We start from the raw sequence: 113,651 nt of genomic DNA, 5'->3' as shown, positions 1-113,651 counted from the left end.
CGGCGTGCGGCGGGCCTACGAGTCGCGGTCGGCGCCGGTCGAGGGTGGCGACGTGCTGCTGCTAGGGCCCGGCGTGGTGGCCGTCGGCGTGGGCGAGCGCACCACGCCCGCCGGTGCGGAGGCGTTGGCGCGCAGCCTGTTCGACGACGGTCTCGCGCACACGGTACTGGCCGTGCCGATCGCGCAGGAGCGGGCGCAGATGCATCTCGACACCGTCCTGACGATGGTCGACAAGGACGCGGTCGTGATGTACCCCAACATCAAGGACTCGCTGTCGGCGTTCACGATTCGCAGCACGGGCGGCGGCGTGAAGATCGACCGCGCCGTCCCGTTCGTCGACGCGGCGGCCGACGCGATGGGCATCGGCAAGCTGCGTGTGATCGACACCGGGCTCGACCCCGTCACCGCGGAGCGCGAGCAGTGGGACGACGGCAACAACACCCTCGCGGTGGCCCCCGGCGTCGTCGTCGCCTACGAGCGGAACACCGAGACCAACGCGCGCCTCGTCGATTCCGGCATCGAGGTCCTGCCGATCGCCGCGTCCGAACTGGGGACCGGCCGCGGCGGCCCGCGCTGCATGTCCTGCCCCGCGGCGCGCGACTCGCTGTAGGTCACCGCGACCGGCTCCTGATGGCTGCGCGTACCCGGAACAACACGTCGCGTGAAGAGTCGAAGGGCATCGCCTGCACCTCCATCCAGCCGAGACGCTGCACGGTGTAGTGGTGCAAGGCCTCGCGCGTCGCACGGGCTGGGTCGTTCCCGCCGTCGTGCGCGCCGCGATGACTCACCCCCACCTTCCAGCGATCCCAGCCCATTCCGAGTGCGGCGCCTCCAATGCCGTCGCCGAGGACGATGCCGACCCTGGGCCTCGGCAGCCCGGCGTTCACGAGTCGCACGCGCAGCCGACTCTCCTCCGGGCACCGGCTCTTGCCGTCCGCAAGCCACAGGGCGGCCCGCGCACGCGGCAGACCACGCGCTCGCGGGTACCGCTTCATCAGGGCGTAGGCGTCCTCGACGTCGAGATCGGCGACCGCGAGCAGCGCATCCAGGAGCGGCACCGACTCGTCGGTCTCCAGGTGGCGAGCCACGTCGAGCGCCGTCCTCGCCGCTGACGTGACCGGGGTGCCGGCGATCAAGCGGACTTCGTCGTCCCCGATGCGTTCGTTGCGCACGACCACGCCGGGACGGCTTCGCGCGTGCGCCGAGATGAGCTCCACCGGCTGGCACGTCATGGCCTTCGCCGCTCCGTACATACCCGCGGCCGCCCTGCCGGCGACGACGCTACGACGGCCAGTCCACAGCCAGGCCGCTCGAGCCCGATCGAGGTCCACGACGACTCGGTCCCTCGGGAAGTAGACGTTGGGGTACAGCGCGATGTAGTTCCACCGCAGTTGGCCGCGTGTGAGGTGTCCGCCGTCGATCGCCTCCGTCCCGATGATCGGTCTCATGCCCCCGACGATGGTCTGCCCGTCCGACGGATGCGTCGGCCCAATACGGCTTGGCTCGCCCGGCTGTGGATGAGCGGCGCACTGTGGACGGGAGGGCGCCGCACACGAGCGGCGGATCGAGAATGGGGCTCGATTCGGTGCTAACGGGATATGCGCGTCAGGGTCGTACTTTTGACCCTTTGCGGCAATACCGCGACCGTGGAGTGCAGATCCCGATAGGACGACGTCGAGCCACCATCGGCGCTCGCGGACGTCCTCGCGGCGCGCTCGACACCAGCCACTACCGCCAGGACGGCAACCAGATCTGCATGTGCCACGTCGACTGCGAGATGGGCAGTCCGGTGAGGATCGGATACAGCCACGCGAAGTTGGTGATGACGAGCGCGACGTAGAAGCACACCGCGAGCAGGCCGAGCATTCGTCGCTCGGCGTTCTGCCGTGGCGCGTACAGGACGTCGCCCAGGATCAAGGCGATCGCCATCACCATGAACGGCGCCATGGGCGCGGCGTAGAAGAAGTACATCTGCCGGTCGATGTCGGCGAACCACGGCAGGTAACCCGCGAAGTACCCGACCAGCACGACGCCGTAGCGCCAGTCCCGCTTGACCACCGCCCGCCACAGCGACCACGCCAGCACCGGCACGGCGATGAACCACATCGCGGGAGTGCCGACGAGCATCACCGCCTTGACGCACGACTGGGCGCCGCACCCCGCGACGTCCTGCTGATCGATCGCGTACAGCACCGGCCGCAGCGACATCGGCCACGTCCACGGCTTCGACTCCCACGGGTGGTGGTTGCCTGCCGCGTTGGTCAGCTGGGAGTGGAACGTATAGACCGAGTACATGTAGTGCCACAGCGATCGCAGGGCGTCGGGCATCACTCCGTCGAGCCCGATCGTCCGCCCCTCCTCGTGCCGGTAGACGCCGGTCTCGGACGCGAACCACGGGCCGTACGACGCCAGGTACACGCCCACGGGGATCAGGCCCATCGCGTACACCGTCGGGCCGAAGTCCCGCCGCAGCGTGCCCACCCACGGCCGCGGAACCCGGTAGTGGCGCCGCGCGGCGACGTCGAACGCCAGCGTCAGCAGCGTGAAGAAGAGGATGAAGTAGAGGCCCGACCACTTGGTCGCGAACGCCAGGCCGAGCAGCACGCCCGCACCGAAACGCCACCACCGCACCCCGAGTCGCGGGCCCCACCGCGTCTCGTCGATGCGTCCCTCGAGCAGCGCGACGTGCATGCGCTCGCGCATCTGGTCGCGGTCGACGATCAGCGCGCCGAACGCCGCCACGACGAAGACGACCAAGAAGACGTCGAGCAAGGCGGTCCGGGCGGTCACGAAGCTGACCCCGTCGGCGATGATCAGCAGCCCGGCGATGCCGCCGATGAGCGTCGACCGCGTGATGCGTCGGACGATCCGCGCCACCAGCACCACGATGACCACGCCGCACACCGCGCCGCCGAACCGCCAGCCCAGCCCGTTGTAGCCGAAGATCCCCTCGCCGATGGCCATGAGGAACTTGCCCATCGGCGGGTGCACCACCAGGCCGTAGCCGGGGTTGTCCTCGACGCCGTGGTTGCCGAGCATCTGGAACGCCTGCGGCGCGTAGTGCTTCTCGTCGAAGATCGGCGTGCCCGCGTCGGTGGGGGACCGCAGGTTCAGGAACCGCGTGATCGCGGCCAGGGCGGTGATGACGGCCGTCATCGCCCAGCCCTGCAACCGGTCGAGCGGGCCGAAGTCCGCCACCGGCTCCAACGGCGCCGGACTGATCACCGGCACGCCGCGCTGGACCGCGGCGGAGTCGATGGTCGGAGCGCTCACGACAGCGATCGTAGGCTGTGCGGTGTGACGGAAGGCCGCCTGCTGCTCGCAGCCACGCCATTGGGCCAGGTCGGCGACGCGTCGGCGCGCCTCGTCGAGGCGCTGGGGACGGCCGACGTGGTCGCCGCCGAGGACACCCGACGGGTCAGGACGCTGGCGCAGTCACTCGACGTGCGGCCCACGGGCCGGGTGGTCAGCTTCTTCGACCAGAACGAGTCGTCGCGCGTGCCGTGGCTCGTCGAGGAGATCACCGGCGGTGCGACGGTGCTGGTGGTGAGCGACGCGGGCATGCCGCTGATCAGCGACCCGGGCTACCGGCTGGTGGTGGCGTGCGCGGACGCCGGCCTGACGGTGAGCTGCCTGCCCGGACCGTCGGCGGTGACGACGGCGCTGGCGGTGGCCGGGCTGCCGTCGGACCGCTTCTGCTTCGAGGGCTTCGCGCCGCGCAAGCAGGCCGCCCGCGTCACCTGGCTCAAGTCGCTCTCGGGCGAGGAGCGCACCTGCGTGTTCTTCGAGTCGCCGCGGCGGCTGGCGGAGTGTCTGCGCGACGCCGTCGAGGTCCTCGGCGGCGACCGCAGGGCCGTTGTCTGCCGAGAGTTGACCAAGACCCACGAGGAGGTCCGTCGCGGCAGCCTGCTCGACCTCGCGGACTGGGCGGACGACGGCGTCCTGGGCGAGATCACCGTGGTGCTGGCCGGCGCGGTGCCGCGGGCCGACCTCGACACGCTGGTCGCGATGGTCGCGGCGCGGGTCGACGACGGGATGCGGGTCAAGGACGCCTGCGCGGAGGTCGTCGCCACGAACCCGGGCGCCCCGTCACGGCGCGAGCTGTACGACGCCGTCCTGCGCGCCCGCGAGTAGCGCGTCGACGAGGTCGGTGCCCACGACGGCCGACGCCTTGTGCAGGCACTCCTTCCACTCCAGGTCGGGGTCGGAGTCGGCGGTGATGCCGCCGCCCACGCCCAGCACGGCCGAGCCGTCGGCGCCGAACTCCACCGTCCGGATCGCGACGTTGAGTTCGCACCCGGCGACCGGGGATGCGAACCCGACCGTGCCGCAGTAACTTCCGCGACGTGCGGGCTCCCACCGCGCCAGCAGCTCGCGGGCCCGCGACTTCGGCGTGCCGGTGACCGACGCCGGTGGGAACGTCGCGTCCAGGATCTCCGCCATGGGGACGTCGGCGTCGACGCGGGCCGCGACCGTCGAGACCAGGTGCCACACGCCGGGGGCGCGCCGGACCGCGAGCAGCTCGGGCACCGTCACCGAACCGGTGATCGCGACACGGCCGAGATCGTTGCGGACCAGGTCGACGATCATGACGTTTTCGGCGACGTCCTTCGCAGAGGAGCGCAACGCCGCGGGCGGTCGATCCAGCGGCAGCGTCCCCTTGATCGGGCTGGACGTGACGTCCTCGCCGCGCCGGGACAGGAACAGTTCCGGGGACAGGGACGCGACGGCGCCCCAGTCGCCCGACACGAACGCCGCGCGGGCGGGCGCGGTCCGGGCCACGGCGTCGGCGAACACGTCGACGGGTGCTCCCGTCAACGTGCCGGTGAAGCGGGTGCAGACGCACGCCTGGTAGACCTCGCCTGCGCCGATCGCCTCCAGGCACGCCAGCACGCCGCGGCGGTGCACGGCGCGGTCGGGCGCCCGCCAGTCGACGTGGTGGCGGCCGGCCTCGACGGGCCGGGAGAGCGCGTCGGCGATCCACCCGGGAAGTGCTGCGTCGGTGAGGGATTCGTACCACCAGCGGCCGTCCCGGTCCTGCCGGAGCACGCAGTCGGTCCACCCGCCCGCGGCCTCGGGGATGCGCGGCGCCGCACCGTCGGAGCCGGGGTCCGGATACGACAGGTAGCCGATCCAGCCGCCGCCGACCACGTCGACGCCCGAGCCGGCCGGCACGTCGAAGACGGCGTCCGCCGGCACCGGTCGCACCGCCACACTCGGCACGAGCACCGCTCGCGAGCCGAACCACTCGCCGGTCAGCGCGGCGGGCGGGGGCAGGTGCAGCCGCGCCGTCGCTGCGGTGAGGGCGCGCAGCACCGCGGCGGCGCTCCCGACATCCGCCAGCGGCTCGACGTACACCGGCTCAGCTTGTCAGACCCGCCCGATCGCCCGCGACACCGTCACGCCGGCCAGCTTGTCGGGATTGCGCATCGCGTAGAAGTTGGCGATCCGCCCGTCGACGATGTCCACCGAGACGACGCCCTCCAGCTTGTCGCCGAGGTAGAGCACCAGTGCCGGTGCGCCGTTGTAGAAGGCCGGCTCGGCACGCCCCTCGGTTCCGCCGAGGCGGATGAGCCCCACGACCAGGCGCGCGACACTGTCGGCCCCGGACACCGGTCGGCGTGCGGCACTGGCCTTTCCGTCGCTGTCGGCGGTCCAGACGACGTCGGGCGCGAGCATGCTCATCAGGCCGTGGACGTCACCCGTCGCGGCCGTGGCGAAGAACTGGGTCGTCAGTTCGAGCGAGGTCTTCGGGTCGACCGGCTCGTACCGCCTGCGCCTGGCGTGCACGTGTTCCCGTGCGCGGTGGGCGATCTGACGCACCGCGGTCGTCGACTTGCCGATGGCGGAGGCGATCTCGTCGTGGTCGAAGCCGAACACCTCGCGCAGCACGAAGACGGCACGCTCGTCGGGACCCAGCGTCTCGAGCACCACCATCATCGCCATCGACACCGACTCGGCGAGTACGACGTCCGACGACGCGTCCGTGGCGTCGACCAAGACCGGTTCGGGCAGCCACGGTCCGACGTACTCCTCCCGACGGCGGGACTGGGCACGCAGCGCGTTGAGGGCCTGCCGGGTGACGAGCTTCGCCAGGTACGACTTGGTGTCCTGCACGGTCGACAGGTCCACCTCGGCCCACCGCAGGTACCCGTCCTGCAGTACGTCGTCGGCTTCGGTTGCGGCGCCCAGGATCTCGTAGGCGATCGTGAACAGCAGCGGTCGCAGCCGCGTGAACCGCTCGGCGTGTTCGTCGTTCATAGGACGCCGGCCTCCGCCAGACGCCGGGCCCGCTTGCCGCCCTTGAGCCAGAAGTAGGAGCCGGGCGTGCGGGCCTCCTTGGCGAGGAACGACACCGTACCCTTGCAGACGGCCTCCTTGATGGTCGCGGCCACCCGTCCACCGACGTACAGCGGCAACACCCGGTCGTCGAGGTGCGCGAGTTGGATGGTGGCGGCGCCGCGGCCGAGGCTGATGCACTGCCCGGTGAACGCCTGGTCGATCGCGGCGGGCTCGGTGCCCGCGATCCGGCTCAGGACGGTGTTGGCCGCCTGGGCGCCGAGCGGGATCGCGGCCTGGCAGCTCATCCGCAGCGGCGAATCCGACGGCGCGGCGGCGTCGCCCGCGGCCACGATGAACGGGTCGTCGAGGCTGGTCAGGGTCTCGTCGGTGAGCAGTCGCCCGATCTCGTCGGTCGCGAGGCCGCTGCGGCGGGCGAGGTCGGGCACCCCGAACCCCGCGGTCCAGATGGTCACGGCACTGGGCAGGTCACGCCCGTCGGCGAGGCGCACGGAGTCCGCACGCACCTCGGTGACCTTGGCCCCTGGCCCGTCGACGACCGTGACGTCGAGCGCGCGCATCACCTTGGCGACCGACCTGCGGCCCCGCTCGTGCAGGTACGGGCCGAGCACGCCGCCGCACACCAGGGTCACCGCGTGGCCCTGCTCGGCGAGTTCGGTGGCCATCTCGATTCCGGTGGGCCCCGCGCCGACGACGGTCACCGGCTCGCCCTTCCGCGTTCCGGCGATCGCGTCGCGCAGTGGCGCGCCGTGTTCGAGTTCCGAGATGGGGTGGGCGAACTCGGCGGCGCCCGGCACGGTCAGCGCGGCACCCGTGCTGCCGACCGCGTAGATCAGGTAGTCGTACCCGACGGTGCCGCCGGACGTCAGCATGACGGTGCGCGCCGCGGCGTCGACGAACTCGGCGCCGTCGACGAGGAGACGGACGTCGGCCGACAGCACGTGGGAGTAGTCCACGACCGCGTCGTCGGACCCGGTGACGAACTGGTGCAACCGGATCCGCTCGACGAACTCGGGCCTCGGGTTGACGAGCGTGACCGCGACGTCCGGGTTGAGCCGCAGGTGGTTGGCGGCGATGACGCCTGCGTATCCGCCACCGATGACGACGACGTTGGTCTGGGACATGACTACTCCTCCTGGTCGATCCGCCTCCTCGTCGGATGGGGGTGAGGAGTCGGGCTGACCTCGAGACACCGGTGGTCCTCGGAGTGTGACACCACGGCGCCGAATGTGGGGCAGGTCACTCCGGGAGGACGTAGCGGGGGAACACTCCCTGCGGCGCGGGCAGCTCGGTGCCGGGGGTCAGGCGCGTCGCCGCGGCTGCGAACGTGCGGGCGTCGCCGTCCTGGCCTAGCAGGTCGAGGAGCTTGCCCGCCGACGTGGGCATCACCGGCTGCACCAGCAGCGCGGCGATCCGGACGGTCTCCAGCGTCGTGTAGAGCACCGCGCCGAAGCGCTGCTGGTCGGCCGGTTCGGACGACTTGCGCAGCACCCACGGCTCCTGGGCGGAGAAGTAGCGGTTGGCCGCGCCGAGCACCGACCAGATCGCCTCGAGCGCCAGGTGCAGCGCCTGATCGTCGTAGTGGCCGCGCACCCGCTCGAGCAGTGCGTCGGCCGCATCGAGCAGTTCGATGTCGGCGGCGACCAGCTCTCCCGGGTCGGGCACGCGCGAGTCGAGGTTCTTGGCGACCATCGACAGCGACCGCTGCGCCAGGTTCCCCAGCTCGTTGGCGAGGTCGGTGTTGATCCGGCTGATGATGCCGTCCTCGCTGTAGCTGCCGTCCTGACCGAACGGCACCTCGCGCAGCAGGAAGAAGCGCACCTGGTCGAGCCCGAACGCGTCGACGAGGTCGACGGGGTCGACGACGTTGCCCACCGACTTGCTCATCTTCTCGCCGCGGTTGAACAGGAAGCCGTGCGCGAACACCCGGCGCGGCAGCTCGAGCCCCGCCGACATGAGGAAGGCGGGCCAGTAGACGGTGTGGAACCGGATGATGTCCTTGCCGATCATGTGCAGGTCGGCCGGCCAGTAGCGCCGGTAGGACTCCGACTCGGTGTCCGGGAAGCCCACGCCGGTCAGGTAATTGGTGAGTGCGTCGACCCAGACGTACATGACGTGGTCGGGGTGGTCGGGCACCTGGACGCCCCAGTCGAACGTCGTCCGCGAGATCGACAGGTCGCGCAGTCCGCCGGAGACGAAGCTGACGATCTCGTTGCGCCGCACGTCGGGACCGATGAACTCGGGGTGCGCCTCGTAGTGGGCGAGCAGCCGCTCGGTATACGCCGACAGCCGGAAGAAGTAGGTCTGCTCCTCGGTCCACGTGACGGGCGTGCCGGTCTCGGTGGCGATGCGCGAGCCGTCCGCGGCCGCCTCGGTCTCGTCCTCGGTGAAGAAGCGTTCGTCGCGCACCGAGTACCAGCCCGAGTACGAGTCGAGGTAGATGTCGCCGGCGTCGCTCATCCGGTTCCAGATCGCGACCGATGCCTCCACGTGGTCGGCGTCGGTGGTCCGGATGAAGCGGTCGAACGTGACGCCGAGGCCCTCCTGGAGCCGCTGGAAGACGTCGGAGTTCCGCCGCGCCAGGTCGGCAGTCGGGATGCCCTCGGCGGCCGCAGTCTGCGCCATCTTCAGGCCGTGCTCGTCGGTGCCGGTGAGGAACCTCACGTCGAACCCGTCGAGCCGCTTGAAGCGGGCGATCGCATCGGTCGCGATGTACTCGTACGCATGGCCGACGTGCGGTACGCCGTTCGGGTAGGCGATGGCCGTCGTCACGTAGAAGGGCCTGCCGGCGCCGTGGGGGCCGTCGGCCGCAGGGGAGGGATCGGGGGTGTTCATCGCGCTTCACCTTATTGTCTAGGTCGTGTCCGGGACATCCGATAACCAGGCGGCTCCGCCGTCGCGGGACCGGCGACCGGCCCCTCCGCCACCCGAGCCGCTCGCCCCGCTGGTCGACGCGCACACCCATCTCGACGCCTGCGGGGCACGCGACGCCGGCGACGTGCACGCGATCCTCGACCGCGCGGCCGCGGTCGGTGTCGAGGCCGTCGTGACCATCGCCGACGACCTCGAGTCGGCGCGCTGGGCCGTCACCGCAGCCGAGTGGGACGACCGGGTCTACGCCGCCGTCGCGCTGCATCCGACCCGGGCGAACGCACTCGACGAGGAGGCTCGCGCGGAGATCGAGCGGCTGGCGGTCCACCCGCGCGTCGTCGCGATCGGCGAGACCGGCATGGACATGTTCTGGCCGGGTCGCCTCGAGGGCTGCGCCGAACCCGCCGAGCAGCGCGAGGGATTCGCCTGGCACGTCGACCTGGCCAAGCGCACCGGCAAGCCGCTGATGATCCACAACCGGGACGCCGACGCCGAGGTGCTCGACGTGCTGCGTGCCGAGGGCGCCCCCGAGACCGTGATCTTCCACTGCTTCTCGTCGGGACCCGAGATGGCGCGCACCTGCGTGGACGCCGGGTGGTTCCTCAGCCTGTCGGGCACCGTGAGCTTCAAGAACGCGTCGGCGCTGCGGGAATCGGCCCGGCTGATCCCCGTCGACCAGCTGCTGGTCGAGACCGACGCCCCCTTCCTGACGCCGCATCCGTACCGCGGCGCGCCCAACGAGCCGTACTGTTTGCCGTACACGGTTCGGGCCCTGGCCGACGTCGTGGGGCGACCCGCCGAGGAGCTGGCCCGTCGAACGCACGCCAATGCGGCCTCGATCTACGGCTTCGACGGGTGATGCGAGTTGCCCCCACCTGGGCTTTTCGTTACCGTTCTGTGATGAATCCGCCAGACGAACATCCTTTCGTTTGCTGGCTATGACACCTCGGGGACAACAGCTGTGAATGCACTGCGCGAACTGCACGACACCCGCTCGCCGATGTTGCGGATCTGCGTCGGCCTGCTCCTGGTCGGACTCGTCTTCGCCGGCGGCTCCGCCGTGGCGGCCCACAAGACCGTCAACCTGACCGTGGACGGTTCGACGATGACGGTGTCGACCATGAAGACCCACGTCCTCGACGTCGTGGAGGAGAACGGCTTCGAGGTCGGCGACCGCGACGACCTGTTCCCGGCCGCCGACGCCGCCGTCGAGCAGTCAGAGACCATCGTGCTGCGCCGCAGTCGGCCCCTGCAGATCTCCCTCGACGGCCGTGACAGCCGCGAGGTGTGGACCACGGCCTCGACCGTGCAGGAGGCGCTCAGTCAGCTGTCCATGACCGACACCGCGCCCGCAGCCGCCTCGCGTGGCAGTCGGGTGCCGCTCGCGGGCATGTCCCTGCCGGTGGTGAGCCCGCGCACGGTCCAGCTCGACGACGGCGGAGCCGTCCGGACGGTGCGAGTGCCCGCCGCGAACGTCGCAGGCGTCCTCGAGGCGGCCGGTGTGCCGCTGCAGCAGAGCGACACCGTCGTCCCGCCCGCGTCCGCGCCGGTCGTGGAGAACATGCGCATCGAGGTGACCCGCGTGAGGGTCGAGAAGGTCACCGAGCGGATGCCGTTGCAGCCCGCCAACCACGTGATACAGGACGTCGACCTGAACATGAGCCGGCAGATCGTGGAGGATCCCGGCACCCCCGGAACCCAGGACGTGACGTTCGCCGTCGCCCGCGTGAACGGCGCGGAGACCGGCAGATTGCCAGTAGCCAATGTCGTCCTCGTGCCGGCCCGCGACGGCGTGACGCGCGTGGGCGCGAAGCCCGGCACGGAGGTCCCGCCGGTGGCCATGGGCGCCACCTGGGATGCGCTGTCGAGCTGCGAAGCGGGTGGTAACTGGGCCATCAACACGGGTAACGGTTTCTACGGCGGAGTGCAATTCGACCAGAACACGTGGGAGCGCAACGGTGGTCTGCGGTATGCTCAGCGCGCCGATCTCGCGACTAGGGAAGAGCAGATCGCGATTGCTGAGGTAACCCGGGCGCGCCAAGGGTGGGGTGCCTGGCCGACTTGTAGTGGAAGGTTGGGAGTCCGCTGACCATCAGGCTCCTCGGTCGCACCGAGATACGACATTTGGCAAAGGAACTCGACTTCCGGCCACGGAAGGCGTTCGGGCAGAACTTCGTCCACGACGCGAACACCGTGCGTCGCATCGCGTCCGCCTCCGGTGTCAACCGCCACGACCACGTGCTCGAGATCGGACCCGGTCTCGGATCACTGACGCTCGCGCTGCTCGACCGTGGCGCGCGGGTCACCGCGGTGGAGATCGACCCGGTCCTGGCCGACCAGCTGCCCAGGACCATCGCCGAGCACTCGCACAGCGAGATCAGCCGGCTGAACGTCATCACCCACGACATCCTGACCCTGACCAGGGACGGACTCCTCGACGCCCTGCGCCGCGAGGACGTCGAGCAGGAGCCGACCGCCGTCGTGGCGAACCTGCCGTACAACGTCGCCGTGCCCGCCATCCTGCGCGTGCTGGCCGAGTTCCCGACGATCCGCACCGTCATGGTCATGGTGCAGGCCGAGGTTGCCGAGCGTCTCGCCGCCGAGCCCGGTGGCAAGGACTACGGCGTGCCGAGCGCGAAGGTCCGCTTCTACGGGAACGTGCGCCGGTACGGCATGGTGTCGCCGACGGTGTTCTGGCCGATCCCGCGCGTGTACTCCGGTCTGGTGCGCATCGACCGCTACGAGCATCCCGCGGACACCCCTCCGCCGTGGCCGACGGATCCCGAGTTCCGCGACGAGGTCTTCAAGCTCATCGACATCGCGTTCTCTCAGCGTCGCAAGACCTCGCGGAACGCGTTCGCGGAGTGGGCGGGCTCGGGCAACGAGTCCGCCGAGCGACTCCTGTCGGCGAGCATCGATCCCGCGCGTCGCGGGGAGACCCTGAGCATCGCCGACTTCGTGCGGCTGCTGCAGCGTTCGGGCTGGCAGCCACGGCCGCCGCAGCAGCAGGACGAGAGCGCGCGCACCCTCTGAGTCAGTCCTGCTTCGGGTCCCGAGGCAGGCGGTTGTCCTTCGCGATGAGTTCGGCCTGCAGCGGGGTCTCCGCGACCACCGGGTAGTTGCCCGTGTAGCCGACGCGTTCCTGGGCGACGCTGAGCACCCTGCCGCGCACGGCGTACCAGCCACCCACCAGTGCGGGGACGATGATCAGCAGCGCCACGGCGTTCCAGTAGTTCTCGATGCACATCAGCAGCGTGACGGCGCCGAGGAACACCAGCGTGGCGTAACTCGTGTAGGGCGTGCCGAACAGGCGGAACGACGGCCGCTCGAGGATGCCCTTGCGCGACCAGCGGTACATCTGGATCTGGCAGATGACGATGGTCGCCCAGGAGGCGATGATGCCCAGCGCCGACAGGTCCAGGGCGATGTTGAAGGCTTCCGCCGGGACCACCAGGTTGAGGAAGACTCCGACCACGGTGAAGCACGCCGTCAGGGCGATACCCGCCCACGGCACACCGCGTTTGGACATCTTCGAGGTGAACTTGGGCGCGCTGCCGTTCATCGACATCGACCGCAGGATGCGTCCGGTGGAGTACAGCCCGGCGTTCAGGCTCGACAGCGCCGCCGTGAGGACGACGAAGTTCATGATGTCGCCGGCCGCGGGCACGCCGATCTTCGAGAAGAACGTGACGAACGGGCTGGTTCCCTGCACGTAGGCGGTGTAGGGCAGCAGCAGGGCAAGCAGGACCAGCGAGCCCACGTAGAACACCGCGATCCGGAAGATCACCGAGTTGATGGCCTTCGGCATGACCTTGGCGGGGTTCTCGGTCTCACCGGCGGCCGTGCCGACCAATTCGACTGCGGCGTAGGCGAAGATGACGCCCGAGGTGATGACGACGAGCGCCAGTACGCCGTTGGGCAGGATGCCACCGTTGTCGGCGATCACCGACGGACCGGTGGCCGCACCCTCGACCGTGAAACGCCCGGCGAGGAAGACGATCCCGACGATCAGGAACGTGACCAGGGCGATGACCTTGATCAGTGCCGCCCAGAACTCCATCTCGCCGAACCACTTCACCGAGATCATGTTGATGCTGAGCACGATGACCAGGGCGATGAGCGCGATCGTCCACTGCGGGATGGCGTCGAACGTTCCCCAGTAGTGCATGTACAGCGCGATGGCGGTCACGTCGACGATGGATGTACAGGCCCAGTTGAAGAAGTACATCCAGCCGGCGACGTATGCCGCCTTCTCGCCGAGGAATTCACGCGCGTAGGAGACGAACGATCCCGACGACGGTCGGTGCAGCACGAGTTCGCCGAGCGCGCGCAGGATGAAGAAGACGAAGATCCCGCAGACCGCGTAGACGATGAACAGGCCGGGGCCGGCGCTGGCGAGTCGACCACCCGCACCCATGAACAACCCCGTGCCGATCGCGCCGCCGATGGCGATCATCTGCAATTGCCGTGGCTTGAGCCCCTTCTCGTAGCCTTCTTCCTCGTGCGCTAGAGCAGAATTGTCGTACTCCGTGGGTGCAGCCATTGGGGGAACGTTAGCGCCGGGTGAACGGACCGGAAACTTGGAGCGGTAAACCTTCTGTTACGCAATGTTTCTCCCTGTGAGCGCCCTGGTAGCCAGCTGGACGAATTCCGAGCACGTGGGATATCGCAGATCGGGGTCCTTGGCCATGGCCTTGGCCAAGATGGAATCAAAGGCGTGGCTGACCCACGCGACCCGGCGCGCATACCGGGGCACCGGCGCGTGAAGGTGCGCGTCGATCAGCGCCATCGCCGTGTGCGCCGTGAAAGGTGGTGCGCCGATGAGTAGTTCGACTGTGGTGCACGCCAGCGAGTACTCGTCCGATGCCGCGACAGGGGATCTGCCGTGCAGGATCTCCGGTGCGGTGTACGGCAACGAGGCCTCGATGCGGGTCGCACGCCGATCGTCGGCGGCGGTCGACGAGTGGGCCACCCCGAAGTCGACCAACACCGCGCCACCGTCGGGCTTGTCCCGGACCAGGATGTTCGACGGCTTCACGTCGCAGTGCACCACGCCCAGCCGGTGCGCGTGGTCGAGGGCGTCGGCGACGGCTGCCAGCGCCGCGAGGACGTCGGCCGTGGTAGTGAGGCCGGCCACCGTCCCCCCGCCGATCACCTCCATCGACACCCAGTCCGCGCCCCGGTCGTACATGGTGACGACGTGCGGGTGGGCCACCCGGCGTGCGAAGTCGAACTCCCGGTGCAGGCGGTCGAGATCCCCTTCGCCGTGATGGCGGTCGTCGAGCACCTTGAGTGCGACCGCACGCTGCGGTTCGGCCACTGGATGCGCGCGGTAGACGGTGGCGAAGCCGCCCTGCCCGAGTACGCCGTCGACGACGTAATCGCCGAAACGCGCCGGGTCCCCTGACGGTGTCTGGGGATGGCGCATCGGCCAAGGGTAAGTGCGCACGCCGCTTCCCACTCGGCCATGGACGCCCGCCGGCGCACGCGACGGCGATAGTGTCGTGGCGTGCCCGCCTCCGACGGAAAGACCGCAGCCGACTGGGTGCCGTCGGGGTCGGTGACGGTGCGGGTCCCGGGCAAGGTGAACCTCTACCTCGAGGTGGGTGACCTGCGCGACGACGGCTACCACGAACTGACCACCGTCTTCCATGCCGTGTCGCTGTTCGACGAGGTGACAGTGCGCAATGCCGACGTCCAGTCGCTGGAGATGACGGGCGAGGGCGCGGACGCGCTGCCCACCGACGAGCGGAACCTCGCGTGGCAGGCCGCCGACCTGCTGGCCGACCACGTCGGCCGAGCTCCCGACGTGGCGATCTCCATCGCGAAGTCCATCCCGGTGGCCGGCGGCATGGCGGGCGGCAGCGCCGACGCGGCGGGCGTCCTGGTCGCGATGAACGCGCTGTGGGAACTGGGCGTGCCGCGACGGGACCTGCACGCGTTGGCCGCTGAACTGGGTAGCGACGTGCCCTTCGGCCTGCACGGTGGCACCGCGCTGGGCACCGGTCGCGGCGAGCAACTCGCAACGGTTCTCGCGCGCAACACCTTCCACTGGGTGCTGGCGTTCTCCGACGGAGGGCTGTCGACGCCGCGGGTGTTCGGCGAGATCGACCGGATGCGCGCCGCCGACGACGGCGCGCCCCGGCTGGAGAACCCCGAACCGCTGCTCGCTGCGCTCGCCTCGGGGGAGGCGGCCCGGCTGGCCCCGCTGCTCGGGAACGACCTGCAGGCGGCCGCGGTGGGCCTCGACGGCCGGTTGCGGCGCACCCTGCAGGCGGGCCTCGACGCGGGCGCGCTCGCCGGCATCGTGTCGGGGTCGGGACCGACGTGTGCGTTCCTGTGCGCCTCGGCGTCGGCCGCCGTCGACGTGGGCGTGGAACTCGCGGGTGAGGGAGTGTGCCGCACGGTGCGAGCCGCCAGCGGTCCGGTGCACGGCGCCAGGGTGGTGCCGACCCCCACGGCGGGGTGACGCGAGGTGTGACCCACGCCTCAATTCTTCCAACGGTTTGGTAGTTACTTAAGGGTCTCTTAAGATGGTCGACGGTGACTGCTACCGGTGACGCGGCTCCCGCGACAACACCTCCCGTCGGGTCTCCCGGCGGGGGTTCCTTCAGCGCTCTGCATCGCCACGGCCCACGACTCCGGCTGATCGACACCGCCTGGACGCCGAAGCCAACACCGTTTCGCAACACAACCGCTCCCAAATCGTGCACGCGTGCCTCCTTCGAGGTCACGTGTACCAGGAGGAGCATTAATCGTCGGCAAGACCGGGCACAGGCGCCTGCATTCAGGAGGTCGTGGTGAGCAGATTTACCGAGAAGATGTTCCGCAACGCTCAGGAGAGTGCGCGGGGCATGGTGACCGGCGAACCGCACGAGCCCGTGCGGCACACCTGGCTCGAGGTCCACGAGCGCGCCCGTCGCATCGCCGGCGGCCTGGCCGCCGCGGGAGTCGGCCCCGGTGACGCCGTCGGCGTCCTGGCCGGCTACCCCGTCGAGATCGCGCCGACCGCGCAGGGCGTCTGGATGCGCGGCGCGAGCCTGACGATGCTGCACCAGCCGACCCCGCGCACCGACCTCGTCGTGTGGGCCGAGGACACGATGAACGTCATCGGCATGATCGAGGCGTCCGCGGTGATCGTCTCGGAGCCGTTCCTGGTCGCGATCCCGGTGCTCGAGGAGAAGGGCATCAAGGTCCTCACGGTCACCGACCTGCTCGAGGCCGAGCCGATCGATCCCGTCGAGACCGACGAGGACGATCTCGCGCTGATGCAGCTGACGTCCGGCTCGACCGGCTCGCCGAAGGCCGTGCAGATCACCCACCGCAACATCCACTCCAACGCCGAGGCGATGTTCGTCGGCGCGGAGTACGACGTCGACAAGGACGTCATGGTGAGCTGGCTGCCCTGCTTCCACGACATGGGCATGGTCGGCTTCCTGACCATCCCGATGTACTTCGGCGCCGAGCTGGTCAAGGTCACGCCGATGGACTTTCTCCGCGACACGCTGCTGTGGGCGAAGCTCATCGACAAGTACAAGGGCACGATGACCGCGGCGCCGAACTTCGCGTACGCACTGCTGGCCAAGCGGCTGCGCCGGCAGGCCAAGCCCGGCGACTTCGACCTCTCGACGCTGCGCTTCGCGCTGTCGGGTGCCGAGCCCGTCGAGCCCGCCGACGTCGAGGACCTCCTCGACGCGGGCAAGCCGTTCGGCCTCGATCCGACCGCCATCCTGCCCGCCTACGGCATGGCCGAGACCTGCCTCGCGGTGTCGTTCTCGCCGTGCGGCGCCGGCCTGGTGGTCGACGAGGTCGACGCCGACCTGCTGGCCGCCCTGCGCCGCGCCGTGCCCTCCACCAAGGGCAACACCAAGCGGCTCGCGTCGCTGGGCCCGCTGCTGCAGGACCTCGAGGCGCGGGTGGTCGACGAGAACGGCGAGGTCATGCCCTCCCGCGGCGTCGGCGTCATCGAACTGCGCGGCGAATCGCTGACCCCCGGCTACATCACGATGGGCGGCTTCCTGCCGTCGCAGGACAACTACGGCTGGTACGACACGGGCGACCTCGGCTACATCACCGAGGAGGGCAACGTCGTCGTCTGCGGCCGCGTCAAGGACGTCATCATCATGGCGGGCCGCAACATCTACCCGACCGACATCGAGCGTGCCGCGGGCCGCGTCGAAGGTGTGCGTCCCGGCTGCGCCGTCGCGGTGCGCCTGGACGCCGGCCACTCACGGGAGACGTTCGCCGTCGCGGTCGAGTCCAACGCCTGGCAGGACCCGGTCGAGGTGCGGCGCATCGAGCACCAGGTGGCCCACGAGGTCGTCACCGAGGTCGACGTGCGGCCCCGCAACGTGGTCGTCCTCGGCCCGGGCACCATCCCGAAGACCCCGTCCGGCAAGCTGCGTCGCGCCAACTCGGTCGCCCTCGTCACCTAGGCCTTCGGCCGTCCTCCGGCGAGCGTGCGTGTCTGCGGGCTACACGCCGCTGGCGAACCTTAGTTTCCGCACGCTCGCGCGACGCTAGAAGGCACTCAAACCTCGAGTCACAGCCGGACGTGTCGGATCCCCACCGCCGCCCGACGAAACTGGTAGCGGACGGGCCCCAACTTGGGAGCGGTCAGCGGGACGCCGGCCCGGGCCGCGACGTCCTCGACCACGTCGTCGATCGCGCGATCGTCGGTGTCGACGTGCTCGGCGAAGCGGTCGGTCGCCAAGGCGGTCACGCACCGCGTTATCTGCGCGATGCCCCAGGTCTCCTCCCGGCCTACCGCCCGGCCCACCCAGTACCCGCTGCGCGTCTGAAGTCGGCGACGCAGCGTCTCGGGCGACGCGATCAGCGCGAAGTGCCGGACGTCTACCCCCGCGGCCGCCAGCCCGCCCATCACCTCGTCGAAGTAGGCCGCCTCGACCAGCGTCATCGGCACCAGCACCGGCCCGTCGGGGTTGGCCCGCACGGCGTCGATCAGGGTCGCCACGACGGCCGCGCGCCACTGGGGCCGGTCCTGGAAGTCTCCCCGCGCGGCGGCGGGCAGCGTCTTCTGGATGGCGAAGCCGATCAGCTCCGGGTCGGCGACGTGCGAGCCGGCGATCCGGCGGTGCAGCTCGAACGCGGTCTGGGTCTTCCCGGATCCAAAGGCTCCGTTGATCCACATCAGCACGACGCGACTGTAGAACGCCCGGCGGTGAGTTTCCGTGCTGCGGCGAGTCTCACCGAGGGTGAACCGGAAACGCAGTGGCACGCGGTCGGACCCCGTCGATACGGTTGGCCGATGAACGCACCGGCCATCGAGGCGATCGACCTGGTCAAGCAGTTCGACGGTGTCACCGCCGTCGACGGCGTCAGCTTCTCCGTACCCGCGGGCACGGTCCTAGGCCTGCTCGGACCCAACGGCGCCGGCAAGACGACCACCGTGCGGATGATGACGACGCTGTCGACGCCGACGAGCGGCACCGCGCGCGTCGCGGGCTACGACGTCCTCGAGGATCCGGACATGGTGCGCCGCAACATGGGGCTGACCGGGCAGGCGGCCACCGTCGACGAGCTGCTGACCGGCAGGGAGAACATCCGGATGATCGGCGGGCTCTACGGCATCGGCAAGAAGGACCTCGCGCGCCTCGGCGATCAGCTGCTGGAGCAGTTCTCGATCGCCGAGGCCTCGGACCGGCCGGCGAAGACCTATTCGGGCGGCATGCGTCGGCGCCTCGACCTGGCCGTCAGCCTCATCGCCTCGCCGCCGGTGCTCTTCCTCGACGAGCCGACGACGGGTCTCGACCCGCGCAGCCGCAGCGACCTGTGGGAGGTGCTGCGGGGACTGGTCGCCGGCGGGACGACGTTGCTGCTCACCACGCAGTACCTGGAGGAGGCGGACCAACTCGCCGACGACATCGTCGTGATCGACCGCGGCCGCATCATCGCCAAGGGCACACCGCTGCAACTCAAGCAGCAGGCCGGCAACGCCAGCCTCGTCGTCACCGTCTCGCACGCCGTCGACCTGCCCGCCGCCCGAGATCTGCTCGCACGCACCGGCTCCGAGGTGCACGTCGACGTCGGCGCACGGCAGCTGACGGCGTCGGCCGACGGCATCGCCGACCTCACCACCGTGGCGAACTGGCTGCAGGAGAGCAGGATCGAGGTCGACGACATCGGCCTGTCCCGTCCGAGCCTGGACGACGTCTTCCTGTCACTGACCGGACACCGCGCCGACGACGAGGAGGTCCCCGCATGACCGCCGTGGCACCGCGCATCCAGACCGATCGGCCCGAGATCCGCCCCACGAACCTCGCCCAGCAGTCCTGGATCATGGTCAAGCGCAACATGATCCACACCAAGCGCATGCCGGAGATGCTGAGCGACGTGACGGTGCAACCGATCATGTTCGTGCTGCTGTTCGCGTTCGTGTTCGGCGCCTCGATCGCGACCAGGGGCGCCGCGTCCTACCGCGAGTTCCTGCTGCCGGGGATCCAGGCGCAGACGATCGTCTTCACCGCGTTCGTCGTGTCGACCGGCATCACCGCCGACGTGGAGAAGGGCATCATCGACCGCTTCCGGTCGCTGCCCATCCGACGGTCCGCGGTGCTGATCGGCCGTAGCGTCGCCAGCCTGCTGCACTCGTCGATCGGCGTGGTCGTGATGGCGGTGACGGGGCTGTGCATCGGCTGGCGGATCCGCGGCAGCGTCGCGGAGGCCGTGCTGGCGTTCGCGCTGATCCTGGTGTTCGGGTTCGGGATGATCTGGTTCGGCATCCTGATCGGGTCGCTGATGCGGTCGGTGGAGGCCGTCAACGGTGTCATGTTCACCGTGTTGTTCCCGATTACGTTCCTGGCCAACACCTTCGCGCCCACCGAGCCCATGCCGCACTGGTTGCGGGTGGTGGCCGAGTGGAATCCGGTGTCGTCGCTGGCGCAGGCGATGCGGGAGCTGTGGGGCAACGGTCCGGCCGCGCCGCCCGACGCGCAACTGCCGCTACACCATCCGGTGCTGGCCACCATCCTGTGGTCGATCGCGATGACGGCCGTGATCGCGCCGTTCGCGTTGCGCGCCTACGCGCGCCGTACCTCGGACTAGCCGCCGCCACGCACGTCGAGCCTGCTGGGAGATCGACCGCAACGCGCGGATCTCGATGTCACCGCAGTCTCGGGGAGGGGGTCACCCCCAGGCGTGCACGATGTTCTGCGCGGGCTCGAGCCCGTCGCTGATCAACATCTCCGCGGCGTCGGCGGCCTGCTCGCAGACGACCGCGACCTCGGGCAGTTCCTTCGTCTTGAAGTTCTCCAGCACGAACGACGCACCCGACTGGCGCCCGGGCGGACGGCCGATGCCGATCCGCACCCGGGCGAAGTCGTTGGTGCCCAACGCCGAACCGACCGATCGCAGACCGTTGTGCCCGGCGACGCCGCCGCCGAACTTCAGTCGGATGCGGCCGAAGTCGATGTCGAGTTCGTCGTGCATCACCACCACGTCGGCGGGCGCCACCGAGTAGAAGTTGGCGAGCGGGCCGACCTGTCTGCCCGACTCGTTCATGTAGGTCCGCGGCTTCGCCACGACCACCGACCGGCCGCCGAGGCGGCCGGTGACCACCTCGGCGCCGGACTTCTTGTGCACCTTGAAGCCCGAACCGATCCGGTCGGCCAGCACGTCGGCAACCAGGAAGCCCAGATTGTGCCGGGTGGTGGCGTACTGCGGCCCAGGATTTCCCAGGCCGACGACCAGGAGCGGTTCGGCCACGAAGGCGCGTCCTACCGGCTCTACTCGGAGTCGGACTCGGCGTCGGCGGAGTCCTCGTCGCCCTCGCCCTCTTCGGTGGTCTCCTCCGCGGGCTCCTCGACCAGCTCGCCGGCACCGTCGGCCTCGAGGTCTTCCTCGGTCGGGGCGACGATCACGTTGACGACGAGCAGCTCCGGATCGGAGATCAGCGTGACGCCGTCGGGCAGCTCGACCATGCTGGCGGTGATCTGCGTGCCCGCGGCGACACCCTCGACGGAGACGACGAGGTTCTCCGGGATCGACATGGCATCGGACTCGATCTCGATGACGTTGGACTCCTGGTTGACCAGGGTGCCCGGCGCGGCGTCGCCCTCGACGGCGACGTTGATCTCGACGGTGACCCGCTCGCCGCGGCGCACGATGATGAGGTCGACGTGCTGGATGTTGCGGCGGATCGGGTGGATCTCCAGCTGCTTGGGCAGCGCCAGGGCCTCGGTGCCCTCGATGTCGAGGGTCAGGACGGCGTTGGTGCCGAAGTTGCGGAGCACCGCGGCGAAGTCGCGCGCCACGATCTCGAGGTGCTGGGGGTCGGTGCCGTGGCCGTAGAGCACGGCGGGGACGCGGCCCTCGCGGCGGGCGCGGCGCGAGGCGCCCTTGCCGGTCTCCGTGCGAACCGTCGCGACGAGGTTGTTGGGGGTGTGTGCCTTGGCCTTGGCCATGATGTTCTGCTCCTGTGCCGGTCTGCGTGTGGGCGCGGCAAGGGCGGCTCGGCGCAGCCTGGGCTGCAGCTGAGTTCCCGTCGATAACGGTGGCTTCGCCGGAACCGGGGCCACCCTCGCCGTGATCGTGTAGAAGGTTAGCCGGTTCCGGGCGCGATCACGAAATCAGAGCGTGAAGTCGGTGCCCGTGAGCTGGGCCGACAACTCCCAGAGCGCGGCGGCGGTCTTGGCGTTGCTCGCCAGCGGGCTGCGAGCGACCTGCTGGGTGCGGCCGAACATCGTGAAGCGCGGGCCGATGAACGCGTCGCCGGGGACGTCCTGGGAGATCGCGTACAGCGTCTGGCGCGCGCCGAAGTCGGCGTCGGTGGCGACGGCGTTGGCGGCCTTCCACACCTTGCTGCCCAGCGCGTTGCCGGTGTTGCCCTGCAGGTTGGTCGCCGAGTAGCCGGGGTGCGCGGTGATCGCGCGAACGGGCGACCCGGCCAGTTCGAGCCTGCGCTGCAGCTCCTTGGTGAACAGCAGGTTGGCCAGCTTGGACTGCCCGTAGGCCGGCCACGCCAGGTACGGCCGGGACTTCCAGTTCAGGTCCTTGAGGCTGATGATGCCGATCAGGTGCATCAGCGAGGCCACCGTGACGACGCGGTCGGTCACCTTGGGCAGCAGCAGGTTGGTCAGCGCGAAGTGCCCGAGGTGGTTGGTGCCGATCTGACTCTCGAACCCGTCCTTGGTCTGCGCGTACGGGACGGCCATGATCCCTGCGTTGTTCACCAGGACGTCGACGGTGTCGACGCCGTCGGCGAACGCGCGCACCGAGGACAGGTCCTGCAGGTCGAGGCTGCGCACCTCCACGTCGCCCGGCATCCCCGCCGCCGCGGCCTCGCCCTTCTGCCGATTGCGGACGGCCAGGATCACCGTGGCGCCGGCGCGCGCCAGTTCGCGTGCGGTGATCTCGCCGAGGCCGCTGTTCGCTCCGGTCACGACGACGGTGCGTCCGGCGAAGGAGGGCAGGTCGGCGGCTGTCCAGTCGGTCATGACGACGACAGTAGCGGGACGCTACTTGGCGGCGGCGACCGTGAAGCCGGAGATGATCTGCTCGATGTCGGGACCGTTGGCGCGTGCCTCGTTCGCGAACGACGTCACGGTGAGCTGGACGAGGTAGCGCAGCCCGGGGATGTTGGCCGCGGGCGGCTTGCCGGTGGCGATCACGATGCGGTTGTAGCTCTGCATGCGTTGGCCGTTGAGGTCGTAGCTGCCCTCGATCATCGAGGACGGGAAGCCCTTGAAGTTCTCCTTCGACCCGTTGAGCTTGCGGAAGTCCTTGCTCATCTCGGCGTCGGCGTCGGCGTGCTTGAGCGCCTCGGCGACGTCGAAGTCGCCGGTGAGCCGGAACACCAGCAGCATCGCGATCGGATAGGTGGTGCCCTTGGCGATCGTCCGCGTGCCGGGCGCGAGGTTCGGGTTGGCGTACGGCTGCCAGCCCGGCGGCGAGGGGAGGGTGACGACGAGGTCGGTCAGCTTGTCCGGGGCAATCGCCGCGCCGGTGACGCCGATGCCCTCGAGGTACTGGGAGAACGGGACCAGCGGTTCGTCGCTGGTCGAGGTGGTCGTCGTCGGGGAACTCGACCAGAGCGACTTGTACTCCGGCGCGGCCGGACCGCAGGCCGTCAGGCCGACCGTCAGCACCGCGGCGGGCACCACCCAGCGGGTCAGGCGGTTCACAGCACCTCGCGGACGGCGTCGATCGGGCGCGCCAGCCGCGTCCCCTTCGCGGTGGTGACGAAGGGCCGCTCGATCAGGATGGGGTGTGCGGCCATCGCGTCGAGCAGGTCGTCGTCGGAGGCGTCGGCGAGCCCGAGTTCGGCGTAGAGCGATTCACGCTTGCGCACCGCCGCCCGCACCTCGATGCCGGCCTCGGCGATCAGCGTGGCGAGTGCGTCGCGGCTGGGCGGTTCCTTGAGGTAAAGCACCACGGTCGGCTCGAAGCCGTTGTCACGCAAGAGGTCCAGCGTCTTGCGCGACGTCGAGCACTTGGGGTTGTGGTAGATCGTCGCGGCGCTCGAGCGCCCGCCCTCAGCGGTCACGTTCGTCAGGTTACGCAGACCCGTCGAACAGGCTGGTGACGGAGCCGTTGTCGAACACCGCCCGGATGGTGTTGGCCAGCAGCGGGGCGATGGACAGCACGGTCAGCGCCGGGAAGCGCTTCTCCTCACCGATCGGCAGCGTGTTGGTGACGATGACCTCGCGGGCGCCGCAGTCGGCGAGGCGCTGGGCCGCCGGGTCGGACAGCACGCCGTGCGTCGCGGCGATGATGACGTCGGTGGCGCCGTCCTCGCGCAGCAGGTTCACCGCGCCGGCGATGGTGCCGCCGGTGTCGATCATGTCGTCGGTGAGGATGCAGGTCTTGCCGCGGACGTCGCCGACGACGCGGTTGGACACGACCTGATTGGGCACCAGCGGGTCGCGGGTCTTGTGGATGAACGCCAGCGGTACGCCGCCGAGCGCGTCGGCCCACTTCTCCGCGACGCGGACGCGGCCCGAGTCGGGGGAGACGACCACCATGTCGTGGTTCGAGTAGTTGTCGGCGATGTAGCCGGTCAGCAGCTTCTGTGCCCGCATGTGGTCGACGGGGCCGTCGAAGAAGCCCTGGATCTGGTCGGTGTGCAGGTCGACGGTCAGGATGCGGTTGGCGCCCGCGGTCTTGAGCAGGTCGGCGACCAGACGAGCCGAGATCGGCTCGCGGCCGCGGTGCTTCTTGTCCTGGCGGGCATAGGGGTAGAACGGCAGGATCGCGGTGATCCGCTTCGCGCTGCCGCGCTTCAGGGCGTCGATCATCAGCAGCTGTTCCATCAGCCACGTGTTGAGCGGCGCGGGGTGGGACTGCAGGACGAAGGCGTCGCTGCCGCGCACCGACTCGTCGAAGCGCACGAAGATCTCGCCGTTGGCGAAGTCCCGCGCGGTCTGAGCCGTCACCGGGACGTCGAGCTCCTTCGCCACCTGCTCGGCGAGTTCGGGGTGCGCGCGGCCCGAGAAGAGCATCAGGCTTTTGCGGTTGTCGGTCCAGTCCGTAGCCACTTCAGCTGCCTTCACGGTCGGCGGTCGATACGGGGGCAATGGTACGTAGCGCGCACGTCGTCACGCGGCTGGGTTACGAGAATGCCAACAAACGGCGATCCCGCGCTACTCGTCGGTAGGAATTCGAGCCTGCCGCACGGGGCCCAGCGGACGTGGGAGGAAGGTGGTGCCCATGACCCTTACGTCGGCCGTGGACCGCGGACGGACGAGACTCCTCGACGCCGTCCGGACGCGGCTGTGGCCGCTGCCGTCGGTGAGCATCGCCGTGGCGATTGTCGCGGGAGTGGCGCTGCCCGAGCTGGACGCGCGGATCGACGGCTCGCTGCCCGACGTGGTGGCGGGCTTCCTGTTCGGCGGTGGTGCAGGAGCCGCGCGCGAGGTACTGGGCGCCATCGCCTCGTCGGTGATGACCGTGACGTCCCTTACCTTCTCGCTGACGCTGGTGACGCTGCAGCTCGCGAGCGGACAGTTCTCGCCGCGGCTGCTCCGCACCTTCGTGGGCGATGCCGTCGTGCATCGGACGCTCGGCCTGTTCCTGGCCACCTTCACCTACGCGCTGACGGTGCTGCGCACGGTGCGCGACGCCGACGACGACGGCTCCGTGTTCGTGCCTCAGATCTCGGTCACCGTCGCCTACTTGCTCGCCGTGGTCAGCGTGGTGGTCCTCGTGCTGTTCCTCGCGCATCTCGTCCGGCAGATCAGGGTGGAGACGATGCTCGGGTCGATCCTCGCCGACTCGTCGAAGATCCTCGACGAGGTGAGCGAGGAGGACGTGCCGCGACTCGCCGACGCGCCTCGGCCACCGGACGGTGCGACCACCGTCCTGGCCACCCGCACGGGCTTCGTGACCGGGGTCGACCCGCGGCGACTGGTCCGGGCCGCCGAGCAGGCGGGCGCCGTGGTGCAGGTCGCGCGTCGGCCGGGAGACTGGCTCGTCCGGGACACCCCGGTGGCCTTCGTCTGGCCCTCGGGCACGGGCCTCGCCGACGACGTGGCGGACCGGATGCGGGACTGCATCGCGACGACCGTCCACATCGGTGACGAACGGACGCCGGTCGACGACATCGGCTACGGGGTCCGGCAGCTGACCGACGTCGTCACCAAGGCGCTGTCGCCGGGCGTCAACGACCCGACGACCGCCGTACACGGCATCGGCTTCCTGTCGGCGCTGCTGAGCCGGCTGGCCCGGCAGCGGCTGGGCTGTGCCGAACACCGGGACGGCGACGGCGTGCTGCGCGTCCTGGTGCCGGGCCCGTCCTTCGGAGAACTGCTGGACGAGGCGGTCAGCGGGCCGCGGCACTACGGCCGCACCGATGCCGCCGTCTCGACGGCGCTGACCCGCCTGCTGCGCGACGTGGCGTGGTGCGCCGGAGACGGCCACGGCGACGCGATCTCCAGCCAACTGACCCGCCTGCGCCGGACCATCGCGGCGCAGGACTTCGACGACGTCGAGCGCGCCGATCTGGGACGGTCCACGCGCGCCGTAGAGGACGCGCTGTCGGGCCACTGGCGCGACCCCACGAGCGAGGGCGTCGTCTAGGACCCGTCCTCGGGGTGCTCCGCGCCGGCGCTCCTCGCGGCGTCCGCGGCGGCGCTGTCGGGCCGCTTGCGCAGCACCCACCCCTCGATGTTGCGCTGCGGACCGGCCGACACGGCGAGCGCGCCGGGCGGCACGTCGTCGCGGATGACGGTGCCCGCGCCGGTGTACGCGCCGTCGCCCACGGTCACGGGCGCCACGAACATGGTGTCCGATCCGGTGCGGACGTGCGATCCGATCGTGGTGCGCCGCTTGGTTTCCCCGTCGTAGTTGACGAAGACGCTGGAGGCGCCGATGTTCGAGTGCTCGCCGATGTCGGCGTCGCCCACGTAGGTCAGGTGCGGCACCTTCGTGCCGGCGCCGATGACCGCGTTCTTCGTCTCGACGAACGCGCCGAGCTTGCCGTCGGCACCGAGTTCGGTACCTGGCCGCAGATAGGTGAACGGGCCCACGACGGCGTCGGGGCCGATCGTCGACGACGTGCCGTGCGTCCGGATCACCGAGGCACGGTCGCCGACCGTGATGTCGGTCAGCGTGGTGTCCGGGCCGACCTCGCAGCGGGCGCCGACGGTCGTCCTGCCCAGCAGCTGGGTGCCCGGCCGCACCACGCTGTCGCGGCCGATGGTCACGTCGACGTCGATCCACGTCGTGCCGGGGTCGACGACGGTGACGCCGCTGCGCTGGTGGGCGGCGACGATGCGGCGGTTCAGTTCGGCACCGAGGTGGGCGAGCTGCACCCGGTCGTTGACGCCGGCGACGAGCGCGCTGTCGTCGACGTGGTGAGCGCGCACCACGTGCCCCCGCTCCCGGATGATCGAGATCGCGTCGGTCAGGTACAGCTCGCCCTGGGCGTTGTCCGAGCGCAGTTGGCTCAGCGCGTCGCGGAGCGCGGTGATGTCGAAGGCGTAGACGCCTGCGTTGACTTCATCGATGACCAGCTGCGACGGCGTGGCGTCGGCCTGCTCGACGATGCCGATGACCTCCCGGTCCTGCGTGCGCAGGATGCGGCCGTACCCGGTCGGGTCGGGGACGGTGGTGGTGACCACTGTCGCCGCGGCCGACTCGGCGCCGTGTCCGTCGATCAGGCCGGCCAGGGTGCGTGCGTCGAGCAGTGGGACGTCGCCCGCCGTCACGACCACGGTGCCGTCGAAGGCCGCGGGCAGCGCACCGAGCCCGCATGCCACGGCGTGCCCGGTGCCGTGTTGCTGCTCCTGCACGGCGACGTCGATCCGGCGGCCCAGTTCGGCGGCGACACCCTCGACGGCCGCCGACACCTGCTCGCGGTTGGCACCCACGACCGCGACGACGTGCTGCGGGGAGACCTCGGCGATGGCGTGCAGGGCGTGCGAGATCATGCTTCGGCCTGCGAGCGCGTGCAGCACCTTGTTGGTGTCGGAGCGCATCCGGGTGCCCGCCCCGGCCGCCAGGACGATGACCGCGGCCTCGCCTCGTGTCGTCATGTGACCTTCTTTTCACGCGAGCGTGCGCAGAGTGTGGGATTTTGGCGGCGTGTCGGCCGCAGACGCGCACGCTCGGCGGGGGGCTCCGTCGCCAGGACTCGAACCTGAACTATCTGTACCAAAAACAGAGGTGCTGCCGATTACACTACGACGGACTGTTCGGTGAGACTCTAGTCGACGCCCGAGGCATCGAGGATAGGGTCGTCACGTGGCCGCACCGGAGAAGGAGCCCCGCGCACCTCGTGCCCGGATGACCGGTAGCGAGCGCCGCCAACAGCTGATCGAGATCGCGAAGTCGCTGTTCGCCGAGCGCGGCTACGACGGCACGTCGATCGAGGAGATCGCGCAGCGCGCCAACGTCTCCAAGCCCGTCGTCTACGAGCACTTCGGCGGCAAGGAAGGGCTCTACGCCGTCGTCGTCGACCGCGAGATGTCGGCTCTGCTCGACGGCATCACGTCGTCACTGAGCAACAACCGCTCCCGCGTGCGCCTCGAGCGGGTCGCGCTGGCGCTGCTCACCTACGTCGAGGAACGGACCGACGGCTTCCGGATCCTCATCCGTGACTCGCCGGCCGCGATCACCTCGGGGACCTACTCGACCCTGCTGAACGACGCCGTCAACCAGGTGTCGTCGATCCTCGCCGGCGACTTCTCCCGGCGGGGTCTCGACCCCGAACTCGCGCCGCTCTACGCGCAGGCGCTCGTCGGTTCGGTGTCGATGACGGCGCAGTGGTGGCTCGACACCCGCGAGCCCAAGAAGGAAGTCGTCGCCGCCCACCTGGTCAACCTGATGTGGAACGGGTTGACCCACCTCGAGCCCGACCCGGCGCTGCACGAGCAGTAGGCCAGCACGCGCGCCCCCGCCGCGAGTGGGGCCTGGGTACGGCATCGGCCCGTTTTGCGTGCGGGAGGCCCACGGTGGCGCCGGTCCGCCGGGTGAGATGCCGCCTGCCGCAACCTCCTACAATGGGATCATCATGAACGCACCGGGGTACGACCATGTCCAGACCCCGATTCGCGGGCTCGTCGAGCTGGCGCTCACCGACCCGGGCCTGCGCGACGTCACGCGCCGGGCCGCCGAGGGCGTCGCCGAGGCCGCACTGGTCGGGCCGGCCGCCGCCCGGCTGTTCGTCGCGGCCGCGCTGGTGGAGGTCGGGCCGCTGCTGGTGGTCACCGCCACGGGCCGCGAGGCCGACGAGCTCGCGGGCGAACTGCGCGCGGTCCTCGGCGACGCCGTCGCGATGTTCCCGTCCTGGGAGACGCTGCCGCACGAACGCCTGTCGCCGGGTGTGGAGACCGTCGGCGCGCGGATGAAGGTGCTGCGCCGGCTCGCCCATCCGGAGGACACCCGCCTGGGACCGCCGCTGCGGGCGGTGGTGACGACCGTCCGCTCGCTGCTGCAGCCGATGCCGCCGGACGTCGCGGGCATCGAGCCGGTGTCGCTCACCGTGGGCGTCGACGCCGACTTCGACGGCACCATCGCCCGTCTCGTCGAACTCGCCTACACGCGCGTCGACATGGTCGGCAAGCGCGGCGAGTTCGCGGTCCGCGGCGGCATCCTCGACCTCTTCCCGCCGACCGCCGAGCACCCCGTCCGCATCGAGTTCTGGGGCGACGAGGTGTCCGAGATGCGGATGTTCTCGATCGCCGACCAGCGGTCCATCCCGGAGATCGAGATCGACACCGTCGTCGCGGTGCCCTGCCGCGAGATGCTCCTGACCCCGGACGTGCGGGACCGCGCGGCGGCGCTGTCCGCCGAGCACCCGGCAGGCGGGGAGTCGGTCACCGGCACGGTCGGCGACATGCTCGCCAAGCTCGCCGAGGGCATGCCGGTCGACGGCATGGAAGCGCTGCTGCCGGTGCTTCGTCCGACGGACCTGTCGCTGCTCGTCGACCAGTTGCCCGACGGCACGCCCGTGCTGGTGTGCGACCCCGAGAAGGTGCGCACCCGCGCCGCCGACCTCATCAAGACCGGCCGCGAGTTCCTCGAGGCGTCGTGGTCGGTGGCGGCCGTCGGCGGTGACGCGCCCATCGACATCGAGCAGCTCGGCGGTTCGGGCTTCCGCGAATTGAGCGACGTGCGTGCCGGCGCGACGGTGGGCGGTCACCCGTGGTGGACGCTCAGTCAGCTCGGCGACGAGCAGGCCGTCACCCTGGACGTCCGGGCGGCTCCGTCGGCGCGGGGTCAGCAGGTCGGGATCGACGAGATGTTCGCGATGCTGCGCGCGCACGTGGCCACGGGCGGCCTGGCCGCGATCGTCGCCCCCGGTGCGGGTACGGCGCACCGCATCGTCGAGCAGCTGGGCGAAGCCGACACTCCCGCAGGCATGTTGGAGCCGGGCGCCGCACCCAAGCCGGGCGTCGTCGGCGTCCTCACCGGCCCGCTCTGCGAGGGCGTGGTGCTGCCCGGCGCCAACCTCGTCGTCGTCACCGAGACCGACCTCACCGGCAACCGTGCGTCGGCCAACGAGGGCAAGCGGCTTGCCGCGAAGCGCCGCAACGTCGTCGACCCGCTGGCGCTGACGGCCGGCGACCTGGTGGTGCACGACCAGCACGGCATCGGCCGCTTCGTGGAGATGACCGAACGGACCGTCGGCGGGGCGCGCCGCGAATACCTGGTACTCGAGTACGCGTCGAGCAAGCGTGGCGGCGGATCCGACAAGTTGTTCGTGCCGATGGACGCCCTCGATCAGCTGTCCCGCTACGTCGGTGGTGAGGCGCCGACGCTCAGCAAGCTCGGCGGCAGCGACTGGCAGAACACGAAGACCAAGGCGCGCAAGGCGGTTCGCGAGATCGCCGGTGAGCTCGTCGCCCTCTACGCCAAGCGCCAAGCCGCACCCGGTTACGCGTTCGGCCCGGACACTCCGTGGCAGAACGAGATGGAGGACGCGTTCGGGTTCACCGAGACCATGGACCAGCTGACCGCGATCACCGAGGTTAAGAACGACATGGAGAAGGCGGTCCCGATGGACCGCGTCATCTGCGGCGACGTGGGCTACGGCAAGACCGAGATCGCGGTCCGTGCGGCGTTCAAGGCCGTGCAGGACGGCAAGCAGGTCGCCGTTCTCGTCCCGACGACGCTGCTCGCCGATCAGCACCTGCAGACGTTCTCGTCCCGGATGGCGGGGTTCCCGGTGACGGTGAAGGGGTTGTCGCGGTTCACCGACCCGGCCGAGTCGCGCGCCGTGCTCGAGGGGATGAAGGACGGGTCGGTCGACATCGTCATCGGCACGCACCGCCTGCTGCAGACCGGTGTGACGTGGAAGGACCTCGGCCTGGTCGTCGTCGACGAGGAGCAGCGCTTCGGCGTCGAGCACAAGGAGCACATCAAGTCGATGCGCACCCACGTCGACGTCCTCACGATGAGCGCGACGCCGATCCCGCGCACACTCGAGATGAGCCTGGCAGGCATCCGCGAGATGTCGACCATCCTGACCCCGCCGGAGGAGCGCTTCCCGGTGCTGACCTACGTCGGCCCCCAGGACGACAAGCAGGTGGCGGCGGCCCTGCGCCGCGAGCTGCTGCGCGACGGGCAGGCGTTCTACATCCACAACCGGGTGCGGTCCATCGACTCGGCGGCCGCGAGGATTCGCGATCTGGTGCCCGAGGCGCGCGTCGTGGTTGCGCACGGGCAGATGCCCGAGGAGCAACTGGAGCGCACCGTCGAGGGGTTCTGGAACCGCGAGTTCGACATCCTGGTGTGTACGACGATCGTCGAGACGGGCCTGGACATCTCGAACGCCAACACCCTGATCGTGGAGCGCGCCGACACGTTCGGCCTGTCGCAGCTGCACCAGCTGCGGGGCCGCGTGGGCCGCAGCCGTGAACGCGGCTACGCGTACTTCCTGTACTCGCCCGAGGTGCCGCTCACGGAGCTGGCCTACGACCGTCTGGCCACCATCGCGCAGAACAACGAGCTGGGTGCGGGCATGGCCGTGGCGATGAAGGACCTCGAGATCCGCGGTGCCGGAAACGTTTTGGGCGCCGAGCAGTCCGGGCACGTCGCGGGCGTGGGGTTCGACCTGTACGTGCGGCTGGTCGGCGAGGCCGTCGAGGCCTACCGGGCCGCGGTCGACGGCAAGACCGTCGCGACGGTGGAGGAGCCGAAGGACGTCCGCATCGACCTGCCGATCGACGCGAACCTGCCGCCGGAGTACATCGGCAGCGACCGGCTCCGGCTCGAGGGCTACCGGCGTCTGGCGGCCGCCTCCGACGAGGCGGGGATCGCCGCCGTCGTCGACGAACTCGTCGACCGGTACGGTCCGCTGCCCGAGCCCGCGCAGCGGCTGGTGGCCGTCGCGAGGCTGCGACTGCTGTGCCGCGAGTTCGGCGTGACCGAGGTGCTCGCCGTCAACGAGTCGACGCTGCGCGTCTCGCCGCTGCCGCTGCAGGACTCCCAGCAACTTCGGCTGAAGCGGATGTACCCGAGTGCGGCGTTCCGCGCGACGACGTCCACGGTAACGATCCCGATCCCCCGGGCGGGCAGCGGCATCGGTGCGCCACGCATCCGTGATCTTGAATTGGCCGGTGCCGTAGCGGGATTGCTGCTGGCGCTGAATGGCAGACCCCAATCGGATGTTGATATAACCGACTTCGAACGGTGGCGCGACCAGCAGGGTTCGGGTGACCAACGACGAGTGACGGCGAGCCCCGCCCGGAAGTAGAGGAACGAACATGGTCGAGTTCCGGCGTGCGCGATGACCGTCGTCCTGGTGGATCCACGTCGCCCGGCGCTGGTCCCCGTCGAGGCCGTCGAACTGCTCGCCGGCGACGTGCAGTACACCGAGGAGATGCCGATCCGGGTGCCGTGGTCGCTGCCCTCGGCGCGGCCCTGCCTCAGCGGTGACGTCGACGACGACGCCGCCCCGGTGCTGCTGTCGTCGGATCCCGATCATCCGACGGTGCGGGCGCGGTTGGCCGCGGGGGAGCGGCTGATCGCCGCGCCACCCGTCCAGGCCGGCGAACGGCTGCTGGACGCCGTCGCGACGATGGACAAGCTGCGGACGGCCGGGCCGTGGGAGAGCGAGCAGACCCACGATTCGCTGCGGCGCTACCTGCTCGAGGAGACCTACGAACTGTTCGACGCCGTGCGCGGTGGCAACGTCGACGAGCTGCGCGAGGAACTCGGGGACGTGCTGCTGCAGGTGCTGTTCCACGCACGGATAGCCGAGGACGCCACGGACGGCGCGTTCGGCATCGACGACGTCGCCGACGCGCTGGTGCGCAAGCTCGTCAACCGGGTGCCCGCCGTGCTCGCGGGGCAGTCGGTGTCGCTCGAGGAGCAGCTGGCGCAGTGGGAGGAGCGCAAGGCGCTCGAGAAGCCCAGGGAGTCGGCGATGGACGACGTGCCCACGGGCCAGCCCGCGCTGGCGCTCACGCAGAAGGTCTATCAGCGGGTGCGTGCGGCGGGCCTACCCACCGACCTGATCCCCGACGGGCTGGTGACGGTGGGGGAGTCACACGACGGCGACGCCGAGAACGCGCTCCGCACGGCGACGTTGGACTTCATGGACACCGTGCGCGCCGTGGAGAGGGCCGTCGCGGCGACGCGCCGAGGCTCCGAGACCGCCGCTGCGCTCGACGACTCGTCGGTCGGCGCGATCACCGAGGACGAGTGGCGGGCGCACTGGCCGGAGGATTCCTCGCCGAAACTGCTGTGAGATCGCGAATCAGCGCGAAGTCGCGATCTCCCCGCAGGATCACGCGGCGGGCCGGCGGGGTGACGCGGCGGGCCGGCGGGGTGACTCAGGCCAGCAGCTGGTCGCCGAGGAAGCGGTCGTCGCCCTCGACGCCGGGCAGCATGAAGAAGAACCCGCCGCCCACGGGCAGGATGTACTCCTCGAGCGGCTCGCCCTTGAGGCGCTTCTGCACGGCGAGGAACCCCTTCTCGAGGCTGCGCTGGTAGGCGATGAACGCCAGGCCCTGGTCGAGGCGGCCCGCACCGTCGAACCCGCGGGAGTAGTTGAAACCCCGTCGTAGGATCAAATTCTCGTCGGTGTCGGCGGTTCGCGGATTGGCGAGCCGGATGTGGGCGTCCAGCTTGATCCGCGTGCCGTCGGGGTCCGACGGATAGTCGGGGTCGGCGAACTCGTCGGTGAGGCCGAGGGGCGCGCCGCTCACCTTGCTGCGACCGAACAGCGCCTCCTGCTCGACGAGTTGCGTGCGGTCCCAGAACTCGACGAACATCCTGATGATGCGCACGGCCTGATACGACCCGCCGACCGCCCACTCCGGTTCGCCGTCGTCCGCGCCGACCCAGACGTGGCGGTCCATGACGGCGTCGTCCTCGACGTCCAGGTTGGCCGTGCCGTCCTTGAAGCCCAACAGGTTTCGTGGCGTCTGCGCGTCGGTCGTCTGCCCGGCGCCGATGCCGCGGGCGTACCCGTCGATCATCCACTTGAGCGTGAGATCGCTGCGCGTGCGTCGCATCAACTGCCGTAGTGCGAACTGCACGGTGTCGTTGTGGCCGGCTTCGAAGATGATCGAGATGTCGCCGTGCGACAGCTTGGGGTCCAGTCGGTCGTTCGCCAGGAACGGCATCTTGACCAGGTCCTTGGGCTTGCGATCGGCCAGGCCGAACCGCTCGTCGAACAGCGACGCGCCGACGCCGACCACGATGGACAGGTTGTCCGGCGGCGGCTTCTCCCCGAGGATGCCGGAGTCGACCGGCGGGAACTGCGGGTCGCGGGCCTCGGGCGGCTTGCCGGCCATCAGTCCGCGGATCTCTTCGGTCAACTCCTGCAACGTGTTCCGCAGCCCGTCACGCTCGCGGGACTGCAGGTTGAACGATGCGACGAGCCCCTGCTCGGGGATCGGCAGCGCCGTGATGCCGGTCTGGTGCGACCCCTCGAACGAGACGAACTCGGGGTCGGGGCGTCGCCGCTTGGGGTCGTGGTCGTCGTCTCCCGTGAACGCCAGGGTGGCGCCGACGCCCACTGCGGCACCGGCGCCCGCGCCGAGGGCACCCGTGACGAATCCTCGTCGCGAGAGTCCCCTGCGCCTCGGTTCGTCGGTCACGTGCGGGACGTCACTTGAGGCCGAGCACTCCCGAGACCTGTGACAGGTTCTCCGAAAGTCCGGCCAGCTGCGACTTGAGGCTGTCGACGACCTGGGGCGTCACGGTCACCGCGGGGCACCGCGGCGACGGGTACTGGTCGTTCTCGACGCAGTAGAGCACCCAGCCGTCGCCCTGGCGCAGCGGCCGCATCGTGTCGAACAGGCCGTTGAGCCCTGCCTCGATCTTGCCGAGCAGCGCCGGATCTGCCTTGACGAGTGCGGGATTCAGCTTGCCGATGGCGTCGCGCGAGCCCTGCAGGTTGGCGTCGAAGTCCCACAGGTCGGTCTTGGAGTACCGCTCCTCCTCGCCGGTGATCTTGCCCTGCGAGACCTCTTCGATCAGTTCGGCGGCGCCGTTGGCCACGTTGATCGGCTTCACCTCGACGTTCGGGAGTTCCTTGACGAGTCCGGCGATGTCCGCGTCGAGCTTGTCGGCGAACGGCGCGCCGCCCTCGGTGGTGTTCTTCTCGAACAGCAGGTACTCGAGGCGGTGCCAACCGGTGAACTCCGGGTCGTCGACGCCGGAGAAGTCGTCGACGCGCGAGTCGGTCTTGGCGTCGACGTCGGGGATGAGTTCGGCGATGGGCTCGATGCGCTCCCACGGCATGCGCGACGGCGCGTAGGCGTCCTGGGCGGCCTTGAGGTCGTTCGCCCGGACGGCGTCGGTGAGGACCTTGACCGCGCCGACGAGTTCGTCGGCCTGCGCGATGGCGTACGCCTTGTACTCGGCGGCGGCCTTCTCGGTCTCGGCGGTGGTGTCGACTGCGGGCGTCGCCACGGCGGCCGACGTGGTCGAGCTGTCGCCGCTACTGCTGCTGCTCTCCGTGGCCGAGTCGCTGCCGGAGCAGCCGGAAAGGACCAAGGCCGTGGCCACGACGGGCACGGACCAGGCGAGCTGCAGTTTCACGGGGCCTCCTCTTGATGGACGTCGCGAACGATACATCCTGGACGCTTATCAGGGTAGGCAGCCCTAAATTCTGTGACATCGCCGTCAGCGAATAGTTGCGTCTGGCGGGGTGCCGCGCGGTGGTGCCGGACGGCCGCGGTCGGGCGGCCCTGCACAATGGAGGCGGTCAATCCAGGTCGAGGGAGTCCGGTGTCGCGAGTGCATGTGGGGCGGGCCGTCGCGGTCGTCGTCGCCGCGGCGCTGCTACTGGCCTCCTCGTGCTCCTTCCACACCGGCACGCCGATCCCCGAGGGAGTGCCCCCGCCGCCGGGTGATCCGGTGCCGGCGATCGACATCACGGTGAGCGGACGTCCCGCCGATCAGCTGCACGAATGGGCTGCGGAACGGGCGCCGGCGCTGGGCATGCCGGTCACTTCCCTCGAGGCGTACGCCTACGCGGCCCGCGTCGCGGAGGTGGTCAATCCCAAGTGCCATCTGGCGTGGACGACGCTGGCGGGCATTGGCATGGTGGAGAGTCATCACGGCACCTATCGCGGATCGGTGGTGGCACCCAACGGCGACGTGCGGCCGCCCATCCGTGGCGTCCGGCTGGACGGCTCGCTGGGCAACATGACCATCCCCGACACCGACGGCGGAGTGTTGGACGGGGATCCGGAACTGGACCGTGCGATGGGCCCGATGCAGTTCATCCCGGAGACGTGGCGGCTCTACGGCGTCGACGCCAACAACGACCGCTCGATCAGCCCGGACAACATCGACGACGCCGCGCTGTCGGCGGCCGGGTATCTGTGCTGGCGCGGGAAGGACCTGTCGAAGCCGCAGGGCTGGATGGACGCGCTGCGCGCCTACAACCTGTCCGACCAGTACGCGCGCACCGTCCGCGACTGGGCGACGGCCTACGCCGACGGCCACGAGCTGTAGCCCCTTCCCCGCGAGCAGACGCAAACGCAACGCCGCACCCGGCGTGTCGCGCACATCTGCGACTGCTCGCGAGAAGTGCGAGCCAGGACCCGAGCGCTCGGCGGCGCCCGATGATCGTCCACCCTCTAGGCTGATGTGCGCATCACAGCCCATATGTGCACCGGACGGAAGGCGGCGACGACAGTGTCCATGATCGAGCAGGTCGGAGCCCGGGAAATACTCGACTCGCGTGGCAACCCCACGGTCGAGGTCGAGGTACTGCTGAGTGACGGTTCGTTCGCGCGCGCCGCGGTGCCGTCGGGCGCCTCCACCGGCGAGCACGAGGCCGTGGAGCTGCGCGACGGCGGCGAGCGCTACGGCGGCAAGGGCGTCGAGAAGGCCGTCAACGCGGTCCTCGACGAGATCGCCCCCGCCGTCATCGGCCAGAGCGCCGACGACCAGCGCCTGATCGATCAGGCCCTGCTGGACCTCGACGGGACTCCCGACAAGTCGCGCCTGGGCGCCAACTCCATCCTGGGCGTGTCACTCGCGGTGGCCAAGGCGGCGTCCGAGTCCGCCGGTCTGCCCCTGTTCCGCTACATCGGCGGACCCAACGCCCACATCCTGCCGGTGCCGATGATGAACATCCTCAACGGCGGCGCGCATGCCGACACGGGTGTCGACGTGCAGGAGTTCATGGTCGCCCCCATCGGCGCCGCGACGTTCAAGGAGTCGCTGCGCTGGGGCGCCGAGGTGTACCACTCGCTGAAGTCCGTGCTGAAGAAGCAGGGTCTCGCGACGGGTCTCGGCGACGAGGGCGGCTTCGCGCCCGACGTGGCGGGCACCAAGGCCGCGCTCGACCTGATCGCCGTCGCCGTCGACGCGACCGGACTGAAGCTGGGCACCGACGTCGCGCTCGCGCTCGACGTCGCGGCCACCGAGTTCTACACCGACGGAACGGGTTACGCGTTCGAGAAGCAGACCCGCACCGATGCCCAGATGATCGAGTTCTACGCGGAACTCATCGACGCGTACCCGCTGGTGTCGATCGAGGATCCGCTGTCCGAGGACGACTGGGACGGGTGGGTGGCCCTCACGGCCGCCATCGGCGATCGCGTGCAGATCGTGGGCGACGACCTGTTCGTCACCAATCCCGAGCGCCTCGAGGAGGGCATCGAGCGGGGTGCGGCCAACGCGCTGCTGGTGAAGGTGAACCAGATCGGCACGCTGACCGAGACCCTCGACGCCGTCACGCTGGCGCACAACAGCGGCTACAAGACGATGATGAGCCACCGGTCGGGCGAGACCGAGGACACCACCATCGCCGACCTCGCGGTTGCCGTGGGCAGCGTCCAGATCAAGACCGGCGCCCCCGCCCGGAGCGAGCGCGTCGCGAAGTACAACCAGCTGCTGCGCATCGAGGAGATCCTCGGCGACGCCGCACGCTACGCCGGTGACCTGGCCTTCCCCCGCTTCTCGATGGAGAGCAAGTAGCTTTCATCCATGCCCGATCCGAAGCGGCCGGACCCGAGGCGGCGCACTCCGGCGTCGCGCCCGGGCAAGGCAGGCAAGCCCGGTGAGACGGCGCGGGGTGGCAGGCCCCGTGGCGCCTCACCGGTGCGTCGGGAACTGCGTGCCGCGCCACCGCGCGCGAAGGAACCCTCCGCACCCGACGACGCCGAGGAGGCTCCGCCGTCGGAGTCCACGGCGGTCGAGCCGATCCGGCAGTCCATCGCCGAGGCCGCCGAGCAGCAGTCCGAGCAGCGGCTCGGGTCGGCGGCCCGGCGCGCGGCGATCCTGGCTGCGGTGGTCTGCGTGCTGACGCTGACCATCGCCGGCCCCGTCCGCACGTACTTCTCCCAGCGCGCCGAGATGAAGCAGCTGAACACCGCCGAGGCCCAACTGCGCTCGCAGATCAGCGATCTGGAGCAGCAGAAGGTCAAGCTGGGCGATCCCGTCTACATCGCGGCGCAGGCCCGCGAGCGGCTGGGGTTCGTGATGCCCGGCGACATCCCCTATCAGGTGCAGCTGCCCAACCCGGTGGGCCCGGAGGCGATCCCGGCGACCGATCCGGCGGCCGTCCCAAGCGGCCAGCCGTGGTACACGACGCTGTGGCACACGATCGCCGACGCCCCGCACGGCCCGACCGCGGTACCGCCGCTGCCCGTTCCCGTGCCGCCGCCACCCGCCCCCGACGCTCCTCCCGGCCCGGTCCCCGGTGGTTGATCCCGCCGACCTCGAGGCCGTCGCGCGACAACTCGGTCGCGAACCCCGCGGGGTCCTCGCCATCGCCTACCGCTGCCCCAACGGCGAACCGGCCGTGGTGAAGACGTCGCCCAGGCTGCCCGACGGCACCCCGTTCCCGACGCTCTACTATTTGACCCACCCCGCGCTGACGGCGGCGGCGAGCCGGCTGGAGTCGTCCGGCCTGATGCGGGACATGACCGAACGGCTGGAATCCGATCCGGACCTCGCCGCGGCCTACCGTCGCGCACACGAGTCGTTCCTGGCCGAGCGCGACGCCATCGAGTCGCTGGGCACCACCTTCTCCGGCGGAGGCATGCCCGACCGGGTGAAGTGCCTGCACGTGGTGATCGCGCACTCGTTGGCAAAGGGGCCGGGACTCAACCCCTTCGGCGACGAGGCGCTGGCGATACTGAGCGTCGAGCCGGCCATGGCCGGGATCCTGGACAAGGGGAGTTGGACATGAGAGTGGCTGCGGTGGACTGCGGCACCAACTCGATCCGTCTGCTGATCGCCGACATCGAGGACGGTCGCCTGCACGACGTCCACCGCGAGATGCGGATCGTGCGGCTCGGGGAGGGCGTCGACGCCACCGGTGAGTTCGCGCCGGCGGCCTTGGGCCGGACACGCGCCGCGCTGACCGACTACGCAGAACTGATGCGCGAGCACGACGTGCACCGGGTGCGGATGGTGGCGACGTCCGCCGCCCGGGATGCCGGGAATCGCAAGGAGTTCTTCGCGATGACGTCCGAGGTGCTCGGGTCGGTGGTGCCCGGCTCGGTCGCCGAGGTCATCAGCGGCACCGAGGAGGCTGCGCTGTCCTTCCGGGGCGCGGTCGGCGAATTGGACGACGCCCTGGGCCCGTTCGTCGTCGTCGATCTCGGTGGCGGGTCGACGGAGGTGGTGGTGGGCGGCACCGCGTCGGGCACCGCGGAGGTGACGGCGAGCTTCTCGGCGAACATCGGATGTGTCCGGCTGCGCGAGCGGTGCCTGCACAGTGACCCGCCCACGGCCGACGAGATCGCCGAGGCGCGGGCGGTGGCGCGCGACGGTCTGCTGCAGGCGCTACGCGTGGTCCCCGTCGAGGGCGCGCGAACGTGGGTCGGCGTGGCAGGCACGATGACGACGCTCGCCGCGCTGGCTCAGGGCATGACGACGTACGACCCCGCGGCGATCCACCTGTCCCGCGTGGGCTTCGACGACCTGCTCCGCGTGTGCGAGGACCTGGTGGCGATGACCTACCGGCAGCGTGCGGCGCTCGGCCCGATGCACGAGGGCCGCGTCGACGTGATCGGCGGCGGCGCCATCGTCGTGGAGGAACTGGCACGGGAATTGCGCAGTCGTGCGGGCATCACCGAACTCGTGGTGAGCGAGCACGACATCCTGGACGGCATCGCGCTGTCCATTGCGTGACGTGGTGGCGCCGAGGCGCTACTTCTTGGCGTTGCAGTTGGGCGGGTTGTTGCAGTGGTGGCCGCCGTCGCACGCATTACAACGACAGTTGCACGCACCCTTGACCTGAACTACGCGCATGTTGCGTCTCCTCGACATCGACGTATCACGATATGACTACTTCACGATAGTTCGACTCGGGCCGAGCGTGAACCCCCCGAGACCACATCGTGCCGTCAGGACACGAGGGTCGGGCGCAGGGCGTCGATCACGCCCGCGTCCTCGATCGTCGAGGGCAGCGGTTCGTCGCGCCCGTCGGCGATGCCGCGCATCGTCTTGCGCAGGATCTTGCCGGACCGCGTCTTCGGCAGCGCCGCCACCACGTCGACCCGCTTGAGGCTTGCGACCGCGCCGATGTTCTCCCGGACGGCGGCGACCAGCTCGTCGACGAGTCCTTCGCCCGTTGCGCCGGCCTTGAGCACCACGAAGCCCCGCGGCACCTGGCCCTTGATGTCGTCGGCCACCCCGATCACCGCGCACTCGGCGACCGAGGGATGAGTGCCGAGCACCGCCTCGATCGCGCCGGTCGAAAGACGATGTCCCGCAACGTTGATGACGTCGTCGGTGCGGCCCATGACGAACAGGTAGCCGTCCTCGTCGACGTACCCGCCATCGCCCGAGAGGTAGTAACCCGGGAACGCGGAGAGGTACGAGGCGACGTAGCGGTCGTCGTCGCCCCACAGGGTGGGCAGTGTGCCGGGCGGCAGCGGGAGCCGGACGCAGATGGCGCCCTCCTCGCCGGGGTCGGCCTCGCTGCCGTCGGGACGCAGGACGTGCACGTCGTAGCCCGGCATCGGCACGGTCGCCGAACCGGGTTTCACCGGCATCTGCTCGATGCCCATCGGGTCCGCGGCGATCGACCAGCCGGTCTCGGTCTGCCACCAGTGGTCGATCACGGGGACGCCGAGCTTCTCCGACGCCCAGTGGTAGGTCGCGGGATCGAGTCGCTCGCCGGCCTGGAAGAGGTACCGCAGTCCGGACAGGTCGTACGCGCCGACGTGGGTGCCGTCGGGGTCGTCCTTCTTGATGGCGCGCATCGCGGTCGGAGCGGTGAATAGCGCCTTGACGCCGTAGTCGGCGGCCACCCGCCAGAAGGCGCCGGCGTCGGGCGTGCCGACGGGCTTGCCCTCGTAGAGCACGGTCGTCGCGCCGAGCAGCAGTGGGCCGTAGACGATGTAGGAGTGCCCGACCACCCAGCCGACATCTGAGGCGGCCCAGTACACGTCGCCGGGTTGGGTGTCGTAGATGTGCCGCATCGTCCAGAGCAGGGCGACGGCGTGGCCGCCGTTGTCGCGCACGATGCCCTTGGGCTTGCCGGTGGTGCCGGAGGTGTAGAGCACGTACAGCGGATCGGTGGCGGCGACCGGGACGGGGTCGACGTGCTGGGCGGTCGCCATGGCCGCGTGCCAGTCGACGTCGCGTCCGTCGACCAGTGTGCAGGGGTGGCCGTCGCGTTGGACGACGACGCACTTCGGGGTGACGTGCGTGGCGCCGTCGAGTGCGGCGTCGAGCATCGGCTTGTAGTCGATGGTGCGGGTGGGTTCGATGCCGCACGACGCCGAGACGACGACGGCCGGTCGGGCATCGTCGATCCGGGCGGCCAGTTCGTGGGCGGCGAATCCGCCGAAGACCACGGAGTGCACGGCGCCCAGGCGGGCGCACGCGAGCATCGCGATGACCGCTTCGGGGATCATCGGCATGTAGATGACGACCCGGTCGCCCTTGGTCACTCCGAGTCCGCGGAGGACGCCGGCGAATCGCGCGGTCTGGTCCAGGAGTTCGCGATAGGTGTAGGTGCGCGTGGTGCCCGTGACGGGTGAGTCGTAGATGAGCGCGGCCTGGTCGCCGCGACCACCGTCGACGTGGCGATCGAGCGCGTTGGCGCAGGTGTTGAGTTCGGCGTCCGGGAACCACCGGTAGAAGGGCGGGTTGGAGTCGTCGAGGATGCGCTCGGGGGCGCGGGTCCACGTCACCTCTCGCGCCGCGTCGGCCCAGAACGCCGCGGGATCGGAGATGCTGGCGGCGAATACTTCTCCGTACGTAGTGGTTCCGGCCATACCGGCACCGTAGCGCGATCGGTCGTCCCGTCCGAGCGTTCAGCGGCTTTTGGCGCGGTTGGACGGTCTTCTATAGTCCCTGCATGGCTATTGACACGACGTCCAACAGCGCCGGACCGCCGCCCATCCCGGGGGTGCGGCGATCGTTAGTCGACGCCCGCGGCGTGCGGTTCCACGTCACCGAGTCGGGGCCCGTGGACGGGCGGCCGGTCATCGCGCTGCACGGCTGGCCGCAGCACCACTGGGCGTACCGGGATCTCCTCGCCGATCCGCCCGCAGGACTGCGCATCATCGCGCCCGACCTGCCCGGATACGGGTGGTCGGGGCCTGCTCCGCACCGGTGGGTGAAGGAGGAGGTCGCCGCCGACGTGCTGGGACTGGCCGACGCCCTCGGCATCGACCACTTCCTGCTCGTCGGCCACGACTGGGGCGGGTACGTCGGGCACCTGGTCACGCTCGCCGCGCCCGATCGGGTCGACGGGTACCTCGCCCTGAACATCGCCCATCCGTGGCAGACGACCCGCTCGGCTGCGCCGCACCTGTGGCGCTTCCTGCTGTACCAGCCGTTCGTCGCGTCGATCGGCGTGCCACTGCAGCGGCGCACCAACTACCTGGAGAAGCTGGTGTTCGGTACGGCGGCCAAGGGCATGCCCACCGACGTCGTCCGCACCTACACCGAACGGTTCCGCGATCCGGTGGTGGCCCGCACCGCACGCGACACCTACCGAACGTTCCTGTTGCGCGAACTGCCTTCGGGCGCAAGGCATCCCGAGACGCGACGCGCGACGGTGCCGATCCGAGCGCTGTTCGGGCTGTCGGACACCGCGATTCATCCGTCGATGGCGGCCGCTGAGACCGCGAACGCGGACGACTACACGTTCGAGGCCGTCGACGGGGGACACTTCATCACCGACGAGCGGCCCGACCTGGTGCGGGCGAAGCTGGTCGCGTTGGCCGCCGAGACCCAGTCGGCGCCGAACTAGAGGCCGCGGTTGGGGCGGATCCAGTCCCCTCTGCTGGACCCGCCCGAACGCAGCGCCCGATGGCGTTGCCTGCGCACGTCGAGCGACGATGACGGCGGCGTGGTTCCAACTCGCCGCGTTGACCTGCAACGTCATCGCCTATCGTCAATAGAAACAAACTTGTCTATGAATGGCAATTCGGTGCGGCAATCGCACGGATCTCTTGGCGAGATGGGCCCCGCCCCGCGGAATCCGGCCTATCATCGTCGGTTGAGTTCGAGATCGGTTCGCTCACACCTACGGGTTAGGCATGGACAGCAACAGACTTCGACCAGGTCGCCACCAGCTGAGTCGCGACGAGGTACGGGTACACCAGCGGGACCGGATCCTTGGTGCCGTGGAGACCGTGATGTCAGCGAAGGGCTACGTCGACACCAGTGTCGCCGACGTGCTGAAGGTCGCCGGCGTGTCCCGGCAGACCTTCTACCAGCTGTTCGACTCGAAGCAGGACTGCTTCCTCGCTGCGTACTCGCAGCGGCAGGGTGGCGTGATCGCGGCCCTGCTGGACAGGGCGTCGAGCGGATCGCCGATCGATCGTTTCACCACGTTGCTCCGCGACTACCTGACGGTGATGGCGGCGAAGCCGGGCATTGCCCGGCTGTACCTGGTGGGCGTGTACGCGGCGGGCCCGGAGGCAATCGCGAAGCGCGGAGAGATGCAACGGCAGTTCGTCGACGGCGTTGCCGTGATCTTTGGCGCGACGTCGGACGAGGACCGGTTCGCGTGCCGGGCGCTGGTGGCGGCGATCTCGACGCTGGTCACCAGCGCCGTGGTCGACGACGACCCGCAGGCGGTCCTCGACCTGCACGGGCCGCTGGTCGCCGTGGCGCGACGCCTGATGACCTGAACTCGCTCAGATCTGGAAGCGGTACCCCATGCCGGCCTCGGTCAGCAGGTGCCGGGGATGGGACGGGTCGTCCTCCAGCTTGCGGCGCAGCTGCGCGAGGTACACCCGCAGGTAGTGGGTCTCCTTCGCGTACGCGGGTCCCCACACCTCCTTGAGCAGTTCGTCGCGGCCGACGAGCTTGCCGCGGTGGCGCACCAGCATCTCCAACATGCCCCACTCCGTGGGCGTGAGGTGGACGTCGGCGCCGTGCTTGGTGACCTTCTTCGCCGCCAGGTCGACGGTGAAGGAGGCGGTCTCGACGACGGGCTCGTCGGTCTCGGCCGACGTGGCCGCCCGTCGGGCAGCGGCGCGCAACCGCGCCAGGAACTCGTCCATGCCGAAGGGCTTGGTCACGTAGTCGTCGGCCCCGGCGTCGAGCGCCTCGACCTTGTCCGAGGAGTCGGTGCGCGCCGAGAGCACGATCACGGGCGCGGTCAGCCATCCGCGCAGCCCCGCGAGGACCTCGATGCCGGACATGTCGGGCAGACCGAGGTCGAGGATGACGACGTCGGGCTTGTGTTCGGCGGCCGCGTGTAGCGCCTGGGCGCCGGTGGCGGCGGTGACGACGTCGTAGCCGCGCACCGACAGGTTGATCCGCAGCGCGCGCAGGATCTGCGGCTCGTCGTCGATCACCAGCACCCGGGTCACGGCCGATCCTCCGTCGCGGCGGCGAGGTCGAGGACGACGGTGAGTCCACCGCCGGGGGTGTCGGTGGCGGTGATCGTGCCGCCCATCGCCTCGACGAAGCCCCGCGCCACCGACAGGCCCAGGCCGACGCCGGTGGTGTTGTCGTGGTCGCCGAGTCGCTGGAACGGGGCGAAGAGGCCGGCTTCGGCGCCCCGTGCGACGCCTGGCCCCTCGTCGACGACGTTGACGAGGGTGCGGTCGCCGACGCGGCCCGCGTTGACGCGCACCAGCCCGTCCGGCGCGTACCGCAGCGCGTTGTCGATGACGTTGACCAGTACCCGCTCGAGCAGTCCGAGGTCGGCCAGCACGGCGGTGTCGCCCACGTCGACCTTGATCCGGTCCAGTCCGGTCGTGCCGCGGGGTATCCCGACGATGGCGCGGTGCACGGCCTCGTCGAGGTACACGGCGCGCAGCTCGGGCCGGACGACGCCCGCGGCGAGCCGCGACGAGTCGAGCAGGTTGCCCACCAGGCCGGTCAGCTGGTCGATCGACTCCTCCACCGTCGCCAGCAGTTCGGCGGTGTCCTCGGGGGAGAAGCCGACGTCGTCGGCCCGCAGGCTGGAGACCGCCGCCTTGGCACCGGCGAGCGGGGTGCGTAGGTCGTGACTGACCGCCGAGAGCAAGGAGCGGCGCAGCTCGTCGGCGCTGGCGATCGCCTGCGCGCGGCCGGCCTCCTCGGTGAGTTCCCGCTGCCGCACCAGCCCGGCGGCCTGCCTGGCCACGGCGCCCAGGACGCGGCGGTCGCGGGCGGGCAGGCTCCTGCCGGACAGCAGCAGCCAGAACTCGTCGTCACCCACCTCGATCGCGGTGTCGGCGGAATCGGCGTCCACGCATGGCTGTTCGCCCACGCACGCCACCACCCCGCCAGGCTCGCGAACGAGGCTGACCGCGCGCTGCGAGTACGTCTCCCGGACGCGCTCGAGGAGGCCGGGCAGGTCGGCGCCGCGGAGTACGGAACCCGCGAACAGGGCGAGCAACTCGGCCTCCCGGGACGCCTGTCGGGCCTCCCGCGTGCGGCTGGCGGCGCCGTCGACCAGCACGGCCACCGCGACCGCGACGGCGAGCAGGACGACGATCGTGACCGCGCTGTCGGGTGCCGAGATCGTGAACGTGTAGCGGGGTTCGACGAGGAAGTAGTTCAGCAGCAGACCGGAGAACACCGCCGACAGGGCGGCGGGTGCGACACCGCCGAGCAGCGCCACGATGAGCACGCCGACGAAGAACAGCGCGCTCCCCGCCGATGCCGAGGAAGCGGTCGACCAGCAGCACGGCGATCGCGCAGATGGTCGATGGTACGACCAGGGCGGCAAGCCACGAGGTCAGATGTCGTTGCCGCGCACTGAGAGCCGACCACGACCAGCCGGAGTTGACCTCACCGTGCGTGACCATGTGGACGTCGATCTTCCCGGACTCGCGGACGGTCGCGGCGCCGATGCCCTCGTCGAGGATCCGCGCCCACCGGGACCGGCGACTGATGCCGAGGACCAGCTGAGTGGCGTTGCGCTCGCGGGCGAAGTCGAGGAGCGCCGTCGACACGTCGTCGCCCACCACGGTGTGCAGCGTGGCGCCGAGGCTGGTGGCCACCTCGCGGACGCCGCCCATCTGGCCCGCCGACACCCCGGTCAGCCCGTCGCCGCGGACGACGTGCACCACCATCAACTCCGCGCTGGACTTCGACGCGATGCGAAAGGCGCGCCGCACCAACGTCTCCGACTCGGGGCCGCCGGTGACGGCGACGACGACGCGTTCGCGTGCCTCCCAGGTATCGGTAATCCGGTTGTCCGCGCGGTACTTCGAGAGCGCGGCGTCCACCTGGTCGGCCAACCACAGCAGCGCCAGTTCCCGCAGTGCGGTCAGGTTGCCGCGGCGGAAGTAGTTGCTCAGCGCGGCGTCCACGCGATCGGACGCGTAGACGTTGCCGTGGGACAGTCTGCGCTGCAGCGCTTCCGGCGTGATGTCGACCAACTCGATCTGATCGGCGTGGCGCACGATCTCATCGGGCACCGTCTCCTGCTGCTCGATGCCGGTGATCTGCGCGACGACGTCGTTGAGGCTCTCGAGGTGCTGCACGTTGACCGTCGAGACCACCGTGATCCCCGCGGCGAGCAGCTCCTCGACGTCCTGCCATCGCTTGGCGTTTCGGCTGCCAGGGGTGTTGGTGTGGGCGAGTTCGTCGACGAGCACCACCTGCGGCGCTCGTCGCAGCACGGCGTCGACGTCGAGTTCCCCGAACTCCCTACCGCGGTAGGACACCTGGCGCGGCGGGATGACCTCGATGCCGTCGAGCCGTTCGGCTGTCTTGGCGCGGCCGTGCGTCTCCACGACGGCCGCGACGACGTCGGTGCCGCGCTCGAGCCTGCGGTGCGCCTCGCCGAGCATGGCGTAGGTCTTGCCCACGCCCGGCGCGGCACCCAGGTAGACGCGCAGCTCCCCGCGCTTCCTCGGGCTCGGCGGAGTGGTGCTCACCTGCCCATCATCCACCCCTTTGGTCGGGGCGATCCGCGAGCTACTCACCCAGTTGGTCGAGCGCGAGGTTCACCCCGAGCACGTTGACCGCCGGCTCACCCATGAAACCCAGGGCGCGGCCCTCGGTGTGCTGCGCGACGATCGTCCGCACCAGGGCCGGATCGACGCCGCGGGCCCGGGCGACGCCCTCGACCTGCAGAGCGGCGTAGGCGGGCGAGATGTGCGGGTCGAGACCACTGCCGCTGGCGGTGACGGCGTCGGCGGGCACCGGCGAGTCGGCGGAGGCGGCGCCGCGGATCGGGACGAGCTGGCCCATCGAGTAGTCCTCGCCGGGGACCGCGCACTGCACCCGCACGCCCTCGTAGACGTCCAGGAACGGCGTCGTGGTGGTCTCGCACGGCTCGTTGACGCTGATCACCCGCGTCGGTCGGGTGACGGTCCCCGAGGCGTCGCGCGACCCGATCACCGACAGCACCGCACCCACGCCGCCGCCCGTGCAGAACGGCCGCGCGCCGTCGACGCCGTTGGCCGCGCCGACGTCGTGGCTGCGGGTGCACACCAGCGTCAGCAGGCTGGGTTTGTCGGGGGCGTCGACCATGCTCTCCGGACCGAGGTTGCTCGCGCTGGTCGCCATCGTGTCGTACCCGTCGCCGGCCGCCGACGGACGGCTCTGGAAGTACGTGGCGAGCGGGGAACCGTCGGCGTCGGTGAACGACTGGCCGATGAGGCTGCTGCCCACCGGCTTTCCGTTCGCCTCGACGATCGAGCCCTGGGCCTTGCCGTCCAGGCCGGGGAGCATGGCGATCAGCCAGATGGCCACGGGATAGGCGCCGCCGAGGATGACGGTGAACACCAGCAGGGCGCGCAGCGCGGCCCAGTGCTGTCGGGCGAGAGTGGAGAGCGACATGTCAGGACATCCCGGGGAAGAGTTGGACGAGTAGATCGATGAGTTTGATGCCGACGAACGGGGCGACGATGCCGCCGAGGCCGTACACCAGCAGGTTGCGGCTCAACAACTTCGACGCGCTGCTCGGCGTGTAGCGCACACCGCGCAGCGACAGCGGGATCAGCGCGATGATGACGATCGCGTTGAAGACGACCGCGGACAGGATCGCGGACTGCGGACTGTGCAGCCGCATGACGTTGAGCAGGTCGAGGCCGGGGAACAGCGTGACGAACAGCGCCGGGATGATGGCGAAGTACTTCGCGATGTCGTTGGCGATCGAGAACGTGGTGAGCGCGCCGCGGGTGATCAGCAACTGCTTGCCGATCTCGACGATCTCGATGAGCTTGGTCGGGTCCGAGTCGAGGTCGACCATGTTGCCGGCCTCCTTGGCTGCCGACGTGCCGGTGTTCATCGCGACGCCCACGTCGGCCTGAGCGAGCGCGGGTGCGTCGTTGGTGCCGTCGCCGGTCATCGCGACGAGCTTGCCGCCCTCCTGCTCCCGCTTGATCAGCGCCAGCTTGTCCTCGGGCGTGGCCTCGGCGAGGAAGTCGTCGACACCGGCCTCGTCGGCGATCGCCTTGGCGGTCAACGGGTTGTCGCCGGTGATCATCACGGTGCGGATGCCCATCCGGCGCATCTCCTCGAACCGTTCGCGCATGCCCGGCTTCACGACGTCCTTGAGGTGGATGACGCCCAGTGCCCGGGCGCGGCCGTCACGCACCTCGCCGACCACGAGTGGTGTGCCGCCCGAGCCGGAGACCCGTTCGACGATGGCGCCGAGTTCGTCCGGCACGGAACCGCCCTCGCTGCGCACCCACTCGGCGACCGACGCGGTGGCGCCCTTGCGCAGGGACCGATCCCCGACGTCGACGCCGGACATGCGGGTGGCGGCGGTGAACTCGATCCATCGCGCGCCGTCGAGGTTCGCCGACATCGGTGCGCGGCCCTGCTCGGTGGCGAACTGCACGATCGACCGGCCCTCGGGCGTCTCGTCGGCAAGGCTGGACAACTGGGCGGCGTCGGCGAAGTCGTCGGCGGTGACGCCGTCGAGGGGGAGGAAGGCGCCGGCCTGCCGGTTGCCGAGGGTGATGGTGCCGGTCTTGTCCAGCAGCAGGACGTTGACGTCACCCGCGGCCTCGACCGCGCGGCCGGACATCGCGAGGACGTTGCGTTGCACGAGGCGGTCCATTCCGGCGATTCCGATGGCGCTCAGGAGGGCACCGATGGTGGTCGGGATGAGACAGACCAGGAGCGCGACCATCACGATGCCGCTGATGCCGTCGCCGGTGAGGGCGAGCCCGTCGGGGACGCCGGGGTTGTTGGCCTTGGAGTAGATGGCCAGCGGTTGCAGTGTGGCGACGGCGAACACGAAGATCAGCGTGAGGGCGGCCAGCAGGATGTTGAGGGCGATCTCGTTGGGCGTCTTCTGCCGGTTGGCGCCCTCGACGAGGGCGATCATCCGGTCGATGAAGCTCTCGCCCGGCTTCTGCGTGATCTTCACGACGATGCGGTCGCTCAGGACGGTGGTGCCACCGGTGACGGCGCAGCGGTCGCCGCCCGACTCCCGGATCACCGGTGCCGACTCGCCGGTGATCGCCGACTCGTCCACCGAGGCAATGCCGTCGACGATGTCACCGTCACCGGGGATCACCTCGCCGGCTTCGACGACCACCACGTCACCCTGCTGGAGCAGCGGCGCGCCGACCTCTTCGACGGTGCCGGGCCTATCCGGCGCCCAGCCCTTCAAACGGCGTGCGACGGTGTCGGACTTGGCCTTTCGAAGGCTATCGGCCTGGGCCTTGCCGCGTCCTTCCGCGACGGCCTCCGCGAGATTGGCGAAGACCACGGTCAACCACAGCCAGAAGACGACGGCTCCCGCGAACCACGTCGGGTGCAACGCCGTGAGCACGGTGCTCCACACCGCGCCGACCTCGACGATGAACATGACGGGGTTGCGCCACAGCGTGCGCGGATCGCACTTGCGCACGGCGTCGGGGAGCGACGTCCACAGCATGCGCGGGTCGAGCAGGCCGCCCTGGACGCGGGTCTTGGGTTCGGGTTCGTCCGCGCGTTCGGCGGTGCGCCCCTGTACGGCGGTGACGGTCATGGTCAGTGGATTCCTTCAGCGAGGGGGCCGAGCGCGAGCATCGGCAGGAACGTGAGTGCGACGAGGATGAACGTCACGCCGGTGACCATCCCGACGAACTGCGGCCGGTGGGTGGGGAGGGTTCCGACGGACTCCGGCGAACGACCCTGCGCGGCAAGTGAACCGGCGAGGGCGAGCACCAGGATGATCGGCAGGAAGCGACCGAACAGCATCGCCAGGCCCAGCGCGGTGTTGAACCACTCGGTGTTGACCGAGATGCCCGCGAAGGCCGACCCGTTGTTGTTGGCCGCCGAGGTGAACGCGTACAGCACCTCAGAGAGGCCGTGCGGCCCGCTGTTCAGCATGCTGGCCCGCTGTGCCGGCAGGGCCATCGCGATTGCGGTGCCGGTCAGCACGATCAGCGGGGTGACGAGGAAGTAGCCGGCGGCGAGCTTGATCTCCCGCGGCGTGATCTTCTTGCCGAGGTACTCCGGGGTGCGACCCACCATCAGGCCCGCGACGAACACGGTGATGACCGCGAGGATCAGCATGCCCGCGAGGCCGGAACCCACACCGCCGGGCGCGATTTCGCCGAGCTGCATGTTGAACATGGTCATCAGCCCGCCGAGGCTGGTGTACGAGTCGTGGAACGAGTTGACCGCACCGGTCGACGTCAGAGTGGTCGACGCAGCGAACACCGCAGAGTCGGCGACCCCGAAGCGCTGCTCGACGCCCTCCATCGCCGAGCCGACCGCCGTGGGGACGGTCCCGTGCGCCTGGAGCTGGAAGAACATCGTCAACGAGATGCTCAGCGTGGCGATCACGCCCATCACCGCGACGATCGCGTACCCCTGCTTGCGGCTGCCGACCATTCGACCGAACACCCGGGGCAGCGTGAACGCGATGACGAGCAGCAGGAAGTTCTCGATCCAGTTGGTCCAGGCGGTCGGGTTCTCGAAGGGGTGCGACGAGTTGGCGTTGAAGAAGCCGCCGCCGTTGGTGCCGAGTTCCTTGATGACCTCCTGGCTGGCCACGGGTCCACCGGGGATCGTCTGCCGGCCGCCGGCGAGCGTCTCGACCACCTGGGTGTGCAGAGCGAAGTTCTGGATCACGCCGCCGGCGATGAGGACGATGGCACCGATGACGGCCAGCGGCAACAGGATCCGGATGATGCCACGGACCAGGTCGACCCAGAAGTTGCCCAGCTCGCCGCTGCGCTGCCGTGCGAAACCGCGGACGAGCGCGACCGCGACGGCCATGCCGACGGCGGCCGAGACGAAGTTCTGCACCGTGAGACCGGCCATCTGTACGAGATGGCCCTGGGTGGACTCGCCTGAGTAGGCCTGCCAGTTCGTGTTGGTGACGAAGCTGACCGCGGTGTTCCAGGCGAGCGCCGGGGTCATCTCGGTGGCGGGATCGTTGAGGTGCAGGGGCAGTACGCCCTGGACGAGCTGGAACGCGAACAGCGCGAGGACGCCGACCGCGGAGAAGGCGAGGACGCTGCGGGCGTATGCCGCCCAGCCCTGCTGAGCGTCCGGGTCGGCGCCGATCGCCCGGAGGATGGCGCTTTCGACGCGTGAGTTGCGGGCGCCGTCGTCGTACACCCGGTACATGTAGTCGCCGAGCGGCTTGTGCACGGCGACGAGCGCCAGGATGAGGGAGGCGAGGAACAGGACCCCCGCGGTCGTGGACGACACCGTGTCAGAACCTCTCCGGGAACAGCAGCGCGGCGGTCATGAAGACGGCGAGCAGAACGGCGAGGATCAATCCCACCGTGTTGGCGAGGCTCATGATTCGAGGGCCCGCGCGATGACGCCGAACACCGCGAAGACCGCGACGGTCAGCAGGACGTATGCAAGAACAGCCATGCCGTCGAACGTAGGGTTGACGTTCGGGTCAACCGGCGGCCTTGACGCTTTCCTTACGGGCTGCGTACGTCCCCTTACGCGGTCCTTGCGACGGTGTGGGCGCCGTCACCGCCGCACCGGTCAGCTGGTGAGGGAGTCCCGGCTGACGGGGAAGTCGAAATACGTGTCCGGGTAGGTCTCGGGCTTGTACGTGAAGTGCCACCACTCGTTCTCGTAGTTCGCGAGCCCCTGCGCCTCCAGACCGTCCTTGAGGAGCAGGCGGTTCTTCAGCTGATCGCCCTGGACCCGCGGGTCGAGCGTGTGCGCGAGGGTGTCGAAGCAGTCGTACCCGGTGCCGGTGTCGACGCCGTTGTCGGGGAATCGGTCGGCCTGCGGCGCGATGCAGTCGACCAGCGGCTCGCCCGGGACGTACGGCCGCGTCTCGACCGGCGGCAGGGGGACGACGGTGAGGTCGACGGTGCTGCCGCGGCTGTGGCCGGACTGCTCGGCGATGTAGCCGTCCTCGAACAGCATCGACTTGTCGACACGCGGATAGAACTCGGGCTTCATGCGCTGGTCCTGGAGGTCCTTGGCCCACGCGACGAAGTCGTTGACGGCGCGTTGCGGGCGGTAGCAGTCGTAGACCTTCAGCGTGTATCCGTCGGCCACGAATCTCTGCTGTGCGCGCCGGAGCGCCTCCGCGGCGTCGCGGGTGAGCAGGCACATCGGCGCCTCGTACCCGTCGACCGGGTCGCCGGTGAAGTTGTGCGGCGTGAAGTACCGGATGTCCTGCAGGATCGTCGGGTCGACGTCCTCGAGTGCGACGAAGTCCCCTGGGGCGACGGGGTCGGGCCCGGGCTCGGCGACTGCGGTCGCCGGTGTCATCGGCACCGCGGCGGCGAGCGCGATCGAGGCGGCGGCGAGCAGTCGCGTCAGTGCGCGGGTGGTGTTCTCCACGATGGCCATGTCTGTGCCTATCACGGGCGACGCGTGGCCGCTTGGGGAACGGTGGGGGTCACGTCGACATCGTCGCCAGATTCCTCCAGAGGTTCCGCAGACTGTCGGTGCCGCCGAACAGCGTGGTGAAGTGCGTCGAGTCGACGAGGACGAGGTCGCCGGCGCGCTGTCCATTCGGCGGCATCCAGATCAATGCATTGAATTCCGTGTTGCCCGCGTCGGTGAACGGGTGGGGACGATGCGGGTCGACCCGCTGGCGGCCCAGGACGCGCAGCGTCGGTCCCTCCGGTGCGAGGAGTTCGTAGTGCGGCAGGTGCGGGTGGAAGTTGAACGTCGTCACGTCGTCCAGCAGACGGGAACTGTCGAGATCGCGAACTGCGTTGAGCGGGGCGATCTCACGTGTGCCTTCGGCGACCGCGGGCCGCAGTCCCCAGGTGTTGCGGACCGGCACCTCGAGCGCCGTCATCAGCGACCGGGTGTAGGCACTGAACCGTTGCTGCCGGGGGACCAGACGGTCACCGTGGTGCTCGTACTCGACTTGCCGCTGCGCGTAGTCGTCGGTGAATCCGACGTCGTGGTGCGGCGCGAGGAGGAGGCACGTGCCCTCGCGGCCGAGCCACGCGGTGATGGCCGCGATCTCCTCCGGATCGGCGCGCTGCTCGCCGAGGAGGTGGTCGAGGCCGAACACCATGAGGGTGTCGGTGTCGGCCAGGATCCGCTCGTCGATCGGTTGCCGGTAGCCGGCCTGGTCGATGCGCTGGAACACAGCCACCGAGTGGCCGGTCACCGCCTCGGCGACGGCCTGGAAGTCGAGCGTCGAGCGGTGGAAGAGTTCCAGCGTCCCCGCGATGCCCTGCAGGAAGGTCGCCGAGTCGTACTCCGGTGTCTCGTAGGCGGGCCAGGCGACGTTGCGCACCTCGGTGATCGTGGAGAATCGGTTCTCCATCGACGCCGGGTCTCGCTGCGCCTCCCACGGGTAACTCCACGTCCAGTAGATGCTGATTCGACGACGGCCGTCGTGCTGCCGCGGCAGGTGCGCCTGGTTGTAGGTGCGTGCAGGGGTAGTGGTCATGTTCGTCGCGGGGCGCCGAGGCCGGCGAGGTATCGGATGGCCGTGATGCCGGGCAGGAAGAAGTAGGCGCCGCCCCGCAACGTCGTGAACGCCGGGATCCCCTTGTAGACCTTGCGGATCGGGCGCTTCGGGACGGTGAAGTCCATGGTCTCGTCCTGAACGCCACCGATCGGGTCGTGTTCGTTGCCGAGTTCGTGGAACGATGCGTCGTTGATCCACACGTTCTGGGCGAACTCGAACTGACGGACCAGGTCGGCGCAGATGATGAAGGCGGCTATGCCGCGATCAGCGCCGTCGTCGGGAGCCCCCTCCGGCAGGGCGGGTCCGTAGGTGGCGCCGCGCCGGATCATGCGGCGCCGGTTCATGTAGTGCGCGGTGTCGCGCGGATTCAGCCTCCGGGCGTGCGAGCCCAGCGGGCACGCGTAGCCGTGCGGGTCCATCTCCCCGTAGTCGAAGTCGTTGTTGCGAAGCGGGTCGGCCCCGAGTTCGGGATCGTCCCGATCCGGTGCCAGCACGAGCGGTGCGCCGCTGCGCCACCTTCCCATGAACTTCGCAGCCAGCAGGTCCTCGTCGGCCGGGGTCTCGGAGTGTTCGCTAAGGAAGTCCCGAAATGTCGAAACGTGTTCCCGAAGACGTCGATAGGCCATGAAGCTACCGTTCCTCGACAGCACCGCGGGTTCGGGTAGATCGGCGACCGGCCCGTTCTCGTCGGGGTAGCCGAGGATGAATTCGCCGGGCTCGAGTGCCGCCCCCGACCCGGGGGTCGGCTCCTCGCCGCTGCCCTTCATGACCGGCTGCGACAGCCGGTCCCGGAAGCCGAAGTGGTCGTGGGCGTAGTCGAACGGTGGCGTTGCGTTGAGGTCGAGGTACGACAGGCTGCGGACGCCGTCGGTACGCGCCAGGAGTTCGTCGTGCGCCGCGATCGAGCGGGCGTTCCGATCGTTGGTGCGCGAGAACAGGATTGCGATGGCGTGCAGACGGTCGTCGGCCAGGTCGCCGACCCAGTTCTGGGGCGCGTTGGCGCCGACGTCACCCAGGATGCTGGCCCGCGACGGCATGCCCTCGCGGAATTCGGCGGGGAACGTGGCCAGCGAGTCCTCGGGGACACCCAGCGCGCGGAGGCCGTTCCACGTGAAGGCCAGTGTCACCCAGCGCTCGGACTCATCCATCGTCGCCTGAGCGTCGTTCGCAGACTGCAGCAGATCGGCCAACTCCGATACCCAGGCTCGGCCGCCCTCCGGGGTGTCGAAGGTCAGGAATTCGTAGCGCCCGGTGATCGCGGGCGTACGGGTCAGCAGAATGTGCTGAATGTCGTCGAGCTCGAGCATCACTGCATCTGGTCGAGCATCTCGGAGAAGGCCGCCTTCAGGCGCAGGGCCTTTTTGATCTCGTCGGCGGTGGCGTAGGGGTACTCGCCGTACTCGAGGAAGCTCGGGACCTGGTGGTCACGAACGAATTGGATGAACGCGTCCGGGTTCTCCTTCCAATCCTCAGGGAATCCCTCGAGATTGGTGAACACGGTCGTGATCCCGGTGGCACCGAAGAGCTGCACCGCGTCCTCGGTGTACTTGTCGAAGTCCGTGTCGAAGATCCCCTGGTACTGGAAGTGCAGTCCCGAACCGACGTCGAACAGCACCCACCGCAGGTAGTGCAACCTCAGCGGCGCCAAGGCGTCGGGACTTGCGGCGATGGTCTCCTCGATGGTCTTTCCGTATGCGCGGACGACGTCCTCGCGACCATCCTTCACCTTGGCGATGATCGAGAAGCCATGGCAAGCTGGTGTTTTCGGATACGTCGGACCGTATCGGCCGCGTTCGAGTTCAAAGTATCCCTCCGGCGGAATCGCCATTGCCGCCGGCGTGCTCCAGTCCGGGCGCTTCGTCACCATGGTCGTCCTCCTTGGTGGGCAGGATGCGGACGCTAGCACTTGGGTGACGCGCGATGTCGACTTCGGACAACGTGCTCGGGCTAATATTGACGATACTGTTAGTAGAGCTAATCCTTCACCGAGGCAACCACATCCGTTTCCACCTGGCATTAATCAGCAGACTGTGATCATGATTGTGTCAAAGCCGCCCATCATGCGTTCCGGGGGCTTACTCTTCGCGGACGCGGTCCAGTCGCATGGGTCCTCGCGCAGCGGACCGACAAGTCCGGGAGGCAAAGTGGAGTCAGTGATCAGACGTTGCTTGGCGGCGAGTCTCGCCGCCGCGACGCTCGTCCCCGTTGGAGTCGTCGTCGCGTCACCCGCGTCGGCAGATTGTGTACAAGCGGGCAATTCGACGGTGTGCAGTCAGGGAACCGTTCGCGGCGGCGGCCCCACGCCGCCCCTGGCCGGACCCGCGTACCCGTCCTACTGCGCGGATCCCTGGTACTGCGACGACAGCTGGGATGTCGACGTCATCTGGGATCCCGGTCGTCCCGGTCGCCCGGGCGGCGGCGGTGGGGGCATCGGTCCGCGTCGATGACACCCCCGATGAAGTCACTCGTACACCAGAAGGAGAACCGAACATGTTTCTGCGCAATTTGATCGTCGCCGCCGTCGTCGGCGGCGCGTCGCTGGTCGGGACCGCGGCGACGGCTGCGGCCGACCCGCCCAACTGCACGGCCGCCGACCTCGCGGGTGTCATGTCCGGCGTGTCGGCGGGTACGTCGAGCTACCTGTTCACCCACCCCGACGTGAACGCGTTCTTCACCGGACTCAAGGGCAAGACCCGAGAGGAGATGCGGGTCGACATCGAGGCGTACTTCGCGGCGAATCCTCAAGTAAGCGATGAGCTTCGGGGTGTTCGGCAGGCTGCCGCCGACTTCCGGGCGCGTTGCGACGTGGCCATGCCCGACATGCCGATGGGGTAAAAGCGCTCCTACGCGGCGGGGTAGTCGGGTAGGACGAGGTCGTCGGCGGAGACGCGGACGAGCCGCTTGCCCACCAGCTTCGTGATGGCCTTACCTGCGGGGCTCGTCACCAACCGTGCACCGGTGTGGACGGCGCGGATACCGGCGCGGGTGCGCGGGTTCATGCGCCGCAGCATGCTCATCTTGACCGGCGCGGTCTTGTCGACGTGCTGCTCGCGCATGAATCGCTCGTAGCTGGCGAGGGCGGCGAGCACGTCGTCGGTCGCCGCGAGTTCACCGGCGAGGACGTAGGCCCCGATGAGAGCCATGCTGGTGCCCACCCCGCCGAACGTCGCGTTGCAGAACGCGGCGTCACCGATGAGCGCGATTCGGCCCTTGCTCCACGCGGGACTGTTCACCTGCCCGACGGCCGAGAAGTAGAGCGGCGCACCGTTGTCGAGTGCGTCGAGGATCCGGGGTGCAGCGCCACCGACGTCGGCGAAGGTGCGCTTGACGATGGTGATCTGGTCCGCGACGTCGAGCGTCTCGAGGCCGCGCACGTCCGAGATGAAGGTCAGGATCGCGCGGGTGGTGCCGAGGTTGTCCGGACGCCAGTGCACGGAGCGCGAGCCCGGCACATGCTGCCAGTTCCACCACGGTTCGTCGGAGTCGTCGCGCGGGATCGTCACGTAGGCGAAGAACATGCCGAGTTCGTTCACCTCGGCGGAGGTGACGAACCTACGCGAGCGTGACCGCAGTCCCTCGGCGATGACCACGAGGTCCGCCTCGAGGGAGCTTCCGTCGTCGAGCTGCACCGTCACGCCATCGCCGTGGTCGGCGAGGTCGGCGATCCGGGTGTCGAAGCGATACTCCGTGTCGGGCCGCGAGTGCTCGATGACGATGCGGGAGAGTTCGCCGCGCAGGATCTCCAGTTCGGCGGTGGCGCCATCGGCCTCACCGGGGGCGCTCATCGGGAACGAGGCGGCCAGAGCGCCGTTCTCGTCGAGGAATCGCATGCCGATCTCACCGGTGTTGGCGGCTCGGATGTCGCCGTCGATGCCCATGCGGCGTGCGACTTCGCGGGCGGCGCCGCGGATGTCGACGTTCTGTCCCTCGTCGCGGCGCTCGGGGTAGCGCTCGATCACGGTGGTGCGCCAGCCCCTGCCGTTGAGTTGGTGGGCCAGGGCGGGTCCGGCGATGCCGGCGCCGGAGATGACGGCGTGACGGGTCATGGGTTCGGAAGTCCTTTCGGGCAGTGCGGTGCGTCTGCACCCGTGCCATCGATAACTAGATTAACGTAATACTCGTTGATCGAGATACCCATGGTGGAGGCGGCGTGAAACATCAGCGAGACGAGTCGGGTCAGTGGCTCGCGGGACTGAGCAAGCCGATGCTGTCGTTGCGGACGTTCCTGACCGCTCACGACGAGATGCAGCGACGGCAGGCGCGGCGGATGGCGATCAACGCCACCGACATGCAGGCGTTGCGCCTGCTCGACCTGCACGGGGAGATGGGTCCGACGGAGCTGGGCCGACGTCTGGACCTGCGCTCGGCGTCGGTGACCGTGCTGCTGGATCGACTGGAGGCCACCGGCTACGTCGAACGCGTCCGCGACGAGCGCGACCGGCGACGCGTGACGGTCCGCGCCCTGCCCGACGCACTCGAGCTGCTGTTCGACACGTGGGCGCCCGTCGTGCGCGCCCTCGACGACGTCGGACACGGACTGACGCCGGAGCAGCAGGAGGTGGTGTCCGCGTACTTCGACCAGATGTCCGCCGTGCTCGCGGGTGACGTGGTGGAGTATTGACGGGTTCGTCGCGAGCGTCGACGAGTCCACGTTGGGCGTAGTTCGGTCGTTCCGGTGGCGAGCCCCCGTGGTTCCCGTCCCCTGGACGCAGGCGTACACGACGATCGTCCTGTCCCACAGGTGCGTCGGCGTCTCGTGACCGCCCGTTAGCGGGTCAGCCGGATGTGCCGGATGTCCTCGAATTCACGCACGGCGGAGTCATTGCATCTGGTCGAGCATGGTCGAGAAGGCCGCCTTCAGCGTGAGCGCCTTCTTGATCTCCTGGGCGGTCACGTACGGATACTCGCCGTACTCCAGAAAGCTCGGAACGTGATGCTTGCGGACGAACTCGACGAATCCCTCGGGACGGTCCCGCCAGTCTTCGGGGAAGCCTTCGAGGTTCTCGAAGGTAGTTGCGATACCCGACTGGCTGAACAGCATCACTGCGTCCTCGGTGTACTTGTCGAAGTCGGTGTCGAAGATGCCCTGGTATTGGAAGTAGAGGTCGTCGCCGATGGGGAACAGCTGCCACCGCAGGAAGTGCAGCTTCAGCGGATCCAGAACATTCGGATTGGCTTCGACCGCTGATTGGATGGTTCTCCCGTGTTCGCGGATGGCCTCTTCGCGTCCCGGTATGACCTTGGCGATGATGGTGAAGCCGTAACAGGCAGGAGTGCGCGGGAATACTGGTCCGTACCGTCCCCGCTCGAGTTCGAAGTAGCCGTCCTTCGGGATTGCCATCGCCGCCGGCCTGCTCCAGTCCTGATCTGTCGTAGTCATGGCGACTCCTCCTCGTGCAGCTGAGCTATCGGCCGGACACTACGCCCGATGGTCGGTTCGCGGGTGTGATCGAACCGAAGATCGCCACGACGACCGACGTGCCGTCGTCGGACGCACGACTTCGATTGTCACGCAACGGTTTGTGAGATGTCCGGTATCTGAGTCGGCTGGTTTGCAACCCGTCGATCGTTGCGTTGCACACGAAGGTAAACGCCTCAGCACGACGGCGCGAGATTCCTCCATCGCCAGATGCGTCGGATGTAAGGCCGAGAACCCCTTGGCCACGAGGGTCACCGCCGCGATGGAAGAATCTGCCAATATCGTCTATTGCACCGAATCAAGTGCAACGCTCGAGTCGTGGCCAGGCTGGAAGCCGACGGCTCGTCTCCGTCGAAAGTCGTTGGATCATTGACGACGCCGCGCGCCGCGGCGCTGGCGGGCGTGGTGTTCGCCGTGCTCTTCATCATCGTGGTGCTCTCGGTCCGGGCTGCCATGCCGGAGAGCGCCGACGGTTCGGTCGATTGGGTGGAGAGCCGACGTGGCGGCATCCGCGTCGCGGCGATGTTGATGCCCTTCGCCGGCATCGCCTTCCTGTGGTTCATCGCAGTGGTCCGCGACGGGCTCGGTTTCTTCGAGGACCGCTTCTTCGCGACGGTCTTCCTGGGCAGCGGTCTGCTGTTCCTCGCCACGATGTTCTTCGCGACGAGTGTCGCCGCGGGTCTCGCGGCCACCGGCACCGACACCGATGACGAGACGATGGTGTTCGCCATGACCGTCGTTCTGGGCACCTGCAAGACCTTTGGTACCCGAATGGCGGCTGTGTTCATGATCTCCCTCGCCACCATCTGGATGAAGACGGGGCTGATGCCGAAGTGGCTGGTCGTGCTCACCTACGCGACCGCCGCAGCTCAAATGATCGCCGGCGAACTCAGCATGTGGGTGACGGCGGCGTTTCCCGTCTGGGTCATCGTGGTGAGCGGTCTCCTGTTGACGCGCGCGGGGTTCCGCGAACCCGCCGATCGATCGACGAGGTGAGCGGTGGCCGGGACGAATGTGTTCGGACTGTGGACCTTCCTCCTTTCGGTCATCGCCGTGTCGGTCGCGGTCGCACTTGCCGCGGTGTGGCTGTCCAATCGCGTCTTCGGTCGCCAAGATGGCGAGTTCACGTCTTCGCTGTCGCCGTTTCTCACGACGGTCGCCCTGGTCTATGGCGCACTTCTCGGTTTCACCGTCGTCGTCGCGTGGGAACAGTTCTCCTCCGCTGAGGCGACGGTCAGTCACGAGGCGTCCACCTTGACGACGATGTATCGACAGACGGTCGGAATGCCTCAGCCCGAGCAGCGGCTGCTGCGAGAAGCAGTGCGTAACTACACCGTGTCGGTTTCCGAGGAATGGGACAGCCAGTACGAGGGCGACGCCAATGACTCAGCGCGCTCGGCGATCACGGACATGTATCGCATCTTGGGCCACCAGGGAGCCGTTCAGTCGACCAGCTCCCTCGACGGCGAATTCCTCAAGCAGGTGGCGGAGTTGGCGTCCGATCGAAATGCACGATTCCTCGACGCGAAACCACGGATACCCGGTCTGCTCTGGGGCGGACTGCTGTTCGGTGGTCTCCTCCTCATCTCGATGCTGGCCATGTCGCGACCCGTCGACCGACGAGTGCAGATCGTGCTGACCAGTTCAGTGGGTGTCCTCCTTGGCCTGTTGTTGTTCATCGTCTTCTGGCTGGACCGTCCGTTCGGACGCGACTTGGGCGTCACGCCGGAGCCCTTCACCAACGCCCAGATGACATTCGACGCCATCGACGAGAGCACTTGAGCTTCCGCCCGACGTGGTCTCGCCGCCGCTGGGCGCGAGTTCGACCGTCAAGGCCGTCTGCCAGACTGCGGTATTCCGTGGCCTGAGCACGAGAGCGGGTTCTCGATGGATACCCTTTGAATTGCAACGCCCCCATAGCCCAATTGGCAGAGGCAGCGGACTTAAAATCCTCTGAACTGGGCGTTTGTTGCGTTTGACGCCGACGGTGGCAGTTGACGATATTGCCTTGACCTGGGATTTCGACGTTGGCCGCGTTGGGACGTCGCGAGGCGGAGTGAAACCACTGCGGTATCTACTGCGGTACCGACCGTTGAGCCGTGAGGGCCGTCGGACGCCCTTCCTTTTCAGACCGCGGCCAGAACATGCACTGCATCACCCGGCTTTCACACCGACACTCGCGGGGCCGAACAGCGCAGTTCTACTAGTGCCCATGCGGGGCTCGAGTGACCGCTGCGAGGGTCCTCATCTTCCCGGAGTGGCGATCGGCCGGTTTCTCGCAGGTGTGTCCGCGTAAGGGACAATCGGTCAATGAGAGCCCGCTTCTCCGCTGCGAATCGTTGGTGGATGGCGGCGATGACCGGCGTTGTGTTGTCGGTCAGTACCTTTCCCGGCCAGTACAGCCCCCCGTCGTGGGTGTGGCTCACCTCGTTGGTGCTCGCCGGGCTGTACCGATTCGCTGGGCGCTGGCCACTAGCGGTGTTGTCAACACAGTCGGCGTTGGCAGTTCCGCTGATGGTCACGGACTTGTGGGGCATGTCCGATCTCATTCCACTCGTACCTGCGCTCACCCTGATCGAGTTGATTGCCCGGGCACAGTCGGATCGGGACGCGTGGGTTCGAACCTGGAGTCCGCAGGTCTTGGGATCGGTCGCCTGGGCCGCGGCGCTGCTCCTCGGTCGATTGCTCGAGGGTCCGATGCGGGCGTCGTTGTTCGTGGGGGTCGCCTTATCGGTGGCCATTCCAGTGTTGGTGGGTCTGTATCTGCATGCGCAGCGCGCACTGGCCCAAGCGGCACAAGCCCGTGCCACTGACGCCGAACGTGTGAAGGAGCGTTCGGCGGAGCTGGCTCGCTCTGAGGAGCGGGCGGCCCTCGCTCGGGAACTACACGACCTCGTTTCACATCGAATGGCTTCGATTGCGCTGAGTTCCTCAGTAGCGCTCCGATATTCGGCTGAGATGGGGAACGACTTGCGAAGTATCATCGAGAGTGTCCACGATGAGGCCGCCGCGGCGATGACGCAACTGAAGGACCTACATCTGCTGCTTCGCCATGCCACGGCGCGTACCGAGCCGTCGTCCGTCGAGTTCGAAACTCGACTGGTCACGATGCTGCGCGGCGCGCGAGCGGCAGGTCTTCGGATCGAGGACGATGGCGTTGCCAACGCTCCGAGCGAATGGGATGGGCGGACCCGGTTGGTCGCGCTCGATGTCGTCGGCGAGGCGGTGGTCAACGCGATGCGTTACGCGCGGCGCGAGTCGACGTTATCCCTATCCCTGCGTATGGACTCGAGTCAATCCACCGTGACGGTCACCAGTGTGTTGGACCGCACGCTGCCAGCTGCGGTACCCGGGGCCAGTGGGATGGGGTTGGCTGGGATGAGGGAACGTGTCCAGGCCAGCGGTGGCACCCTGACTGCCGGCCCGGTCGGGCGTCACTGGGTGGTGCGGGCCCAGCTGCCTCCGAGTGCAGAAGGAGCGACGTAATGGAATGCAGGCCGCGTACGGTCGTGATTGCTGACGATCAGCGACTGGTCCGGTTGGGACTTCGGGCCTTGCTCGACAGGGAGCCTGATCTCGTCGTGGTGGGTGAGTCCGCCGACGGGTCTGCGGCGCTGCGCATGGCTCGCGAATTGCGCCCCGACGTCATCGTCATGGATGTCCGTATGCCGGGGCTCGACGGGATCTCGGCAACTCGTGAGATTCTCCGCGGCGACCCCGAACGGCTCGTGGTTGTGCTGACCACATTCGACGACGCCGAGTACGTCGACAACGCCATTATCGCTGGGGCCCGCGGCTTTTTGGCGAAGGATGAGGATCCACAGCAGATCATCGACATGGTGCGGGGTGTGCTGGCCGGACACATCTTCATCCCTGATGCCCACGTCAAACGGTTGGTGGCGGCCGCGTCGCGAGAACGGCTGACGGCAACGCCGATAGCCCTCGGCGCCCGAGAGGCCGAGGTCGCCGGAGCGGTCGTGCGCGGTCTGAGTAACCAGGAGATCGCAACGCTCACCCATACCAGCGTGTCGACGGTGAAGGCGACGCTGGCCGGCCTCATGGACCGCACCGGCAAGAACAACCGGGTGCAATTGGCGTTGGCGCTGTATCCGCTGGTAGGCCCGCAGCCCGGTGCGTGGGACTCGGTCGTGTGAAGGCCTGGTTGACTGCGCTGCGCAGGCGGGGAAGACACGAACTGTCGGGTCCCTGACCGTGCTGCGGCGCATGGGATCTGTGGGTCAATTGCCGCCGTACGGTATGCGTTCCATGCCGGAATGATCCGACGTGGCGGGCATAGTGCTCTGTCCGTGCTGGAAGCCTTCTTCGGTGCCGATGAGCGTGTCGGGAACGCCGCCGGGCTCGACGACCAGGAATTGCCCCATCATGCCCTGGTCCTCGTGGAACATCAGGTGGCAGTGATACATGTAGGGCCACCGAGTGTCGGTGTAGTCGGTGAACCGAACCGCTATGCGCACTACCGCCCCCGGCGACAGCAACACGGTGTCCTTCCATCCGTCGGTGAGCATCGGCGACCTTGTTCCGGTGACGTCTATGACGCGGAATTGGGCGTCGTGGACGTGAAAGTTGTGGATCCAGTTGTCCTTATTGCTGATCGTCCAAACTTCCCACTGGTCCACCGCCACGATCTGGTCGGCCTTGGACATGTCCATTCGCGTTCCATTGATCATGAACCACTGCAAGTCGAACTCGCGCGTGATGGTGCCCTGCACCGGTGGCTCGGCAAGGCTGGGATTGAGCACCGCAGGCAACATCCCTGCGTGCGCGATCTCTATGTGGGAACCTCGCAATTCGATCAGGTCGAACTGGTCGGCCAACCCGAAGTCGGGCGCGTCGCGATCGTCGACGTCGAGGTTGCCCCGGATCGGCTTGGCTTGGAGCTTGACGGTTTCGCCTGCCGCAATCTCGACGACGATCTCCACCCGCTCACCCGGGCTGACGATGACGCTGGTGGCCGGCTTCGGCTTCTCCAGATACCCCCCGTCGGAAGCCACGATCTGATACTGACGGTCATCGGCGAAGGCCACGTTGAACACCCGCATGGTGGACCCATTGAGGATGCGCAGTCGGATACGGCTGCGCTTTGCGTCCAAATACACTCCGTTCCAGCCGTTTACCGTGACCGTGTCTCCGAGCAAGCCGAGGTCGGGCAGGTCGGATTCGTCGAGCTGCCCGTCGCCGAGGAAGCGGCGATCCTGAAGCACTATCGGGATGTCATCTATGCCGTAATCACGAGGCAATTCGACCGCGGTGGGATTGTCGTCGTCGATGATGAAGAACCCGGCCAACCCTCGGTAGGCGTGCAGACCGGTCTTTCCGTGCGGGTGGGGGTGATACCACAATGTCGCGGCCTGTTGATTGATGATCCACGACGGCGACCACGTCGCATTCGGTTCGATCGGTTGGTGCGGCCCGCCATCGTGGACGGCCGGGAGGTGCATTCCGTGCCAATGCACTGTGGTCGCCTCGGGAAGCCTGTTCTCCACCTCGACACGCACCGACTCGCCTCGGCGCGCGCGTAGCGTCGGACCCAAGATGCTCTGGGAGTACCCCCAGGTGTCGGTACCCACGCCCGACTTGATTTCGGTGGTGCCGGCTCGTGCGGTCAGGGCGAATCGCCGTTCCCCGTTGCTGAGGGTGGACTCAGCAAGCGCAGGGATTGGTAGGGCGCGCAGTCCGCGGCCATCTGTGGCGGGGGCTCCCACCGTGCCCGATTTGGAACTTGCTGCTTTGCAACCGACGACACTGACGGCAGTCGTTCCCAACGCCGCTAGCACGAACGTCCGCCGGCTCACGCCGGCGCTCGTGTCGATCCCTGATTTCCGACCACACTCCATAACGGCCATGGTGGCCTGTTGCGACGGCAGGAACAGTGGCCGAGAGGCCACGGATCCTCAACCCGATGGCCATGAAGTCCTCTAGCTCTTCCGGGCTCAACCGCTTCATGGTGGGTATGTCCGAAGGACCGGCTTCGGGTCCGAGCTGATCGCCGTGTTGGCTTGACGAGTCGGCTTTGCCGGCTCAACTGCCCTCGTTGTTGGCCGAGTACCGTTCGGCGCATCGGCTGGAGCAGAACCAAACGTCTTGACCGTCCACTCGCAAGTGGTAGCTACTCGTACGCGGATCAATTCGGATGCCACAAACGGGATCAAGGGGGTGCCGCGGTGGTGGGAGCAACACGCGGTACACCGCCATGGGCGAAGCGATATTGCGGAGCGAGGTGGCGCCCAACGGGTGGATCGCTAGCCCCAAACCTTCGCAGGCGGGCAGTATCGGAGCGGTGACGATCGCCTGGCCTGCGCCGGCGAGCGCCGTCACGCGTGCGGCGGTGTTGACTGCGTGCCCGAAGAAATCGTTGTGCCGTTCGACGGCACTCCCGTGATGGATTCCGACTCGGAGCACGAGAAACGCGTCTTCGGCAGCGGCGTAGTCGGCCAGCGCCACGATCGTCGCCATCATCTGTGCAGGATTGGGGGCGTGCAGCATCACCGCGTCACCCATGCTCTTCACGAGGCTGACGTGCGGGGTGAGCGAGTCTCGCGTGAGGTCGACCAGCCGGCCGGCGAGGTGCGCGGCTTCCTCGTCGCCGCACATTTCGGTCAAGGCGGTGAAGCCCGACAGGTCGACGAATGCGAACGTTGCGTCCGCGGGAGCGGCCTCACTCATGGCGACCATCCTCGTTCACAACGGTGGTCGATGCAGTCGGCCTGCGCGATATGCCGTCACGGATCCGAGGTCGTCCGAGGGTGAGCATGAACCGGCTCACGTGGCGGCGCCATCACCGTGCACCGCCGTTGCTGAGCGGCTTGGTGGCGACGCCGAGTAGGTAGTCGCCTTGAACGCGGGTGACAGAGCCGAGGACGAGCAGGCGGTGTCGGCGAAGCTCATCAAGAAACTGTTCAGCAGTAAATCGGTCATCGGTGGGATGGTCGAACAGTCGTTGGTAGGTCAGACGGTTGAGGGCATGTGCGGTCACTTCTTCAAAGTAAAACCGCCCGCCGGGGGCGAGCACCCTGGCGGCTTCGGCCACTGCAGTACGCCACTTCGGGATGTGGTGGACGATGCCAAAATCGAACACTGCGTCGTAGCTGTCGTCGCCAGCGTCGAGCGCGGCCCTCAGATCAGTGGCGCTTCCGCGGACCAGCGTGACTTGGTCGCCGAAGGGGGTCAGTCGCCTTTGGGCGCGATCGATCATCATCGGGTCCAGATCGAGAGCATCGATCCGGGAGGCACCGAACTGTTGCAGCACCAGCTGTGAGCCGTAGCCCGACCCACAGCCGATCTCGAGGGCTGTACTGCCAGGCGGGATACGGCCCCCGAGGCGCAGCAGGACCGGCACCTCGTAGAAGCGTTGTAGCCACCGCCTGGGCGGTGAATTGATCAGGGCGGTCTCGGCCCGGTTCATCAACACGTCCGGAGTCCTTCCCCTTCACGGCCTTGAACGCTGATCGAAGGCGATCCGGCCGGTGACTATCTATGGAAAACGCTATCATCGTTTGATCACGATGAAAAGGCTCTGCGCACTTGCCCGCCCGTAACCCGCCTCGTGATGGGCGGCGCTGCTGCGTCCTGGGGGCAATGGCCCGACGCCCGACATGCGGTCGCCCTGCGTCACCGATGTCCAGGCTTGAACGCGGACCGGGTTCCCGGGACTGCATCGGCACCTGCCCGGACGGGAAGCATCGACAAGGACCGGCTATCATCGAACAATGACGATGAATGAGTCTGACGAGTGCGCGGCTGGCAGCTCGGAAGGGGAAGGGTCCACGAACCTGGATGCTGCGGTGGCGCTATTTCACAGCCTTTCTGATCCTGCGCGGCTGGCGATCGTGCGCCGCCTTTCCGACGGGGAAATCCGGGTAGCCGATCTGACCGGTGAGTTGGGGTTGGCTCAGTCGACTGTCTCAGCCCATGTCGCGTGCCTGCGGGACTGCGGTTTGGTGGTAGGCCGCCCCGAAGGCCGGCAGATGTTCTATTCATTGACCCGACCGGAACTCATGGACCTGCTGGCCTCAGCGGAGACGCTGCTGGCCGCCACCGGCAGCACGGTGGCGTTGTGCCCCACGTACGGAACCCCCGCCCGAATGGGCGCGACCATCGATACAAAGGAGTCTCGCTGATGAGTGATGCCTGCGGCTGCGGCAGCGACGAGCCCCGCGACGCGGACGACCACGACGGCGAGCCCGAACGGCTCTGGCAGATCAAGGAGATGCAGTTCGCTGCCATCTCTGGGGTCTTCCTATTGGCTTCACTGATCGCCGGATTCGTTGATGCCGCAGAGCCGATCGTGCGCTCCCTGGAAGCAGTCGGCCTGCTGGCCGGCGCCTACACCTTCGTCCCGTCCACCCTCAAACGATTGGCCAAGGGCAGGATCGGCGTCGGCACGCTAATGACCATCGCCGCAGTCGGCGCGGTGATCCTCGGCGAACTCGGCGAGGCCGCGATGCTGGCGTTCCTGTTCTCCATCAGCGAGGGACTGGAGGAGTACTCGTTGGCCCGCACCCGCCGCGGGCTGCGCGCCTTGTTGTCACTGGTGCCCGACGAGGCGACCGTCCTACGCGAAGATGGCGAGGAGACAGTCGCGCCAGCGGACCTGCAAATCGGTGACCGCATGGTGGTCAAACCCGGCGAGCGTGTTGCCACCGACGGCGTCATCCGTCACGGCCGCACCGCACTCGATGTCTCGGCCATCACCGGTGAGTCGGTCCCCGTCGAGGCCGGCCCGGAAGACGAAGTATTCGCCGGGTCGATAAATGGCACCGGGGTACTAGAGGTGGAGGTCACCACCACCGCCGAGGACAACTCCTTGGCGCGCATCGTGCGCATCGTGGAGGCGGAGCAATCTCGTAAGGGCGCCTCCCAACGCTTGGCTGATCGTATTGCCAAACCGCTGGTACCGGGGATCATGATCGTCGCGGCGTTGATCGGGGTCATCGGAAGCCTGTTCGGTGACTCGGCTACTTGGATCGAGCGTGCCCTCGTGGTGCTGGTCGCCGCGTCTCCGTGCGCATTGGCGATTTCAGTGCCGGTCACGGTGGTGGCGGCCATCGGAGCGGCCAGCAAGCTCGGCGCTTTGGTCAAGGGCGGCGCCGCACTTGAGGGGCTCGGCAGGATCCGCGGCGTCGCACTAGACAAGACCGGCACGCTGACCGCGAACCGGCCCGCGGTCATCGACGTGGCCACCGCAGCAGGTGCGACCCGCGAGCAGGTACTGGATTTGGCCGCGGCCCTAGAGGCGCGCAGCGAGCACCCATTGGCCGCAGCGATACTGGCCGCCGTCGACGAAGTCACCCCTGCCGATGACGTCGAAGCCGTCACCGGCGCTGGACTCAGCGGCCATCGCGACGGGCGCATCATTCGCCTGGGCCGCCCCGGCTGGCTGGAGCCCGGCCCGTTGGCCGGCGACGTCGCCCGGATGCAGCAGGCAGGCGCGACCGCCGTGCTGGTCGAAGACGATGGGCAGGTCATCGGTGCCGTCGCCGTGCGCGACGAGCTGCGCCCCGAAGCCGCCGAAGTCATCGCGCAGCTGCGCAGTGACGGTTACCACGTGGCGATGCTCACCGGCGACAACCACACCACCGCAGCTACTTTGGCCCGCGACGTCGGCATCGACGACGTGTACGCCGAGCTTCGCCCCGAGGACAAGGCACGGCTGATCGAACAGCTGCGGAGCCAGCGCCCCACGGCGATGGTCGGCGACGGCGTCAACGACGCTCCCGCATTGGCCACCGCAGACATCGGCATCGCGATGGGCGCGATGGGCGCCGACGTGGCCATCGAAACCGCCGACGTGGCGTTGATGGGCGAAGACCTGCGCCACCTGCCCCAGGCATTCAGCCATGCGCGCCGGGCGCGCCGAATCATGCTGCAAAACGTCGGCTTGTCACTCGGGTTGATCATCGTGCTGATGCCGCTGGCATTGTTCGGCATTCTCGGATTGGCAGCGGTCGTCCTGGTTCATGAACTCGCCGAGATCGTCGTGATCGCCAACGGGGTGCGCGCCGGACGCGCCAAACCGCTAGCCAACGCGGCACTGGAACGTGGTGCGCAATCGATTCGCCCGACCGTGGTGGGTGCGCAGTCGTGACCGGCGGTCATTTGAGCCCAGAGGCCACGGTGAGGCGGGGGCGGATCACCCTGGCCGCGGCGGTGGTCGTGGTTGCGGCACTGGACCTGGGCTTGAAGGCGTGGGCCGGCCGCGCACTGATCGGCGGCAACACAACAGATCTCGGGCTGCTACATCTGCGATTGACGTTCAACCCCGGTGTGGCCTTCAGTCTTGGCGATACCCTGCCCCCGGCGGCCTTGCTCGGCGTCACCGGCCTGATCGTGGCCGGTTTGGCAGTGTTCGCGGTACGCCTCACACGCACGGCGGCGCTGCCCGTCGTGCTGGCACTAGCCGCGATGCTGGGCGGCGCGGTGGCCAACGTGATCGACCGCGCCGGTGATGGGCTGGTCACAGATTTTCTGCATACGGGCTGGTTTCCGACCTTCAACCTCGCCGACGTCTTCGTCGTCACCGGGGCAGCCGCACTCGTCGTGGCCAGTTGGCGGGCGAGCGCCACCGCTGACTCGGAGGTGAACGGATGATCTTGTCCTCGGTGCTGCCCGCGATCGGCTTGTTCATCGTCACCAACATCGACGACATCATCGTCCTTTCATTGTTTTTCGCCCGCGGCGCAGGCCAACGTGGCACCACGGCCCGGATCGCTGCCGGGCAATATCTCGGGTTCGCCGGAATCCTGGGTGCGGCCGTGCTCGTCACCCTGGGTGCGGGCGCGTTTCTCCCGCCAGAAGTCATCCCGTACTTCGGGCTCATCCCGCTGGCGCTGGGATTGTGGGCGGCATGGGAAGCCTGGCGTGGCAACGACGATGACGATGACGATGACGAGGGCAGAGTCGCTGGAAAGAGCGTTGGTGTTTTGACCGTCGCAGCGGTCACCTTCGCCAACGGCGGGGACAACATCGGCGTCTACGTTCCGGTCTTCCTCAGCGTGGGTCCGGCTGCCGTGGCGGCGTATTGCGTCGTCTTCCTGGTGCTCGTCGCGGTGCTGGTCGTCGCCGCCAGATTCGTCGCCACCCGCCAACCGATCGCCGAAGTCCTCGAACGCTGGGAACACGTGCTCTTCCCAATGGTTCTAATCGGTCTGGGCGTTGTCATCCTGGTCAGCGGGCTCGTCTTCGATAAGTGAGCAACCACCAAAATCGGCGGCGAACTGCGCGTCAACGCGAACAATCGAGAGGATCTCCCGCATGTCTTGCCTCAGGCGAATCGTCGCCATCGTGGCGGCCCTCGTCGTCGGTGCTCTAGTGGCCGGCTGCACCACTGGCGAGGATGCCGTGGCCCAAGGCGGTACCTTCGATTTCGTCTCACCGGGCGGCAAGACCGCAATCTTCTACGACCCACCCTCGGTGCGGGGCACCATCGGTGATCTAACCGGGCCCGATCTGTTCACCGACGAACCGATCCGGCTGTCGGACTTCACCGGCAAGGCCGTCGTCATCAACGTTTGGGGCTCCTGGTGTGGGCCCTGCCGCACCGAGACTCCGGAACTCGAAAGGGTCTACGCCGAATACCGGGACCGTGGCGTGGAATTCCTCGGTATCGACGTACGCGACAATCGCGACACCGCACGCGACTTCATCACCGACCGCAACGTGCAATACCCCTCCATTTTTGACCCCGCAATGCGCACCCTCATCACCCTGGGACGCACGTATCCAACCAGCGTGGTGCCCACCACGATGGTCCTCGATCGCCAACACAGAGTCGCCGCGGTATACCTCATGGCACTACTGGCCGAAGACCTAAGACCGCTACTGGACCGCCTGACCACCGAGCCCTGACACACCGCTCGGCGGCCTTGGTTCGCCCCTTTAATGGTCAGCGCCCAACCGGCGGGCGGGATCGCTCAGCGTGTCCGACGTCGGTGGCGGCTACGGGTTGCTGCCTGTTTCTGCGACGCCCTGCGGCACACCGCAAGGTCAGCGTGAGGCACGAACCTGTTCCCGACGGGCGACGCTTGACGCGTTCAGCCAGCACGGTCCCGAAATCGCGTGAATAGGGCAGGTCTCGTTGTCTCCGGCCGAGCGCATCGTCGATTAAGGCGAGCGCGGCTTGCGCTCCGGCGATGCGCCAGCTCAATGCGTCGTGTTGGTGTTGTAGGACCATTTTGCGCCCGGGGGAGGTGCCCACGATCGTTAGCGCTCGGACGTCCTCCAAGCATATACAGGCCATCTTGGCCAGGACAATCGCGGCCACTCGATAGCGATCGGCGAGTCCGTAAGCGCGGTGACCGGTCGAGGTGCGGTGCGGAATCACCAACCCCATCGATTCACAACGGCGCAGCACTTGGGTGGCCAGCCCACGATTCTCGACCAGTTCGCCGATCGGCAACTCTTGAGATCACCGCATGACTTGACGTCGACATCAAGATTCGCCCTAGCGGCCGTGTTGACACCCCCTGGGCTCGACGACCGACACAGCCACCCCTCGCAGCGTTGCCTCTAAGCCCACGCCGATCGGATGTGACACCTATGACTTCGACCAAGGTCGTCGCCCCGCAATACCTCAGCCACTCCCGGTAGTACTTCTTCGTGTGGGCGGTCGTGCTCTGTAGCGTTGGGGTTGGCGTAATGCACGTCGGTCCCGTCAGGTGTCCAGTCGGGCTATGCGGGCGATAATGGGCTGGGGACGATGCGCAGGTAGGGCCGGGGTGCGTGCCACCCGTTGGGATAGATTTGGTGGGCTTCTTCGTCGCTGACCGAACCAGCGATGATCACGTCGTCGCCTTGGCGCCACTGCGCTGGTGTGGCGATCTTGTGAGTGGCGGCCAACTGCAACGCGTCGATTACGCGCAGCACCTCGTCGAAGTTGCGCCCAATGGTCATCGGGTAGATCAACATTAGCTTGATCGTCTTATCGGGGCCGATCACGAAGACGTTGCGCAGGGTCGCGTTCTGCGCTGGGGTGCGGTCGGTGGGATCGCCAGCGGCGTCGGCGGGCAGCATCCCGTAGGCCTTGGACACCGCGAAATCGGTGTCGGCGATCATAGGATAGTTGGGCGCGGCGCCCTGGGTGTCGGCGATGTCCTGCGCCCAGCTGACGTGGTTGTCGAGCGGGTCCACCGACAGTCCGATGATCTTGACGTCGCGCCGGTCGAAATCGGGTTTGATCTTGGCCATGTAGCCCAATTCGGTGGTACACACCGGGGTGAAGTCGCGGGGGTGGGAAAACAGCACTGCCCAACTGTCGCCGATCCAGTCGTGAAACCGGATTCGGCCTTCGGTGGTGTCGGCCTCGAAGTCCGGGGCGGTGTCGCCGATCGTCAGTGTCATCGCAAACCTCCACTCTTAGGAAGGGGCACGCCCCACTCCGCCTAACATCTACGTACACACACAGTAGGAACTACTGACCGTCTTCGCCACTGCGGCTGATATGGGCGTCACCCCCCGCCGATGGTCTCAAAATCGTTCCCGGGCTAGGTTACTAACCTGTGTAGTAGATACGTAGGTGATGCCATTGGATCGGATGGGCGTGGGTGGACTTCGACAGCGGGGTACGAGGAGCGATCGATATGCGTAGCCGCCGATGAACGGGTTCACCGAGATCGCCACGTCGGGGCACGTGTTGCTGGCAATGCTGGTGTCGGCGTTGGCCGGATTGGTGTCATTTGCATCGCCCTGCGTGATCCCCCTGGTACCGGGGTACCTGTCCTATCTCGCCGCCATAGTCGGGGTCGACGACAGCAGCCAGTCGACGTCGCGGAGTGCGCGACTGCGGGTGGCCACGGCCGCTGGACTGTTCATCGCCGGATTCACAGCGGTGTTCCTGGTGGGCACCATCGCGATCCTGGGCCTCACGGCGACCGTGATCACCAATCAAGTGTTGCTGCAGCGCATCGGCGGTGTGGTCACCATCGTCATGGGGTTGGTCTTCGTGGGCTTCGTGCCCGCGTTGCAACGCCAGGCCCGGTTCACCCCGAAGTCGTTGTCGACCATCGCAGGCGCTCCGATGCTGGGCGCGGTGTTCGGTCTGGGGTGGACCCCGTGTCTGGGGCCCACCCTGACCGGGGTCATAGCCATGTCCTCGGCCACCGACGGGTCGGCCATCGCACGCGGGGTGGTCCTCGTCGTTGCCTACTGTCTGGGCCTGGGCATTCCCTTCGTCCTGTTGGCGCTGGGGTCTGCGCGCGCGGTACACGCGATGGGATGGCTTCGCCGACACACCAGGGCAATTCAGATCTTCGGCGGTGTACTACTGATCGCCGTAGGGCTGGCATTGGTGAGCGGATTGTGGAACGACTTCGTCTCATGGGTCCGCGACGCATTCGTCACCAACACCACGCTGCCGATATGATTCAGGCCATCGCCGCGCTGAGCGCTTCGGTCGAACGATGGTCGCGCTCGATTCGATGTCCAACGATCAGCTTCAACGACCTTCTCGGTGGAACCCCTCCGGCGCATACCCGGTCGGTGTCAGGGTTCATGATCGAACCGGTCACCCAAACTCGTTGCTCTCCAACAGCGGTATTATCGCTGCCACGAGGTCTTGCCCTTGCCTTGCCCGGCTGTGCGTCCGCAGCTGACGAGCAGTCGTCCGCTCGCGGACAGAGCTGCATAGGCAGCTGTCAGCGCGGCCGCAGCGTAAAGATCGACCTCCAAGTCCGCGGCACTGTCTGGACTGAATAGGTCGAGATCGACGACCCGAACAAGCCAGCCGACCGTCGCGAGAACAGCGGCGACCGTGACAGCACGAAACTCGCGCGATCGCCAGGAAAGTCGCGGGAGCCAAGCGGACCGGTTGCGGGAACTATCGTCGTCAAGAGCGCGCGTGCGATGCCAGCCGTGATCGTGATCGTCGGACATTGTCACTCCCTCCTCGTCGGCGTGGCGAAGCACCACGACGACGTCCGTCGCGTTAAGCGAGTGCGAGGAACAGCTTCTCCAGCTCCGCCTCGGTCAACGGCTTGTCCGCGCCGGATTGTTCGCCGGTGACGCAGTCGCGTAAGCCGGTGGCGACGATCTTGAAGCCGGCGCGGTCAAGCGCGCGCGACACGGCCGCCAACTGCGTTACGACGTCCTTGCAATCGCGCCCTTGTTCGATCATCGAGATGACACCAGCGAGTTGGCCTTGCGCCCGCCGCAGCCGGTTGAGAACTGCATCAATGGCCTGTTGGTCGCCGACCATGGTGGTTCCTTTCGTTGCCGCTTGCGCACAGCGTACCCGTGGGGGTATCGGCTGTATCGCTCAACCGTGGCGTCGGTGTGGACATTCCGCGTTTCACGTAGGAGTCCGACCTCTGCTCAGATGCGCTCGACTGGACGTCTGACTGTTTGCGCCAGATATACCGGTGGGGGTATCGTGAGCGAATCGCACAAATACCGGCGGGGGTATTGCAGCTCTGCTGCGACGTTACCCCCGGGGGTATTAGTGTCCATGTGCCGGGTTATCGACGATCGGCACCCGCACCGTACGGAAGGGAATCAATGATGATCTTGGAGCAGTACTACATCGAGTGTCTGTCACATGCCTCGTATCTGGTCGGAGACGACACCACCGGCCGCGCGGTCGTGGTGGATCCACGCCGTGACATCAGCGAATACCTGGCCGACGCGGCAAAGTTCGGTCTGACGATCGATGGGGTGATCAATACCCACTTCCATGCCGACTTCGTGTCGGGCCACCTCGAATTGGTCGATGCGACCGGCGCGTGGATCGGGTTCGGTGAAACCGCTGAGACTGACTATCCGATCCGTCGGCTGGCCGACGGGGAGCACGTGTCTCTCGGCGATGTGGACCTGGAGATTCTGTCGACCCCGGGCCACACCTGGGAATCGATCAGCGTGCTCGTCCGCGAACGTGCCGGGGCCGAGCCGGTGGCAGTGCTCACCGGTGACTCGCTGTTCATCGGCGACGTTGGGCGCCCAGATCTCGCCAACATCGGTGACGGCTCCACCAGTGATCTGGCCCGGGCGATGTACCGCACGTTGCACGGCACGCTCATGACTCTGCCCGACAGCGTGACGGTGATGCCTGCCCACGGGGCCGGCTCGTCGTGCGGAAAGAACCTTTCGACCGAGCTGACGTCCACGATCGGTGAACAGCGGATGAGCAATCCGTCGGTGCAGCCGATGACCGAGGAGGCCTTTGTCGCGATGCTCACCGAGGGCCAACCCGCTGCGCCGGCGTACTTCGCCTCCGACGCGGCGATGAACAAGCGCATCCACCCCTTGCTGCAGGCCGACCGCACCGTGCCCGAGGTAACACCTCAGCAGATCCGCGGTGCGCTCAACGCCGGCGTGCGGGTGCTCGATGCCCGCAGCGTTGAGGATTTCGCCGCCGGGCATCTACGCGGGACGGTCAACGTCGGCTTCGACGGCCGGTTCGCCGAGACCGGCGGCATGGTGGCCGACGTCGGCGAGCAGATCGCCCTGATCACCTACCCGGGTGATGAGCAGCAGGCGGCGCTACGGCTGGCTCGTATCGGCTCCGATGGCGCCATCGGCTACCTGAACGTGAACCGCGACGGGGAGTTCCCGGCCGAGTTCGCCGACCTCGTCCAGGCCGCACCGCGCACCACGGTCAACGAGCTAGACGAGCTGCTGGCTGAAAACGCTGTGACGCTGATCGACATTCGCAACCCCGGCGAACGCGACGGCGGCGTCATCCCCGACTCTCTGCACATCCCGCTCGCCCAATTGCGTGTGCGTCTCGGCGAGGTACGGACCGACAAGCCCATCGTCGTGCACTGTGCCGGTGGCTGGCGTTCCAGTGTGGCCGCATCGTTGTTGCGTGCCAACGGCATTGGCCGGGTGTCCGACCTGCTCGGAGGATACAACGCGTGGGCCGACGCCCGCGCAGAAGTCTGACATGACAGATCAAGGAAGGAGTACACGTTATGTGTCACGCCGTCACCTGCCGGGTGTGCGGCAAGGCGAGCTGGGATGGTTGCGGTCACCACGTCGAGAAGGTGATGAGTTCGGTGCCCGCCGCGCAACGGTGTCGATGTGCGAAACGGGGGGAGCGGCCGCGCGGGTTCGCCGCGATGTTGCGGCGCCGGCAACCGGGGTAGGGGAACTGTCATGGCGATCGCCCTAGGCCTGGCCCTTGGTGCGCTCATCGGCGTACTGCTGGGTCTGCTCGGCGGCGGGGGATCCATCCTCGCCGTTCCGGCGCTGGTCTACGGCATGGGTTTCGACGTCGAGCAGGCGATCCCCATCTCGCTGATCGTCGTCGCCGCGGCTTCGACGGTCGGGGTGCTGCCCAAGATTCGCGCCAAGCAGGTGCAGTGGCGCATGGCGGGGATCTTCGCAGCCGCCGGTCTACCCGCCACGGTTGCCGGCAGCGCCATCAGCGCTCATCTTCACCAGTCGGTCCTGATGCTTGGCTTCGCGGTCGTGATGGTGGTCGCCGGTGTCCGAATGCTCGCCGACCAGGGCGCCACCGGCACGGCCTGCAAGATCGATGCCGGACAGGTCAACTGGCGCCGCTGCGCACCTCGATCGATTGGTGCCGGCCTGCTGGTCGGATTGCTCACTGGACTGTTCGGCGTTGGCGGTGGGTTCCTCATCATCCCAGTTCTGGTGGTGGTGCTCGGCGTCGAAATACAAACGGCCGTAGGCACGTCACTGCTGATCATCATCGCGAATTCCGTCACCGGCGTCTTCTCTCACCTCCAAGGCGTCAACGTCGATTGGCAGGTCACCGCCGCCTTCGTCGCAGCCGCAATGGCCACGGCACTGGTCGCCGGATTCTTCGGCACCACGACCGACACCACCCGGCTGCAGCGCTGGTTCGCCTACATGGTGTTTGCCGTCGCCGCCTACGTGCTCGTCGACACCCTCATCCTCAACTGACCCAACGATCAAAGGAACAGAACATGGACGTGTCGATCGTCGAAACCTCCGGACTCGGAGACCGCAGCTACCTGATCAGCCACCACGGCATCGCCGTGGTGGTCGACCCGCAACGAGACATCGACCGCATACTCGCCCTCGCCGACGAGAACGAGGTCCGCATCACTCACGTGCTGGAGACCCACCTGCACAACGACTACGTGACCGGAGGACTGGAACTGTCACGCACCGTCGGCGCCGACTACGCGGTACCCGCCGGGGATGACGTCGACTACAGCCGCCGCCCGGTGGCCGATGGCGACGTCATCGACGCCGGACCGATCCAACTGCAAGTGCTGCACACCCCCGGCCATACCCATCACCACGTCAGCTACGTGCTCCGCGACGACGCTGGCGCCATCCACGGCGTGTTCACTGGAGGCTCGATGCTCTACGGCACCACCGGACGCACCGACCTCATCGGACCCGACGACACCGAGGAACTGTCACACGCCCAGTACCACTCCGTGCACAAACTCGCCGACCTACTGCCCGCAGACACCCCGATCTACCCGACCCACGGCTTCGGCAGCTTCTGCTCGGCCACACCAGCGTCCGGAGACTCCTCGACCATCAAGGAGCAGTTCAAGACCAACCCGGCCTTGACCAAAGACGAGCAGAGCTTCGTCGACGAACTACTCGCGGGACTGTCGGCCTACCCGGCGTACTACGCCCACATGGGTGTCATCAACAGTGCAGGACCCGCACCAGTGGACCTGACGCCACCGGCACCGATCGACCCCATCGAGCTGCGCCGCCGAATCGACGCCGGCGAATGGGTCGTGGACCTACGCACCCGCACAGCGTTCGCCGCCGGACACCTACCCGGCACCTACGGGTTCGAACTGTCCGGGTCATTCGTCAGCTACTTCGGTTGGCTCTACGACTGGGGCGCCCCGATCACGGTGATCGGAGACTCACCCGAACAGGTCGCCGAGGCCAAACGTGAACTGGTGCGCATCGGCGTCGACCGGCTCACGGGCGCGGCCACCGACGACATCGACACACTCACCAACGGCAGCCAGCTCGGATCCTATCCCGTCGCCGACTTCGCCCGTCTCGCAGAACAACTCGGCACCGGATCGGCTTCCATACTGGACGTGCGCCAAACCCACGAGTACGACAAAGAGCACATCCCCGGCGCCACCAACATCCCCCTCCACGAATTGCCCGACCGCCTGAATGACGTGCCCGCCGGACCCGTCTGGGTGCACTGCGGATCGGGCTACCGCGCCTCCATCGCGACCTCCCTGCTCGACCGCGCGGGCTTCGACGTCGTCCTAATCGACGACAACTTCGCGGAGGCCGGTAAGCAACGTCTGACCGCGCGATAAACCCCTCCGCCAGGCCACTCGTAGGAAGAACGTCGACTCGAGTCCATGATGCGGGTGGCATGCCTTCGCTGGCAGGGGCCGCGGCCGAGAAGCTGCTTCAAGGCTTAGGTCGTCGTCTTGCTCACATGCTCGTTAATAGGGACTGTCGTGACGGAGTGGCACCACAAACAACAGGCTAGGGGGTCGCCGGTGTCAGGTTGCTCTTGGCTTGCGCCTACTTCAACTGGTTCTGCATCTCCAAGCTGCGGACCTTCAACGGCGCCGACGTCGACGACACGATCATCAACGACTCCAGCATCGTTCATCCCCGAGCGCGACGCCGCCGATGTGTTTAGTCCGCATTGGCAGGCGTTCGCCTCGTGACTCTGGCCTAGTCGCCGTCGGCCGTCCTTGCTTCGACGTAGCCCCGAGCGCATGACGGCACCGCACGAACTCGACAACTCGGGCGCCACGTTGATGACTGCGCCGACGCTCGGCAACGAGAGCGCAGAGAACCAACTTGACCTTCGAGTTAGGTCGAAGGTCTAGGGTTCGCGAGATGAGTGGAATGCGGATCTCGCAACTCGCCGAACGCAGCGGCGTGCCGGCGACCACGCTGCGCTACTACGAGTCAGCGGGCCTGTTGGCTGCCGATCGGACCCCCTCGGGATACCGGGTATACGGCGAACCCGCCGTGGAGCGGCTGGCGTTCATCCGTGCCGCCAAACAGGTCGGCCTACCGCTCGACGAGATCCGCGAACTCCTCCAGATTTGGCATCGAGGTGCCTGCGTCGACGTACGTCAACGAATGCGTCCGATGATGGCTGCCCGCCTCGAGGAAGTCATCGCACGGATCACTGAACTCCAGCAGTTCGCCGCATCTCTGCAGTCAGCGCTTGCGCTCCTCGACGCCCTCCCGGACCGTGCCACCCCTTGCGACGCGCAGTGCACTTTCCTGCAGTCGCCAGCGGCACCGATCGCCTCTGTTCCAGGAGGGCCGCCGTGACATATGTGACCGTCCAGCCGTGCGTCGACGTCAAAGATCGCGCCTGCGTCGAGGAGTGCCCCGTCGACTGCATCTATGAGGGCGCACGGATGCTCTACATCCATCCCGATGAGTGCGTCGACTGCGGTGCTTGCGAACCCGTGTGCCCCGTCGAGGCCATCTTCTATGAAGACGACTTGCCCGACCAGTGGTCCCACTACACGGCCATAAACGCCGACTTCTTCACCGACCTCGGCTCGCCCGGCGGCGCTGCGAAAGCCGGTGCTCACCCCTTCGATCATCCCAGCGTCGCTGCATTACCCCGCCCGGCACAATAACTGCGAACTCCGCAAACCCAAGCAGCACTGCACGTTTGCCGTTTAGTCACGCTTAAAACTGAAAGGACGCATGTCCTCCTCGTCGATGACCGAGACCATGGAACGCCACCAGATCGCCATTTATCTAAGCGGTCTAGCCGCTGGCGCCGTCGTGGGGTGGGCGTGGCCGACCGGCGGACCGGTCTGGGAAGCGGCCATTTACCCCGTCCTGGGCGCCCTGCTCTACGCCACTTTTCTGCAGGTGCCGTTCACGAAATTGACCGTGGCCTTCCGCGATGGCCGCTTCCTCAGCGCGGTGCTGCTCGTAAACTTTCTGATCGTGCCACTGGTGGTGGTTGCGTTGACCTCGGTGATCTCGCTGCAACAGGCGGTCCTCCTCGGCGTTCTGCTCACCCTGCTGACACCGTGCATCGACTACGTGATCGTGTTCAGCGGACTCGCCGGCGGAGATAGTCAACGCCTCTTGGCCGCCGCCCCGCTGCTGATGCTGGCGCAAATGGCGGCGCTTCCGTTGTTCCTGTGGCTGTTCGTTGGGCCCGAACTCGCCGACATCGTTGAGATCGGCCCCTTCGTCGAAGCTTTCCTCATTCTTATCGTGCTACCCCTGGGCCTAGCTTGGGCCACTGAAGCCCTCTCCAGCCGCCACCGGAGCGGCGCAGCCATCTCCTCGGCAATGACGACCGCAATGGTCCCCCTCATGACCACGACCCTTTTCGTCGTCGTCGCCAGCCAGTTCCCGAAGATCACCGACCAGACCGAGCAGGTGTTCCGCGTCGTGCCGATCTACGCGGCTTACCTGGTCGTCATGGCCGGCATCGGACTTGCAGCGGCCAAACTCCTGCAACTGGACGCCCCTCGATCACGGGCATTGATATTCAGCGGCGCGACGCGCAACTCACTCGTCGTGCTGCCTTTGGCGCTGGCCCTGCCAGAGGACTACGCCATCACTCCCGTCATCGTCGTCACCCAGACCCTCGTCGAACTCGTCGGCATGATCATCTATGTCCGCCTCATCCCACGCGTGACACCAGCGCCGGCTGCGTACGCGTAGCCAGGGCAACACTAAAACGCAGTCCGCTTACTTCGAGGCAAGATCTGATTGCCTTGACTCTGTCGGAAAGTAGACGCCGCTGAGTCAGATTTTCACGCCGAAGGTGTCGATACTGCGGCTGCAATGCGATCCAGCGCTTCGGTATTCACTCGGTAGTACGCCCATTTACCGCGTTGCTCCCGGCTGACTAGGCCGCTGTCGACGAGCAGCTTCATGTGATGGGACACCGTGGGTTGACTCAGTCCGAGTGGTTCCACGAGGTCGCAGATGCAGGCCTCCCCACCGTCGGACGCGGCGATGAGGGACACCAGCTTGACCCGTGCAGGGTCGGCAAGCGCCTTGAACACCGAGGCGAGTCGTTCGGCGGCCGGCGTGCTCAGCACGCCACCCGTGAGCGGTGAGCAGCAAGATGCCACATCGCTGGTAGTCAGCGGCGCAGTCGCGGTAGCCATGCCATCCATGATGACACATGCATTGACAAACATCGATGCGTGAAGCACGATCGGTTCCATCGAAGAACGTCGATGATAGGAGTGAAGGATGTCGGAGTTGCCCGTCGTGGTCATCGGGGCCGGACCATTGGGTCTGGCGGCGGCCGCACACCTGCTGGAGCGTGGGTTCATCCCGCTGGTGCTGGAGGCTGGCTCGAATCCTGCTGCCGCGGTTGAGCAGTGGGAACACGTCCGTACCTTCTCGCCGTGGCCCGAACTGGTGGATCCCGCCGCCGCCAAGCTGCTCGAGCTCACCGGTTGGGTTGCGCAGGAATCGGGGTTCCCGACCGGCCGAGAGTGGATCGATGGATACCTGGCACCGCTGGCGAAGGCCATGGGTACAGGAGTCAGGCTCGGCGCGCGCGTGCAGGCGGTGTCTCGGTTGGGCCGAGACCGGCTGGTCAGCCCCGGGCGGGCGGAGACCCCGTTCGTCGTACACGTGACCAACGCGGACGGCACCGAGTGCCGGGTTCGTGCCCGCGCGGTCATCGACGCTTCCGGCACATGGGGCCAGCCCAACCCTGCTGGGGCGGACGGCGTCACCGCGATCGGGGAACGCACCGCGGCAGGTTCGGGTGTTCTGACCTACGTTCCGCCGACAATCGCCCAAGCCTCGGGGTTGGCGGGCAAGCACGTAGTGGTCGTCGGCAGCGGGCATTCAGCGATGACCGCGGTGATCCAGCTCGGCGAAGTGGTGCGCAAGGACCCGTCGATGACAGTGACGTGGGTGCTGCGCCGCGGGGTCTCCGAGGACACCTTCGGCGGCGGCGCGGCCGACGAACTGCCCCAGCGCGGCGCCCTGGGCGTGCGGTCCAAGGAAGCAGTCGACGCGGGCCGCGTGTCGTTGTCGACCGGGTTCCGCACCGAGCGCATCGACCTAGTCGACGGGCGTGCGGTACTGACCGCGGAGGACGGCCGCGCCCTGGCGCCGGCCGACCACGTGGTGGTTCTGACCGGGTTCCGGCCGGACCTGTCCTTCCTGTCGGAGATGCGGATCGAGTTGGACCCGATCCTGCAGGCCCCCGTCAACCTCGCCGGCTCCATCGATCCGAACATGCACTCGTGTGGCAGCGTGCTGCCACACGGCGCCGAAGAGTTGGCCCACCCCGAACCCGATCTCTACATCGTGGGCATGAAGTCCTACGGGCGCGCCCCGACGTTCCTGGCGATGACCGGCTACGAGCAGGTCCGCAGCATCGCCGCCGAACTGGCCGGCGACCACGAGGCGGCCCGCCGGGTCGAGCTGGCGCTGCCCGACACCGGAGTGTGCAATGGGGCAGGGTTGTTCGACAGCCCCGACGACGAGAACGCCGGCGGCGGCTGCTGCGGCCCCGCGCCCACATCGCAGCCGGTGTCTCTGCAACCGGTGTCGTTGCTGCTCAATCCCCTTGGCGGATGACGGAGGCGGATTCTCCTGCCGCAGCCAGCGCAGCTCGGCATGGGCTGCGCTGGGTGCTGGTGACGTTGTGCGTCACCGAGATCACCAGTTGGGGCGTGCTGTACTACGCCTTCACCGTCCTCTCGGAGCAGATCAGCACTGACACCGGCTGGTCGGCGCCCGCGGTGACCGCCGCGTTCTCCGCCGGGCTGGTGACCTCGGCGGTGGTGGGCATCCCGGTCGGGCGGTGGCTGGACCGGGTGGGCCCACGCTGGATCATGACCTCGGGTTCCATCCTCGGTGCGCTCTCGGTGGTGGCGGTGGTCGCGGCACCGAACTACGGCTGGTTCGTCACGGCGTGGGTGCTGGCCGGGGTGGCGATGAGCGCGGTGTTCTATGCACCCGCCTTCGCCGCGCTGACTCGGTTCTTCGGCACCGACGCGGTCCGTGCCCTGACCGTGTTGACGTTGGTGGCCGGGTTCGCCAGCACGGTGTTCGCCCCGTTGACCGCGGCCCTGTCGGCCCAGATGAGTTGGCGCCAAACCTATCTCGTCCTGGCGGTGATCATGGCCGTGATCACGATCCCCGCGCACTCCTTCGGCTTGCGGCGCCCCTGGCCGCCGGTCACCGCCGCACACCACCAGGTCGAGGCGCCGGGCCGCACCGCGCGCAGCGCACCGTTCCTCGCCCTGATAGCGGCGTTCGCGCTCGCCGGACTCGCGTCCTACGCGGTGATCGCCAACCTGGTGCCGCTGATGAGCCAACGCGGCATCAGCACAGGCGCCGCCGCGGTCGCACTGGGCCTGGGCGGCGTAGGGCAAGTGCTCGGCCGTCTCGGCTACCGAACCTTGGTGCGGCGCGTCGGCGTCGTGCCCCGCACGGTCCTCGTCATGGCCGGCGTCGCGGCCACCACCGCGCTGCTGGGATTGTTCAGCGCCTACGCGGCGTTGGTGGCGGTGGCCATCGGTGCCGGGGTGATGCGGGGCATCATGACGCTGCTGCAAGCCACCGCCGTCACCGAACGCTGGGGCGCAACCCATTACGGCCACCTCAGCGCCTTCCTCAATGCCCCGATCATGGTCGCCACAGCGGTCGGCCCCTTCGTCGGCGCGGCGCTGGCCAGTCTTCTTGGTAGCTACGCCGCCATGTTCGTCGCCCTTGGCGCTATCGCCGCGGCAGGGGCATTGGTGGCGGTGGCCACCAGGCCGCGAGTTGAGACCCCCACGCCGATCGTCGGCGTCAGCCGACCGCACTGACCCGTAGCTGACGTGACCAGCTCTGGGTAGCCATCTGCGTTGCGTCCCATGGTGATCCCAGCGGCGGGGTGTAGGACAAGTCCAGGTCGGAGAAGCCCTCGACGGTCATGTCGTGGAACAGGGCGGCGGCGTAGGTGTCGACCCGCTTGGACACCTCGGCACTGCGGTGCCCAACCAGCTGCGCCCCGAGCAGCCGGCCGGTGTGTTGGTCGCCGGTGATCCGGATGTGGATCGGGGTGGCGCCCGGGTAGTACGCCTTGTGGTCATCGGGTGTGGCCGTGGTGGTGACCGGTGTCCACCCGCGGTTTGCGGCGTGAACCTCGTGGTCACGCAGGCCGGTGCGGGCGGCCACCAGGTTGAAGACCTTGACGACCTGGGTGCCGAGGCTGCCGGCGAACCGCGCGTCACCACCGAGAGCGTTCTCCCCGGCGACGCGGCCCTGCTTGTGGGCGGTGGTGCCCAGCGGCAACCAGGTCAGACCCAGGAGGCGGTGGTGAGTGTGCACGCAGTCCCCGGCGGCGAACACGTCAGGCAGGGTGGTGCGCATCGCCTCGTCCACGGCGATCGCACCCTTGACGCCGAGTTCGGCGCCGGCATCCGCGGCCAGCTCCACGTCGGGGCGCACGCCGACCACGACGAGCACGAAATCGACTGTCTTTTCGAGTGTTTCGCCGTTCCGGTGGGCGGTGACCGTGAGGGCGCCGGTATCGGTGGGGGTGACGGCGGAGACGGTGGTGTGGGTGAGGACTTGGACGCCGTGGCGTTGCAGTTCGTCGTGGACCAGGGCGCCCAGCTCGCGGTCCACGGTTGGCAACACTTCGGGGAGCGCTTCGATCTGGGTGACGGCGATGCCGCGGGTGGTGAGTCCTTCGGCCATTTCCAGGCCGATGTAGCCGGCGCCGATGATGACCGCGGTCTTTGGGTCGCGCTGTTGCAGGGAGTCCATGACGGCGAAGGTGTCGCCCATCGAATGCAGCAGGTGCACACCGTCTTCGGGGCCGAGGGCGTCGGGGCCGGTGAGTCCGTCGATCGGTGGGCGGGCGCTGACCGCACCGGTGCCGACGACCAGGGCGTCATAGGACAATTCGACGGGCTCCCCGGCGGCGTCGAGGACGTCGAGGGTGTGCTCGGCGACGTTGATTCTGGTGGCGCGGGTGTCGGTGAGCACCCGCATGCCGGTGGCGGCCAGGTCGTCGGCGGTGCGATGCGCCAGGTGGGACCAGTGCGTGACCTCCCCGGAGACGTAGTAGGGGATGCCGCAGATGGAGAAGTTGGGGTAGTTGTCGGCGACGACGACGGTCACCTCAGTGCTGGGGTCGAGTTCGCGGATGCGCAGGGCCGCGCTGATTCCGGCGTCGCTGCCGCCGATGGCGACGATATGGCGTGCGGGCATGACGAAGTCTCCTCAGGAGATCGAGTGGGTCAAGGGCAGTTGCTGCTGGGCTACAGCGTGAGAGCAGGGGTGGGTGTCAGGCGTCGATCAGCGTGGCGTGCAGTTCGCGCACGCGGGCGGTGATGTCGTCGCGGACCAGGCGCATCCGTTCGAGGCCGTCGATGCCGCGGTCGGAGGGTTCGTCGGTGTCCCAGTTCTCCACCCGGGTGCCCGGCGGCGGATCCAGTTTCGCTTCGCGGCCGAGGGTGACCACCAGCTCCACCTCGCGGGCCAATTCGTAGTCCACTGCCTTGGGTTTCTCATTGGTGATGTCGACGCCCACCTCCAGCAGAGCTTGGGCGGACAGGTCGTTGACCGCGGCACCGGGTTTGGTGCCCGCCGAATGCACCGTCACGGTGTTACCGGCGAGCTGGCGCATCAGGCCGGCCGCCATCTGGGACTTGCCGCCGTTCTTCACGCAGACGAACAGCACCGACGGTGTGGAGGAATCGGTCATCGCCGGTCAGCCCGGGCCGACGGTGACGTCGAGCTCGGCGAGCAATCGTCGGACGCGTTCTTCGATGTCGTCGCGGATGGGGCGGACCGCGTCGAGGCCTTGACCGGCGGGGTCGGGCAGTTCCCAGTTCACGTACCGCTTGCCGGGGAAGACCGGGCAGGCGTCTCCGCAGCCCATGGTGATCACCACGTCGGCGGCCTGGACGATTTCGTCGGTCCACGGTTTGGGGAACTCCCCGGTGATGTCGATCCCGATTTCGGCCATCGCCGCGACCGCGGACGGGTTGATGGCATCACCAGGTTCGGAGCCACCCGACCAGGCCACCGCGTGCTCACCGGCGAGGTGGGTGACGAACCCCAACGCCATCTGGGACCGGCCGGCGTTGTGGGTGCACAGGAACAGCACCGTGGGCTTGCCGTCGCTGATCTTGCCTTCCACCCGTGCCAGGGCGTGCAGGCGTTGGCGGGCGAACCGCTCGGCCAACAGGGGCAGGAAATTCGGGACGGTGGCGCGGCCGGCGAACTGCTCGTAGGAGGTGTGCAGGAACCGTTCGATCGTCTCGACGTTGAAGCTGTCGCCGAAGTCGCGTTCCAACCGGGTGGCCGCCGTGGTGAGCGCGTGCCGTTGGTCGACGGACAGGTCGCGGTGCGGGCGCAGGGCGGCGGGGCTCTCGGACATGGTGTCAGGACTCCTGTGTCGTCGTCGACGGCGAAACGGTGGTGGGCGCGGTGGTGTTGCCGTCGCGGAAGCGTCGCCGTAGCGCCAGCGACACGTACACCAACGCCACCAGGACCGGGACTTCAATCAGCGGCCCGACGACGCCGGCGAGTGCTTGGCCGGAGGTGGCGCCGTAGGTGGCGATGGCGACGGCGATCGCGAGTTCGAAGTTGTTGCCCGCTGCGGTGAACGCCAGGGTGGTGGTGCGTTGGTAGCCCAGGCCGATCCCGGCGCCGAGGAGGTATCCGCCGCCCCACATGATCGCGAAATATGCGAGCAGGGGAAGTGCGATGCGCACCACGTCCAACGGCCGGGTGGTGATCTGTTCTCCTTGCAGCGCAAAGAGAATGACGATGGTGAACAGCAGCCCGTAAAGCGCCCACGGCCCGATCCGCGGCAAGAATTTCGACTCGTACCCGTCGCGGCCCTTGGCCTTCTCGCCGAGTCGGCGTGACAGGTAGCCGGCCAGTAGCGGGATGCCGAGGAAGATGAGCACCGATTTGGCGATCTGCCACGGCGACGTACTGATCGTGGTCTGCTCCAGTCCCAGCCAGCCGGGCAGGACCGACAGGTAGAACCAGCCCAGGACGGCGAACATGATCACCTGGAAGATCGAGTTGAGGGCGACCAGGACGGCGGCGGCTTCGCGGTCACCGCACGCGAGGTCGTTCCAGATGATGACCATGGCGATGCAGCGGGCCAGGCCCACGATGATCAGGCCGGTCCGGTATTCGGGCAGGTCCGGGAGCATCAGCCAGGCCAACGCGAACATCAGCGCCGGGCCGAACACCCAGTTCAAGAACAGTGAGCTGAGCAGCAGTTTGCGGTCTCCGGTGACGGTGTCGAGGCGGTCGTAGCGGACCTTGGCCAGCACCGGGTACATCATGATGAGCAGGCCGAGGGCGATGGGCAGCGAAATGCCGTCGACCTGAACGCTTTCCAGCGCGGTGTTCAACCCAGGGATCCAGCGGCCGAGCAGCAGGCCGGCGACCATGGCGACGCCGATCCAGACCGGCAGGAACCGATCGAGCGTGGAGAGCTTGCCGATCACCGGCGCGGAGGCGCCCGTTTCCTTCGTGTCGGTCATGCCGTCACCCCCGCCAGCGCCGCGGTGTTCAGATTCACCAGCGCCGAGATGTCCTGCAGGGCTTCGGGAACCACGGCGTAGTACACCCAGGACGCCCGCCGCTCGGATGTGAGCAGGCCGGCGTCGCGCAGCACCTTGAGGTGATGCGACACCGTGGGCTGCGAGACGTCGATGCCGCCGGAGATATCGCAGACGCACGCCTCGCCACCGGAATGGCTGGCGATCGCGCTGAACAGCCGCAACCGCACCGGATCAGCCAGTGCCTTCAACGTCTTGGCCATCTCGACCGCGGCCGGCTCACTCAACGGCTCACCGAGCAGTGGCGGCGTGACGCAACAAGCATCCGCCGTCATGTCCCTCTGATTCGACATACATCGATATTGACCGACGTCGAATCAAGATGCAAGCGAACGACGAGTGAACATCGACGACGTTCCTCCCAGACGCTGCCGCCTCGTCGACGGCATACAACGCTGAGCCGCCGGTGGCGCGAGACGACATGACCTTCCTCGTCTCGCATGGGCATATCGTCCTGAAACAGATGGAAACCCTTCGGGCGGCCCCGGCTAGGCTGCTCGCGGAGCTGACGCGGCCGGCGACGGATTCCCACAGATCGTCCGTGCGGCTGGAGCTACGGGTGACGTCCTCGCGTTTACCGCCCAAGAACCTCACTGTGAGTTCGGTGCCTTCGATCTCCCCCAGCCAGCTTCGTCATCTGCGCCGACGTCGTGCGATCAAGTCTCGCTTCGAGAGCGCTGTCGGGACCGCACTCTCAGCCAGGTGGGCGCCGGTCACGCCGTCCGCTTGTGACGCAGAGGGGGTGAGACACCGTGGGCAGAACACGTGATGTCGAATCGCCGACTCCACTGCAGACGTGCTTCCGCGCGGAGCACGCCGCGGAGGACTCCTTCCTTAATTGCTTGTCATTGCACTAACTCTCGATGATGCGGGTCACGTAGGGGGTCATTCCGCCGGTGCGCACGGGTGAAACCTTTACGGGAACGCCGGTTTGTTGCGCTTCGAGCATCTGGCCGTTGCCAAGGTAAAGGGCTTCGTGCTGGCCGCCGGAGGGACCCCAGAACAAGAGGTCGCCCCGCTTGGCCTGGGACGGGGGAACTTTTCGGCCGGCGTCGTATTGGTCGCCGGAGTAGCGGGGAAGCAGAACCCCGACGCCGGCGAAGGCGTAGCGGGTCAGGCCCGAGCAGTCGAATCCGACAGTGCCTGCGCCAGAATCGATTCCGGTACTCGGACCGTTGAGGCTTCCTCCGCCCCACGAGTAGGGGACACCGCGTTGGGATCCTGCTCGACGAATCACGTATTCGATGGCCTGTGCTCCCCGGACACGGTTGCCGCTCAAAGCCGAGGTCGGATCGCTGGCCGGGCTCGTCAAGCCCAGGCTGCTCAGAAATTTGCGTCCCATGTCCATGGTGGTTCGGGCGGCGTTGGCGCTGGCCTGTAGTGAGGCGTTGGCGATCGCTACCGGATCGCCGGGGGCTCCGGCGCTCAGCACGCTGGGCAGTGACGGATCCCATGGGCTGACGGGTTCGGCGTGAGCGGGCGTGGCAAGGACGATGGCCAACAGCGCGCAGCCGATGAGGAGGAGTTGCGTCACGCCGAAGCGACGGTGCCCCGTGGCTTCCGCTGTGGGCGACGTGGCGATACGTCGACCAGGATGGCTGGTCTCAGACTGGGAGGGCATCGACGTCGGTTCTCCTTCTCAGGCGGCAACGCCCCGGGGTGTGAGGCCGCCGACTTCGTGCGCCGGCTCGCTTGTCTACGGCCTAGCTCAGTACGTAGCGGAAGCGGATATAAGCCGAACGTACATCACATCAGCCCCTCTGTTAACAGCAGTAACAGAAGAACAGTCGTGTAATTCGTTGGGTGCGTGGGGATGTGCCGTGTCGGCCGCCGTCGCTTGTCCGACGGCATGCCGACCTGTGGAGACGTCGAACTCGACGTCACGTCACCGAGTCCTGGTGACGGCTGGGTCGGCTGTCGCAGTGTGCGATGTGAATGCGCAGCCGCCGGCGGTGGTGAACGGGTACGTGATTTGCAGCAGGTAGCTGCTGGGGTAGTCGGGTTTGACGGCGATGCCGAGTTGGGTGGAGTCGAAGCGGCGAGTGGGGTCGTAGGAGTGGGTTCGCATCAGGTGGTCCCAGATCAGCGTGAACAGTCCGAAGTTGACGTCCCCGACGCCGGCCCACTTGAGGTGGTGGAAGCGGTGCCCTTCGTTGAGCGCGAGCAGGTGCTTGGCCGGGCCGATGCAGTAGTCGGCGTTGGAATGCTGCAGAAGCAGCTGAACGGCGACGGCGAGAGCAAGCACGGACGCGACGTCGACGGGAAGCCCAATCAGAATCAACGGGGCCACGCCAGCCGTCATCTCCACGGTCTGGTGCAGCGGGTGCTTCATGAGGCCGTTGAGGCCGTACATGCGGGTGATGCTGTGGTGCACCGCGTGGAAGCGCCACAAAATCCCCACGCGGTGGCTGGCTCGGTGGACCAAGGTGATACCGAGGTCGGCGACCAGGATGGACGTCACCACTTGGGCGATGAACGGCCAGCTGCTGGGCCACAACTCGGGCGTTGGGACTACCTCGGCCAGCAGGGGGATGGTGGCGACGCTGGCCAGGACCAGTGCTTCGTTGACGGCGGCGTGGATGCGGTCACGGGCAGTATCGGCGCGATCGTGGTTCCAGCCCGGGTCGTAGGGAATGACTCGTTCGGCGAGGAATGACATCGCGATGGCCACGGCCAGGACGGCCAGCAGCCAGTAGTGGGCGGTGTGGGCAACGGTGAGGACTATCGCGGCTCCGTTGACGCCGACCAGCATCGCTGGGGCATAGCCGTAGCGGATGGTTGCCCGGATCGCGGTCTCGGTGAGGTGCATCCTCGAATGGTCGGCCCCGCTGGGGTGTTCGGGCTTGAACGTTTCGGCTAGACACTGGTGTCGAGGTCCCAATTCAGGTGCTTGCTCAGGAGTGAGGGCGGCAGTCCGAAGGTGTCGCGGCAGGTTCGGCTGAGATGGGCGCTGTCGGCGAAGCCGGCGGTGTGGGCGGCGGTGGTGAGATCATCGCCGGCCTGAACCCGGGTGATCGCGATGTGCAATCGGCGTCACAACACGTACCGGCGCACCGGAATTCCGACCTCGTCGGTGAACAGGTGGGTCAACCGGCTGGCCGAGATGCCGACCCGGGCGGCCACGTCGGTGACCCGCACCGCACCTGAGCCGGTGAGAGTGGCCAACAGGTCCAGCGTGGCGACGACGGCAGGATGACGCTGCGGGCCTGGTCCGGCGTGAATCGGTGTCAGCTGGGTGACCAAGTTGGTCACTACCTCAGCCAGAGTGCGCTCCCGGGTGTGGCTCAGCACGGGCCCGCTGGTCCATCCGTGGTGGATGCTGCGGTGGTGCGCCGCGCGGCCGGCGGTGGACTCGGGATCCAGGAACACCAGGCACCCCCGCGCGGCACCGGTGTCGATCCGATGGGTGGCATCGGCGGGCACGATCACCTTCGCACCGCGGTGGCAGACGCCGTTGCCGTCGACGATGGTCATCGCCGTGGGTGCGGTCATGACCTGGACGGCGTGGTGGGCATGTGGGTCGGTGACGCCGATGGTTCCGCTGAATGCCAGCACACCGGGCCGCAGCAGCGCCGATCCCGCCCACGGTTGTTCGGTCACGACACGTTGAGGTTCTATGGCCTGGTCAGTGCTGGCGAGCGCGGTGGCGTCGCGGCGGATGTGACTGTTGAACTCTGATGGGCGGTGGTAGCGAATCGGCGCAGTCGCAGGCTGTTGCTGACGACGAAGACCGAGCTGAACGCCATGGCGGCACCGGCGATGAGCGGGTTGAGCAGCCCCAGTGCTGCCAGCGGCAGAGCGGCGACGTTGTAGGCGAAGGCCCAGAACAGGTTGCCCTTGATGGTCGTCAAGGTGGCGCGGGACAGCCGGATGGCGTCGGCGGCCGCGCGTAAATCGCCGCGAACCAGGGTGATGTCCGACGCTTCGATGGCGACGTCGGTGCCGGTTCCCATGGCCAGACCCAGATCCGCCGCGACGAGTGCGGCGGCATCGTTGACACCGTCGCCGATCATCGCCACGATGTGCCCCCGGGCCTGTAGATCCTTCACGACGTCGACCTTGTCGGCCGGCAGGACTTCGGAGATGACGTCATCGGCGTCGATGCCAACCTGGGCGGCGACCGCGTGCGCTGCGCGACGGTTGTCCCCGGTGAGCAGGATGGGACGCAGACCCAGCTGACGTAGCTGTGAAATCGCCTCGTAGGAGGTGTCTTTCACCGTGTCGGCGACGACGATCACCGCGCGCATTGCGCCGTCCCAGGCCACCCATACCGGTGTGTAGCCGAGCCCTTCGGCCGTGTCGGCGGCGGCGAGCAGGACGTCCGGTGTGGCGAGCGACCACTCGTCGGTGAGCCAGGTCCGCTTCCCGACGAGCACGGCATGTCCGGCGACGACCCCGCTGACGCCGTGGCCGTCGTGGGTGGCGAAGCTCTCGACAGCGGGCGGCGCGGTCCCGTCGCCGTGTGCGGCGGCCGCGGTGATCGCGCGGGCAATGGGGTGCTGGGAGGCGTCTTCGAGAGCTGCGGCCAGGGTGAGGGCCTGTGCGGCCGTTTCCCCGTCGGCGGGGTGCACGCCGACCATGGTCATCGTGCCGGTGGTGACGGTGCCGGTCTTGTCGAGCACGACGGTGTCGACGCGGCGGGTGGATTCCAGGACGTGCGGTCCCTTGATCAGGATGCCCAGTTGGGCGCCGCGGCCGGTCCCGACGAGCAAGGCGGTCGGTGTCGCCAGCCCCAGCGCGCACGGGCAGGCGATGATCAGGACGGCGACGGCGGCAGTGAACGCCGCGGTTGCTGTATGGCCCGTGGCCAACCACGTGGTGAGCGTCAGCAGCGACAGGGCCATGACGATGGGGACGAAGATTGCCGAGACCCGGTCGGCGAGGCGCTGTACGGAGGCCTTTCCGTTCTGGGCTTCCTCGACCAGGCGCGCCATCTGGGCCAGTTGAGTGTCGGCGCCGATGCGGGTGGCTTTCACGACGAGGCGACCGCCCGAGTTGACGGTGGCTCCGGTGACCGGATCGCCGGGGCGCACTTCGACCGGTACCGGTTCACCGGTGAGCATCGACGCGTCGACCGCCGAGGTGCCGTCGGTGATCACACCATCGGTGGCGATCTTCTCACCTGGGCGGACGACGAACAGGTCACCGACCGCCAGTTGTGCTGTGGCAATGCGGATTTCGGCACCATTGCGTAGCACTGCGACGTCCTTGGCCCCCATGTCGAGTAGCGCCCTCAGGGCGGCGCCGGATCGTGACTTGGCGCGGGCCTCGAAGTAGCGGCCCGCCAGGATGAAGACGGTGACGGCGGCGGCGACCTCGAGGTAGACGTGGTCGGAGCCGGACGCCGAGTCGGGCAGCAGGCTGAACGTCATGCGCATGCCCGGCATGCCGGCGTGACCCAGGAACAGCGCCCACAGTGACCACAGATAGGCGGCACCGACGCCCAGCGATATCAGGGTGTCCATCGTGGCGGCACCGTGGCGGGCATTGGCCCATGCGGCGCGGTGAAACGGCAGCGCACCCCACACCACGACCGGTGAGGCCAGCGTCAACGCCAGCCACTGCCAGTTGGTGAACTGCAGTGCCGGGACCATCGACAAGACGACGACCGGAACGGTCAACACCAGCGAGATCAGGAGACGAGCCCGCCAGGCGGCGGTCTCGTCGGGCTGAACCTGGTCGCCGCCGGCCTCGTCGGACACGGCCTGGGGTGCGGTGGCCGTGTAGCCGGTCGCCTCGACCACTGCGACCAAGTCGTCGGGGGCGATGGCGTCGGGGTAGGTGATCTTCGCCTTCTCGGTGGCGTAGTTGACGGTGGCGACGACGCCGTCGAGCTTGTTGAGTTTCTTCTCGATCCGGGCCGCGCACGACGCGCACGTCATGCCGCCGATCGACAGCTCGATACTGCGCGAATGCGCCACATCGGCGATGTGATCGGCGGTGCTCATGACATGTCCCTTCGTGGGGTGGAACGCGGTGCGGTGCTGACGGGGTCAATCAGTGGCGAGGTGGTAGTCGCCGGCTTCGTCGAGGGCGGCGGCGATCTGCTCACCGGTCACGCCGGCGGTACTGGTGACTCGCACCGTCGACGTGGCGCCGGGTTTCAGGTCGACGGCGACGTCGGTGACGCCGGGGACTGCGGAGATTTCTTCGGTCACGGCGGTGACGCAGTGGCCGCAGGTCATTCCGGTGACGGCGAACACGGTGACGATGCTGTCCTCGGTCTCCGGGTCTGGGGTCGTCGTGGTCGGGCCTGACGTGGTGCGGGGCGCGCAGCATCCGCAGCTGCTGTTTCCGGTTTCCAGCAGCGGCAGCGGTTCGCGTAGGTCGAGGTTGGTCATGTGACGTCCTTCTGTTGGTGAAGCGGGTTGTGGGAGAGCAGCTGCGGTCAAGAGCGGACGAGGCGGGCGATGGCCGCTGATGCCTCACTGATCTTCTGGTCGGCGATGTCGCCGCCCTGCTGGACCGCGGCGCTCACGCAGTGGGTGAGGTGCTCATCGAGGAGCGCGAGCGCCACGGACTCCAGGGCCTTGGTGGCGGCCGAAATCTGGGTGAGGACGTCGATGCAGTAGCTGTCGTTCTCCACCATCCGAGCCAACCCACGCACCTGTCCTTCGATGCGGCTGAGGCGTTTCAGGTGGGCGTCTTTGGACTGGAGATATCCAGGTGAGGTGTGTTCCATGGGTCAGTCCATTCTCGTCGTGTACCCCCAGGGGGTATGGCGCCCACTATACCCCCAAGGGGTATCTCTTCGTCAAGGCCGCGACGACGCCCCCTGGCGTGCGGATCGTGGGGCAATCCGACGGCAGGTGCCCGATGGTCCCCACGGCGCCCCGGTCGCCCGTGCGGGCCGTGTCGCAATGCAGCGTTTCCGTCTTTCACGGCGAAGGTTGCTAACTGTGGAACTTCTCAGGACGCCGACGGTGCAGGGACGCGCTTGATCGTGCCCGCGACGCCACCAGGCGCGGGCGACGAGGCGCCGACCCAGGCGCAACGTGCCACTCGTCCGTCATCGAACCATTCTACGTAGCAACTCCGTAGAAGTGCTGGTCGCGGCGGTATTTCGGCCGCGGTTCGACGATTGATGCTGGAACGGCGGCCGTGGGATCTCCCGACGATATCGAGTCTCTGAACTGCCATTTCTCTTCCCGGTTACTGGTTGGTCTCAGGATCATGTCGACGTGTCGGCGCCGGTGGCTCCGCTCGCGACGCTGCTACAGTCGAGTCACTGTGTGGATCAATGACGCTCCCAAGGCGCGCTGGTGGCGCTCCCTCGCTGCCGTGGCAGCGGTGGTGGGGGTGCTGTTGATCACCGTCGAAATCGGGTCGTCGTCGGTCGGTGGGTCAACGCCGCACTTGCCGCACTCGTTGTCGGCGTCGGCGGGGGAATGGTTTGCTGTCGTCGTTGACCACTCGCACTTCGAGGACGGTTCCGATCCGTCGGCCCCGCCCACGTTGACGGCGGCGGTACTTCCCCGCGGAGCGGCCGCTGCGTTGGTGATGTTCGGCGTGTTGGGCGCCGTGGCCATCTTCGCTCGGTTCTCGACTCTGCCGTCGTTGGTGCCGGTTCGCGGTCCGCCGCGGACGGGCCAGGTGGTTGGTGCCGGTCGCGATTTACTGATCCGTTTCTGCGTCGACCGCTGCTGAGAGTTACGCCATCAGGCCGTCGCGACCAACGCGTGACGGCCGGTGTTTCGCTGTCCAGTCAACTGCCGCAATCGCGGATTCCCCACAGAAGCGACGATCCCATGAACCCTGTCCTGTCCCGCCCCACACCCGATCTGCGCGCGTTGCGCCATTCCCCACCCGACACCAACCACCGGCCCAGCGGCATGATTGGGCACACCCCGGTTCTCTGGATTTCCGCGCCGCTGAGCGCACCGGACCACGGTTTTTGGGCCAAACTCGAGTCATCCAACCCCGGGGGGATGAAGGACCGGTCCGCGATGCACATGGTCGAGCGTGGGCGGGCCCGCGGCGACCTGCGTCCCGGTGCTCGAATCATCGAATCCACCAGCGGCACATTGGGGTTGGGCTTGGCGCTGGCGGGAACCGTGCACGGGCACCCGGTCACGTTGGTGACCGACCCGGGTCTGGAGCCGATCATCGTGCGGATGTTGCGCGCCTACGGCGCCCAGGTGGAGATGGTCGGCGAACCTCACCCCACCGGGGGTTGGCAACAGGCCCGCCGGGAACGCGTCGCCGAACTGCTCGCCGCCGAACCAGGCGCGTGGTATCCCGACCAGTACAACAACCCCGACAACGTCGCCGCCTATCAATCGTTGGCCCTGGAACTGCTCGGCCAGCTCGGCCACGTCGATGTCTTGGTGTGCTCGGTCGGTACCGGGGGGCACTCGGCCGGCGTTGCCCGGGTGCTGCGCCAGTTCAACCCCGACCTGCAGCTGATCGGCGTCGATACGATCGGGTCGACCATCTTCGGGCAACCCGCAGCGCCACGACTGATGCGAGGGTTGGGTTCGAGCATCTACCCGCGCAACGTCGACTACTCGGCGTTCAACGAAGTTCATTGGGTCGCACCGGCAGAAGCAGTGTGGGCATGCCGCGCCCTGGCGTCCACGCACCACGCCAGCGGCGGGTGGAGCGTGGGTGCCGTGGCGTTGGTGGCGGGCTGGATTGCACGCCAGCATGGTGCCGGCACCACCGTGGCCGCGGTGTTCCCCGACGGCCCTCAGCGGTACTTCGACACCGTCTACAACGACGATTACTGCCGTGAGCACGGCCTGTTGCTCGACCAACCGCCGCTAGACCCGAAGGTCATCGATCATCCGAGCGACACGGTGGTCGCGTCGTGGACGCGGTGCACCGCGACACCGGATCCGGTGGCGATGGTGCACCCATGACGTGGTGGGCGCAGTTCCGGAGCTTCGACGTGCCCAGCCGAATGCTGATGATCAACCAGTTCGGCATCAACGTCGGCTTCTACATGTTGATGCCCTACCTCGCCGGCTATCTGGCAGGGCCGCTGGGTCTGGCGGCGTGGGCGGTCGGTCTGGTGCTGGGTGTGCGCAACTTCTCTCAGCAGGGCATGTTCATCGTGGGTGGAACACTCGCGGACCGGCTGGGCTACAAACCGCTCATCGTGGCCGGATGCCTGTTGCGTACCGGTGGCTTCGCCCTGCTGGTGGTGGCGCAATCCTTGCCCGCCATTTTGATCGCCTCGGCGGCAACGGGTTTCGCAGGGGCTTTGTTCAATCCCGCAGTCCGGGCCTACCTGGCCAGCAACGCCGGAGACCGACGCGTCGAGGCGTTCGCGATGTTCAACATCTTCTATCAGGCGGGCATCCTGCTCGGTCCGCTCATCGGGCTCGCGCTGATCGCGTTCGACTTCCGGGTGACCGCGCTAGGAGCCGCCGTCGTGTTCGGGGCGCTGACGGTTGCGCAACTGTTCGCTCTGCCTCAGCACCGGGGCGGTGCCCACGCGCGGGGGACGTCGATCCGCCAGGACTGGCGCATGGTGGTGACCAACCGCTCCTTCGTCTTGTTCTCCGCGGCCATGATCGGGTCCTACGTCTTGTCGTTCCAGGTGTATCTGGCCCTGCCGCTTCAGGCGTCGATGTTGCTACCGAACGCCCAATCAGCCCTCGTCGCATCGCTGTTCGTGGTGTCAGGGTTGGTCGCGGTGGCCGGACAGCTGCGCATCACACGGTGGTTCGCTGCGCGGTGGGGACCCGGTCGCAGTCTGGTGATCGGGATGATGATCTTGGCGTGCGCGTTCGTGCCGTTGACGGTGGTGCCAGATGGCGAGCGGTTCGGTGTCGTGCCTGCTGTGCTCGCCCTGGTGGCCTCGGCGGGCCTGCTGGCGGTCGGCTCGGCGGCGATCTTCCCGTTCGAGATGGACACGGTGGTGTCGCTGTCCGGTGGCGAGTTGGTGGCCACCCACTACGGCTTCTACAACACGATCGTGGGCGTCGGCATTCTGATCGGCAACCTGGCCACCGGCTCGATCCTGAGTGCAGGCCAACGCATCGGGGTCGCCGAGATCCTTTGGGGTGCACTCATTCTGGTGGGTGTCTTGGCTGCCGTAGCGATCGATCGCCTGGATCGCACCGGGCGCTTGCAACGTCGAGAACCGGCGAGCGCCACCGACGTCGCGACCGAGCGCTGAGAGCACCCAGATGCTCGGCGGGCGACATCGCCCGCCGAGCACCGTCGGGTGGGCTTTAGCCGAGCATGCCCCGCATCTGGGTGATCTCGGCTTGCTGATTTGCGATGATGGCCTGGGCCAGCTTCTTGGCATCCGGGTTGGTGCCGTCGCGCAGCTCGGTGTTGGACATGTCGATGGCGCCGGTGTGATGGTCGATCATCATCTGAAGCCACACCTGGTCGAATGCCTTGCCGGACAACCCGGTGAGGTTGTTCATCTGCTCAGCGGACATCATGCCCGGCATGCCTCCCATGCCTGGCATGTCATGGTCGCCCATCTCTGCTGACGGCGCGGGCTTGCCGAAACTCGCGAGCATGCTGGTCATCTGGGTCATTTCGGGTCCTTGAGCCTTTTCGATGTTCTGAGCCAGCGTGAGGACCTGCTGGTTCTGGGATCGGCTCGGCACGAGTTTGGCCATGTCGACGGCCTGCGCGTGATGGGGGTACATCATCTGCAGGAACATGACGTCGGCGTCGTTGAAGTCCGTGCGGGTGGCACTCGGCGCCGCTGACGCCGACGAGCCGCCGTGATCCATTCCGGGCATCGATCCGCTCGTCCCGGCGGAACTGGAGACGGTCGGGGATGCCGAGGTGTCGGATGCGGTGTCGGTACAGCCGGCGACGGTCAGGGCTACCGCGACGGCGGCTGCGAGGACGGTGGGCTTGACGGCGGTGGTGGAACTGAACATGAGTGTTTCCTTCTACGTTGTGTCGATGACTGGGATGAATGAGGACAGGTGTCGATGGGTGACCTGCTCGTCGTTAGCGGCCACAGGTGACTCCCTGTCAGACCCGCAGAATCGACAGTTGATGAAGGGTGAGGACGGTCCAGGGAGGTGCACGCTGACGGCGGCGGTTGCTGCGCCGGATCTTCGGCGCGATGAGCACTGCGTTGCGGGTTCCGATCCAGCACAGCATTGCCAGGCCGGCGATGATCGCGATGGCAGTCATGATGAAGACGCAGCCGTGCAGCCCGGTGTGTTGCTGGCCGCAGTCGTCGCCGTCGCAGGGTGTGGACGCCGGGGCGGCGGGCCCACCGGTGGTGTGATGCTGGCTCGTCGCTGCCATCGGGGGCTGCGCGTCGTGGTCGTGGCCGAGTGTGAACGTCACGGCGTGCATGGTGACGATTCCACCCAGCAGGACCACCAAGAGCAGGAGTCGCGCGACGGCGGGCAACGGTGCCACACCACGCACGGTCATCATGACTGCCATCATAGTCGGCACCGGAACTCATACCCCACAGGGGTATAGCATTGGGTCGTGAATCCCCGCAGGCAGGCCCGCTCGGACGTGACGACCTCCTTCACCCAAGTGGCAGCCGGCGACGGGCGAGGTGGCGGCACGACGGTGGCTGTCCGGATCGCCGCGACGATCGTGGCGTGCGCACTCAGTGTGGCCGTCGTGGCCTGCTCGAACCCGCAATCCCCCTCTGCCGAAGCAGGTTTCACCACCTCGGTGTCGGTGCCCCTGGATGCACCGCTCAGCCATCTGCACGGCTTGCACGTCGACAGAAGTGGGACGTTGCTGGCCGGAACGCACAGCGGATTGTTCTCGATCGACGTTGCCACGGGCGTGACCGCGCGGGTCGGTGATTCCGATGACGACTTCATGGGATTGGGCGGCGCCTCGGGCACTGACGACCTGGTGTCGTCCGGGCATCCCGGTCCGTCCAGTGATGCGCCTAACCCGCTGGGGCTGCGAGCCAGTAGGGACGGTGGCCAGACGTGGATGACCCGATCTCGGTCCGGTTCGACCGACTTCCACGCCCTGGCCACCGACGGCACGTCGTTGGTGGGCTCCGATGGTCGTGGGCTGCAGACGTCGAACGACGGTGGGGTCACGTGGAACCCAGGCGCCGACGTCACGGTGGGAGCGCTGACCATCACGCCGTCAGGGGTTTGGGCGGTGACCCCCGATGGTGCGGCACGCAGCACCGATGGCGGGCGGTCGTTCACCGCGATGCCCGCAGCGCCGCCACTGGCTCTGATCAGCGGCACCAGTCGTGGGCTGTGGGGCGTCGATGGCGCTGGGTATGTCTGGTCCAGTGCGGACGGCGCCGAGTGGGACAAGGGTGGCCGTGTCGGCGCGGTGCAGGCATTGACCTCGGGACCGGACGGCACGGGGTACGCCGCATCGAGTGACGCGGTGTACGTACTGGAACGTTCAGACGCCACGGGGTGAGGTGTTCGGTTCCCGTCAAGCGGGGCTTCAGTCAGTGGTGGCAGAGCGCGCCGGTGAAGACCGGGACCGCGATCGTCAGGCTGATCGCCGTCCACAGCGTGACCCGATCGCGCCACCGCACACCGGCAGGCGCGGGCGCAGCGAGGCGGGCCGCCCGGTCGAGCACGGCAGTGTGGGCCGCGCCGAGGGCCGCCGCCGGAACCGTGGGCCGACCGACGAGCGCCGCCATGCCGCACAGCAGTGGGTGGCGGCCGTGGCGGCGAGCCGCGCTGTCGTCGGCGTTCATCTCCAAAAGCCGTGAGACCGCGTCCGGCCCGGCGGCCAGCAGCGGCAGCGAGGGAAGTCCAGCGGCGGCGGCACGCAACACCATCAACAGCTGGTGGTGGCGACCAGTCAGGTGCGCGTACTCATGGGCGAGCACTGCGGCCAGTTGGTCGTCTTCGAGGCTTGCCAGCGCCGCGCTCGTGACGACGATGGCGCGCGGACGTCCCGATACGCAGTAGGCCGCGGCCTGATCGGCGTTGACGACGAACACGTCGCGCCATGGGGTGGGTCGACCGACGACGCGGGCTGCCATCGCGTGTTCGTGGCTGGTCGTGCGGAGCGTGCGCAGCGTCCTGGCGATGCGCAGCCCGAACACCAGCGATAACGCCAGCGACGTTCCGATGAGGGTGACGGCGATGGTCGCCGCGACGGGGCGCGCCATGTCGATCTGGCCGAGGTGGCCGAGGATCTCCAGACACATTGTCCCGACGACGCTGTTGGACAGGGCGTCCGCGGCGTCGAGCGCCAACACGACCATCGCTGCCGCCCAGGCGCCCAGGACACCGACGATCGCGGTGAGCCAGGCGGTCACGCCAAGGAGCGGGTTGATTCCGCGGGTGGTGATCTTCGCCAGCACGCGGGGCCCCCACCAACTCATCAGCGCGGCGTACAGCAGGAGGCCCGCCGCGACGCTCATGAGCTTGCCCGGCGGTTGATGAAGCGGCGAAGGGTGGACTTCACTTGCGCCGATTCGGCGTCGTTCATCTGATCGAGGAAGTGCGACAGCACCAGGTTCGTGTCCCCGCCGGATTCGAAGGCATTGCGCATCAATTGGGCGGAATGCTCTTCCCGAGTCATCGCCGGACGGTAGTGGTATGCCTTGCCGACCCGCTCGCGTACCAGCCACCCCTTGCGGTGAAGATTGTCCATCGTCGAGAGCACGGTGGTGTAGGCGATCACCCGGTCTGCGGCGAGTTCGTCGAAGATGTCGCGGACCGTGCACACGTCGTCGCGGTCCCATACCCGGTCCATCACGACGGCCTCGAGTTCTCCGAAACCCCGAACTCGCACGGCACGCTCCTGCGGTTTGACTGCGACGTCTCGCACCGGCTGCGAGGTCGGACAGATGCAGCTCAACTTAGGCCGCCAACGGCGTCGCGCCAATTCCCGGCGCGCCAATGTCTCGAAACCGTTACAGCTCTGCACGTCGCCTGTGACGAGAGTTACTGCCGCGGCCAAAGTGATATACGGTCCAGCAACGTACGTCCCAACTACGTACTACGAACATGCGTAGTACGGCAGCCGTGCGAAGCACACGGGCACATCGCGCAGGACGTGGACGCGGTCCGAGTAGTAGGGAGATCACAGGCGGATGGCAATCAGTCGGCATTTGGGCCGCTCCGTGTCGGTGGTCGCTGCCGCCGCGCTAGTGGTGACCTCGATGAGCGCGCCCGCCCCTGCGCGTGGGGAACCGGGACCCGTCGCCGGAAGTGCGGACACGGTGACCGCGCTGATCGTCCAGGTAGCCGAGGCGGATCACCGGTTGCAGCAACTCGGTGCCCAAGTCCAGGATCGCCAGGAAGGCGTGAACAAGGCAATCGCCGAGGTCCAGACCGCGCGCGACGCGGCCGAGACGGCCCGCCGCGACGTGGAGACCAGCCAGCTGGCCGCACGCGAGGCCAACACTGCCATCGCCGCCGCGCAGCAGCGGTTCGACACCTTCGCCGTCGCGGCCTACGTAAACGGCCCCTCCGATTCCTACCTGACGGCGGCCAGTCCCGAGGACGTCATCGGTGCTGCCGGGACGGGCCAGACGCTGCAGATCAGCTTCGAGAAAACCAGGGCGGACCTCGCGCGGGCGCGCACCGCGGCGGTGAACGAGGAGTCCTCGGCGCGGGCGGCTCGACAACGAGCAGATGAGGCTGCGGCCCGGGCCCAAACCAGCATGGACGCAGCAGTCACGACGTTGTCCGAGACTCAACGTCAGTTCGGTGACCAGCAGGCCGCAGTGGATCGTGCCGCCGAGCAGCGCCGAACGGCCCGGGCCCGGCTCGATGCCGCCCGAACGCGGTCGACGTCGAGCAGGACTGCGACGGGGACTGGGGTGTCCAACGTGCCCACTGCCGCCGCCGACTGGGACCGGGCGACCCCGCACGATCCCGCGGCTGCGACACCCTCAGGCACCGGCCAATGGGACACCACGCTGCCCATGGTGCCCAGCGCCAACGTCGCCGGTGATCCCGTCGCCATCATCAACATGGTCCTTCAGATCTCCTCTACGTCAGCGGAACTCACCGCCGACCTGGGCCGCAAGTTCCTGACCACGATCGGGATCCTGCCTCAGGCCAGCACGGCCGTCGATCCCGGAATCACCAACGGACGGATCCCGCGGGTGTACGGACGCCAAGCGTCCGAATTCGTCATCCGTCGCGCGATGTCCCAGCTGGGGGTGCCCTACTCGTGGGGCGGCGGGAACGCCAGCGGGCCGTCCAACGGCATCGACCAGGGCGCGGGAACGGTGGGATTCGATTGCTCGGGGCTCTACCTGTATGCCTTCGCCGGGGTCGGCATCAAGCTCGACCACTACTCGGGATCGCAGTACGACGCCGGCCGCAAAATCCCGTCCTCGCAGATGCGCCGTGGTGACCTCATCTTCTACGGGCCCAACGCCAGCCAGCACGAGGCCATGTACCTAGGTGACGGCACGATGCTGGAGGCGCCCTACACCGGGTCCACGGTCAAGATCTCCCCCGTGCGGACCAGCGGCATGACCCCGTATGTCACCAGGCTCATCGAATACTGATGGCACACAGGAACACGACGCAGAATGGCTGGATGCCCCGCGGCCGACACGTGGCCAGCACACATCCGAAACGGCACCTGCCATGACGCGACGCACGCCGAACAGGCTCCAGCTGAGCCGACGGGAACTCTTGGCCGCCAGCGCCACCATCGCCGGCGGCATCGTGCTGTCCGGCTGCGCCAGGGCGCCTGATTCCTCAGCCACCGGGCAGGCCGACATCGGCACCGTCGAGGCCGCGCGGCCGCACACCGGACGCACGGTCACGACCACACTCACCGCACAGCCCGGGATCCTCGACCTGGGCGGCACCCGAGCCAGCACACTGGCCTACGGCACCGACCTTCCCGGCCCCCTCATCCGCGCCGACGTCGGTGACGAACTCGCGATCACCCTGGTCAACCGGCTCACCCGTCCGACCTCGCTGCACTGTCACGGCATCGCTCTGCGCAACGACATGGACGGCGCCACCCCAGCCACCCCCAACGTCGAGCCCGGGCGTGACTTCACCTACCGCTTCTCGGTGCCCCATCCCGGAACGTACTGGGCGCACCCCCACACCGGCGTCGACGCCGACACCGGCCTATACCTACCGCTCATCGTCGATGACCCCGCCGAGCCGGGCGACTACGACGCCGAGTGGATCGTCGTGCTCGACGACTGGACCGACGGCATCGGCAAGACACCCGAGCAGATCTGGCTCGATCTGTCCGGCGAGGGATCTGGTGCGCACGACGACATGCCAGGCATGGGTGCCATGCCCACGATGGAGGGCGTGGGCACCAGCACGTTGCTCGGCGGGGACGCCGGGGACGTGAACTATCCGTACTACTTGATCAACGGCCGAATCCCTGCTGCACCAACGGTGTTCACTGCCAAGCCTGGGCAACGGATCCGGCTCCGGATCATCAACGCCGGGTCGGACACGGCGTTTCGGGTCGCGCTGACCGGTCACGCCATGACGGTCACGCACACCGACGGATATCCGGTCGTCCCGGCCGAGGTCGACGCGGTGCTGCTGGGGATGGGTGAGCGCTACGACGCGATCGTCACCGCCGGCGACGGCGTCTTCGCGCTCGTCGCCATGCCCGAGGGGAAGAACGGGGTCGCGCGGGCCCTGCTGTCCACCGGTGCCGGCTCCGGACCCGATGCCGGATATCAGCCACCCGAGATGGCGGGCCGCGTCGGCACAGCGGCGATGTTCGTCGCCACCGAGGCCGCATCGTTTCCCGCCGGTGCGCCCGACACCGCCCTGACCGCGGAACTGACCGGGTCCATGATGACCTACGACTGGTCGATCAACGGGGTCACCTTCCCCGACGCCCAACCCATGACGGTTCAGCAGGGTCAACGGGTCAGCCTCACCTTCCGCAATTCCACCACGATGTGGCATCCCATGCACCTGCACGGACACACGTTTCAGATCGTTCGACCCGACGGCAGCCTGGGTCCGCGCAAGGACACCGCGATCGTGCTACCGAAGCAAACGGTAAGCACGACGTTCGTCGCCGACAACCCCGGCGTCTGGATGATGCACTGCCACAACACGTATCACCAAGAGGCCGGCATGATGACCAGTGTCGACTACGCGACGTGACCCCTGCGCCAGTAGGTCTCGATCATGACGAGGTGAGCAGACCCACCCCGGGTGTGACCCCCAACGCCGACACATTCGAAGGCTTCGCGGCGATCCGCGGACAGGAAGGGATTCGATGACACGGCGTGAGGACGGGCTCTGGTACATCGGCTCGCATCGTGTTCGGTGGCTTCCGTTGGCCGCGTTGATCGCGGTCGTCGCGCTGACCGGAGCGCTGATGGTCGTAGCCGTCAAGAACCGATCCGCCGATCCGGACACGGTCGACTGCACCCGCGCCAAGTGCGTGGCCCTGACCTTCGATGACGGACCCACCCCGTTCACCGACCGGCTCCTTCGGATCCTGACAGCCGACGATGCGAAGGCCACGTTCTTCCTCGTCGGCAACAAGGTCGCCGCCGACCCGGCGAGCGCGCGACGCATCGCCGATGCCGGGATGGAGATCGGCAACCACACCTGGGAACACGCCAACATGTCCACCGTTCCGGTGCAGGACATCCCCGATCAGCTCGCCAAGGGCACCTCGGCCATTGCCGCCGCCACCGGCCGGGCGCCCGTCCTGCTGCGGACCGCCGGCGGTTTGATCAATGACGCGGTGCTCGCCGAGGCGAAACGGCAAGGGCTGGCCGACATCAACTGGGACGTCATCCCCTTCGACTGGATCAACGACGCCAACACCGGGGCTACCCGCTACATGCTGATGACTCAGATCACCCCCGGGTCGGTGGTGTTGTTGCACGACACCTATTCGAGCACCGTGGACCTCGTCGAGCAGTTCATCCCGGTGCTCAAGGCCAACGGCTATCACTTAGTCACCGTCGGCCACCTGCTCGGCCCCCGTGCGCCCGGGAGCAGCTACGGCAGTCGGGTCAACGGTCCGCCGGCCCACGACCTGACTGACATCCCTGCCGACCAGATCCCAGCCCTTCCGCCAACGCCGTCACCGGCGCCGGCTCGCAACCTGCCGATCACCGACATTCCGAACCAGAACCCGGGCGGTCCCCAGTGAGCCTGACCGCTGCGCCGTCAACGTTGCGGTGGCTGTCCGAATGTGGTGGGTCGGCCACGGAATGGCGGGCGGTGTGACTCAGGCGGCGCAGTGTCCTTCGGCGGAGCCGATCCCGGGGTTGGGTCGTCTTCGGGCGGTGGTCGTCGACGACCGCCGGCCCGTGGTGGGAAGCCTTGCCCACTTCATGCAGCGGGAGCAGTTCGTCGTTCACGTGACCAACGGCGTCGAGGACACGGTCCAGTCGGCGCTCGACCACGACCCCGACGTCGTCGTGCTCGACTTGGCGGTCCCTGGACTCGACGCGTTCGAGGTGTGTCGCCAGTTGCGTTCGGTGACCACTGCCTATGTCGTGGTGCTCTCGGCTCGTCAACGCATCCTCGATGCCATCGGAGAACCGGTTGCGGCGGACGTATTCATCGCCGACCCGATCAGTCCACGTGAACTCGTGGCACGTCTGCGCGCCATGATGCGCCGGCCTCGGTCGGTGCCGGACACCGTGCCCGAGGCGGCGGTGAGGCGTTCGTTGTGGGCATCGAGCGGTTTGCGCATCGACGTTCCGCGCCGCCGTGCACATTCCGATGGGATTCCGGTGGCGCTGACTCGGATCGAGTTCGACGTGCTGGCGGCGCTGGCGGCACGGCCCGGTGTCGTGCTGACGCGGCGGCAGCTGGTGGCTGCGGTGTGGGGCGACTCGCGCCCGGTCAGTCGGGCGCTCGTCGAGGCGCACATCGGTGGGCTGCGCCGCAAGCTCGGTGATGACCCCGCAGCCCCGCGATACGTGTCCACGGTGCGGGGCAGCGGCTACCGGCTTGCCACGACCTGACACGCGCGGGCCGGCACAGGCGACCTAGCAGAGCAGTTCTCCGCGCGGCTCGTTGCCGGTATCAAATCTACTGTGTTGCGACGTACTGCTTTAGTGCGTAGGTTCTTGGTCACGGTTCGGCAACGGAGGGCATGAGCATGGATCCAGCAATGTGCGCGTGTTGTGACGCGATGGCTGCGGCCGCTGCCACGGGCTGTTGCCCGCCGATGCCGATGCCGATGCCACCACAGCCCCCGCCGCCGATGTAGGCGACGCCCTTCGCAGGCAGTGAGTCTGGGTCGAACGACCGACCCTGATCGACGTCGTCAACTGGAGGTCACAAAGGATGCCGCGGTTCATGCGGGCGTTGATCGCTGCCGCGATGGGTGTGGCCGCAGTCTTCCTCGGCGGCACACCCGCGTCAGCTGACCCCGACCCCGTCGTCGACGATCCCGCACTGCTGGACGTGCCCGTCGAGTTGGCCGCACCGACCCCGACGCCTTCTGGACCCGCGGTCGTGCCCGGTCCGGGCGTTATACCGCCGCCACCTCTGGCCTTGCCGCCGGCTGATCCCTTCGCAGCTCCCGCGGCAGTGGTGTCCGCCGGCACGCCGGCTGGGGAAAACCCGGCGCCGTTCACCGGGCAGCCGCCATTTCTGCCGCCGATGTTCAACCCGGACAACGGCTCGATGGTCGGGGTGGCCAAACCGATCATCGTCAACTTCCAACGCCCGATCGCCAACCGGCCGATGGCCGAACAGGCCATTCACGTGTCTTCGACACCGCCGGTGTCGGGCAAGTTCTACTGGATGAGTGACAGCCAAGTCCGCTGGCGACCCACCGACTTCTGGCCAGCCAACACGAGCGTCACTATCGACGCCGCCGGCACGAAGTCGAGTTTCAGGACCGGCGATGCACTCGTTGCGACCATCGATGACAAGACCCACCAGATTCAGGTCATGCGAAACGGCAAGCTGGAGAGGACCTTCCCCGTGTCGTTGGGGAAGAAGGGTTACGAGACGCCCAACGGCACCTACTACGTGCTGGAGAGATTCGCCGACCTGGTGATGGACTCCTCCACCTACGGCGTGCCGGTCGACTCTGCTGAGGGCTACAAGCTGAAGGTCCTGGATGCGGTGAGGATCAGCAACACCGGGATCTTCGTGCACGGCGCTCCGTGGTCGGTGGCCGATCAGGGCAAGCGCAACGTCAGCCACGGCTGCCCCAACCTCAGCCCCGCCGACGCCCAGTGGTTCTACGACAACTTCGGCAGCGGCGATCCCGTCGTCGTCAAGAACTCCGTCGGCCTCTACAACCAGAACGACGGCGCCCAGGACTGGCAAATCTGATGCAGGACAACGCACGACGCCGCATGACCTTGTCTGCCCGCGTCCTGGCCCACGGCGTGACCGCGGCATCCCATCGACTCGTCGCCGCCCTGCTGACGATGCTCATCCTGTCCACCGGTGTCATCGCTGCCGACGTGCGAGCCGACCCCGCCGCCGACGCGCTGGCCCAACTCAACGAACTGTCGCGGGAGGCCGAGCAGACCACCGAAGCCATGCATTCGGCACAACTCAGCCTCGATGCGGCGGTGGCGGCACAGGACGTCGCCGAGCGAAGGAACGTCAACGACCTCGCCGCCGCGACGGTCGCCCGGGCCGAACTCACCACCTATCAGGGTGCCGTCGACGAGGTTGCGGCGGCCGAGTACATGGATGGACCCACCGACGGGCTCACGGGCATTCTGACCGCGAACTCGCCGCAGCAGCTGATCGAACAACTTGCCGTGAAGAACGCGATGGGCACCGAGATGGTCACGACGATGCGCCGCTTTCGGGAGGCCCGCGCACGAGCCGACACCGCGGAAAGGGTCTCGGCCACTTCGGCTGCCGAGGCGCGCACCGCTGCCGAGCAGGCCAGCGCCGTCCGTGCCGAGCTGCAGGCCAAGCAGAGTCGACTCCGTTCGCAGATCGCGGCGGTCAAGTCCCGATACGATGCGCTGACCCCCGACCAGCGGGCTGCGCTGGCAGCCCTTCCGCCGCCCGTCGACGCGCCGTCGCCGGGGCCTGACGTGCTTGCCGGCGGTGAGGTCGTGCCACCCATCGACGGTGTACCACCAGGCGCGGTCACTGCCCCCGACGCGGCGCCCCCCGCGGGTGGGGGATTCGGGAACGCGGCGGTCGTCCAAGCGGCCCTGACCCGCATCGGCTCGCCCTACTCGTGGGGTGGTTCCGGGCCGAACGCGTTCGACTGCTCGGGTCTGATCATGTGGGCGTTTCAGCAGACCGGCAAGTCGCTGCCGCATTCGAGTCAGTCGCTCGCTGCCGGTGGTCAGCCCGTTGCGAGGGGCGATCTGCAGCCCGGGGACATCGTGACCTTCTACTCCGATGTGTCGCATGCGGGGATCTACATCGGGGACGGAATGATGGTGCACGCCTCGACCTACGGCACCCCGGTTCGCGTGGCGCCCGTGGACTCGTCGCCGTTCCACAACGCTCGCCGGTACTGAGGACCAGCGTGCGCGGAGTGCTGAAATTAGTTGGTCGAGTGGTGCCCGCCCAAGGAATCTCCCGCCGAATCGCCGACGCACGCACCTACTGGTCATCGTCATCGGGCGCGGCGTGGCCGGCGGACTCGCACTGGCGCAACGGGCTCGGCGACGAGGCGTGGCTGGAGGTTGGCCGCGACCACCTCGCCATCTATCAACGGTTCGCGAAGGGACTCGACCTCCCGTCCGGTCCCGGTCGGGTGATCGAATGGGGCTGCGGCGGCGGTGCGAACGCCGTCGCCTTCGCGCCCATCGCCTCGAAGTTCCTCGCCGCCGACGTCGCACCCGACAGTGTCACCGAATGTGTGCGACAGGTCCAGGTCGTCTGCCAGACCCCCGTCGAACCTGTACACGTCGACATCGAGAACCCCGAGCGGGCCGTGGACGGTCGCGAAGCATCCTGCGACACCTTTCTGTGCCTCTACGTCATCGAACTGACCGCGGGCGCCGAGGAAGCGCTCCGGATCGTTCGGATCGCCGAGCAGTTGTTGGTCAGCGGTGGAATGGCGTTCATTCAGGTGAAGTACCGGACGGCGGACCGCCGGACCCGTGGCCATCGGCGCGACTACCGCCGAAACTTGGCCAACATGACGACCTTTGGGATTGACGAGTTCTGGTTACGGGCGATCGACTGCGGACTGAACCCGAAGCTCATCACCCTGGTTCCGCGGAACCGGTTGGACACCCGCTACGCCTATTACGCACTGATCAAGCCGTGACGTTCAACCCCGACTCTTCGGGCTGATCGCGTTCCCGGCCTGCCACTGGTCCCAGGGGATGTTCCAGTCGCCCAGGCCATCGGTGCCCGGCAACGTTGGGCCCACCGTGTTGAGCACCTGGACGACGTCGCCCCGCTTGGTGTTGTCGTAGAACCACTGAGCGTTGCTGGTGCTGACGTTGAGGCAGCCGTGGCTGACGTTGCTTCGGCCCTGGCTGCCCACCGACCAGGGTGCTGCGTGAACGTAGATGCCGCTGTAGGACATCTGGGTGGCGTACTCGACTTCGAGGCGGTAGCCCTCCGCCGAGTTCACCGGAACGCCGTAGGTGGAGGAATCCATGACGAGGTCGCGGTAACGGTCACCGATGAGGTAGGTGCCGTTGTCGGTCGGCGCGCTGTTCTTGCCCATCGAGATGGGCATCGTCTTGACCACTGCACCGTTGACCCGGACGGTCAACGTCTTGGTGGTGTCGTCGGCGGTGGCGATGACCTCGTCGCCGATGGTGAAGCGCGTGGAGACGTCGTCCTGGCCGAAGAGGCCGTCACCGAGATCGACCCCGTAGGTGTTCACCTCGACGGCGACGGTGGTGCCTGGCTTCCAGTAGTCCTTTGGGCGCCAACGGACTTCGCGGTCACTGAGCCAGTAGAATGCGCCGTCGACGGCAGGTTGGCTGGTGACGCTGATGGCCTGCTCGGCTGCTGTTCGGTCGAGGATGTTCTCGTCGAACCGGATCGCCACCGGCTGGCCGACTCCCACCACCTCGCCGTCGTTGGGCAGCACATAGGGCATCGTCAGGTTCTCCGGCGAGCTGGTCCGAAACGTCATCGTGTCGCGGGTGACGCCGCCCAACCCGAGTGCTTCGGCTTGAAGTGTGTACCGCTTGTTGTAGCCCAGCGGCTCGGCCGTCGCCCAGGTCAGCCCGTCGGGGCTTAGTTGGCCGGCGATGGCCTTGCCGGTGTCGTTGGTCAGGCTTACCGCGCCCAACACCCCGGCGCTGGCACTGACGGTGATCGGAGAGTCCACCTCGACGCCGACCGCTCCGTCCGTCGTCGAAACCTTCAGCTCCGGAACCAGCAGGTTCGAGAATGGGTCACCCTTCTCAGAGATCACCTGCGCAGCCGGTGGCGGTGGCGGAGCGTTTCCTGTGCACGCCGTGAGCGCCAAAAGGAGCGCAGTCATCACGGCAACTGCCGTGAGGCATCGGCTACGCCGTTCATGGCGCAGAGGAAGCGCGAGCCGTTCAGCGCTACGAAACACGTGTGTCCAGTGGTGAAGGTGCGGTGACGTGTCAGCGGACGTGTCGACGGCGGCCCTACTGACGTTGCTGTCGGCTGGTGACATCGTGATCCTCCGCGGGCGTCCTGAAGTGTGGCGTCCAAGTCCCCGTGCTGCTTCAGGAACTCGCGCACGTCCCATCCTACGGCCTTGCTACGTAGATCATGATGTGATGATCCCCGTGGTCGCTCGGTGCGGCGAACGGGCCCGGGCCGAATGCATCACCCGTGAGCTGCGAGCCGCACTCCCGACGTGCAGCCACGTCGTCTGAATCCTTGGTCGGAAAGGGTGTGCCACGACGACAGACCCGCGGGATTGGACGCCCACGGAGCCGATCTTTGCAACATACCCTCGGGGGGTATATCGTGGTGCACATGTATACCCTGTGGGGGTATCCAGGTCGCTCGACGAATGAGGGCTGGGAATGCGACGAGCACGTAGGCCGTCACGGCGATGACCTCCGGTCATTGCGAGCTGTCACCACACGAGGAGGTCAGCGGAACTGCGGGGTCCACGAGGTCGCACGCCTGGTGCCGTCGTCACACCCCGCGCTTGAGCAAGTGCCTCCCACACCGTCAACGCGACGTCGACCGATGACGCGAAGGGCTTGAAGGAAGAAGAACATGACGAACCGCGACGAGCACGCCGTAGCAACACCCCACATCGAAGGCCACGTCGAGCGCCACGCTCACGGCGATCACCCTGGGTGCCCCCCAGAGAGCGGCCACGGTCACGACAGCCACACGGGCCACGGCGGGCACAGCGGCCATGGGGGCGATCACGCGGCCCAATTTCGAAAGCTCTTCTGGATCAACCTGATTATCGCCATACCGGTGGTCGCGTTCTCCACCATGTTCGCGATGCTGCTCGGCTACGACGTTCCCGACTTCTCCGGCGCCCGCTGGATCGCGCCCCTGCTCGGTACGGTGATGTACGTCGTCGGCGGCCGCCCCTTCCTCACCGGCGCACTAAGTGAAATCCGTTCCCGCAAACCGGGAATGATGCTGCTGATCGGACTGGCGATCACCGTCGCCTTCCTGGCATCCTGGGGCGCCAGCCTGGGCCTGCTCCACCATGAGCTCGAGTTCTGGTGGGAACTCGCCCTGCTCATCGTCATCATGCTGCTCGGACACTGGGTCGAAATGCGCTCGCTGGCGCAGACCACCTCCGCGCTGGACTCACTGGCCGCGCTGCTCCCCGACGAAGCCGAAAAGATCGACGGCGACCGCACCATCACCGTCTCGCCCGCCGACCTGCACGTCGGCGACCTCGTCGTGGTCCGACCCGGCGGCAGCATCCCCGCCGACGGCAGGATCGTCGACGGACGCGCCGACATCGACGAGTCCATGGTGACCGGCGAATCCCGGCCCGTCGCCCGCGGCGTCGGCGACTCCGTCACAGCCGGCACCGTCGCCACCGACTCCGGACTTCGCGTCGAGATCACCGCCACCGGCGACGACACTGCCCTGGCAGGCATCCAACGCTTGGTCACCGAAGCGCAGAATTCGTCCTCGCGTGCCCAGCGCCTCGCCGACAGGGCCGCTGGCTGGCTCTTCTGGTTCGCCCTGGTCAGCGCGGGCATCACCGCGGCGGCATGGTCGCTCGTCGGGGACCCCGACGCCTCGGTCGTGCGAGCGATCACCGTGCTCGTCATCGCCTGCCCCCACGCCCTGGGCCTGGCGATCCCCCTGGTCGTGTCCATTGCCACCGAACGCGCCGCCAGAGGCGGCGTCCTGATCAAAGACCGCCTGGCCCTGGAGGGCATGCGCACCGTCGACGCCGTGCTCTTCGACAAGACCGGCACCCTGACCAAAGGCCAACCCACCGTGACCGCGGTCGAAACCACCGGCAACGACGACGGCGACACCGTCCTCGCGCTCGCCGCCGCCGCCGAGACCGACAGTGAACACCCCTTGGCCAGGGCCATCGTGAAAGCCGCGCAGGAGCGAGGGCTGACCGTGCCGCGCGCCAGCGGCTTCGCGTCCTCTCCCGCCGTCGGCGTCACCGCGACAGTCGACGGGCACGAGATCCGAGTGGGTGGGCCCTGCCTCCTCCACGAGGTAGGAGCGCAGGAAGTCTCTGCTGCGACTGAGTGGCGAGGCGAAGG

The 113,651-nt window shown here is 67.8% G+C and carries 106 protein-coding genes, 1 tRNA gene and 1 pseudogene (2 of these 108 running past the window's edge); 53 read left to right on the top strand and 55 right to left on the bottom strand.

The window, feature by feature from the left end; genetic code table 11:
• A protein-coding gene (gene arcA, locus G6N64_RS28470) for an arginine deiminase (RefSeq protein WP_163801102.1) crosses the window boundary here: on the top strand, window positions 1-610 show its 3' portion. It extends 596 nt beyond the left edge of the window; the window shows 610 of its 1,206 coding nt (coding positions 597-1,206); the start codon falls outside the window, past its left edge; the stop codon is at window positions 608-610.
• A gap of 1 nt (window position 611) precedes the next feature.
• Here the strand turns inward: arcA and G6N64_RS28465 are convergent, their stop codons facing one another.
• Window positions 612-1,448, bottom strand: coding sequence for a type IV toxin-antitoxin system AbiEi family antitoxin (locus G6N64_RS28465; RefSeq protein ID WP_163801101.1), 837 nt, complete (start codon window positions 1,446-1,448; stop codon window positions 612-614).
• A gap of 280 nt (window positions 1,449-1,728) precedes the next feature.
• Window positions 1,729-3,273, bottom strand: coding sequence for a dolichyl-phosphate-mannose--protein mannosyltransferase (locus G6N64_RS28460; RefSeq protein ID WP_163801100.1), 1,545 nt, complete (start codon window positions 3,271-3,273; stop codon window positions 1,729-1,731).
• A 24-nt stretch (window positions 3,274-3,297) separates the two neighbouring features.
• Between G6N64_RS28460 and rsmI the strand changes: the two genes are divergently transcribed.
• Complete coding sequence (rsmI, locus tag G6N64_RS28455) at window positions 3,298-4,134, top strand: 16S rRNA (cytidine(1402)-2'-O)-methyltransferase (protein WP_163801099.1); 837 nt, start codon at window positions 3,298-3,300, stop codon at window positions 4,132-4,134.
• Here rsmI and G6N64_RS28450 read toward each other — a convergent pair.
• The 4 genes from G6N64_RS28450 to metG all read right to left on the bottom strand — a co-directional run bounded on the left by G6N64_RS28450 (window position 4,090) and on the right by metG (window position 9,135).
• A complete protein-coding gene (locus G6N64_RS28450; protein ID WP_163801098.1) occupies window positions 4,090-5,358 on the bottom strand; it encodes an aminodeoxychorismate synthase component I in 1,269 nt (422 codons plus the stop codon). The genes rsmI and G6N64_RS28450 overlap by 45 nt on opposite strands.
• Before the next feature lie 12 nt (window positions 5,359-5,370).
• Window positions 5,371-6,261, bottom strand: a complete 891-nt coding sequence (locus tag G6N64_RS28445; protein ID WP_163801097.1) for an RNA polymerase sigma-70 factor — start codon at window positions 6,259-6,261, stop codon at window positions 5,371-5,373.
• The gene (locus tag G6N64_RS28440) at window positions 6,258-7,424 is read right to left on the bottom strand and encodes an NAD(P)/FAD-dependent oxidoreductase (RefSeq protein WP_163801096.1); all 1,167 of its coding nucleotides are present in this window, start codon (window positions 7,422-7,424) and stop codon (window positions 6,258-6,260) included. The genes G6N64_RS28445 and G6N64_RS28440 overlap by 4 nt, the downstream gene beginning before the upstream one ends.
• Before the next feature lie 115 nt (window positions 7,425-7,539).
• The gene (metG, locus tag G6N64_RS28435) at window positions 7,540-9,135 is read right to left on the bottom strand and encodes a methionine--tRNA ligase (RefSeq protein ID WP_163801095.1); all 1,596 of its coding nucleotides are present in this window, start codon (window positions 9,133-9,135) and stop codon (window positions 7,540-7,542) included.
• Between the two features lie 25 nt (window positions 9,136-9,160).
• Here metG and G6N64_RS28430 point away from each other — a divergent pair, with 25 nt between their 5' ends.
• The 3 genes from G6N64_RS28430 to rsmA all read left to right on the top strand — a co-directional run bounded on the left by G6N64_RS28430 (window position 9,161) and on the right by rsmA (window position 12,204).
• Entirely contained in the window at window positions 9,161-10,030 is an 870-nt protein-coding gene (locus tag G6N64_RS28430) for a TatD family hydrolase (protein ID WP_163801094.1), read from the top strand.
• 102 nt (window positions 10,031-10,132) lie between these two features.
• The gene (locus G6N64_RS28425) at window positions 10,133-11,260 is read left to right on the top strand and encodes a resuscitation-promoting factor (RefSeq protein WP_163801093.1); all 1,128 of its coding nucleotides are present in this window, start codon (window positions 10,133-10,135) and stop codon (window positions 11,258-11,260) included.
• A complete protein-coding gene (gene rsmA / locus G6N64_RS28420) occupies window positions 11,257-12,204 on the top strand; it encodes a 16S rRNA (adenine(1518)-N(6)/adenine(1519)-N(6))-dimethyltransferase RsmA (RefSeq protein WP_163802187.1) in 948 nt (315 codons plus the stop codon). The genes G6N64_RS28425 and rsmA overlap by 4 nt, the downstream gene beginning before the upstream one ends.
• Before the next feature lies 1 nt (window position 12,205).
• Here the strand turns inward: rsmA and G6N64_RS28415 are convergent, their stop codons facing one another.
• Window positions 12,206-13,714 carry an amino acid permease gene (locus G6N64_RS28415; protein WP_163801092.1) on the bottom strand — a complete coding sequence of 503 codons (1,509 nt, stop codon included), beginning with the start codon at window positions 13,712-13,714 and terminating at the stop codon, window positions 12,206-12,208.
• Window positions 13,715-13,771: 57 nt separating this feature from the next.
• Complete coding sequence (locus tag G6N64_RS28410) at window positions 13,772-14,599, bottom strand: serine/threonine-protein kinase (protein WP_163801091.1); 828 nt, start codon at window positions 14,597-14,599, stop codon at window positions 13,772-13,774.
• 81 nt (window positions 14,600-14,680) lie between these two features.
• On the opposite strand from G6N64_RS28410, the gene G6N64_RS28405 reads away from it, so the two are divergent.
• The gene (locus G6N64_RS28405; RefSeq protein WP_163801090.1) at window positions 14,681-15,640 is read left to right on the top strand and encodes a 4-(cytidine 5'-diphospho)-2-C-methyl-D-erythritol kinase; all 960 of its coding nucleotides are present in this window, start codon (window positions 14,681-14,683) and stop codon (window positions 15,638-15,640) included.
• 331 nt (window positions 15,641-15,971) lie between these two features.
• Window positions 15,972-17,606 carry a fatty acyl-AMP ligase gene (locus tag G6N64_RS28400; RefSeq protein WP_163801089.1) on the top strand — a complete coding sequence of 545 codons (1,635 nt, stop codon included), beginning with the start codon at window positions 15,972-15,974 and terminating at the stop codon, window positions 17,604-17,606.
• Between the two features lie 107 nt (window positions 17,607-17,713).
• Here G6N64_RS28400 and G6N64_RS28395 read toward each other — a convergent pair whose 3' ends face one another.
• Entirely contained in the window at window positions 17,714-18,328 is a 615-nt protein-coding gene (locus G6N64_RS28395; RefSeq protein WP_163801088.1) for an AAA family ATPase, read from the bottom strand.
• A 111-nt stretch (window positions 18,329-18,439) separates the two neighbouring features.
• On the opposite strand from G6N64_RS28395, the gene G6N64_RS28390 reads away from it, so the two are divergent.
• Both G6N64_RS28390 and G6N64_RS28385 read left to right on the top strand, forming a co-directional pair.
• The gene (locus G6N64_RS28390; RefSeq protein WP_163801087.1) at window positions 18,440-19,396 is read left to right on the top strand and encodes an efflux ABC transporter ATPase subunit, DrrA-related; all 957 of its coding nucleotides are present in this window, start codon (window positions 18,440-18,442) and stop codon (window positions 19,394-19,396) included.
• A complete protein-coding gene (locus G6N64_RS28385) occupies window positions 19,393-20,235 on the top strand; it encodes an ABC transporter permease (RefSeq protein WP_163801086.1) in 843 nt (280 codons plus the stop codon). Before G6N64_RS28390 ends, G6N64_RS28385 begins: the two co-directional genes overlap by 4 nt.
• Window positions 20,236-20,316: 81 nt before the next feature.
• On the opposite strand, the gene pth is transcribed toward G6N64_RS28385, so the two are convergent.
• The 6 genes from pth to G6N64_RS28355 all read right to left on the bottom strand — a co-directional run bounded on the left by pth (window position 20,317) and on the right by G6N64_RS28355 (window position 24,665).
• Window positions 20,317-20,895, bottom strand: coding sequence for an aminoacyl-tRNA hydrolase (pth, locus tag G6N64_RS28380; RefSeq protein ID WP_163801085.1), 579 nt, complete (start codon window positions 20,893-20,895; stop codon window positions 20,317-20,319).
• A 20-nt stretch (window positions 20,896-20,915) separates the two neighbouring features.
• Window positions 20,916-21,593, bottom strand: a complete 678-nt coding sequence (locus G6N64_RS28375; protein ID WP_163801084.1) for a 50S ribosomal protein L25/general stress protein Ctc — start codon at window positions 21,591-21,593, stop codon at window positions 20,916-20,918.
• A 165-nt stretch (window positions 21,594-21,758) separates the two neighbouring features.
• The gene (locus tag G6N64_RS28370; RefSeq protein WP_163801083.1) at window positions 21,759-22,625 is read right to left on the bottom strand and encodes an oxidoreductase; all 867 of its coding nucleotides are present in this window, start codon (window positions 22,623-22,625) and stop codon (window positions 21,759-21,761) included.
• 21 nt (window positions 22,626-22,646) lie between these two features.
• Entirely contained in the window at window positions 22,647-23,312 is a 666-nt protein-coding gene (locus G6N64_RS28365; RefSeq protein ID WP_409370717.1) for an LpqN/LpqT family lipoprotein, read from the bottom strand.
• Window positions 23,309-23,674, bottom strand: a complete 366-nt coding sequence (gene arsC / locus G6N64_RS28360) for an arsenate reductase (glutaredoxin) (protein ID WP_409370718.1) — start codon at window positions 23,672-23,674, stop codon at window positions 23,309-23,311. The genes G6N64_RS28365 and arsC overlap by 4 nt, the downstream gene beginning before the upstream one ends.
• 10 nt (window positions 23,675-23,684) lie before the next feature.
• The gene (locus G6N64_RS28355) at window positions 23,685-24,665 is read right to left on the bottom strand and encodes a ribose-phosphate diphosphokinase (RefSeq protein ID WP_163801082.1); all 981 of its coding nucleotides are present in this window, start codon (window positions 24,663-24,665) and stop codon (window positions 23,685-23,687) included.
• Window positions 24,666-24,837: 172 nt separating this feature from the next.
• On the opposite strand from G6N64_RS28355, the gene G6N64_RS28350 reads away from it, so the two are divergent.
• Window positions 24,838-26,205 (top strand): DUF2254 domain-containing protein, encoded by a 1,368-nt coding sequence (locus G6N64_RS28350; protein WP_163801081.1) that lies wholly within the window; start codon window positions 24,838-24,840, stop codon window positions 26,203-26,205.
• Here G6N64_RS28350 and glmU read toward each other — a convergent pair.
• Both glmU and G6N64_RS28340 read right to left on the bottom strand, forming a co-directional pair.
• Entirely contained in the window at window positions 26,202-27,662 is a 1,461-nt protein-coding gene (glmU, locus tag G6N64_RS28345; protein WP_163801080.1) for a bifunctional UDP-N-acetylglucosamine diphosphorylase/glucosamine-1-phosphate N-acetyltransferase GlmU, read from the bottom strand. The two genes, G6N64_RS28350 and glmU, sit on opposite strands and share 4 nt — an antisense overlap.
• A gap of 83 nt (window positions 27,663-27,745) precedes the next feature.
• Window positions 27,746-27,817: transfer RNA gene (locus tag G6N64_RS28340), tRNA-Gln, on the bottom strand.
• A gap of 95 nt (window positions 27,818-27,912) precedes the next feature.
• On the opposite strand from G6N64_RS28340, the gene G6N64_RS28335 reads away from it, so the two are divergent.
• The 3 genes from G6N64_RS28335 (at window position 27,913) to G6N64_RS28325 (ending at window position 33,322) form a co-directional block, all read left to right on the top strand.
• Complete coding sequence (locus G6N64_RS28335) at window positions 27,913-28,506, top strand: TetR/AcrR family transcriptional regulator (protein WP_163802184.1); 594 nt, start codon at window positions 27,913-27,915, stop codon at window positions 28,504-28,506.
• 133 nt (window positions 28,507-28,639) lie between these two features.
• On the top strand, window positions 28,640-32,326 hold the full coding sequence (gene mfd / locus G6N64_RS28330; protein ID WP_163801079.1) for a transcription-repair coupling factor: 3,687 nt from the start codon (window positions 28,640-28,642) through the stop codon (window positions 32,324-32,326).
• Between the two features lie 33 nt (window positions 32,327-32,359).
• Complete coding sequence (locus G6N64_RS28325) at window positions 32,360-33,322, top strand: nucleoside triphosphate pyrophosphohydrolase (RefSeq protein ID WP_163801078.1); 963 nt, start codon at window positions 32,360-32,362, stop codon at window positions 33,320-33,322.
• 85 nt (window positions 33,323-33,407) lie between these two features.
• On the opposite strand, the gene G6N64_RS28320 is transcribed toward G6N64_RS28325, so the two are convergent.
• Together G6N64_RS28320 and G6N64_RS28315 are read right to left on the bottom strand one after the other, a co-directional pair.
• Entirely contained in the window at window positions 33,408-34,679 is a 1,272-nt protein-coding gene (locus G6N64_RS28320) for a Dyp-type peroxidase (RefSeq protein WP_163801077.1), read from the bottom strand.
• A 10-nt stretch (window positions 34,680-34,689) separates the two neighbouring features.
• Window positions 34,690-35,625 (bottom strand): EfeM/EfeO family lipoprotein, encoded by a 936-nt coding sequence (locus G6N64_RS28315; RefSeq protein WP_163801076.1) that lies wholly within the window; start codon window positions 35,623-35,625, stop codon window positions 34,690-34,692.
• A 156-nt stretch (window positions 35,626-35,781) separates the two neighbouring features.
• Here G6N64_RS28315 and G6N64_RS28310 point away from each other — a divergent pair, with 156 nt between their 5' ends.
• From G6N64_RS28310 to G6N64_RS28290, 5 genes are all read left to right on the top strand, one after another.
• Window positions 35,782-36,546, top strand: coding sequence for a lytic transglycosylase domain-containing protein (locus tag G6N64_RS28310; RefSeq protein WP_174266897.1), 765 nt, complete (start codon window positions 35,782-35,784; stop codon window positions 36,544-36,546).
• A gap of 183 nt (window positions 36,547-36,729) precedes the next feature.
• Window positions 36,730-38,019 carry a phosphopyruvate hydratase gene (gene eno / locus G6N64_RS28305; protein WP_163801074.1) on the top strand — a complete coding sequence of 430 codons (1,290 nt, stop codon included), beginning with the start codon at window positions 36,730-36,732 and terminating at the stop codon, window positions 38,017-38,019.
• A gap of 9 nt (window positions 38,020-38,028) precedes the next feature.
• Entirely contained in the window at window positions 38,029-38,751 is a 723-nt protein-coding gene (locus tag G6N64_RS28300) for a septum formation initiator family protein (protein WP_163801073.1), read from the top strand.
• A complete protein-coding gene (locus G6N64_RS28295; RefSeq protein ID WP_163801072.1) occupies window positions 38,744-39,235 on the top strand; it encodes a DUF501 domain-containing protein in 492 nt (163 codons plus the stop codon). Before G6N64_RS28300 ends, G6N64_RS28295 begins: the two co-directional genes overlap by 8 nt.
• On the top strand, window positions 39,232-40,182 hold the full coding sequence (locus G6N64_RS28290; protein ID WP_163801071.1) for a Ppx/GppA phosphatase family protein: 951 nt from the start codon (window positions 39,232-39,234) through the stop codon (window positions 40,180-40,182). Before G6N64_RS28295 ends, G6N64_RS28290 begins: the two co-directional genes overlap by 4 nt.
• 215 nt (window positions 40,183-40,397) lie before the next feature.
• Here G6N64_RS28290 and G6N64_RS28285 read toward each other — a convergent pair whose 3' ends face one another.
• Window positions 40,398-42,278, bottom strand: a complete 1,881-nt coding sequence (locus G6N64_RS28285) for a propionyl-CoA synthetase (protein ID WP_163801070.1) — start codon at window positions 42,276-42,278, stop codon at window positions 40,398-40,400.
• Between the two features lie 83 nt (window positions 42,279-42,361).
• Between G6N64_RS28285 and G6N64_RS28280 the strand changes: the two genes are divergently transcribed.
• Both G6N64_RS28280 and G6N64_RS28275 read left to right on the top strand, forming a co-directional pair.
• Window positions 42,362-43,261, top strand: a complete 900-nt coding sequence (locus tag G6N64_RS28280; protein WP_163801069.1) for an alpha/beta fold hydrolase — start codon at window positions 42,362-42,364, stop codon at window positions 43,259-43,261.
• Between the two features lie 289 nt (window positions 43,262-43,550).
• A complete protein-coding gene (locus G6N64_RS28275) occupies window positions 43,551-44,147 on the top strand; it encodes a TetR/AcrR family transcriptional regulator (RefSeq protein WP_163801068.1) in 597 nt (198 codons plus the stop codon).
• A gap of 6 nt (window positions 44,148-44,153) precedes the next feature.
• On the opposite strand, the gene G6N64_RS28270 is transcribed toward G6N64_RS28275, so the two are convergent.
• From G6N64_RS28270 to G6N64_RS28225, 10 genes and pseudogenes are all read right to left on the bottom strand, one after another.
• Window positions 44,154-44,834, bottom strand: coding sequence for a response regulator (locus G6N64_RS28270; protein ID WP_163801067.1), 681 nt, complete (start codon window positions 44,832-44,834; stop codon window positions 44,154-44,156).
• Window positions 44,831-47,372 (bottom strand): annotated as a pseudogene (locus G6N64_RS28265) (DUF4118 domain-containing protein). The gene G6N64_RS28270 and the pseudogene G6N64_RS28265 overlap by 4 nt, the downstream one beginning before the upstream one ends.
• A gap of 7 nt (window positions 47,373-47,379) precedes the next feature.
• Entirely contained in the window at window positions 47,380-48,246 is an 867-nt protein-coding gene (locus G6N64_RS28260; protein WP_163801066.1) for a potassium-transporting ATPase subunit C, read from the bottom strand.
• A gap of 1 nt (window position 48,247) precedes the next feature.
• The gene (kdpB, locus tag G6N64_RS28255) at window positions 48,248-50,392 is read right to left on the bottom strand and encodes a potassium-transporting ATPase subunit KdpB (protein ID WP_163801065.1); all 2,145 of its coding nucleotides are present in this window, start codon (window positions 50,390-50,392) and stop codon (window positions 48,248-48,250) included.
• 2 nt (window positions 50,393-50,394) lie between these two features.
• Window positions 50,395-52,068 (bottom strand): potassium-transporting ATPase subunit KdpA, encoded by a 1,674-nt coding sequence (gene kdpA, locus G6N64_RS28250; protein WP_163801064.1) that lies wholly within the window; start codon window positions 52,066-52,068, stop codon window positions 50,395-50,397.
• 4 nt (window positions 52,069-52,072) lie between these two features.
• Entirely contained in the window at window positions 52,073-52,162 is a 90-nt protein-coding gene (gene kdpF / locus G6N64_RS28245) for a K(+)-transporting ATPase subunit F (RefSeq protein WP_163801063.1), read from the bottom strand.
• A gap of 197 nt (window positions 52,163-52,359) precedes the next feature.
• The gene (locus G6N64_RS28240) at window positions 52,360-53,184 is read right to left on the bottom strand and encodes a M15 family metallopeptidase (protein ID WP_163801062.1); all 825 of its coding nucleotides are present in this window, start codon (window positions 53,182-53,184) and stop codon (window positions 52,360-52,362) included.
• A 49-nt stretch (window positions 53,185-53,233) separates the two neighbouring features.
• Window positions 53,234-54,247, bottom strand: a complete 1,014-nt coding sequence (locus tag G6N64_RS28235) for a hypothetical protein (protein ID WP_163801061.1) — start codon at window positions 54,245-54,247, stop codon at window positions 53,234-53,236.
• Window positions 54,244-55,575, bottom strand: coding sequence for a Dyp-type peroxidase (locus G6N64_RS28230; protein WP_163801060.1), 1,332 nt, complete (start codon window positions 55,573-55,575; stop codon window positions 54,244-54,246). The genes G6N64_RS28235 and G6N64_RS28230 overlap by 4 nt, the downstream gene beginning before the upstream one ends.
• Window positions 55,575-56,135: a hypothetical protein gene (locus tag G6N64_RS28225; protein ID WP_163801059.1), complete on the bottom strand. Its 561-nt coding sequence runs from the start codon at window positions 56,133-56,135 to the stop codon at window positions 55,575-55,577. The genes G6N64_RS28230 and G6N64_RS28225 overlap by 1 nt, the downstream gene beginning before the upstream one ends.
• 286 nt (window positions 56,136-56,421) lie before the next feature.
• Between G6N64_RS28225 and G6N64_RS30375 the strand changes: the two genes are divergently transcribed.
• Both G6N64_RS30375 and G6N64_RS28220 read left to right on the top strand, forming a co-directional pair.
• Entirely contained in the window at window positions 56,422-56,715 is a 294-nt protein-coding gene (locus G6N64_RS30375; RefSeq protein WP_409370720.1) for a hypothetical protein, read from the top strand.
• A 43-nt stretch (window positions 56,716-56,758) separates the two neighbouring features.
• Window positions 56,759-57,103 (top strand): heme-binding protein, encoded by a 345-nt coding sequence (locus tag G6N64_RS28220; protein WP_163801058.1) that lies wholly within the window; start codon window positions 56,759-56,761, stop codon window positions 57,101-57,103.
• Window positions 57,104-57,111: 8 nt separating this feature from the next.
• On the opposite strand, the gene G6N64_RS28215 is transcribed toward G6N64_RS28220, so the two are convergent.
• The gene (locus tag G6N64_RS28215) at window positions 57,112-58,314 is read right to left on the bottom strand and encodes an FAD-dependent monooxygenase (RefSeq protein ID WP_163801057.1); all 1,203 of its coding nucleotides are present in this window, start codon (window positions 58,312-58,314) and stop codon (window positions 57,112-57,114) included.
• A 104-nt stretch (window positions 58,315-58,418) separates the two neighbouring features.
• Between G6N64_RS28215 and G6N64_RS28210 the strand changes: the two genes are divergently transcribed.
• Window positions 58,419-58,889: a MarR family winged helix-turn-helix transcriptional regulator gene (locus tag G6N64_RS28210; RefSeq protein WP_163801056.1), complete on the top strand. Its 471-nt coding sequence runs from the start codon at window positions 58,419-58,421 to the stop codon at window positions 58,887-58,889.
• Window positions 58,890-59,087: 198 nt separating this feature from the next.
• On the opposite strand, the gene G6N64_RS28205 is transcribed toward G6N64_RS28210, so the two are convergent.
• Window positions 59,088-59,648: a hypothetical protein gene (locus G6N64_RS28205; RefSeq protein WP_163801055.1), complete on the bottom strand. Its 561-nt coding sequence runs from the start codon at window positions 59,646-59,648 to the stop codon at window positions 59,088-59,090.
• A gap of 357 nt (window positions 59,649-60,005) precedes the next feature.
• Between G6N64_RS28205 and G6N64_RS28200 the strand changes: the two genes are divergently transcribed.
• From G6N64_RS28200 to G6N64_RS28185, 4 genes are all read left to right on the top strand, one after another.
• Window positions 60,006-60,683 (top strand): hypothetical protein, encoded by a 678-nt coding sequence (locus G6N64_RS28200; RefSeq protein WP_246230842.1) that lies wholly within the window; start codon window positions 60,006-60,008, stop codon window positions 60,681-60,683.
• An 18-nt stretch (window positions 60,684-60,701) separates the two neighbouring features.
• The gene (locus G6N64_RS28195; RefSeq protein ID WP_246230841.1) at window positions 60,702-61,469 is read left to right on the top strand and encodes a bestrophin-like domain; all 768 of its coding nucleotides are present in this window, start codon (window positions 60,702-60,704) and stop codon (window positions 61,467-61,469) included.
• A 564-nt stretch (window positions 61,470-62,033) separates the two neighbouring features.
• Window positions 62,034-63,173: a sensor histidine kinase gene (locus tag G6N64_RS28190; protein WP_163801053.1), complete on the top strand. Its 1,140-nt coding sequence runs from the start codon at window positions 62,034-62,036 to the stop codon at window positions 63,171-63,173.
• 23 nt (window positions 63,174-63,196) lie between these two features.
• Window positions 63,197-63,841 (top strand): response regulator transcription factor, encoded by a 645-nt coding sequence (locus tag G6N64_RS28185; protein WP_246230840.1) that lies wholly within the window; start codon window positions 63,197-63,199, stop codon window positions 63,839-63,841.
• An 84-nt stretch (window positions 63,842-63,925) separates the two neighbouring features.
• Here G6N64_RS28185 and G6N64_RS28180 read toward each other — a convergent pair whose 3' ends face one another.
• The 3 genes from G6N64_RS28180 to G6N64_RS28170 all read right to left on the bottom strand — a co-directional run bounded on the left by G6N64_RS28180 (window position 63,926) and on the right by G6N64_RS28170 (window position 67,110).
• Window positions 63,926-65,542, bottom strand: a complete 1,617-nt coding sequence (locus tag G6N64_RS28180) for a multicopper oxidase family protein (RefSeq protein ID WP_246231347.1) — start codon at window positions 65,540-65,542, stop codon at window positions 63,926-63,928.
• 184 nt (window positions 65,543-65,726) lie between these two features.
• Complete coding sequence (locus tag G6N64_RS28175) at window positions 65,727-66,371, bottom strand: adenylate/guanylate cyclase domain-containing protein (RefSeq protein ID WP_163801050.1); 645 nt, start codon at window positions 66,369-66,371, stop codon at window positions 65,727-65,729.
• A gap of 112 nt (window positions 66,372-66,483) precedes the next feature.
• Complete coding sequence (locus tag G6N64_RS28170) at window positions 66,484-67,110, bottom strand: class I SAM-dependent methyltransferase (RefSeq protein WP_163802182.1); 627 nt, start codon at window positions 67,108-67,110, stop codon at window positions 66,484-66,486.
• Window positions 67,111-67,414: 304 nt separating this feature from the next.
• On the opposite strand from G6N64_RS28170, the gene G6N64_RS28165 reads away from it, so the two are divergent.
• The 5 genes from G6N64_RS28165 to G6N64_RS28145 all read left to right on the top strand — a co-directional run bounded on the left by G6N64_RS28165 (window position 67,415) and on the right by G6N64_RS28145 (window position 71,552).
• On the top strand, window positions 67,415-67,825 hold the full coding sequence (locus G6N64_RS28165; protein ID WP_174266896.1) for an ArsR/SmtB family transcription factor: 411 nt from the start codon (window positions 67,415-67,417) through the stop codon (window positions 67,823-67,825).
• Window positions 67,825-69,792: a heavy metal translocating P-type ATPase gene (locus tag G6N64_RS28160; protein WP_163801049.1), complete on the top strand. Its 1,968-nt coding sequence runs from the start codon at window positions 67,825-67,827 to the stop codon at window positions 69,790-69,792. The genes G6N64_RS28165 and G6N64_RS28160 overlap by 1 nt, the downstream gene beginning before the upstream one ends.
• Complete coding sequence (gene lspA, locus G6N64_RS28155; RefSeq protein ID WP_163801048.1) at window positions 69,789-70,295, top strand: signal peptidase II; 507 nt, start codon at window positions 69,789-69,791, stop codon at window positions 70,293-70,295. The genes G6N64_RS28160 and lspA overlap by 4 nt, the downstream gene beginning before the upstream one ends.
• The gene (locus tag G6N64_RS28150; RefSeq protein ID WP_163801047.1) at window positions 70,292-70,897 is read left to right on the top strand and encodes a cadmium resistance transporter; all 606 of its coding nucleotides are present in this window, start codon (window positions 70,292-70,294) and stop codon (window positions 70,895-70,897) included. The genes lspA and G6N64_RS28150 overlap by 4 nt, the downstream gene beginning before the upstream one ends.
• 61 nt (window positions 70,898-70,958) lie before the next feature.
• Window positions 70,959-71,552, top strand: coding sequence for a TlpA family protein disulfide reductase (locus G6N64_RS28145; protein WP_163801046.1), 594 nt, complete (start codon window positions 70,959-70,961; stop codon window positions 71,550-71,552).
• A gap of 37 nt (window positions 71,553-71,589) precedes the next feature.
• Here the strand turns inward: G6N64_RS28145 and G6N64_RS28140 are convergent, their stop codons facing one another.
• Both G6N64_RS28140 and G6N64_RS28135 read right to left on the bottom strand, forming a co-directional pair.
• Window positions 71,590-72,102, bottom strand: coding sequence for a helix-turn-helix domain-containing protein (locus tag G6N64_RS28140; RefSeq protein WP_220100559.1), 513 nt, complete (start codon window positions 72,100-72,102; stop codon window positions 71,590-71,592).
• A 272-nt stretch (window positions 72,103-72,374) separates the two neighbouring features.
• Window positions 72,375-73,043, bottom strand: coding sequence for a peroxiredoxin (locus tag G6N64_RS28135; protein ID WP_163801045.1), 669 nt, complete (start codon window positions 73,041-73,043; stop codon window positions 72,375-72,377).
• A 253-nt stretch (window positions 73,044-73,296) separates the two neighbouring features.
• Between G6N64_RS28135 and G6N64_RS28130 the strand changes: the two genes are divergently transcribed.
• On the top strand, window positions 73,297-74,064 hold the full coding sequence (locus G6N64_RS28130) for a cytochrome c biogenesis CcdA family protein (RefSeq protein WP_163801044.1): 768 nt from the start codon (window positions 73,297-73,299) through the stop codon (window positions 74,062-74,064).
• A gap of 561 nt (window positions 74,065-74,625) precedes the next feature.
• Here G6N64_RS28130 and G6N64_RS28125 read toward each other — a convergent pair.
• Window positions 74,626-74,895, bottom strand: a complete 270-nt coding sequence (locus G6N64_RS28125) for a metal-sensitive transcriptional regulator (protein WP_163801043.1) — start codon at window positions 74,893-74,895, stop codon at window positions 74,626-74,628.
• 302 nt (window positions 74,896-75,197) lie between these two features.
• Here G6N64_RS28125 and G6N64_RS28120 point away from each other — a divergent pair, with 302 nt between their 5' ends.
• From G6N64_RS28120 to G6N64_RS28095, 6 genes are all read left to right on the top strand, one after another.
• Entirely contained in the window at window positions 75,198-76,577 is a 1,380-nt protein-coding gene (locus tag G6N64_RS28120; RefSeq protein ID WP_163801042.1) for an MBL fold metallo-hydrolase, read from the top strand.
• A gap of 213 nt (window positions 76,578-76,790) precedes the next feature.
• Window positions 76,791-77,564 (top strand): sulfite exporter TauE/SafE family protein, encoded by a 774-nt coding sequence (locus G6N64_RS28115; protein ID WP_163801041.1) that lies wholly within the window; start codon window positions 76,791-76,793, stop codon window positions 77,562-77,564.
• Window positions 77,565-77,587: 23 nt separating this feature from the next.
• A complete protein-coding gene (locus G6N64_RS28110; protein ID WP_163801040.1) occupies window positions 77,588-78,937 on the top strand; it encodes an MBL fold metallo-hydrolase in 1,350 nt (449 codons plus the stop codon).
• A 538-nt stretch (window positions 78,938-79,475) separates the two neighbouring features.
• Complete coding sequence (locus tag G6N64_RS28105; protein WP_163801039.1) at window positions 79,476-79,922, top strand: MerR family transcriptional regulator; 447 nt, start codon at window positions 79,476-79,478, stop codon at window positions 79,920-79,922.
• A complete protein-coding gene (gene fdxA / locus G6N64_RS28100) occupies window positions 79,919-80,239 on the top strand; it encodes a ferredoxin (RefSeq protein WP_163801038.1) in 321 nt (106 codons plus the stop codon). The genes G6N64_RS28105 and fdxA overlap by 4 nt, the downstream gene beginning before the upstream one ends.
• Window positions 80,240-80,324: 85 nt before the next feature.
• Window positions 80,325-81,290, top strand: coding sequence for an arsenic resistance protein (locus G6N64_RS28095; protein ID WP_197748308.1), 966 nt, complete (start codon window positions 80,325-80,327; stop codon window positions 81,288-81,290).
• 92 nt (window positions 81,291-81,382) lie between these two features.
• Here G6N64_RS28095 and G6N64_RS28090 read toward each other — a convergent pair whose 3' ends face one another.
• A complete protein-coding gene (locus G6N64_RS28090; RefSeq protein ID WP_409370728.1) occupies window positions 81,383-81,751 on the bottom strand; it encodes an ArsR/SmtB family transcription factor in 369 nt (122 codons plus the stop codon).
• A 79-nt stretch (window positions 81,752-81,830) separates the two neighbouring features.
• On the opposite strand from G6N64_RS28090, the gene G6N64_RS28085 reads away from it, so the two are divergent.
• Window positions 81,831-83,180 (top strand): NAD(P)-binding domain-containing protein, encoded by a 1,350-nt coding sequence (locus tag G6N64_RS28085; RefSeq protein ID WP_163801037.1) that lies wholly within the window; start codon window positions 81,831-81,833, stop codon window positions 83,178-83,180.
• Entirely contained in the window at window positions 83,177-84,415 is a 1,239-nt protein-coding gene (locus tag G6N64_RS28080) for an MFS transporter (RefSeq protein WP_163801036.1), read from the top strand. Before G6N64_RS28085 ends, G6N64_RS28080 begins: the two co-directional genes overlap by 4 nt.
• On the opposite strand, the gene G6N64_RS28075 is transcribed toward G6N64_RS28080, so the two are convergent.
• The 11 genes from G6N64_RS28075 to G6N64_RS28025 form a co-directional block, all read right to left on the bottom strand.
• A complete protein-coding gene (locus G6N64_RS28075; RefSeq protein ID WP_163801035.1) occupies window positions 84,399-85,808 on the bottom strand; it encodes an FAD-dependent oxidoreductase in 1,410 nt (469 codons plus the stop codon). The two genes, G6N64_RS28080 and G6N64_RS28075, sit on opposite strands and share 17 nt — an antisense overlap.
• A gap of 76 nt (window positions 85,809-85,884) precedes the next feature.
• Window positions 85,885-86,304 carry an arsenate-mycothiol transferase ArsC gene (locus G6N64_RS28070; protein WP_163801034.1) on the bottom strand — a complete coding sequence of 140 codons (420 nt, stop codon included), beginning with the start codon at window positions 86,302-86,304 and terminating at the stop codon, window positions 85,885-85,887.
• Window positions 86,305-86,310: 6 nt separating this feature from the next.
• On the bottom strand, window positions 86,311-86,982 hold the full coding sequence (locus tag G6N64_RS28065; protein ID WP_163801033.1) for an arsenate reductase ArsC: 672 nt from the start codon (window positions 86,980-86,982) through the stop codon (window positions 86,311-86,313).
• Window positions 86,983-86,986: 4 nt separating this feature from the next.
• A complete protein-coding gene (gene arsB, locus G6N64_RS28060) occupies window positions 86,987-88,108 on the bottom strand; it encodes an ACR3 family arsenite efflux transporter (protein WP_163801032.1) in 1,122 nt (373 codons plus the stop codon).
• Window positions 88,105-88,479, bottom strand: a complete 375-nt coding sequence (locus G6N64_RS28055) for an ArsR/SmtB family transcription factor (protein WP_163801031.1) — start codon at window positions 88,477-88,479, stop codon at window positions 88,105-88,107. Before G6N64_RS28055 ends, arsB begins: the two co-directional genes overlap by 4 nt.
• A 560-nt stretch (window positions 88,480-89,039) precedes the next feature.
• Window positions 89,040-89,807, bottom strand: coding sequence for an NlpC/P60 family peptidoglycan endopeptidase RipB (gene ripB, locus G6N64_RS28050; RefSeq protein WP_163801030.1), 768 nt, complete (start codon window positions 89,805-89,807; stop codon window positions 89,040-89,042).
• Between the two features lie 264 nt (window positions 89,808-90,071).
• Window positions 90,072-90,995: a sterol desaturase family protein gene (locus tag G6N64_RS28045; protein ID WP_163801029.1), complete on the bottom strand. Its 924-nt coding sequence runs from the start codon at window positions 90,993-90,995 to the stop codon at window positions 90,072-90,074.
• Window positions 90,996-91,219: 224 nt separating this feature from the next.
• Window positions 91,220-91,786: an AraC family transcriptional regulator gene (locus tag G6N64_RS28040; protein ID WP_308206578.1), complete on the bottom strand. Its 567-nt coding sequence runs from the start codon at window positions 91,784-91,786 to the stop codon at window positions 91,220-91,222.
• A gap of 14 nt (window positions 91,787-91,800) precedes the next feature.
• Entirely contained in the window at window positions 91,801-94,134 is a 2,334-nt protein-coding gene (locus tag G6N64_RS28035) for a heavy metal translocating P-type ATPase (protein ID WP_163801028.1), read from the bottom strand.
• Between the two features lie 45 nt (window positions 94,135-94,179).
• Entirely contained in the window at window positions 94,180-94,527 is a 348-nt protein-coding gene (locus tag G6N64_RS28030) for a heavy-metal-associated domain-containing protein (RefSeq protein ID WP_163801027.1), read from the bottom strand.
• A gap of 47 nt (window positions 94,528-94,574) precedes the next feature.
• Window positions 94,575-94,868 (bottom strand): metal-sensitive transcriptional regulator, encoded by a 294-nt coding sequence (locus tag G6N64_RS28025; RefSeq protein WP_163801026.1) that lies wholly within the window; start codon window positions 94,866-94,868, stop codon window positions 94,575-94,577.
• 491 nt (window positions 94,869-95,359) lie between these two features.
• Here G6N64_RS28025 and lpqS point away from each other — a divergent pair, with 491 nt between their 5' ends.
• From lpqS to G6N64_RS28010, 3 genes are all read left to right on the top strand, one after another.
• The gene (gene lpqS, locus G6N64_RS28020; RefSeq protein ID WP_457920711.1) at window positions 95,360-95,833 is read left to right on the top strand and encodes a putative copper homeostasis (lipo)protein LpqS; all 474 of its coding nucleotides are present in this window, start codon (window positions 95,360-95,362) and stop codon (window positions 95,831-95,833) included.
• A 101-nt stretch (window positions 95,834-95,934) separates the two neighbouring features.
• A complete protein-coding gene (locus G6N64_RS28015) occupies window positions 95,935-97,047 on the top strand; it encodes a PLP-dependent cysteine synthase family protein (protein ID WP_163801024.1) in 1,113 nt (370 codons plus the stop codon).
• Window positions 97,044-98,312 carry an MDR family MFS transporter gene (locus G6N64_RS28010; protein ID WP_163802177.1) on the top strand — a complete coding sequence of 423 codons (1,269 nt, stop codon included), beginning with the start codon at window positions 97,044-97,046 and terminating at the stop codon, window positions 98,310-98,312. Before G6N64_RS28015 ends, G6N64_RS28010 begins: the two co-directional genes overlap by 4 nt.
• Window positions 98,313-98,367: 55 nt before the next feature.
• Here the strand turns inward: G6N64_RS28010 and G6N64_RS28005 are convergent, their stop codons facing one another.
• On the bottom strand, window positions 98,368-99,039 hold the full coding sequence (locus G6N64_RS28005) for a DUF305 domain-containing protein (RefSeq protein WP_163801023.1): 672 nt from the start codon (window positions 99,037-99,039) through the stop codon (window positions 98,368-98,370).
• 97 nt (window positions 99,040-99,136) lie between these two features.
• Window positions 99,137-99,553 (bottom strand): DUF6153 family protein, encoded by a 417-nt coding sequence (locus G6N64_RS28000; RefSeq protein WP_163801022.1) that lies wholly within the window; start codon window positions 99,551-99,553, stop codon window positions 99,137-99,139.
• A 57-nt stretch (window positions 99,554-99,610) separates the two neighbouring features.
• Here G6N64_RS28000 and G6N64_RS27995 point away from each other — a divergent pair, with 57 nt between their 5' ends.
• On the top strand, window positions 99,611-100,531 hold the full coding sequence (locus G6N64_RS27995) for a F510_1955 family glycosylhydrolase (RefSeq protein WP_246230838.1): 921 nt from the start codon (window positions 99,611-99,613) through the stop codon (window positions 100,529-100,531).
• Between the two features lie 31 nt (window positions 100,532-100,562).
• Here G6N64_RS27995 and G6N64_RS27990 read toward each other — a convergent pair whose 3' ends face one another.
• The gene (locus G6N64_RS27990; RefSeq protein ID WP_163801021.1) at window positions 100,563-101,492 is read right to left on the bottom strand and encodes a M56 family metallopeptidase; all 930 of its coding nucleotides are present in this window, start codon (window positions 101,490-101,492) and stop codon (window positions 100,563-100,565) included.
• A complete protein-coding gene (locus tag G6N64_RS27985; RefSeq protein ID WP_163802175.1) occupies window positions 101,489-101,866 on the bottom strand; it encodes a BlaI/MecI/CopY family transcriptional regulator in 378 nt (125 codons plus the stop codon). Before G6N64_RS27985 ends, G6N64_RS27990 begins: the two co-directional genes overlap by 4 nt.
• A gap of 301 nt (window positions 101,867-102,167) precedes the next feature.
• Here G6N64_RS27985 and ripA point away from each other — a divergent pair, with 301 nt between their 5' ends.
• The 7 genes from ripA (at window position 102,168) to G6N64_RS27950 (ending at window position 110,269) form a co-directional block, all read left to right on the top strand.
• Window positions 102,168-103,598 carry an NlpC/P60 family peptidoglycan endopeptidase RipA gene (ripA, locus tag G6N64_RS27980; RefSeq protein ID WP_163801020.1) on the top strand — a complete coding sequence of 477 codons (1,431 nt, stop codon included), beginning with the start codon at window positions 102,168-102,170 and terminating at the stop codon, window positions 103,596-103,598.
• An 82-nt stretch (window positions 103,599-103,680) separates the two neighbouring features.
• Complete coding sequence (locus G6N64_RS27975) at window positions 103,681-105,192, top strand: multicopper oxidase family protein (RefSeq protein ID WP_163801019.1); 1,512 nt, start codon at window positions 103,681-103,683, stop codon at window positions 105,190-105,192.
• A 115-nt stretch (window positions 105,193-105,307) separates the two neighbouring features.
• Window positions 105,308-106,198: a polysaccharide deacetylase family protein gene (locus G6N64_RS27970; protein WP_163801018.1), complete on the top strand. Its 891-nt coding sequence runs from the start codon at window positions 105,308-105,310 to the stop codon at window positions 106,196-106,198.
• Between the two features lie 136 nt (window positions 106,199-106,334).
• Window positions 106,335-107,021, top strand: coding sequence for a response regulator transcription factor (locus G6N64_RS27965; RefSeq protein WP_264002200.1), 687 nt, complete (start codon window positions 106,335-106,337; stop codon window positions 107,019-107,021).
• A 337-nt stretch (window positions 107,022-107,358) separates the two neighbouring features.
• Window positions 107,359-108,348, top strand: coding sequence for a L,D-transpeptidase (locus tag G6N64_RS27960; RefSeq protein ID WP_425487202.1), 990 nt, complete (start codon window positions 107,359-107,361; stop codon window positions 108,346-108,348).
• Between the two features lie 23 nt (window positions 108,349-108,371).
• Window positions 108,372-109,511 (top strand): peptidoglycan hydrolase RipC, encoded by a 1,140-nt coding sequence (gene ripC, locus G6N64_RS27955; RefSeq protein WP_163801017.1) that lies wholly within the window; start codon window positions 108,372-108,374, stop codon window positions 109,509-109,511.
• An 8-nt stretch (window positions 109,512-109,519) separates the two neighbouring features.
• Window positions 109,520-110,269 carry a class I SAM-dependent methyltransferase gene (locus G6N64_RS27950; RefSeq protein ID WP_163801016.1) on the top strand — a complete coding sequence of 250 codons (750 nt, stop codon included), beginning with the start codon at window positions 109,520-109,522 and terminating at the stop codon, window positions 110,267-110,269.
• A gap of 3 nt (window positions 110,270-110,272) precedes the next feature.
• Here G6N64_RS27950 and G6N64_RS27945 read toward each other — a convergent pair whose 3' ends face one another.
• A complete protein-coding gene (locus G6N64_RS27945; protein WP_163801015.1) occupies window positions 110,273-111,448 on the bottom strand; it encodes a L,D-transpeptidase in 1,176 nt (391 codons plus the stop codon).
• A gap of 719 nt (window positions 111,449-112,167) precedes the next feature.
• On the opposite strand from G6N64_RS27945, the gene G6N64_RS27940 reads away from it, so the two are divergent.
• On the top strand, window positions 112,168-113,651 hold the 5' portion of the coding sequence (locus G6N64_RS27940; protein ID WP_163801014.1) for a heavy metal translocating P-type ATPase. It continues 646 nt past the right edge of the window; only the first 1,484 of its 2,130 coding nucleotides appear in the window; the start codon lies at window positions 112,168-112,170; its stop codon lies beyond the right edge, outside the window.

Source organism: Mycolicibacterium sediminis (genome assembly GCF_010731735.1).
GTDB lineage: Bacteria > Actinomycetota > Actinomycetes > Mycobacteriales > Mycobacteriaceae > Mycobacterium > Mycobacterium sediminis.
The sequence above is the reverse complement of the archived record's forward strand: the minus strand, read 5'-3'. Positions and strand labels throughout refer to the sequence as shown.

What these genes read in the sequence shown, in the direction of transcription:
- G6N64_RS28415 (WP_163801092.1), bottom strand. Translation starts at nt 13,714, where the DNA reads ATGGCTGCACCCACGGAGTACGACAATTCTGCTCTAGCGCACGAGGAA.
- G6N64_RS28135 (WP_163801045.1), bottom strand. Translation starts at nt 73,043, where the DNA reads ATGACACTGACGATCGGCGACACCGCCCCGGACTTCGAGGCCGACACC.
- G6N64_RS28235 (WP_163801061.1), bottom strand. Translation starts at nt 54,247, where the DNA reads ATGACCACTACCCCTGCACGCACCTACAACCAGGCGCACCTGCCGCGG.
- ripB (WP_163801030.1), bottom strand. Translation starts at nt 89,807, where the DNA reads ATGCCCTCCCAGTCTGAGACCAGCCATCCTGGTCGACGTATCGCCACG.
- G6N64_RS28300 (WP_163801073.1), top strand. Translation starts at nt 38,029, where the DNA reads ATGCCCGATCCGAAGCGGCCGGACCCGAGGCGGCGCACTCCGGCGTCG.
- arsB (WP_163801032.1), bottom strand. Translation starts at nt 88,108, where the DNA reads ATGACCGACACGAAGGAAACGGGCGCCTCCGCGCCGGTGATCGGCAAG.
- G6N64_RS28280 (WP_163801069.1), top strand. Translation starts at nt 42,362, where the DNA reads ATGGCTATTGACACGACGTCCAACAGCGCCGGACCGCCGCCCATCCCG.
- G6N64_RS28170 (WP_163802182.1), bottom strand. Translation starts at nt 67,110, where the DNA reads ATGAACCGGGCCGAGACCGCCCTGATCAATTCACCGCCCAGGCGGTGG.
- G6N64_RS28130 (WP_163801044.1), top strand. Translation starts at nt 73,297, where the DNA reads ATGAACGGGTTCACCGAGATCGCCACGTCGGGGCACGTGTTGCTGGCA.
- G6N64_RS28325 (WP_163801078.1), top strand. Translation starts at nt 32,360, where the DNA reads ATGACCGTCGTCCTGGTGGATCCACGTCGCCCGGCGCTGGTCCCCGTC.
- G6N64_RS28015 (WP_163801024.1), top strand. Translation starts at nt 95,935, where the DNA reads ATGAACCCTGTCCTGTCCCGCCCCACACCCGATCTGCGCGCGTTGCGC.
- G6N64_RS28275 (WP_163801068.1), top strand. Translation starts at nt 43,551, where the DNA reads ATGGACAGCAACAGACTTCGACCAGGTCGCCACCAGCTGAGTCGCGAC.
- G6N64_RS28220 (WP_163801058.1), top strand. Translation starts at nt 56,759, where the DNA reads ATGTTTCTGCGCAATTTGATCGTCGCCGCCGTCGTCGGCGGCGCGTCG.
- G6N64_RS28175 (WP_163801050.1), bottom strand. Translation starts at nt 66,371, where the DNA reads ATGAGTGAGGCCGCTCCCGCGGACGCAACGTTCGCATTCGTCGACCTG.
- G6N64_RS27990 (WP_163801021.1), bottom strand. Translation starts at nt 101,492, where the DNA reads ATGAGCGTCGCGGCGGGCCTCCTGCTGTACGCCGCGCTGATGAGTTGG.
- G6N64_RS28335 (WP_163802184.1), top strand. Translation starts at nt 27,913, where the DNA reads ATGACCGGTAGCGAGCGCCGCCAACAGCTGATCGAGATCGCGAAGTCG.
- G6N64_RS28440 (WP_163801096.1), bottom strand. Translation starts at nt 7,424, where the DNA reads ATGTCCCAGACCAACGTCGTCGTCATCGGTGGCGGATACGCAGGCGTC.
- G6N64_RS27960 (WP_425487202.1), top strand. Translation starts at nt 107,359, where the DNA reads ATGCGGGCGTTGATCGCTGCCGCGATGGGTGTGGCCGCAGTCTTCCTC.
- G6N64_RS27970 (WP_163801018.1), top strand. Translation starts at nt 105,308, where the DNA reads ATGACACGGCGTGAGGACGGGCTCTGGTACATCGGCTCGCATCGTGTT.
- G6N64_RS28240 (WP_163801062.1), bottom strand. Translation starts at nt 53,184, where the DNA reads ATGGCCATCGTGGAGAACACCACCCGCGCACTGACGCGACTGCTCGCC.
- G6N64_RS28145 (WP_163801046.1), top strand. Translation starts at nt 70,959, where the DNA reads ATGTCTTGCCTCAGGCGAATCGTCGCCATCGTGGCGGCCCTCGTCGTC.
- ripA (WP_163801020.1), top strand. Translation starts at nt 102,168, where the DNA reads ATGGCAATCAGTCGGCATTTGGGCCGCTCCGTGTCGGTGGTCGCTGCC.
- G6N64_RS28350 (WP_163801081.1), top strand. Translation starts at nt 24,838, where the DNA reads ATGACCCTTACGTCGGCCGTGGACCGCGGACGGACGAGACTCCTCGAC.
- glmU (WP_163801080.1), bottom strand. Translation starts at nt 27,662, where the DNA reads ATGACGACACGAGGCGAGGCCGCGGTCATCGTCCTGGCGGCCGGGGCG.
- G6N64_RS28370 (WP_163801083.1), bottom strand. Translation starts at nt 22,625, where the DNA reads ATGACCGACTGGACAGCCGCCGACCTGCCCTCCTTCGCCGGACGCACC.
- G6N64_RS28005 (WP_163801023.1), bottom strand. Translation starts at nt 99,039, where the DNA reads ATGTTCAGTTCCACCACCGCCGTCAAGCCCACCGTCCTCGCAGCCGCC.
- G6N64_RS28065 (WP_163801033.1), bottom strand. Translation starts at nt 86,982, where the DNA reads ATGTCCGAGAGCCCCGCCGCCCTGCGCCCGCACCGCGACCTGTCCGTC.
- G6N64_RS27945 (WP_163801015.1), bottom strand. Translation starts at nt 111,448, where the DNA reads ATGACTGCGCTCCTTTTGGCGCTCACGGCGTGCACAGGAAACGCTCCG.
- G6N64_RS28160 (WP_163801049.1), top strand. Translation starts at nt 67,825, where the DNA reads ATGAGTGATGCCTGCGGCTGCGGCAGCGACGAGCCCCGCGACGCGGAC.
- G6N64_RS28080 (WP_163801036.1), top strand. Translation starts at nt 83,177, where the DNA reads ATGACGGAGGCGGATTCTCCTGCCGCAGCCAGCGCAGCTCGGCATGGG.
- G6N64_RS28115 (WP_163801041.1), top strand. Translation starts at nt 76,791, where the DNA reads ATGGCGATCGCCCTAGGCCTGGCCCTTGGTGCGCTCATCGGCGTACTG.
- G6N64_RS28260 (WP_163801066.1), bottom strand. Translation starts at nt 48,246, where the DNA reads ATGTCGCTCTCCACTCTCGCCCGACAGCACTGGGCCGCGCTGCGCGCC.
- G6N64_RS28055 (WP_163801031.1), bottom strand. Translation starts at nt 88,479, where the DNA reads ATGTCGAATCAGAGGGACATGACGGCGGATGCTTGTTGCGTCACGCCG.
- lpqS (WP_457920711.1), top strand. Translation starts at nt 95,360, where the DNA reads ATGTCGACGTGTCGGCGCCGGTGGCTCCGCTCGCGACGCTGCTACAGT.
- G6N64_RS27975 (WP_163801019.1), top strand. Translation starts at nt 103,681, where the DNA reads ATGACGCGACGCACGCCGAACAGGCTCCAGCTGAGCCGACGGGAACTC.
- G6N64_RS28225 (WP_163801059.1), bottom strand. Translation starts at nt 56,135, where the DNA reads ATGGTGACGAAGCGCCCGGACTGGAGCACGCCGGCGGCAATGGCGATT.
- G6N64_RS28465 (WP_163801101.1), bottom strand. Translation starts at nt 1,448, where the DNA reads ATGAGACCGATCATCGGGACGGAGGCGATCGACGGCGGACACCTCACA.
- G6N64_RS28110 (WP_163801040.1), top strand. Translation starts at nt 77,588, where the DNA reads ATGGACGTGTCGATCGTCGAAACCTCCGGACTCGGAGACCGCAGCTAC.
- G6N64_RS28285 (WP_163801070.1), bottom strand. Translation starts at nt 42,278, where the DNA reads ATGGCCGGAACCACTACGTACGGAGAAGTATTCGCCGCCAGCATCTCC.
- G6N64_RS28125 (WP_163801043.1), bottom strand. Translation starts at nt 74,895, where the DNA reads ATGGTCGGCGACCAACAGGCCATTGATGCAGTTCTCAACCGGCTGCGG.
- ripC (WP_163801017.1), top strand. Translation starts at nt 108,372, where the DNA reads ATGACCTTGTCTGCCCGCGTCCTGGCCCACGGCGTGACCGCGGCATCC.
- G6N64_RS28385 (WP_163801086.1), top strand. Translation starts at nt 19,393, where the DNA reads ATGACCGCCGTGGCACCGCGCATCCAGACCGATCGGCCCGAGATCCGC.
- G6N64_RS28075 (WP_163801035.1), bottom strand. Translation starts at nt 85,808, where the DNA reads ATGCCCGCACGCCATATCGTCGCCATCGGCGGCAGCGACGCCGGAATC.
- G6N64_RS28215 (WP_163801057.1), bottom strand. Translation starts at nt 58,314, where the DNA reads ATGACCCGTCACGCCGTCATCTCCGGCGCCGGCATCGCCGGACCCGCC.
- G6N64_RS28180 (WP_246231347.1), bottom strand. Translation starts at nt 65,542, where the DNA reads ATGGAGTGTGGTCGGAAATCAGGGATCGACACGAGCGCCGGCGTGAGC.
- G6N64_RS28035 (WP_163801028.1), bottom strand. Translation starts at nt 94,134, where the DNA reads ATGAGCACCGCCGATCACATCGCCGATGTGGCGCATTCGCGCAGTATC.
- kdpB (WP_163801065.1), bottom strand. Translation starts at nt 50,392, where the DNA reads ATGACCGTCACCGCCGTACAGGGGCGCACCGCCGAACGCGCGGACGAA.
- metG (WP_163801095.1), bottom strand. Translation starts at nt 9,135, where the DNA reads ATGAACACCCCCGATCCCTCCCCTGCGGCCGACGGCCCCCACGGCGCC.
- kdpF (WP_163801063.1), bottom strand. Translation starts at nt 52,162, where the DNA reads ATGAGCCTCGCCAACACGGTGGGATTGATCCTCGCCGTTCTGCTCGCC.
- G6N64_RS28165 (WP_174266896.1), top strand. Translation starts at nt 67,415, where the DNA reads ATGACGATGAATGAGTCTGACGAGTGCGCGGCTGGCAGCTCGGAAGGG.
- G6N64_RS28090 (WP_409370728.1), bottom strand. Translation starts at nt 81,751, where the DNA reads ATGGATGGCATGGCTACCGCGACTGCGCCGCTGACTACCAGCGATGTG.
- G6N64_RS28000 (WP_163801022.1), bottom strand. Translation starts at nt 99,553, where the DNA reads ATGATGACCGTGCGTGGTGTGGCACCGTTGCCCGCCGTCGCGCGACTC.
- G6N64_RS28150 (WP_163801047.1), top strand. Translation starts at nt 70,292, where the DNA reads ATGATCTTGTCCTCGGTGCTGCCCGCGATCGGCTTGTTCATCGTCACC.
- G6N64_RS28290 (WP_163801071.1), top strand. Translation starts at nt 39,232, where the DNA reads ATGAGAGTGGCTGCGGTGGACTGCGGCACCAACTCGATCCGTCTGCTG.
- G6N64_RS28390 (WP_163801087.1), top strand. Translation starts at nt 18,440, where the DNA reads ATGAACGCACCGGCCATCGAGGCGATCGACCTGGTCAAGCAGTTCGAC.
- G6N64_RS28230 (WP_163801060.1), bottom strand. Translation starts at nt 55,575, where the DNA reads ATGCTCGAGCTCGACGACATTCAGCACATTCTGCTGACCCGTACGCCC.
- G6N64_RS28445 (WP_163801097.1), bottom strand. Translation starts at nt 6,261, where the DNA reads ATGAACGACGAACACGCCGAGCGGTTCACGCGGCTGCGACCGCTGCTG.
- G6N64_RS28045 (WP_163801029.1), bottom strand. Translation starts at nt 90,995, where the DNA reads ATGCACCTCACCGAGACCGCGATCCGGGCAACCATCCGCTACGGCTAT.
- G6N64_RS28190 (WP_163801053.1), top strand. Translation starts at nt 62,034, where the DNA reads ATGGCGGCGATGACCGGCGTTGTGTTGTCGGTCAGTACCTTTCCCGGC.
- mfd (WP_163801079.1), top strand. Translation starts at nt 28,640, where the DNA reads ATGAACGCACCGGGGTACGACCATGTCCAGACCCCGATTCGCGGGCTC.
- G6N64_RS28105 (WP_163801039.1), top strand. Translation starts at nt 79,476, where the DNA reads ATGAGTGGAATGCGGATCTCGCAACTCGCCGAACGCAGCGGCGTGCCG.
- G6N64_RS28010 (WP_163802177.1), top strand. Translation starts at nt 97,044, where the DNA reads ATGACGTGGTGGGCGCAGTTCCGGAGCTTCGACGTGCCCAGCCGAATG.
- G6N64_RS28375 (WP_163801084.1), bottom strand. Translation starts at nt 21,593, where the DNA reads ATGGCCAAGGCCAAGGCACACACCCCCAACAACCTCGTCGCGACGGTT.
- G6N64_RS28070 (WP_163801034.1), bottom strand. Translation starts at nt 86,304, where the DNA reads ATGACCGATTCCTCCACACCGTCGGTGCTGTTCGTCTGCGTGAAGAAC.
- G6N64_RS28205 (WP_163801055.1), bottom strand. Translation starts at nt 59,648, where the DNA reads ATGACTACGACAGATCAGGACTGGAGCAGGCCGGCGGCGATGGCAATC.
- G6N64_RS28095 (WP_197748308.1), top strand. Translation starts at nt 80,325, where the DNA reads ATGACCGAGACCATGGAACGCCACCAGATCGCCATTTATCTAAGCGGT.
- G6N64_RS28410 (WP_163801091.1), bottom strand. Translation starts at nt 14,599, where the DNA reads ATGCGCCATCCCCAGACACCGTCAGGGGACCCGGCGCGTTTCGGCGAT.
- G6N64_RS28310 (WP_174266897.1), top strand. Translation starts at nt 35,782, where the DNA reads ATGGAGGCGGTCAATCCAGGTCGAGGGAGTCCGGTGTCGCGAGTGCAT.
- G6N64_RS28085 (WP_163801037.1), top strand. Translation starts at nt 81,831, where the DNA reads ATGTCGGAGTTGCCCGTCGTGGTCATCGGGGCCGGACCATTGGGTCTG.
- G6N64_RS28030 (WP_163801027.1), bottom strand. Translation starts at nt 94,527, where the DNA reads ATGACCAACCTCGACCTACGCGAACCGCTGCCGCTGCTGGAAACCGGA.
- G6N64_RS28120 (WP_163801042.1), top strand. Translation starts at nt 75,198, where the DNA reads ATGATCTTGGAGCAGTACTACATCGAGTGTCTGTCACATGCCTCGTAT.
- G6N64_RS28025 (WP_163801026.1), bottom strand. Translation starts at nt 94,868, where the DNA reads ATGGAACACACCTCACCTGGATATCTCCAGTCCAAAGACGCCCACCTG.